At 53.3% G+C, this 115343-nt stretch carries 59 protein-coding genes and 4 pseudogenes (1 of these 63 running past the window's edge); 9 read left to right on the forward strand and 54 right to left on the reverse strand.

The features are described 5' to 3' along the window. Positions 1 to 266: 266 nt before the first annotated feature. Positions 267 to 1316, reverse strand: a complete 1050-nt coding sequence (locus tag PKO01S_RS04950) for a Gfo/Idh/MocA family protein (RefSeq protein ID WP_127530206.1) — start codon at positions 1314 to 1316, stop codon at positions 267 to 269. 34 nt (positions 1317 to 1350) lie between these two features. Beyond that, positions 1351 to 2238: a sugar phosphate isomerase/epimerase family protein gene (locus PKO01S_RS04955; RefSeq protein WP_127530207.1), complete on the reverse strand. Its 888-nt coding sequence runs from the start codon at positions 2236 to 2238 to the stop codon at positions 1351 to 1353. 124 nt (positions 2239 to 2362) lie between these two features. On the opposite strand from PKO01S_RS04955, the gene PKO01S_RS04960 reads away from it, so the two are divergent. Further along, positions 2363 to 3250: a helix-turn-helix transcriptional regulator gene (locus PKO01S_RS04960; RefSeq protein WP_127530208.1), complete on the forward strand. Its 888-nt coding sequence runs from the start codon at positions 2363 to 2365 to the stop codon at positions 3248 to 3250. Positions 3251 to 3326: 76 nt separating this feature from the next. Here PKO01S_RS04960 and PKO01S_RS04965 read toward each other — a convergent pair whose 3' ends face one another. The 4 genes from PKO01S_RS04965 to PKO01S_RS04980 all read right to left on the reverse strand — a co-directional run bounded on the left by PKO01S_RS04965 (position 3327) and on the right by PKO01S_RS04980 (position 8178). Beyond that, entirely contained in the window at positions 3327 to 4010 is a 684-nt protein-coding gene (locus tag PKO01S_RS04965; RefSeq protein WP_127530209.1) for a DUF2238 domain-containing protein, read from the reverse strand. A 142-nt stretch (positions 4011 to 4152) separates the two neighbouring features. Further along, positions 4153 to 5172, reverse strand: a complete 1020-nt coding sequence (locus tag PKO01S_RS04970) for a zinc-binding alcohol dehydrogenase family protein (RefSeq protein ID WP_127530210.1) — start codon at positions 5170 to 5172, stop codon at positions 4153 to 4155. Then, positions 5169 to 6686: a UxaA family hydrolase gene (locus PKO01S_RS04975; protein ID WP_127530211.1), complete on the reverse strand. Its 1518-nt coding sequence runs from the start codon at positions 6684 to 6686 to the stop codon at positions 5169 to 5171. The genes PKO01S_RS04970 and PKO01S_RS04975 overlap by 4 nt, the downstream gene beginning before the upstream one ends. After that, the gene (locus PKO01S_RS04980; RefSeq protein WP_127530212.1) at positions 6670 to 8178 is read right to left on the reverse strand and encodes a tagaturonate reductase; all 1509 of its coding nucleotides are present in this window, start codon (positions 8176 to 8178) and stop codon (positions 6670 to 6672) included. The genes PKO01S_RS04975 and PKO01S_RS04980 overlap by 17 nt, the downstream gene beginning before the upstream one ends. Before the next feature lie 129 nt (positions 8179 to 8307). On the opposite strand from PKO01S_RS04980, the gene PKO01S_RS04985 reads away from it, so the two are divergent. After that, complete coding sequence (locus PKO01S_RS04985) at positions 8308 to 9204, forward strand: AraC family transcriptional regulator (RefSeq protein WP_127530213.1); 897 nt, start codon at positions 8308 to 8310, stop codon at positions 9202 to 9204. Positions 9205 to 9241: 37 nt separating this feature from the next. On the opposite strand, the gene PKO01S_RS04990 is transcribed toward PKO01S_RS04985, so the two are convergent. The 12 genes from PKO01S_RS04990 to PKO01S_RS05045 form a co-directional block, all read right to left on the reverse strand. Next, positions 9242 to 10153, reverse strand: coding sequence for a phytanoyl-CoA dioxygenase family protein (locus tag PKO01S_RS04990; RefSeq protein ID WP_246070445.1), 912 nt, complete (start codon positions 10151 to 10153; stop codon positions 9242 to 9244). Beyond that, positions 10153 to 10401, reverse strand: a complete 249-nt coding sequence (locus PKO01S_RS04995) for a phosphopantetheine-binding protein (protein WP_246070440.1) — start codon at positions 10399 to 10401, stop codon at positions 10153 to 10155. The genes PKO01S_RS04990 and PKO01S_RS04995 overlap by 1 nt, the downstream gene beginning before the upstream one ends. 35 nt (positions 10402 to 10436) lie before the next feature. After that, the gene (locus PKO01S_RS05000) at positions 10437 to 11417 is read right to left on the reverse strand and encodes a glycosyltransferase family 2 protein (RefSeq protein WP_127530215.1); all 981 of its coding nucleotides are present in this window, start codon (positions 11415 to 11417) and stop codon (positions 10437 to 10439) included. Positions 11418 to 11436: 19 nt separating this feature from the next. Further along, positions 11437 to 12441, reverse strand: coding sequence for an NAD-dependent epimerase/dehydratase family protein (locus PKO01S_RS05005; protein ID WP_127530216.1), 1005 nt, complete (start codon positions 12439 to 12441; stop codon positions 11437 to 11439). A gap of 34 nt (positions 12442 to 12475) precedes the next feature. Continuing rightward, complete coding sequence (locus PKO01S_RS05010) at positions 12476 to 13198, reverse strand: SDR family NAD(P)-dependent oxidoreductase (protein ID WP_127530217.1); 723 nt, start codon at positions 13196 to 13198, stop codon at positions 12476 to 12478. Further along, positions 13195 to 14448: an ANL family adenylate-forming protein gene (locus PKO01S_RS05015; protein WP_127530218.1), complete on the reverse strand. Its 1254-nt coding sequence runs from the start codon at positions 14446 to 14448 to the stop codon at positions 13195 to 13197. The genes PKO01S_RS05010 and PKO01S_RS05015 overlap by 4 nt, the downstream gene beginning before the upstream one ends. Next, entirely contained in the window at positions 14441 to 15553 is a 1113-nt protein-coding gene (locus PKO01S_RS05020) for a hypothetical protein (RefSeq protein ID WP_127530219.1), read from the reverse strand. The genes PKO01S_RS05015 and PKO01S_RS05020 overlap by 8 nt, the downstream gene beginning before the upstream one ends. Before the next feature lie 38 nt (positions 15554 to 15591). Beyond that, entirely contained in the window at positions 15592 to 16662 is a 1071-nt protein-coding gene (locus PKO01S_RS05025; protein ID WP_127530220.1) for a hypothetical protein, read from the reverse strand. A gap of 175 nt (positions 16663 to 16837) precedes the next feature. Further along, entirely contained in the window at positions 16838 to 17107 is a 270-nt protein-coding gene (locus tag PKO01S_RS05030; protein ID WP_127530221.1) for an endo-1,4-beta-xylanase, read from the reverse strand. A gap of 239 nt (positions 17108 to 17346) precedes the next feature. Next, a complete protein-coding gene (locus tag PKO01S_RS05035; protein ID WP_127530222.1) occupies positions 17347 to 17868 on the reverse strand; it encodes a shikimate kinase in 522 nt (173 codons plus the stop codon). Between the two features lie 43 nt (positions 17869 to 17911). Beyond that, complete coding sequence (locus PKO01S_RS05040; protein ID WP_174818547.1) at positions 17912 to 19102, reverse strand: endo-1,4-beta-xylanase; 1191 nt, start codon at positions 19100 to 19102, stop codon at positions 17912 to 17914. 209 nt (positions 19103 to 19311) lie between these two features. Continuing rightward, the gene (locus PKO01S_RS05045; RefSeq protein WP_127530223.1) at positions 19312 to 19770 is read right to left on the reverse strand and encodes a CBS domain-containing protein; all 459 of its coding nucleotides are present in this window, start codon (positions 19768 to 19770) and stop codon (positions 19312 to 19314) included. A 320-nt stretch (positions 19771 to 20090) separates the two neighbouring features. Here PKO01S_RS05045 and PKO01S_RS05050 point away from each other — a divergent pair, with 320 nt between their 5' ends. The 3 genes from PKO01S_RS05050 to PKO01S_RS05060 are packed head-to-tail and all read left to right on the forward strand — an operon-like array spanning position 20091 to position 28230. Continuing rightward, on the forward strand, positions 20091 to 21350 hold the full coding sequence (locus PKO01S_RS05050) for a hypothetical protein (RefSeq protein ID WP_127530224.1): 1260 nt from the start codon (positions 20091 to 20093) through the stop codon (positions 21348 to 21350). Continuing rightward, a complete protein-coding gene (locus tag PKO01S_RS05055) occupies positions 21347 to 22375 on the forward strand; it encodes a M23 family metallopeptidase (RefSeq protein WP_127530225.1) in 1029 nt (342 codons plus the stop codon). The genes PKO01S_RS05050 and PKO01S_RS05055 overlap by 4 nt, the downstream gene beginning before the upstream one ends. An 11-nt stretch (positions 22376 to 22386) precedes the next feature. Further along, positions 22387 to 28230 (forward strand): fibronectin type III domain-containing protein, encoded by a 5844-nt coding sequence (locus tag PKO01S_RS05060; protein WP_127530226.1) that lies wholly within the window; start codon positions 22387 to 22389, stop codon positions 28228 to 28230. 55 nt (positions 28231 to 28285) lie between these two features. On the opposite strand, the gene PKO01S_RS05065 is transcribed toward PKO01S_RS05060, so the two are convergent. The 22 genes and pseudogenes from PKO01S_RS05065 to loaP all read right to left on the reverse strand — a co-directional run bounded on the left by PKO01S_RS05065 (position 28286) and on the right by loaP (position 97720). Next, entirely contained in the window at positions 28286 to 32167 is a 3882-nt protein-coding gene (locus tag PKO01S_RS05065; RefSeq protein WP_127530227.1) for a WG repeat-containing protein, read from the reverse strand. Between the two features lie 85 nt (positions 32168 to 32252). Then, positions 32253 to 33803, reverse strand: a complete 1551-nt coding sequence (locus tag PKO01S_RS05070) for a class I adenylate-forming enzyme family protein (RefSeq protein ID WP_127530228.1) — start codon at positions 33801 to 33803, stop codon at positions 32253 to 32255. Positions 33804 to 34008: 205 nt separating this feature from the next. Further along, positions 34009 to 34965, reverse strand: coding sequence for an acyltransferase domain-containing protein (locus tag PKO01S_RS05075; protein WP_127530229.1), 957 nt, complete (start codon positions 34963 to 34965; stop codon positions 34009 to 34011). A 41-nt stretch (positions 34966 to 35006) separates the two neighbouring features. Next, complete coding sequence (locus PKO01S_RS05080; protein WP_127530230.1) at positions 35007 to 36203, reverse strand: NADH:flavin oxidoreductase; 1197 nt, start codon at positions 36201 to 36203, stop codon at positions 35007 to 35009. Further along, on the reverse strand, positions 36200 to 38728 hold the full coding sequence (locus tag PKO01S_RS05085; RefSeq protein WP_127530231.1) for a thioesterase domain-containing protein: 2529 nt from the start codon (positions 38726 to 38728) through the stop codon (positions 36200 to 36202). The genes PKO01S_RS05080 and PKO01S_RS05085 overlap by 4 nt, the downstream gene beginning before the upstream one ends. Then, positions 38721 to 42725: a beta-ketoacyl synthase N-terminal-like domain-containing protein gene (locus tag PKO01S_RS29855; protein WP_456152487.1), complete on the reverse strand. Its 4005-nt coding sequence runs from the start codon at positions 42723 to 42725 to the stop codon at positions 38721 to 38723. The genes PKO01S_RS05085 and PKO01S_RS29855 overlap by 8 nt, the downstream gene beginning before the upstream one ends. Then, a pseudogene (locus tag PKO01S_RS29860) lies at positions 42717 to 43892 on the reverse strand (SDR family NAD(P)-dependent oxidoreductase); the annotation flags it as partial. The pseudogene PKO01S_RS29860 and the gene PKO01S_RS29855, both read right to left, overlap by 9 nt. 87 nt (positions 43893 to 43979) lie before the next feature. Further along, positions 43980 to 47198 (reverse strand): annotated as a pseudogene (locus PKO01S_RS29865) (beta-ketoacyl synthase N-terminal-like domain-containing protein); the annotation flags it as partial. Between the two features lie 93 nt (positions 47199 to 47291). Continuing rightward, a pseudogene (locus tag PKO01S_RS29870) lies at positions 47292 to 52019 on the reverse strand (SDR family NAD(P)-dependent oxidoreductase); the annotation flags it as partial. A gap of 15 nt (positions 52020 to 52034) precedes the next feature. Next, positions 52035 to 70415 (reverse strand): SDR family NAD(P)-dependent oxidoreductase, encoded by an 18381-nt coding sequence (locus PKO01S_RS05095; RefSeq protein WP_127530233.1) that lies wholly within the window; start codon positions 70413 to 70415, stop codon positions 52035 to 52037. 69 nt (positions 70416 to 70484) lie between these two features. Then, positions 70485 to 77240 carry a beta-ketoacyl synthase N-terminal-like domain-containing protein gene (locus tag PKO01S_RS05100; protein WP_164779485.1) on the reverse strand — a complete coding sequence of 2252 codons (6756 nt, stop codon included), beginning with the start codon at positions 77238 to 77240 and terminating at the stop codon, positions 70485 to 70487. A 13-nt stretch (positions 77241 to 77253) separates the two neighbouring features. Continuing rightward, positions 77254 to 82527: pseudogene (locus PKO01S_RS29875) on the reverse strand (type I polyketide synthase); the annotation flags it as partial. Positions 82528 to 82700: 173 nt separating this feature from the next. Further along, positions 82701 to 83450: a polyketide synthase gene (locus PKO01S_RS05110; protein ID WP_127530336.1), complete on the reverse strand. Its 750-nt coding sequence runs from the start codon at positions 83448 to 83450 to the stop codon at positions 82701 to 82703. Between the two features lie 5 nt (positions 83451 to 83455). Beyond that, entirely contained in the window at positions 83456 to 84718 is a 1263-nt protein-coding gene (locus tag PKO01S_RS05115) for a hydroxymethylglutaryl-CoA synthase family protein (protein ID WP_127530236.1), read from the reverse strand. Positions 84719 to 84749: 31 nt separating this feature from the next. Continuing rightward, entirely contained in the window at positions 84750 to 90218 is a 5469-nt protein-coding gene (locus PKO01S_RS05120) for an AprA-related methyltransferase (protein WP_127530237.1), read from the reverse strand. Positions 90219 to 90221: 3 nt separating this feature from the next. Further along, positions 90222 to 90989 carry an enoyl-CoA hydratase/isomerase gene (locus tag PKO01S_RS05125; RefSeq protein WP_127530238.1) on the reverse strand — a complete coding sequence of 256 codons (768 nt, stop codon included), beginning with the start codon at positions 90987 to 90989 and terminating at the stop codon, positions 90222 to 90224. Then, positions 90986 to 92245, reverse strand: coding sequence for a hydroxymethylglutaryl-CoA synthase family protein (locus PKO01S_RS05130; protein ID WP_127530239.1), 1260 nt, complete (start codon positions 92243 to 92245; stop codon positions 90986 to 90988). Before PKO01S_RS05130 ends, PKO01S_RS05125 begins: the two co-directional genes overlap by 4 nt. Positions 92246 to 92266: 21 nt before the next feature. Next, positions 92267 to 93502, reverse strand: a complete 1236-nt coding sequence (locus PKO01S_RS05135; RefSeq protein ID WP_246070447.1) for a beta-ketoacyl synthase N-terminal-like domain-containing protein — start codon at positions 93500 to 93502, stop codon at positions 92267 to 92269. Next, positions 93480 to 93728 (reverse strand): acyl carrier protein, encoded by a 249-nt coding sequence (locus PKO01S_RS05140; RefSeq protein ID WP_127530241.1) that lies wholly within the window; start codon positions 93726 to 93728, stop codon positions 93480 to 93482. The genes PKO01S_RS05135 and PKO01S_RS05140 overlap by 23 nt, the downstream gene beginning before the upstream one ends. Positions 93729 to 93768: 40 nt before the next feature. Beyond that, positions 93769 to 96108 carry an ACP S-malonyltransferase gene (fabD, locus tag PKO01S_RS05145; RefSeq protein ID WP_127530242.1) on the reverse strand — a complete coding sequence of 780 codons (2340 nt, stop codon included), beginning with the start codon at positions 96106 to 96108 and terminating at the stop codon, positions 93769 to 93771. Position 96109: 1 nt separating this feature from the next. Continuing rightward, positions 96110 to 96976 carry a 4'-phosphopantetheinyl transferase family protein gene (locus PKO01S_RS05150; protein ID WP_164779486.1) on the reverse strand — a complete coding sequence of 289 codons (867 nt, stop codon included), beginning with the start codon at positions 96974 to 96976 and terminating at the stop codon, positions 96110 to 96112. A 159-nt stretch (positions 96977 to 97135) separates the two neighbouring features. Beyond that, complete coding sequence (gene loaP / locus PKO01S_RS05155) at positions 97136 to 97720, reverse strand: antiterminator LoaP (protein WP_127530244.1); 585 nt, start codon at positions 97718 to 97720, stop codon at positions 97136 to 97138. A gap of 386 nt (positions 97721 to 98106) precedes the next feature. On the opposite strand from loaP, the gene PKO01S_RS05160 reads away from it, so the two are divergent. The 3 genes from PKO01S_RS05160 to PKO01S_RS05170 all read left to right on the forward strand — a co-directional run bounded on the left by PKO01S_RS05160 (position 98107) and on the right by PKO01S_RS05170 (position 101898). Next, entirely contained in the window at positions 98107 to 98727 is a 621-nt protein-coding gene (locus PKO01S_RS05160) for a TetR/AcrR family transcriptional regulator (protein WP_127530245.1), read from the forward strand. A 19-nt stretch (positions 98728 to 98746) separates the two neighbouring features. Beyond that, on the forward strand, positions 98747 to 100294 hold the full coding sequence (locus tag PKO01S_RS05165) for an MDR family MFS transporter (RefSeq protein WP_127530246.1): 1548 nt from the start codon (positions 98747 to 98749) through the stop codon (positions 100292 to 100294). A 107-nt stretch (positions 100295 to 100401) separates the two neighbouring features. After that, on the forward strand, positions 100402 to 101898 hold the full coding sequence (locus PKO01S_RS05170) for a glycoside hydrolase family 43 protein (RefSeq protein WP_127530247.1): 1497 nt from the start codon (positions 100402 to 100404) through the stop codon (positions 101896 to 101898). A 501-nt stretch (positions 101899 to 102399) separates the two neighbouring features. Here PKO01S_RS05170 and PKO01S_RS05175 read toward each other — a convergent pair. From PKO01S_RS05175 to PKO01S_RS05210, 8 genes are all read right to left on the reverse strand, one after another. Continuing rightward, complete coding sequence (locus PKO01S_RS05175) at positions 102400 to 104484, reverse strand: transglycosylase domain-containing protein (RefSeq protein WP_127530248.1); 2085 nt, start codon at positions 104482 to 104484, stop codon at positions 102400 to 102402. Positions 104485 to 104598: 114 nt separating this feature from the next. Beyond that, positions 104599 to 105309 carry a Crp/Fnr family transcriptional regulator gene (locus PKO01S_RS05180; RefSeq protein WP_127530249.1) on the reverse strand — a complete coding sequence of 237 codons (711 nt, stop codon included), beginning with the start codon at positions 105307 to 105309 and terminating at the stop codon, positions 104599 to 104601. Positions 105310 to 105586: 277 nt separating this feature from the next. Continuing rightward, positions 105587 to 106699, reverse strand: coding sequence for a PAS domain-containing sensor histidine kinase (locus PKO01S_RS05185; RefSeq protein ID WP_127530250.1), 1113 nt, complete (start codon positions 106697 to 106699; stop codon positions 105587 to 105589). Next, positions 106692 to 107342 (reverse strand): response regulator transcription factor, encoded by a 651-nt coding sequence (locus PKO01S_RS05190; RefSeq protein ID WP_127530251.1) that lies wholly within the window; start codon positions 107340 to 107342, stop codon positions 106692 to 106694. The genes PKO01S_RS05185 and PKO01S_RS05190 overlap by 8 nt, the downstream gene beginning before the upstream one ends. Positions 107343 to 107417: 75 nt before the next feature. Beyond that, complete coding sequence (locus PKO01S_RS05195; protein WP_127530252.1) at positions 107418 to 107876, reverse strand: GAF domain-containing protein; 459 nt, start codon at positions 107874 to 107876, stop codon at positions 107418 to 107420. Positions 107877 to 108006: 130 nt separating this feature from the next. Next, positions 108007 to 108303: a hypothetical protein gene (locus PKO01S_RS05200; RefSeq protein ID WP_246070441.1), complete on the reverse strand. Its 297-nt coding sequence runs from the start codon at positions 108301 to 108303 to the stop codon at positions 108007 to 108009. A gap of 91 nt (positions 108304 to 108394) precedes the next feature. Next, positions 108395 to 108763, reverse strand: a complete 369-nt coding sequence (locus PKO01S_RS05205) for a DUF3147 family protein (protein WP_127530253.1) — start codon at positions 108761 to 108763, stop codon at positions 108395 to 108397. 13 nt (positions 108764 to 108776) lie between these two features. Continuing rightward, positions 108777 to 109142: a DUF3147 family protein gene (locus PKO01S_RS05210; RefSeq protein ID WP_127530254.1), complete on the reverse strand. Its 366-nt coding sequence runs from the start codon at positions 109140 to 109142 to the stop codon at positions 108777 to 108779. Positions 109143 to 109418: 276 nt separating this feature from the next. On the opposite strand from PKO01S_RS05210, the gene glgP reads away from it, so the two are divergent. Next, positions 109419 to 111593, forward strand: coding sequence for an alpha-glucan family phosphorylase (glgP, locus tag PKO01S_RS05215; protein ID WP_127530255.1), 2175 nt, complete (start codon positions 109419 to 109421; stop codon positions 111591 to 111593). Positions 111594 to 111718: 125 nt separating this feature from the next. On the opposite strand, the gene PKO01S_RS05220 is transcribed toward glgP, so the two are convergent. From PKO01S_RS05220 to PKO01S_RS05245, 6 genes are all read right to left on the reverse strand, one after another. Further along, complete coding sequence (locus tag PKO01S_RS05220; protein ID WP_127530256.1) at positions 111719 to 112732, reverse strand: cysteine peptidase family C39 domain-containing protein; 1014 nt, start codon at positions 112730 to 112732, stop codon at positions 111719 to 111721. Positions 112733 to 113007: 275 nt separating this feature from the next. Further along, positions 113008 to 113322, reverse strand: a complete 315-nt coding sequence (locus PKO01S_RS05225) for a hypothetical protein (protein WP_127530257.1) — start codon at positions 113320 to 113322, stop codon at positions 113008 to 113010. A gap of 27 nt (positions 113323 to 113349) precedes the next feature. Next, complete coding sequence (locus PKO01S_RS05230; RefSeq protein ID WP_127530258.1) at positions 113350 to 113646, reverse strand: hypothetical protein; 297 nt, start codon at positions 113644 to 113646, stop codon at positions 113350 to 113352. Positions 113647 to 113691: 45 nt separating this feature from the next. Then, entirely contained in the window at positions 113692 to 114771 is a 1080-nt protein-coding gene (locus PKO01S_RS05235; protein ID WP_127530259.1) for a hypothetical protein, read from the reverse strand. 139 nt (positions 114772 to 114910) lie between these two features. Next, entirely contained in the window at positions 114911 to 115171 is a 261-nt protein-coding gene (locus tag PKO01S_RS05240; RefSeq protein ID WP_127530260.1) for a hypothetical protein, read from the reverse strand. Between the two features lie 25 nt (positions 115172 to 115196). Continuing rightward, positions 115197 to 115343, reverse strand: partial view of a hypothetical protein gene (locus PKO01S_RS05245; protein WP_127530261.1) — the final stretch only. Its footprint extends 924 nt past the window's final position; the window shows 147 of its 1071 coding nt (coding positions 925–1071); its start codon lies off the right edge, out of view — the gene reads right to left on this strand; its stop codon occupies positions 115197 to 115199.

Below are 115343 nucleotides of genomic sequence, written 5' to 3' on the forward strand. Positions count from 1 at the left end.
TACTTTGCGTTTCTTTTCTCTCGCCGGCGTTGTTTCTCTCGGCCGGAATTAGAATATACCATGAGAACTCATGATAGTGCAACACCTTTTTGAAATAAAAATCGAAAATGAGTGGTTTAAATATATCCCTTCATCTATATGCAAATGGAAAAACAATGACGCCCTAACGTTCGAACAGACGAACTAAGCATCTCGACCTTCAACGAAATGCTCATTTCGTCTGCTTCAGCAACAATTCAAAGCTGGCCCCACCTCGAAATGATGTGCTAGTCCCGCATCAATTCCGCAATCATCACTTTCTCTCCGCGTTTCGCGCTTTCGAGCGCAGCGAACACCATCGCCATGCTGTACCAGTTATCCCGGCAATCCGTCTCGGCAAGCCTTCCTTCACCCAAAGCCTGAAACATTTCCGCTAGGCAGCCGGGGTGACCGGACAACGCCGATTCGTCTGACACACGTTGTTCCGGATCCACGCGTACGTAATCCCGAATAAACTTTCCTTCCTGATCGCCAGGTGCTACGACTTCCGCATATGGCAGGCTATGTCCGTCCCATATTGCCGTACCCGTCTCGCCCGTAATCCGCCATTGCGCCTCCCAAGAGGTCGGTGCACCCTCCGAACACCAAGAGCCGCGATAGTTGAACACAGAGCCGTCGGACATTTCGAAAATACAAATCGCAAACGCATTGCCCTCATACCACGAGCCCGTTGGATTAAACTCGTGGCAATAGACCGATACCGGGTCCGCACCTGTAATGAGCCGTGCTTGATCGAACGTATGGATCGCCATATCAAGCAACAACGGGCTTGCCATCGCATCGCGGAACCCGCCAAAATGCGGTCCAAGAAAGAAATCGGCGCCGACGAATCCAACCTTCCCAATCGTCCCCGAGGCGATAAGCTCGCGAAGAGTGCGAATACGGGCATCATACCGTCGGTTCTGCATGACTGCGTGGCTCATGCCCGTACGCTCTGCGATTCGAACGATTTCATTACACTCATCCATCGTCTCGGCTAGCGGCTTCTCGCTGAATACGCTGCATCCATGCTTCATTGCCGTGCTGCTGATCTGGAAGTGACTTGCAGGTATCGTAACGTCGAATACGAGGTTAGCCCCGGTCTGCTCAATTGCCTCCGCAAGATCGGTGAACACCTGGCAAGACAGCCCTTTCTTCTCCCGCATTCGCTCCGCGAACTCCAGCTTGATATCGACGAGAGCTGCAATCTCTGTATCCGGCCGCTGCATGGCATAATCAATCCACGCGTTCGACATGCCGCCGCATCCTGCGACGACAACTTTATAATTAACGCTCATGAGCACGCTGCCCCCTCACTCGAACTAATATCTTTTACACCGGATTCGGAACGAAACTCCCGCCCCGGCACTGCTTCAAATAGTTTAAAGCATGGACTTGACCCGTCATCTCCAATTCACCGCAATATACCGGATCGTGCCAACCTTCGATGTCGATCGTTCCTTGATAGCCTGCTTGGCGGAGAATCGTAATAATATCGGCCCAGTTGCTGTCCCCGAATCCTGGCGTACGATGCCAGACGAATGGCTTCGGACCGTGAATGCCGTATTCTTTTACAATATCCCATGCAATCGTTGCGTCCTTGCCATGAACGTGGAACACTTTGTCCACCCACTTGCGCAGCTGCGGAATCGGATCGATGAGCGATACCATCTGGTGACAAGGCTCCCACTGCAAGCCGATATTGTCCGAAGGAATCGCATTGAACATTTTCTCCCAAGCAGTCGGGTTGTGCGCAATATTCCAGTCGCCGGACTCCCAAGTGCCGCCCATATCGCAGTTCTCGAATGCAATCCGTACGCCCCGGTCTGCCGCCCGCCGAGACAACTCGCCGAATACTTCCGCATACTTCGGGATAGATTCGTCGATGCACAGACCAGTCAGTCTGCCTGTGAAACCGGATACAATATCGGTGCCAAAAAGATGCGCATGATCGATCAGACGCTCCCAACTCGCCAGCGTATCCGCATTGTCGCCCGCCCCCGTCAGCGGATTGCCGAATATGCCAAGTGTCGAGATGACGAAATCATGCTCGTCCGCGAGCTCGCGAACCCGCTTCGCTGTTTCAACCAAGTCGGTGGTGCCAGTCGTCTGCCAGAACGTCAGACTGAACGATTCGAATCCGTGAGGAGCAATTTGCGGAATGACGCGCGCGGCATCGCCGCCGCCGACTAAAGTGCCGATTCGAAGCTGATGTGCCATCTTGAGGACCACTCCTATATTGTTGTAATATGATGAGAACACGTTCATTGTAACGTGCAAAACCATCTTTTTCTCCACCAATCTTGGGCATTTATCGCACTATCTTGTGGGAGTTGAACTGCGAATGACTTATCCGAAGGAATTGCATGAAGCGACTTATCTAGCGGAGAGAAATCATCCTTTCCAGTTCTTCTACAACGAATGCCGCGGCGCGAAACAAGACCAGAACATCCTGTATCTGCATTGGCATGAACACTTCGAAATCATCGTCATGCAGAAGGGCAGCGCCGTCTTCCACATCGATAGCCAGCCATACGAGGCGTCGCCGGGCGACGTACTAATCGTTCCGGCCGGCGGCCTGCATGTCGGATACAGCACATGCGTTGGCGACACCGCATTTTTGTCCATCGTGTTCAACAGCTCGTTATTTCAAGATTGGTCCCATGATGCCATTCATGCAAGCTTCGTGCTCCCGTATCTGGAAGGCACGATTCACTTCCCTGTGAAGCCGGCCATGCTCAATCCAGAATGCGTGAACCATTACTCGCTTCTGGAACAAGCAAGCTTGGAATTTCAAGAGAAGAAACCGGCCTATCAGCTTATCATTAAGTCTCAGCTCCATATGCTGCTCGTTCAGCTTGCAAGAACGTTCCTCCCGCAACAACTGCCAGACGGAGCAAGCCGCCGGTATATATACAATCGGGACCGGTTCAAAGCGTTGATCTCCCTCATCGAATCCAATTTTGCAGACAAGCTGACCGTAACGGATGCCGCTAAGCATATGAACCTGAACCCGTACCATTTTTGCAAAATGTTCAAGAAGCTTACCGGACGGACTTACATCGAATATGTGAATGTATGCAAAATTAATGAAGCGGAGCGTCTGCTGCTGGAAGACAAGCTGTCGATCACGGAGATCGCCAGCGCGATCGGCTGCGATAATCCGAACTACTTCACGAAGCTGTTCAAGCAGTACAAAGGGGTTACGCCTTCCCAATTCCGAAAAAACTGACGGCTATGATCCTGCATCCTGCCATATACAAATTGCAAACAAGACTGCTCCATGAGAGAGCAGTCTTGTTCATGTTTTACGCCGATGGCTTTTTGTTCTGGACATGACTTATCCAATAAAACAACCCAATCGCAATCAGCACGCCGATCAGCGACATCGTCATATCTTTCTGCGAATCGAAAATATCATCTTGCATCCCGATATATTTAGCCGCCAGCTTCTTATTGAACAGATAGGCAGCCCACATCTCCAGCAGCTCGAACAGCCCGCTCGCGGCGACGATAAAGCTGAACGTGACGATATATTGCCTCGTACGATTCAACTTCAGCCCGTACATAACCCATTCCCGAACCGGGAATGCAATTAGCAGCCCGAAGAAGAAATGAACGATTCGGTCGTAAAACCCTCTTTTGATATGGAACGTATGCTTGAGCCATTCGTCAACCGGCGTATCCTGGTACGAATAATGTCCGCCATACGCATGCATCGCAAGAAATAAAGCAATGAGCATGTAAGACAGATTGCTAAGCGGGAATACGCGGTAGAAACATACGAGCAGGACTACGAATGCGATAAGAAGAAAATTTTCGATCGCCCATACTTTCCACTCGTGCGGATGGATGGCCATAATTACCCACCAGATTGCAAATGCGACGATTGTCGCCTTCAGCAGTTTGTTGCGTTTAAACGGGATAAGGTGGCTGCGAAGACGCTGAGACCATCCGTTCATCTCTGCTGCCTTGCTAGAAGTTCGGTTCAATGCGGCAACCTCTTTTCACTATTTCCATGATTAGGGTTAGGGTTGCCGACATGACTGGGAACTATCCGGCATGAGAACTAAGAAACATTCTGTTGCAAGGTATAAGGGATGTTCAACGGGTGAACGGAGCGAACAGTTGCTCCTATAACTCTACTATTGCTTTAATCACTTTCGCCGCCGGATCCAGCCAACGGTCGAACTCACCGGTCATCGTGTCCAAGCTCGCACGATGCGTAATATAAGGACCGACATCGATGATACCTGCGAGCATCGCTTCTTTGACCCGGTCGAAATCTTCCCGCGTCGCGTTCCGGCTTCCCATCACCGTTAGCTCCCGGCGGTGAAACTCCGCATCGTCGAACGAAATACGGCTTTTGACCAATCCAACGAATACAAGCGTACCGCCGCTTGCAGGATAATCAAACGAGATCTCCATCGATTGGGCATTGCCCGTCGCATCGAATACGACCGTCGGATAATCGCCGCCCGTAATTTGTTTAATATGCCCATGAGGATCATGGAAAGCATGTACGGTATGATCCGCCCGCGCCCATGTCTGACAGAACGCTAGACGTTCCTCGTTCACGTCCATCGCAATCACATTCGCTCCCGCAGCCTTAGCGGATGCCATTACGCCAAGCCCGATTGGTCCAGCGCCGATGACAAGCACCGTTTCTCCGCGCATGACCCGGGAACGGCGGACGGCATGCGCTCCGATCGCAAGCGGCTCCAACATGGCGGCTTGGTCGAACGACAAACCATCCGTTTTGATTAAATGTGTGGCCGGTACCACAATCCTCTCGCATAGCCCGCCGTCGGCATGAACGCCGAGCACCCGCATCGAGACGCAACAGTTCGTCTTCCCGCTGCGGCAGGCCACGCACTCCCCGCAGTGGAGATAGGGGATGACGGCAACCGGATCACCGGTTTGAATGCCATGACGGACAGCCGATCCAGCCTGTTCCACAATACCCGACAGCTCATGTCCGATTATTCTCGGATAGGTGAAGAACGGCTGATTGCCGCGGTAAGCATGCATGTCCGTACCGCATATGCCGACTCTTCGAATCCGAACGACCGCTTCATCCGCTCCTGGAACAGGTTCCGGCAGATCATCGCGGAGCTGCCACTCGTTGATGCCGCTAAGCTGAATGCCTCTCATAAAATAACACCGTCCTTAAAAATCGCGATTTCGCGGAATCCGTTCCGTTCGTTATGCGTGCGGCGTTCGCCGGAAGCAAGCGAGATCAGATCGTTCCACAGCTCGTCTGTCATCTCTGTCATCGACTTGTCCTCCAGCAGTTGACCCGCGTTGTAATCGATCCAATTCTTTTTGCGCACCGCAAGCTCTGTGTTCGTCGATATTTTCACCGTCGGAACCGGTCCTCCGAACGGTGTTCCGCGCCCTGTAGTAAACAAGACGATATGCGCGCCTGCCGCCGCGAGCGCCGTCACCGACACAAGATCGTTGCCCGGCGCCTCCAGCAAATTTAATCCGTTCTTCGCAACCCGATCGCCGTACTTCACAACATCATTTACGGTCGCGTGCCCGCCCTTTTGCGTGCAGCCAAGCGATTTCTCTTCCAATGTCGTGATGCCGCCCTCTTTGTTGCCCGGAGACGGGTTGTCGTAGATGACTTGGCCGTGTCTGATGTAATAGTGTTTAAACTCGTTGATGAGCGACACAATGTTGCTGAATACCTGCTCATCAGCCGCCCGGTTCATCAGTATCGTCTCTGCGCCGAACATCTCGGGCACCTCAGTCAGAATGGCCGTCCCTCCAGCATCGATTAGCCGGTCCGACACCGCCCCGACGAGCGGATTCGCCGTAATGCCGGACAATCCGTCCGATCCGCCGCACTTCAGCCCCAGCTTCAGCTTCGAGACCGGCACCGGCTCTCTGCCGAAGGCCGACGCATAATCGACGAGTTGTTCCAACAGCTCCATGCCTGCTTCTAATTCATCCTCTTCTTCCTGCGATTTCAGAAATTTCACCCGCTCCGGGTCGTAATTACCAATCGCTTTCTTAAACGAATCGATTCCGTTATTCTCGCAGCCGAGTCCGACGACGAGTACCGCCCCTGCATTCGGATGATGAACGAGCGAAGCGAGCAGCTTCTGCGTATGGGCCAAATCATCGCCAAGCTGCGAGCAGCCGAACGGATGAGCGAAATGAAACACACCGTCCACCCGGCCCCGGAATTGTTCATCTGCGCGTCTCGCTAATATTTCGCATGTCTTATTGATGCAGCCAACCGTATTAATGATCCATACTTCGTTACGGATGCCGACCTCGCCATTTGCACGAACGTAACCATTGAATTGCCGGTTAGGATGATAGTTGACGGAACCCGCTTGCGCTTCTTGTCCAAATCCAACTTGCTCCTCCGGTTCGTAACGGTAATCCAATATATCGCCTAGACCGGTGCGCAAATTGTGCGTATGCACCCAATCGCCAGGCTGCAGCTCCTTCACCGCTTTGCCGATCGAATAGCCGAACTTGTATACGTCTTGCCCTGCGGCGACGGGCGACGTCACGATTTTGTGGCCTTTCGGCACTTGTTCTCGAACCGTCATTACAACGTTGTTGTCCAGCTGTATCGTTTCGCCCGCCGCATAAGGCCGCAGCGTTATGACGACCTGGTCCCGCTCCGACAATCTAACCCAGCCTTCCATTCGCCCCGCCCCTTTCGAGCCATTCCAACTGATCGGCTGTTAACTTGACGAATCCTTCATAAACCGTCAGATCTTCTCCCCACAGCTGCTCATCTTGAAGCATTAGCCTTACCGTTAGTTCGGCGGATAGCCGGTTATGCTGTGCGGTCTCCCAATGCCGGGAGAATCTATTCAGCATGGCCTCGTCGTCTCTGACCGAATAGGACTTGCCGTCTATCGTTTGTCCAACCCATATTCCGCTCTCTTCCTCGCGATGAATCCGGTAATAACGAAGCAACCCCGCCATGCCAAGGGATAAACGCAGTGGCACATCGCCTCCTGCAGCCAAGTAGTCTTTGATCGTAGGGAGCAGACGGACTTTGAATTTGCTTATGCTGTTCATCGCAATGTCTGCCAGTCGGTGCCGAATATGAGGATTGCCGAACCGGTCGAACACGTCGCCTGCGTACATCATGAGTTGTTGTGTATCATAGGGAAGAATCGGTACGATATCATCGATAATAAGCTTCTTCACCATCTCGCCTAGCGCCGGATGCCGAAGCAGATCTCCGACATGCTCTACACCATTCAGCAAACCGATAGGCGCCATCCACGTATGCGCACCGTTCAACAATCGGACCTTACGCTGCTGGAACGGCCGCAGATCGTCAGTCCAATGAACGTTCAATCCCGCTTGACGCAGCGGAAGGACTGCCTCCATCTCCGGCTCGGCCTCGATCGCCCACAGATGATAAGGCTCCGCCGTACATAGAAGCTCATCCCGATACCCCCACTCTGTGAAATAAGCTTCTGCTGCCGCAGCATCCGGGTAACCGGTTACAATTCGGTCCACGAGCGAATTAAGAAACCGGTTGCTTCTGCGCACCCATTCGCAGAACGATTCGGAATAACGCCAGTCGGCTGCATAGCGAAGCACAGCCTCTCGCAGCGCATCCCCGTTCCGCTCCAACAGCTCGCAAGGCAGTATGATCAGCCCTTTGCCGGGATCGCCTCCGAACGCTTGGTACCGCTCGTGCAGCAGAAATGCCATTTTGCCCGGGAAAGACAAGATCGGCCCTCCGGTCAGCGGCTCTGGCGTATAGACCAGTCCGGCCTCCGTCGTATTGGAGATGACGAATGTCAAAGACGGACTGACAGCAAGCTCTCCGAGCTTGGACCACTCCGTATACGGATCGAACACTTGCGAGATGCATTGTATCTTCTCGTGCCGTTTGTACGGCTCGCCATTGACCAAGCCTTGCATAATGAGGGTATACAGTCCGTCCTGCTCAGCCAGCTTCTCGATCTTCGCTTTGCCTGACGGACGCGGCTGCGTTACCGCGACACTGCCTCCGAACAAGCCTTGAACGCGGCATGCATGGATCATCCAATCGGCAAAGCCGCGCAAAAAATTGCCTTCGCCGATTTGAAGCACCGTAACTGGCGCATTCGCTGTCAGCTCGAACTGGGCCAATTCATCGCCTTGCAGCTTCGAACGTTTTAATTGCTCCATCCGTTAAACGCTCCTCTCTGCCCTTATTGTAATGAAGCAAAATCGACAAAGAAATGATCTATTATTGCAAAAAGATACTCGATTTTGATATCGTAGGGTAGAATATGACTTCGCGAGGAGGAGCACTACATGGTACCTTACCGCAAGCCGTTCTTCGGGGACCCGTTGTTCCCTTTCAATATGAAATACAGGGATGTCAAATACCCGCATAACGAGCTGCCCGAGCATTTGCATGATGTATATGAGCTTGTCTATGTGTACGAAGGTTCCGGCACCTTCTTCATCGACCATACGTTATATGAGAAAAGTCCGGGCGATCTGTTTATTATTCCGGGCAATACGATCCACCGCGCCAACCCTGACGAGCATAATCCGATCATCTCGACGGCTGTCTTCTTCGCCCCCGCCATTGCGGCTTCGGATCGTTACGATGACGAATATTCCGTCTTGCAATGCTTTGATATTGCGCGCAGCAGTGCGAACTATAAGCTCGTTCTGCCAGACTCGTACCGCCGGCTCACGGCTTCCGCGTTCGATCTGCTTCACGAGGAATTGGACCAGCGCACTCCCGGCTACCGTGCCGCCATTCGGCTGGAGCTGCGGCGGTTGCTGCTGCAGCTAAGCCGCTATCTGTCGCAGCAGCTTAATGTGCCGCATTCGAACCGGCTCGGGCCGCCATGGATGCGCAACGTTCTGCAGGAAATTGGCGTCCGCCCCGAACGGCGGTACGGCTTATCCGAGCTTGCCGGGCAAGCGTCCGTATCGGCGGCGCATTTCTCCCGTGTATTCAAGCAACTGACCGGCATGAACGTAACGAATTACGTCAACACGAAACGGATCATTCGTGCCAAGGAGCTGTTGCTCGAATCCGACTTGAGCATTCCTGACGTAGCCGAACGATGCGGGTTCGAGAGTATCCCCCATTTTCATCGCTTGTTCAAGGCGCTGACAGACTTTACGCCTGGAGCATACCGGAAGGCGGGGAAGGAGACAGCGCGTGCAGCAGGGGAGGACATTGGCAGATAACAACAAAAAAGCACCTTTGAAGGGTGCTTTTTTGTTGTTATCTGCCATCAGTGTTTAAGGCTATCCTAATGCTCCGTTCAAGCGGCGACTCCTCATGAAGATTTATCCTGTCCAGCTTCAAATTACTCTTAAGCGCAGAAGTGCGGTTGCACATAAAGCGGGGTATTCCACTATGGTTGGGAGAGGCTGCATGAATCAGGAAGGGGTGCAATAAGATAACGTCTCCCGCGTTCCCTGGCGATTCCACAACCCGTAATTGCGTGTCTTCAATCTTATGAATGGTATTCATGTAATAATCAATTCGTTCCTCCGCGTTTCTATTGTCATCCGCTAATCCGGTCAACTCCGCAAAGTACGCATGCTGCAGAAGAAAGTTTCGTATCCCCTCCGATATCTCTACTCCCCCCGGATGAAGAGCAAGATATTTCGCAACCAGTTGATGAGAACCTTCTACAAGAAGCGTACTGCCTCCTCGCAGTCCTATATCGGAAAATAAACAGAGACAAACCAAACCCTGCTCCGGGGTATCGATATAATAACGGAAGTTTAGTCCGTCCCAATGCCAGCCGTCTCGAGGAACAGTCCAAGATGAGTTGTTACCAACCGAGAAATTCACAGGCCACCATCCCCAACCTGGAAAATCATCGGTTTCTCCGTATACAGAACGCTGCCTCACCCGGTCTGCTCCAACAAGATCATCGATCGCATCGGCAAACCGTCTGGTGTTGCACCGATCGAACGATTCGTTCCGGTAAAACTCTTTTAGAATAACGATGTCTTCTTTCCAGGTAGAACGATCGGTTCGGGAGAGACCTATCTTTTTCTCTAATTTTCCCCATAAGTAAGACTGAGCATCAAGTGCGTCCTCTCGTGAGAATGCCTCCCTAATATGGACATATCCCTTCTCGATGAACAGATCAAGCTGTTCTTTTGATAATAAACGATTCATCAAGTTCGACTTCTCCCCGATGCCAATTTATCAATCACATCTTGAATGGTAACGACATATCCGTCTTCAAAAATATCAATGCCGAACTTATGTTCAATCCGCACTGTTAATTCCGCTAGGCGAAAAGAATCTAGCAGCAGATCGTCCTTCAATTTCTGAGATGCATGAATAGAAGAAAGCGCTTCTTCATTCTCCACCGTCAGCATCTCATTCATAATAAGTAGCAATTCCTGAATGATGCTGGACATCAGCCTCGTCCCTCCACAACTTTATTTGCTGGATATCATCTTTTTCTCGCCGCAAACTCTTTCATTTTTTCAACAATAGAAGGGTCCTTAACAAGCAAGTCCATTACAAAATTAACACATTGGAAATCAGCCTCCCCATGTATCTCCAGCTCATGCAGATGCATATCCAAATTATTGTATTTATTCAATAAATGCTTGATATTCCGGAATTGAAATTGCCTTTCCCTCTCATTTCTCGGATGTTCTTGATGATAGTTGCATGCCGTTTTGGTATACACGAATTTGTAATTTTGCAAATATAACTGGTACGAAATATCCACATCTTCTACTGCATATCCTGTAAAACCAGGGTCATAGGCTAATGGAGAGGTTAGTTTTGAGCGGTCGAATGCCATATTACCGCCGTAAGACTTTGACCACCCGAAGTGATAATGATCTAGTTGATCTCCATACTGCTGAACCAATCTCATTAACTGACCTGGATCGTATAAGCCAAGAGTGAATTTATCGACTACGCCGTCAAAATTATGTATGATATCCGCAGCCGTAACAAACTGAATCTCACCCGTTGTTTCCGTTAGCTCGGGATACTTGTCAAATAAACGCATCCAGTCCTCGAACGGAAGCGGTATCTGATTAGAGTAAGCCGTAAGAAGCCGATACTGCGCTCCAATGCTCACTATAGGTCTATCCTGGGAGAGCGCTTTTTTGTGCTCCGAGATAAACGAAGGCGACGGAATGCGGTCATCGTCTATAATGACAATGTATTGTCCATTAGCGGATTCCAGTGCCTTATTCCTTGCTCCTGGAACTCCTGTATTGGCTTGATAGATATACTGGATATTAAGTTGATCCGTATATTTGCTTACGATCTCTTCGGTATTATCCGTACTCCCGTCATCCACGATCACGATCTCAAAGTATGAATCGTCTTGCAAAGTAAAACCAGCAAGTAACAGATCCAAATAACGGCTCTTATTAAATGTACTCGTAATAACGCTCATCCATTTTTCCATGTGTTGGACCCCCCCTTTTTTAGATTAGTTCGTTAGACCATGTTTTTGGCGTCTTTTCGTTGTTGATCTCGATCTCTAGATTATATTCAAACGGTTTGGGTCCTCGCTGTGCGATAAAGTCCACCATTTGCTGAATGCCGTCTTCCAACGTAACTTTGGTTGTGTAGTTCAGCAGCTTCCGAGCTTTATCTGCAGAACAAGTTGCATAACGCACTTCTAACGGCCGGTGCGGTACATAAATGGGGTCAAGATTAAAGTTCATACAGTTAGCTATCGTACTGGCAAGTTCGTTGATTGTAACGAACTCTTCATCCGGTCCGATATTGATGATTTCTTTGTTGACGTCGTTTTGTGTCAGCACTTTCTCCAAGCAGTAAATGACGTCGTCAATAAAGGAAAAGCATCTTTTTTGATTTCCGTCTCCGTAAATGATAGGTTGCTTATTCTGTAAAATTCTATTGATCATAATCGCTGCCACATTGCGGTATGGATCGTTATATTTTTGCCTAGGTCCGATGATATTGTGAGGGACGATAATAACGTATTCAACTCCGTTTAACTCGCACAATTGCTGAACAATTTGTTCTGACGCTACTTTAGCGACTGCGTATGGAACTCTCGGATTACAAGTCATCTCTTCTGTGAATGGAAGCCTGTTCTGTTCACCGTACCTCGACATGCTCGAACAATAGACGAACCGCTTTACCTTATTCCGGATCGCCGCGCTTAATACACTCATTGTAATCTGAAAGGTGTTCTGGGTAATGACATAGGGGGAGAAGACAGAGAAACCGTCATGTGCCGTACATGCGGCGTGAAAAACAACTTCGCAGCCTTCCATGAGCTTGTTCATCATGTGCAGATTAGAACAATCCACATCATAAAATTGAACATCAGGATGAACATTGACTCTTTCACCGCCCAGCATGTTATCCACCCCGATAACTTCGTGACCCAAAGCCAGCATCCGGTCTGCAAGATGACTGCCCAGAAAGCCGGCAGCCCCTGTAATCAGTATTTTCATATAGCATGACACTCCTCACTTGAACATCAACGAATTAGATTGTGCCGCTGTCGACATGTATGCTTGTCCCTGTAATGGATTGCGACTTGTGGGAGAGCAAGAATAAAACCGTATCCGCCACACACTCCACATTCGTCTCGCTTCGCAGAGATGTTCTTCTATAAATGCGGTCTTTTTGCTCATCAGAGAGCGAGTCGCTCATGGAGGTTTCCATAAATCCGGGAACGACACAATTGGATCGAATCCCCATCTTTCCCCATTCCCTTGCCACGCCTCTTGAGAATGCTTCTAGCGCTCCTTTAGTCGATGCATACATGCATAATCCTTTGTAGGCTGTATGAGCGCTAACGGAAGAAACAAACACAATCGATCCTTTGGATTTATGAAAAATCATATCTCTAATCACATATTTTGTTAGATGCATAGGCGCTAGAACATTGATTTGAAAAAGTTGTTCCAACCGCTGAGCATTCATATTTGTAACCAAATCATCATATGCAATGGCCGAATTGTTAACTAAACCTGTAATCGGACCCAGTTGCTTAAGTGAATCCAGAAACAGAGGTTTGATTCCCTCAATATCAGTAAGGTCGTAAGATAAGTGAACAAACCTTGATCCGAATTCTATTTGATTATCTTTTACTGACTCCGGTTCGGATCGGGATATCCCAATGACGGAATGACTCGTTTCCGTTAATATTTTTTGGGTAATCTCCTTGCCAAGACCTCGTGAATGCCCAGTTACAATGATTGTCATGAATCTCTCCTTTTCTTTCCGGAGCGGGAATGGGGCAACTGCTCCACAAAATGAATGATCAGAGGAACTTTCCAGTGTTGAAGTTGTTCTTTGGCATACTCCTTTATGCACCTCCTCAAAACAACTTCATCAAGTCCCGGCTTCTTCATTACGTCAGCAACAATAATGTTGCCTGTTACCGAGGAGGCTTGTCCTTTAACCGCAACGTCTATCACGCCCGGCACATTCAATAGAACACCTTCTATTTCTTCAGGGTTCGCTTTGTAACCGCCAACGTTTATAAGCCCCGATATCCTCGATACGAATCGAAATTTATTATCAGCTCCCAAATCTACAATATCCCCTGTGGCATACCATTCCGATTGGGTGGTGTCAGGCACATTCTCCAAGGTTCCCAATATCGAGTAATGGATGAGGACTTCTCCTTTTGCGCTTATTTTGACTAACGATCTCATACTCGGATTCAATTCGAACCATTCTCCGCTCCCCGTAAACAGACTTCCTGTTTCGGTAGACGCATAAATATTTAAAATCCTGGCATTCGGAAAAATCCCTTTAAGGAGCTGTTCCAGTTGCTTATCGTATTTTTCGCCGCCAAATGCGGTGCTTACAACATGCGGGTAACTTCCATTTAATGATGTGATTGCATTGCGATAGTACGTAGGGGAGGCGGATATATGCGTTATCTCATATCGTTTGAGCGCATATTCCAATTGTTTGTGGGGCTCACCGAAAGTGTAAACGATCGAATTCTGATTCATGACAGCCTGGAGGAGGACAAGGATACCTGCAATATGGGTGGGATTATAGGCAAACACCCAAATATCGTTCGAGTGCTTGTCTGAAATCCTTACATTCCTAAGAAGCGCGCTCAAAGAATGACGTACTTTTTTGGGCCTGCCCGTTGTTCCTGAAGTGTATAAGGTAATGTGACTATTGCCATTGGCTATAATTGATTCGATTCCCTCATTGATATTGCGGATCTTTCTCCTATTTCTTAACTCTACCCGCTTCCACAGCAAGGCTGGATCAATACCCATATGCTGCAATTCCGTCTCGGATAGATCACTATCCAATATTTCTACGGAGTAACCATGAATGAAACAGTGTATCATATGAATCAATATGGAATAGACTGAATGGTCATTATAATAGACAAAGTACTTCCCATCCTCAATCCGATTAAGGTCCGAAATCAGCTCCCCATACGAATATTCGCGTCCATTTTCGCTTAAGAATAGCTTATCCATGTTCGAACCGGTCCTTGTTCTGTACAAATAATTCGCAAATGGACTGAAGACTGTTTACGGCATCTTCTTCTTGCTGGACGATAACGAAAAGGTGATCAGCCAACATTTGTAAATCCCTTCTATTTTCCAGCAAGCTGCTATTTCTTAATTTTCTCCTAGCAATAAATTCAAAGCTTTTTCTTTTGAAAAATCCCCATTTTTCACGAAGATCATGATATTGGCGGCACAAAGCATTGGCATTTGTTGTTTCAATATAATCATGCCGTGCTAAATATTGGACTAAGTTAATATTCCGTTGGTGCAGCTGTTCAAATTGCATTACTCTCATCTTAAATAAGCTTGGTTCTACCATACGAGCAAACAACTCAACGAACTCAGTTGCAAAGATGCTCAGACCTTTCAAACCTGTATAGTAAAGCAAATTAAACTCTGTGCCGTATTCGCCTTCGGCAAGGGACTCTTTGCACATTTTGATTGCTTCATACAGTGGCGTAACCTTGTTCAATCTGCCCTTTGAACGATCGTTGGGCTTACACAGAATGACTTCGATTTCCTTCCCGCTCTCGATGAAAGACCGACATGAAGTCTGTACGGCGGAGACAGGAAGCGGAAAATAGTCCATCGTACCGGGGATCATACAATCTTCAATTGTTTGGTAACATTTCTGCGTGTCATCATACCCATATATGAACACGGGATGTTCCATATGATATTTGCCTGCTTCTCTGCCTTTGGGATAAAAGAAACGATCTACCCGCAAAAATATGAAATACCCTTCATCTAATGACGCTTTCAGAAAACCATCTACATGGTTCGAATCATTGTTTCGGAATGTAAAACTTTTTTTCTCGACAAGCTGGTCTAATAAATCTAGCGAAAACATCACTTTTGGAGTAAAAAAACCTTCATCGTAAAACTTATCCTCTTCGCCAACGTAGTTAAATTGTTGAATTTGAAGTTTATAGTGATATTTAACGCCAGCATGCAAAATGATGTCTTTATAAGAATCATCGAATGCAATTAACATCGAAATTAAATTGTTTTTAATACAATCCAACCACAAATCGTTGTATGGGATGATCCGATTTCCTTTATTCCGTAACAATAGATTCCCTTCCTTTTATCTAGTAGTATGACTAGACGTTATATCAACAACGAATTCATAAACCCTTCAATGAACTCTGCTTCTTTCAATTTCATCTTTTCCAAGTTGGTCCTGAGGTTGTGAAGTATGGTTCGGTTACCCGTTGCGCTATATTTCAAAATCAGATTACGCAAAGCCTGACTCTCTTTCTCTATGTTTTCGATTTGTGTCTGTAAACCGCTGCTATCACTTACCTTCTCAAGGGCAAACAATTCAACAAACAGATTTTTCAACACCTTCTTATGTTCCCATAGAATGAGAAACGGAAGCATAGAAACGTTATTTCGAATGGATGATCTTTGGACATACTCATCGACAACATCATAAACTTCTAAACCAAATCTCGCATTCTTTTGCACACTCATCACAGCTGAAGAAGACATACGCGCAAAACGCTCGAACGTATTTTTAGAGTAAAGGTAGTCATTCAAACCTTGATGAACCTTCCCCACGTCTAGGACTTGATGATCAAGATTTGCGATCGGTTTTAGAATAGCTACTCGATACAGCCACTCCATTTTTATTTCAGTTAATCTGACGATCGATTCAATGAGTGCTTGCTTATCGGCCTTCATCATCTCCAGTTTTGTCGAATTCATATAGTTAATGTCATAAACGTCGTAACAATCTTCTTCATTATCCAGCCCATAGATCAACATATTGTTGGGGACATGTTGCTTCTTATAATTTGTTGTCGTTTCACGATAGTACCCATTGTAAAAAATATAGATGTAATAGTTATTCCGTAGCGAAGACTCAATAAAGTCAGAAATGCTTTCAATATTTCTTAAATCGAAAATTTCCGTATTAAAAAAAGGGTTCGGGTTCATTTCTGTAATGTAATTATGTATGCAAAAGTCCAGCCAATGGCGATCGCAGTTCGGGTTGGATAGGACATCGTAAATTGTGTAGAGTTGTATATAATCCGTATAAATTACCGGCTTCAAATGCGGATATGCAGATAGAATGGATAGGGGAAGAGAATGATGCTTATAACCATCAATAATCGGTTCTGCTATTGGCAGCCTCACTTTCGTGTTATTATTAATTACTCCAATATCGGTTCCCATATTATTCTTCCTCTCCGGTATTTTGGAACATTCAACTATTATGGATTCAACCAGCACCTGCAGTCTTCTCATTTTCAATATATATAGTAGCACTCAACCTTTCTAAAAGAGCGGTTAAAATTGTTATCTTTTAACGTCACAACAAAAGCCGAAAATACAAAAACGGCCTCAGTCCCTATGAATAGGAAAACCAAGGCCGCATAATGCAGTTATACAACAGATCGCGCTTCTTCGGATCATCGGTACTATAATCATTTATATACAGTTTAATATCGGGCCCGCCTGCTTCGCGTGCCGCGCGGAAAGCCGTCTTGATGTAATCAGTACCCGTAATCTGATACCATTCGCTTGCCCGCATACCGTCCGGGTCGGACGGTTCAATCACTTCGTTCACGACGTCCCACGATTTAATAACATCCTTGTAGTGTCCGACTATCGTGCACATGCGTATCCAGACGCTTCAGCAGCAAAGAGTCATAAAAAACAAAATGGTTGAGCAGAAATAGCACTCTGCTCAACCATTTTCAACTTTTTGGAACTCATCCTCATGCATTGAGCTAGTTCTCCAGAGAACTTGCATGTTTTTGGGACAGCCACGTTTCGCAACGTCGAGACCAGCTCGCAATTACTTATAAGGTACTAGCCTTCTTACAACCACCTATCATGACCACAGGAGGACTTGATTTATCGGCTGTTCAATAAATCGACGATCTCCGCTGCCAGCTCATCGATCGATTTATCGTCCGCCTCGATTGTATAATCCGCATACCGTTCGTATAGCGGCTTTCTTTCATTATAAACATCCAGCATCGATTTCCCTCCGGATGCCACGATGCCCCGGCTCTTGATATCGATCGCCGCTAACCGTTGCTGAATGCCGGAAAAAGAGAGATTCAGGTAGATCACATCTGCCGTCCGCTTCAAATGCGTCATGGCTTGCTCCGAGTAGACCGCGCTTCCGCCCGTCGAGATGCAAGCATTCGAATACGCCAGTGAGCAGAGCACATCCGACTCTTGCTCTAGAAACTTATCGGTTCCGCTCTCCTGAAGCAATTGCCCCAATGGTTTGCCGTACCGCTCCTCGATAAGGAGATCGGTATCGACAAAAGCCATAACCTGCTCCTTTGCAATCAACGCTCCAATGGTGCTCTTCCCGCACGTCGACATGCCGATAAATACGATGTTTCTGCTTTCCTTACGTTCCATTATGGCTTCACCTTTCGCAAGCTTCTCATCCGGTATTCCATCTTTATGGCTCCAGCTTAGTCGGGTCGACGACCGCCCAGAATGCAGGCTTAGCGCGGAACGACTTGTCGAACAGCAGCGGTGCTTCCGTACGCCGTACCGGGAAGCTGCTCAGCCATGTATGTTCATCCGATATCCCCCAGAATAGGACGCCGCTAATGATCTCCTTATTCGCCTTGAACGCTTCGAACAACTCCCGGTACCGGTCGGCTTGCAGCTTCAGGATGCTCTCTGGAATGGACTGTCCGTAATCGGAATGGTCATCCCAGTTGTACAAGCTCATATCCAGCTCTGTAACAAGATTGTCTAAGCCAAGCCCGCTGAACTTCTTCATGGAGTCGATAATCGAGCCAACAGATGGTCCATGCACGCTAATATGCGTCTGGTGGCCTACGCCGTCGATCGGCACTCCCTTATCCAACATCGACTTTACGAGGTTATACAACAGATCGCGCTTCTTCGGATCATCGGTACTGTAATCATTAATATACAGTTTAATATCGGGCCCGCCTGCTTCGCGTGCCGCGCGGAAAGCCGTCTCGATGTAATCGGTACCCGTAATCTGATACCATTCGCTTGCCCGCATGCCGTCCGGATCGGACGGTTCAATCACTTCGTTCACGACGTCCCACGATTTAATAACATCCTTGTAGTGTCCGACTATCGTGCGCACATGCGTATCCAGACGCTTCAGCAGCAGTTGCTTGTTCGCCTCGCGTTTTGCCGGATCCGTCTCGTTCTTCATCGGATTGCCGTCCAGGTCCCGGAAGAACCACGCACCAACCTGATTGTGCCAAACGAGTGTATGGAAGCGCACTTGCATGCCGTTCGCTTCCGCGAACGCGATGATCTTGTCGGCGTTCTCCCAGTTGAACACGCCTTCTTGCGGTTCGATCGCATCTGGCTTCATGACGTTCTCCGCGACGAGCATATTCACTTGCTTCTTCAATAATTCGGCCGCAGGTCCCGTCGTCTGATCCGGCTCAATAGCTGCGCCAATTGGGAAATAATCCAAATATGTCTTCGCAAGCGATGGAATATCGGTCGCTATCGCTTGTCCGTCCGCTTGTTCATCGTCTGCATCCGATTGGTTATACCAATAGACTGCGATTATTGCGATTATAATGATTGTACTTGCCATGAAATACAGCCATTTCTTATTCGTCGTCCGGATTGTGACAACCACCTTTTCCATGTCTTTGTCTTTGATGAATATTTTGACAAACTTCTCTATTATCTTAATTTAACTCTTCTAAAATGAAAAGAGGTTATTACACACGTTGTTATTCCCTCACAAAACGGGAAGCAAAACAAGAAAACTCGGGACTATGATATGAAGCTAGCCCGAGTTAATCGTTCACCTTTTGGAAAGCGCTTGCAAAAAACGCCCGTTTACTTATTCTTCTAGTCATTTGTCACGGACCGGAACACATGCCGGATGACGTCGCCGCGGCTTATGATGCCCACTAACACGCCATTGCGTACAATCGGCAGCTTCTTAATTTGTTTCTTGCCAAGCGTTGCAGCGACTAAATCGATGTCTTCGTCCCAATTCGCCGTAATCACTTTGCGTTTCGCGATGACGAGCACGTTCAGATCCAAAATTTGTTGCACCTTGTCTTCCATTAATTCTGGATCTCTCACTACTGCAATGTAATAAAAATTGCCGACGACTCTGTCGCTCTTCTTGCCGATGAATCTCATAATGTCGCCGTCGCTAATATAGCCTACTATTTCGTTGCGATCGTTCACAATCGGAAGCCCGCTAATGCTGTGGTCGATAAACTTCTCGATGACGGAACGGACGGTGTCGTTCTCCTTGACCTTATAGACTTGGCGATTCATAATATCCATGGCTTTCATGATATCGCGCTCCTCTCAAGCCGTGCTTCCTACAACATTATTATAATCGATATGAAGCGAAAGGTGCTGTGATATATTTAACAGGGCGCAATCATAGTAACCACAAAATGTCTCCATTCACGACATTCCACCACCAATACCTCCTCTTATCTCTAAATAATAGTTATTCAACATAATCATTTAAAATATGCTATATTTTTGTTTATTTTATTGATACAATCGATCGGTGTTACCATATTAATCCTACCATTGAAGGAGGATGCCTATAGGACGCTAGACATATTTCACTGCAGAAATGAATCTATAGGGAGGCGTAAAAATTGAAATTGAACGTTTTTGCAACCGTTTTCATTTGTGTCACTGTACTCACCGCTTGCGGTGCTCGTCCGAGCGACCGTATTGCAACGCAGTCAAACTCTGCTCAAGAAGTGAAAGAAAAGAAAGAAAAGAATGATAAGAATGAAACGAAGAAAGTGAATATGAAGGAAAAGGCGGAAGAGGTCAATGCCGAAGTTGTTCCCGTTAACGGCGTCCTTCTTCAACTGCCATCCAACCAGGAGTGGAAAGCCGTCACGGAGTCCGTCGATCCAGAGACTGGCAAGCAGACAAAGCACGTCAAGCTTAAAAAAGTAAAACGCGGGAATGCGTCTGCACAAGCCGAAGAACTGAAGGCAACCAAGTCCATTGTGCTTCCGAGCGGTTTCGAACTCGAACTGTATTTGATCACGGACAACGGGAAAGCAAAATGGCTGGTGGAGCCCTCGGCCGGAGTTCTTGAAAACTTGCCCGGAAATGACAACGTTATGATTTATCAAGACAAAGATATCTACCTGATAGATCCTGCGTCCTCGACCTATTCGGAATTGCTGCTTGACAATGTAGCCGGATACGATAAACACGCACTCGAACAAGTCGTGCTTGAAGACGTAGCTTTTACTTGGGGAAGCAACCTGACGGTTGACCCGTCGGGACACTACGCCGTCTATTACACCAACCGCAATATTTACCGGGACGGAGACTCGAACGGACAGTTATGGGTGAAGGACATGCAATCCGGAGACGAAAGCATGCTCTTCAAAGATAACGCAAACATTATGGGATGGTCGGGGAACAACGAGATCCTGATCAGGACAGACGATGCTATCGTGGCGCTCAATGTTGTTACGCGACAGACGCGAACGGTCGAGCCTTTAGATGAAACAAACAAATATGATTATAAATCCCCGTGGTTAATCGCCAAATCGCGTACGGAATTAACGATTACCGATTTGTCGACTTTTGCAACGAAGGTGTTCCCGTTTGATGCGAGCAGCCGAATCAGCACTGTATCCGCGAACGATTCAGGCCAATTTGCAGTAGCATATTATCCAGTAGCCTCTGCAAGTGCAATGTCCGTCGAAGTTATCGATTTTCAAACCGAGCAGCGTGCTGTTTTTGATTCTATCGATCCGAACGAAAGCTTCGATGGGCTTTACTGGGATCATGGCGATCTTTATGTAAGAACGTACATGGCCGCAATCGATGAACGCAAAACGTATGTCCTTTCTACAAACACGATATCCGAGGTGATCGCACCATGAAAAGATTAAGAACGATCCTCCTCCTCCTAAGTCTAGCTATCTTCTGTGTACCCTATCCAGCCTATGCGAATCATTCAGGCGGGTATAGCGATACCGTAAAATTCGAAGAGGAGTATAGTACGGAAGAATTTGCAAAGGCTGAATCGCCTCGAAGGGTGAATGGAGCATCGGATTGGACACTCGGGGTAACGAGTAAGGGCCAACAGGTCAGGACGACCGGTACGAGGCCTCACTGGGGTACGGACTTCGGAATGTCTTTGGGTCAGACGGTATATTCCATTATGGGCGGGGGGACCGTCTACGATATCGCATCCAAGAGCCAAGTCGATATTCAGTTAGGGTATGTCACCGTAAAGTACAACGTCAAAGGTAAAATATACTACATCTCCTATCTACATATCACACCCGATTCTTCCTTGAAGAAAGGCGACAGCATCACGGTTAGCGATCCTATTGGTACGATCCACAAAGATCCATGGCCGACCGATGATAAAAAAGGTTACCCTCCTCACCTGCATATGCATCGAGTGGATGAGAAGAGAGTAAAATCCATCAAGCTTTACAACTTCTATATTTGGCAAGCGAAGTGGAATTACGGAAACGATCTCGATTATTTCACTAATCCATCCACTACCGGCAACACGTTCAGCATCACTGGCTATTCCTGCAACAACTGTGTCTCGAGCCGGGACAAGCTGAATAACGTCGATATATGGTATCAAGTTCCAGGAAAATTAGGGTGGACGAAAGGTGCTATGACTTTTACATCCAATAACAGGTACACGTTCGACTTTGGATCGATTAAGTACAAAGAGAATGGAGTAAATGTCTCGATTGCCAAAGGGATGAACGTGCAATTCTATGTTGTGGGATACAGGTACAAGCCTGGATATAAAGAGAAAAACAAAGTCATTGTGTACCGGCATTCGCTCTGGCCGCAGAAGTACGAACACGCACCCGACACACCTGCAATATTCCAGAAAGAAAAAATAACAATTGAATACAGGACGCACACGATAAAATAAGGAGATCGCCTATGAAACGAAACAAAGGTATTGCAGCCATCATTCTTTCAATGTCCTTACTTCTTCACCCCTTCTCGCAAACCTATGCGAGCCCGGAATCTTCGAATTTAGAGCCGGTACAAGCAGAGAGCTTACAAGAGCCGCTGCAGGAGCTGCCTCAACAAGAGTCGCCTCAGCAGGAATTGCAACAGCAGGAGCTGCCTCAACAAGAGAATTCTCAGTCAGAACCGCTCCCAATCGAGACGACATCCGTTCAAGAACCATTGCAGCAAGAATCCAGCGTAAATAACTATATCGTAACCTACAAAAACTCTGGCAAACCGTCTAAATTAGACGGAAAGCTTAAAAAGAAATCCAAGGCAAGAAAACACAAAAAACTAGACAAATTAAATGTATCCGTTGTTGAGCTCGATACGAATGAAGCTAATCTTCTACGGCAAGATCCGGAGATCAGCTCAGTCGAATTAGACCGGCAAGTGAGATTGTTATCCCAGGTTCAAGCCACCGAGCTCCAAGGAAACAATGTTTATATAACTGGCGGACCTAACAACGTTGAACTTCCGTTAGACCAGCAGACCATGCCTTGGGGATTAATGTCGATCGGCGCTGACCAAACCCTTGGATATATGACCGGCCAAGGCATCAAAGTAGCGATACTCGATACGGGTATAGCACAGCATAGCGATTTAAACGTCGTCGAGGGAGCTTCGTTCGTCGAAGGAATAAGCAGCTTCAATGACGATAACGGACATGGAACCAACGTCGCGGGCGTCATACAAGCTCAAAACAACAGTTATGGCATTGTAGGGATTGCGCCGGAAACGGAAATCTATGCCGTTAAGGTACTGGATAGCAGCGGAAACGGTACGTACAGCCAAGTTATTCAGGGCATTGAATGGGCGATCAACAATAATGTCAATATCATCAATATGAGCTTTGGGGGCGAGGAGTACAGCGCAGCACTTCATGATGCGATTGTTTCCGCCGTGAACAACAACATCTTAGTCGTCGCTTCCGCGGGGAACAACGGGTATGGCAGCGAAACCGATCTTTACCCGGCGAAATTCGAAGAGGTTCTGTCAATTGGAGCAACGAACGAAATTCCGCATTTGGCAAGCTTCTCGAGCGTGGGAAGTCAGGTCGATCTGGTGGCTCCAGGCGCAAACATTCTTACGACGGGACTGAATAATACGTACATGTCCGTATCGGGAACCTCCGTGTCGGCCGCCCATGCCACGGGATCGATTGCAGCGCTCTGGTCTAGAACGCCTTCGATGAGCAGCAACGATATTAAAACGATGCTGTTTGCTTCCGCTACCCAAATCGGTGAAGAATTTTATGGCTGGGGGCTCATCAATCTGGCAAAAGCCGCTGGATTAACAAACGCTCCCCTTCCGCCGGTTCCATCGGCCAGTGTGCTCGGCAAAGGGAGTGTCTCGACAGCTGCGCCTGCTCAAGAAGGAGAAGTCGTCGCGCAAGCTGTTATGGCCGATCAGACCATTACCTTTAGTCATGTAATAAGCACCAGCAGCTACAGGAAAGTGCAAATCCGTATATTCGGCCCCGACTCTACCACTAACGTTGCGAAGAGCGACGACCGGATTAAGTCTACTACAGATTTGAATTTAACGTATCCTGCCGGAACGGTCATCAGCTACGATTGGGCTGTAACGCCGGATACCAAACCCGGCAAGTATCTCATTCAATTTCAGTTCTGTACCAAAACAGAATGTAATCCGGGTTCCAAAGTTTCGTGGGATCAAACGATCTCCCCTTATGTTACGGCACCCGCGTCCGGCAGTTACCAGAAATTATCCGACACGAGCATGCGATTGACATGGTCAGCCGCAACGAACGCCTCCAAGTACAGAGTTACAACGAATAGCGATAGCGGCGTCACTGTCAATTCAACCAGCTATGATGCGACGGTCATGCCTGGTTCGACCTACAACTTTAGAGTATACAGCATCAATAAGGATGGCTTTGAAAGTAAGAACGCAACTTTAATCTATGTCGTTGTGCCCGCCACTCAGTTGCCGGCTGCACCGCAGCAGCTAGCGACCGAAAACATTAAATCGTCGGAAGCAACCTTAAAATGGCAAGCGGTCAACGGCGCAACGGGCTACAAAGTAAAAACCGATGCACCGAACTCGTCGGTCGTTACTTTAACGAGCAGCACGACATCATACACATTCAAAAACTTGACGCCTAATACGAAATACAATCTGTATGTCGCAGCCGTCAATAACAATGGAGACAGTACCTACTCTTCCATTGCCGCAACTACTGCGCAAGGATTGGTAACACCGATCTTGTCTGTCGGTGAAGTTGGACCATTCTTCGCTCAATTCCAATGGCCTAGCGTAATCGGTGCAGAAGGATATACCATCAAACTAAATGGCGAGGTTATGGATACGGTAGATTCGTCTTACTCTGAATATGTACTGGCCGGTCTCGATCCGAGCAGCATTTATTCGGTCGGTGTTTCCGCTTTTAACGCCCAAACGAGTACGCCATACGGAGCTATTAACATTTCGACGCTCAGCAATCCATACGAATCCGGCACGGTTATGACGGCAGGCAATTGGGTAAACGGCTCACTAGTTAATGACGATGATGCCGATTATTATCGATTCACGCCTGCTGCAACGGGCTTGTATACTTTCGACAGCTTAGGTTCCATCTATCTATCCGCCTCGGTAGCTGTTAAGACAGGCGCTTCTTCATACAACGTAATCATGGGCGTAGATGAGAACGATTACGACAGTAACTTTCAAATGTCAATGGTCTTGAACGCCAACCAAACTTATTACATCTGCATCACGCAAATCAATGAATCTGCAGCGAATTATCAGTTCCGAGTGACTGGATTTGCGGAAGAAGGCGACACAATCAGCGAAGCTAAGCTTATTGGCACAACCGAGCAGCAGGCCTCCATCAATTACCCTGGCGACGTCGATTATTATAAATTTATTCCGTCCGCTACGGGTCAATACTCCATCGAATCGCTCGGAGCGTACGATGTGGTTGGTTCCTTGTATAATTCATCCGGATCGTTATTGGCAACGAATGACGATTACAACATTATGGCTAGCTTAAACTTCCGGATTGACAGTAATTTAACGGCTGGCCAAACCTACTATGTTCAAGTCAACCATTACTCTGCCAAAGCGACGGGGCCCTATAGTCTGAAGATCACGCAATTAGTCGATGCCCAGCCTCCTTCCGTACCGGGCAATGTCAGGGCCGAATCCAAAACAGACTCGACTGTAACGTTGAGATGGGATCCATCGACGGATAACGTAGCGGTTACCGGATACGATCTGTACCAGAATGGCGTTAAAGCAGGATCTACGACTAACAGCACAATGACGGTATATTCGTTATCGCCTTCTACGGCCTATTCGTTCCAGATCCGCGCTAAGGATGCTTCGGGCAACTTATCGGGCCTCAGCACATCTGTAGCGGTAACGACAAGCCCAGACAGCACGAAGCCTAGCGCGCCAAGCAACCTAAGCGTATCAAGCAAAACGGCGACAGGCGTCGTACTCGCATGGAGCGGTTCTAGCGATAATGTAGCCGTAACGGGTTACGACATCTATCAAGGAACAACGCTCATCCAATCCGTTGCAAGCGACAAGAGAAGCGCAACGGTTAGTAACTTGCAGCCAAGCACTTCATATGTCTTTACGGTAAAAGCCAGAGATGCTGCAGGCAACCTCTCGGATGCGAGTAATCAGGCAACGGTTACGACAACGGGCGAGGCCGTTCCGCCATCCGTTCCAAGTGGCGTAACCTTCAGCAAGACGGATTCGTCCGTTACGTTAACATGGACGGCATCGACCGACAACGTAGGCGTAATTGGCTACGATATCTATCAAGGATCGGCAATAGTCAAGAGCGTGACCGGCACTGCCGCGACGATCACGAACTTGAAGCCAAGCACCTCCTACACGTTTACAGTTAGAGCGAAGGACGCTGCTGGGAATGTATCGGCCGCAAGCAATGCAGTCACGGTAACGACCAATGCGGATACGACGGCGCCAAGCGTGCCGGTGATGAATACGATTCCAACGAAAACCGAGACGTCCATTACGTTAACATGGACAGCTTCAACAGATTCCGTAGGCGTAACCGGATACGATGTCTACAACGGTTCTACGTTATATCGATCAGTGTCGGCAACCAACGTAACCGTAACCGGCTTGGTCCCGAATACAACCTACCGGTTCACGGTCAAAGCAAAGGACGGCGCGGGCAATGTATCCGCAGCTAGTACTCCTCTGGACGTGAAGACGAATGCGGATACGGTGGCTCCAACAACACCAACAGGTCTGACTATCGTGGAGAAAGCCAATGACACGATTACGCTGGCTTGGAATCCGTCAACGGATAATATTCAGCTATCAGGATACGTGATCTATAAGAATTCAAACCTAGACTTAGCCGGAACAACAAGCGCACAAACATTTACAATGACGCTTACTCCGAACACACCTTACAATATCACCGTGAAGGCGCTCGATATTGCCAGCAATTTGTCAACAGCCAGTAACGCCGTACAGTCGACATATGTCCCTCCGGTCAAAAATGTGTTCGGCGGCACCGGCAATGATTACTTCAGATCGGTCGACGCAGCCAGCGACGGAGGCTTTGTTACCGTAGGATACTCCACTTCTAAGAATGGCGATATGTCCAGCATCTACCGCTCGGCGGGTACGGACGCTGACGCCGTCGTGGCTAAGTACAATGCCACCGGCGATCTCGAATGGAAACGCGGTTGGGGCGGAACGGGCTCCGATATCTTCCATTCGGTGACCTATACCGGCGGAAGATACGTCATCGCGGGAAGTTCAAGTTCAACGAATGGCGACATGCTATATTACGGCACTGGCACCTCGGATGCAGTCTTCTCTATTTGGAATCCGGATGGTAGTATCTATTCCAAAGCCGTGCTTGCAGGTTCAAAGGAAGACACATTTATGAAAGCGCGTATAAGTTATGACGGAGGGGCATATGCAGCTGTCGGATATTCGAATTCTCCGAGCATCCCAAATGCTACCGGTTCGAATAAAGGCAACTATGATGCCATCATTGTCCAATACTCGCCTTACGGCGGCGTCCAGTGGGCAAAGTCATTCGGAGGCTCTGACGATGAACGATTCGTTGACGTCGTTTCCAGCGGAACCGACGGCGGTTGGGTCGCTGTCGGCTATTCACGCTCCAATGACGGTGACATGGCTGGGCTCAATAAAGGGGCACAAGACGCGATTATAGTTAAATTCGATTCATCCGGGAATGTCGTATGGAAAAAATCTTACGGCGGAAGCTATGAGGAGCTGTTCAGAAGTATCCGAAATGAAGGCCCAGGATATTTTAATGTAACGGGAGCTTCCTTCTCCTCGGATGGCGATCTGGCCGTTCCTTCAGGCAATGCACAAGATGCCATTTATGCTTCTATTGATCCTTCAGGCAATTTGGTCTGGTACAAAAACTTTGGCGGACCGAGCTACGGAGAACCGTTCAACCAAGGACTAAAGCTAAATAACGGCTACTATGCTGGTGTAGGATCCTTCAACCAAGGCGGCGGAGATCTCCAATCGATTCGCAGAGGCGGAAGCGGGTGGAACTCCGACGGCATGATCGTAGTATTTAGACCGATAACGGGGTTCCCTATTCAGGTCAAATACGGTTTTGGCGGTACAGGTTCCGATTATTTTGAGTCCAGCGCATTGCTGACTAGCGGCAAAATCGTCGTAGCCGGAAGTTCAGAGTCTACGGATGGCGATATGACGGGAAGCAACAAGGGCGGCTCTGACGGCATTATTCTCATTTATGATGTGACAACTCCATAAAGAGACAATAACGAACAAGGACTAGCTCATAAGCTAGTCCTTGTTCGTGTACCCTTTATTGCGCCCGCTTCGTAACCTCGCTCCATGCCCACGAGACGAATACCTTGTTGTCGTCGATATACGACTTATATTCCTTCGTTTCGTCGAAGTCGCCGTCGAAGGCAACCATCCGTACATAAGGTCCCGTCGACTTAAGCGTCATGCTCTTACCGTCCGGCGTCGTCACGATTCCGCCGTTATCCCGGTACAAACTTTCCATTGCGAATTGTATCTTGCCTGCCGGCACGGTCGTTGGCTTATCGGTATGATTGGCAAGGACGAGCTTGCCGCCAAAGTTATAGTTGTAATAGTCGTCCTCGAATTTTATGTAATTGCTTCCTGCAGCCACGTAGATTGCGCTGTGCGGAGGAAGCGTTATGCTCGCCGAATTGCGCAGCCCGTAATCGTTCACCGTACTGCCGTCCGGCTGAGGATTGCTTTTTATAATGTACAGTTCGAACGCGCCGCCGTCATTTTTGTACGTGCTTCGCAGCGAATCGATCTGGCTTTGGCGTTGCTGACCATTCTCGTAATTTTGCGACGCTTGTGCAGACGCGCTTGAGTCGCCGTAGAAGTTCTGCGTATAATACATTCCGAAATCTGATTCCCATGGATTTCCTTGATACGCAGCATTGAATGCAACCCCAACCCCTAAATGTGTCCACCCATCGTACAACATGTTGTCGCGGTGCCCCTTCGAGTTTACCCAGCTCTGATATGCTTCGATTGCATCGCGCTGACCCGCCGCTATATTCTCGCCAGTGAGACCATACGGGATGCCTGCCGCATCCATTCGGTTGCCCGGGTCCTTGCCGTCCGGATTGACATGATCGAAGAAGCCGCGATCGCGCATATCTTCGCTATGCGCCCTTGCCGTTCCGGCTGCCGTCCCGTCCCAGCGCAGCGCACTCAGCCCATACCGGACACGGAATGCGTTGACCAGATCGAGCGACTGCCGTTCGAACGATTCACGGAGTTCGGACGTACCCTTGCCGAAGTAGGTCGCCATTTTCTCCTCGACAGCTTGGTCAATCAATTGAATGGCCGTCGCTTTGTTCCCGTCATGCTTGTCCAAGTATACTGTCACGTAGCTGCCGTCTTGCAAGAACTGGTACGAAGCGTTAACGGTGTACACGATCTTGCCTTTCGTAAAGCTGGCTCCACCGGTGCCATAACGTTTCTCGATCTCGGCAGTCGAGGCGCCCAGCTTCAGCCCGCGGTTGGATTTCCATGTGTCTGCATTCGAGAACAGCCCGACGACTTTTCCGTTCTGCACCCCTACTTGCATATACTTCGTATAGTCCGCGTTATAAATATACCAAGTGAACCCGAGCTCGCTAATATCTTTGCGCGCGGGCTGGCCAAGACGAGCGAGCACCGACGCTTCCGTGTCGCCGATCGAGATACCGCCGACTTGGAACTCCTTCGGCATCGTATCCGGCACAATAGTTGCTTTCGTTAACTGAAAACCGCGTTCTTTCAGATTATGAATAAGCGTAATAGCTTCCGAGCGTTTCAATTGATCGCTCGAACCGAACCCTTCGACCGTTCGCGACGTTTTGCCGCCAGCGATGTTCAGGTCCAATACGTATTGAATCGCGCCTTTCGTATCGCGGAAAGCAAACCCTTGGCTTGCCGACAGCAGCATAGCCACTTGACCGCGGTTAAAGCCCTTGCCGGATGTACTGTTCAATACAGGCCAGTTATACGTCTTCGCGACTGCATAATAAGGCGCTGACCAAGCTGCCCCCGCCGCTTTCTCCGGCACTTGAATGTCCGGGAACGCACGCAGCAGCATCGCTAGAAATTCCGGCTCCGTCACGACCGCATCCGGCCGGAACTTGCCGCCCTCATATCCGCTGGCAATGCCTTGGCTAACGGCCCACTTAATCGAATTGCTCGCCCAATGGGTATCGGCAACATCGACGAAGCCCGACTTATTCGCCGTTGTGTTCCCGCTAGGCTTGTTGCCGCTTGAAGCCGAAGTCCCCTCATCCGAATTCGCCGCTGGCTTCAACGGCTGGAACGTATGGGTATACTGGGCTGCCGCCAGAATGCTGTCCTGTTTGCCTCTAGCAATAGCAACCGCCTTGACCGTCGCCGATTCGTACAGCTTGAACGGCTTCGAATATTCGTTCGTTCCCCATGCCGCAATGTACGTATGCGGTTCGGAGCCGTCAATCGTATATAAAATAACAGCATCGGGATCGCTGCTCGACAGCGTCACCGTCGCGGGCCCGCCGTCGCTCCGTTGTGCGATATCGATGTTGACCGGAGCCAGAGCCGGCAGCGGATTGCGCAGGAATCCCATTCGGCCGTTGCCGTCTTCGACTGTTGCTATCCCTTCACGGAAGGGACGAATAGCCTTAAACCTTAAATCCGCTGCACCGCCGACAGCTGAGACAAACCCCGCTAGGCTGCCTTGCTGAACTTGAGCATATCCATTCATAAAGACGCTCGCATCATCGTATATCGTCGGGATGACGAGTTGGCCGGTCTTATCGACGAAGCCAATTTTGCCGTCCTTGCGGACCATCCCTAACCCGGCGCGGAAAGGATACGTCTTATCGTATATAAGCGGAACGATCTCTTGGCCTGCGCCGTTGACGTATCCCCATTTGCCGCCTGTATATTCGTCGAACTTGCCGCTGCCTCCGTTCGATACAGGCGACATGCCCTCCCGTATGCCGATATAGCCTTCTTCGATATCACCGCCGACAAAATCATAGACAGGCGCGACAACTTCCTTGCCTGTCGAGTCGACATAACCGAGCTTGCCGCCCTCATAATAACTGCCGGCACCGGAACCGCCTTTGCCTACCTTAGCGAATCCGTCCCGGAATTCCTCTGCGAAATCGTATTGAAGCGGAATAACCTCTTCGCCTTGCATATTGACATAACCGAATTTCTTGGTCGTCAGCAGTCGGCTGCCTTGACCGCTGTAATATTGGTCTTCGGACGGCTTAAGGAAATAATCTTCGCCGATCGAAACCCTCGCCAATCCGTTGGTGAACGTATTGCTGATTTCATCGTAACGGAATGGGACGACCGTCTTGCCCGTTTGGTCGATATAGCCGTACTTGCCATTCAGCTTAACAGGCGCCAAGCCATTATTAAAATACCAAGCTTCCTCGTATTTCGGCTTCACAATCATTTGGCCGAATGTATCGATGTATCCGTACTTTCCGTCAACCAGAACTGCCGCAAGACCCTCATGGAAGTCGCCGTAAGAACGGCTATCCAGCGGAATAACTGCTTTTCCCGTACGGTCGACGAAGCCGCTCTTCGCTTTCTGATAGACGCGTCCCAAGCCATTCGAGAACGGATTAGCATCCGTGTAGATGAACGGTGTCACTGCTTTTCCGCTAGTGTCGAAATAGCCGAACTTGCCGTCTTGTTTGACTACGATCATGCCGTCCGAGACATCGCTGACCGACTCGTAGACAGGCGGGATGATTTCCCCTTGCAAGCCAACTAGTCCATAGGCAGCATCGCTATCGTAAACCGAGCCTGATTTCTTGCCCTTCATAATGACGTGCGCGTATCCGTTGTTTCCATAGCCCGTGCTGTCATACACGATTGGCGTAACTTCTTTGCCTTGGCCATTGATATAACCGAATTTCATTTCCCCGTCTGTCAGAAGGCCAACGACAGCAAGCCCGCCGGACAACTGTTGGGCTGCATCATATTGGAACGGAACGACAACCGCTCCGGTCTTGTCGATATATCCCCACTTGCCGCCCTTTTGGACTGCCGCGAGCCCCTCAAAGAATACACCGGCGCTTTCATATTGCGGTTCAATGCCATAAGCTAGCGATTCCGAGGCATAAGCCGCCGGTACCGCACTGCAGACCAAGGCGATGGCCAGCAGCATGCTCCATATCCGTTTCCTCATCATTAGGTATCCACCTTATCGAGTAATAAAAATGCAAATTACAATATTCGACAATAAGATGGAAAATCCTTCATGGACCGCCACCAGCCTATGCCAACTCCTGGCGAAGCCGTTTCTTATCCACTTTGTCTACAGCCGTACGCGGTAAAGCATCCAGGATAAACAGCCTCGTCGGCCGCTTATGCAGAGCAAGACTGGATTCGCACCAAGCCTGCAATTGCTCTAAGGTCAAACTTTCCTCGCCATGAAGTACGACGCAAGCGGCAAGCGACTCGCCCTCTCCATGAAGCGGAAGTCCGATTACCGCCGCCTCGCTCACCGCTGGGTGAGTGACGATCATCTGCTCTACTTCCGCGCAGAACACGTTCGAGCCGCCCACGATAACCATATCCTTCACCCGATCCAACACATATAGATAACCGTCAGCATCCAGACAGCCTACATCGCCTGTCCGAATCCAACCGTCCTGAAGCGTATTGGACGTAGCTTCCGGTTGGCGCCAATACCCAAGCATCGTCTGGGCGCCGCGAACGACGATTTCCCCGGGTTCGTTCACCGCTGACTCTTGGCCGTCCAAGCCGATGATACGAACCTGAAAAGCCTGCTCGCCCTGGGCGGCCAGATCGAGCGGACGGCCTACAGAATGAAGACGACCCGGATTGTCCAAGTGCTGGGAAGGAAAAATCCGGCAGACCGACATGCCGCATTCTGCTTGCGAATAGTTGTTCACGACCCACGTCCCCGGAAATTGAGCGACTGCGTTCAGCATCGTTGCAGAAGAGATGACAGATCCGCCGCATCCAAGCACTTTAAGGCTCGACGTATCCTTACCGGTTACAGACGCCAATCGGGTAAAGTCGCGAAGAAGCTGTCCCACCGTGCTAAGAACAGTAATTCGGTCACGCTCTACAGCTTCTAATACCGAGTGCGCATTCGCCGGATACTCATCGAGAAAGACTAAGCATCCTCCAGCCGCCATCGTCGCCCACAGATGGAATTGCCCAACGAGATGAGACAAGTTAAGGACGAGTACACGCCGGTCCCTCTCATAACCGAATCCGGCTGCAGGAGTAAATTGATTCCAAGCGGCCATGCCGCGGTGGGAATGCATAACGCCTTTGGGCCTGCCGGTCGTTCCGCCTGTATAGATCAGGACGGCTACATCGTCTACGCTTTGTAAGGAAGCTGCCGCTCGGAACGGTTCTTTTTGCCTCGCCAATAGACTCTCCAAGTCTGGTGAAGCTGCGCCTTCTTCCGTTGCGAACAGCTTGCACGGGTTCGGAAGCTGCTGGACTGCGAAATGCACGGTGTCTGAATAACGCTTGTCATGGATCAGCACGCGGGGCTCCGCATCCTCCATAATCGCCTTCAGCTCCGGTACGGTCAGCAGCGGAGACGGAACAAGCGGAACTGCGCCGATCCCGACTCCGGCATTGAACGCAATCACAAGCTCCGGACTTGGATCTCCAATGATGGCAAGCCGGTCCCCTGACCTCAGCCCCTCCGCATATAAGGCATGACCGAGCCGTTCCGCTTGACGAAGCAGTTCGCCATAATGTATGGTTCGGCCCTGGCTCAACAGCGCCGGCGCATCTGGATATAAACTTGCAGCCAACGGCAATCGTTCGGATAAAAGCATTCTAACCGCCTCCAAAATCAATTATTATCTATCGGGTAAGAAAACTAGGAATAGTGTGATCATAGCATGAATATGGAATAATTAGGCATAAGGGTTTCCAATGCCATCCATTAGCCTTGCTGATAAAAGAGTTTTATGAAATAAAAAAACCGCCGGACTTTGGCTTCTATTAAGCCTCGTCCGGCGGTTCGCCGTTGTCGTACCGTTAACTTATTCTGTCGCATAGCGCATCGATGCGGTCCATCTCATTCCCGAAAGGCGTCATAATCGCAACGATATCGCCTTGCCGATGGGAGCTTACATTATACTTGACGAAGTTAGCCAATGTCCCGGATGGCCCTAGATCAATATACGTATAATGACGGCCCTCTTCTAATCTCGCTAAACCTTCGGGAAAGTCGACCGCTTCCCGGACGGCATCCCAATAGTCAGCCGCCCCCCGCATACCAGCGCGAGGGCTTCTCCTGCTGGACAAGTAAGGGATGCGCGGTTGTTCCACACGAATCGTCGACATAAAATCACGGAACGCTTCGGCGGCCGGATCGATCCACGATGAATGAAAGGCGAACGGAATAGGCAACCTCTGGAACGCCGCCCCCTTATCAAGCAAATGCTGCTCCAATACAGGAAGTGATTCGCGGCGGGCGGATAAGACGAAATGAGACCGGAAATTAACAGCCGCCAATTCAGCATGCTGCCGGAGAGGAGGCGAGCTTTCGAATATGCCGGGATCGCCGACAACGGCAATCATCCCTCCAGGGACACACCTTTCTTGCAAAAGCTCGGCCTGCTTCACAAGACACCGGATACCATCGTCGGCTGTCATCACGCCTGCTACCGCACCAGCTGCAAACTCACCCATGCTGTATCCCAATACGTAATCCGGAATCATCCCGCGCTCCGCTAAGGTTTGGGCTAACGAATACTCCACCATAAAAATCGCCGCATGCGTAAACAGCAGCTCTTCAAACGGTTTTCTCCCGCTTTCCCGATAAGGATATAACCGCTCCACCACCGAGTGCCCAGTCAACTCTCTGAATGTTTGATCCAGCCGGTCCATCCACTTGCGAAAATTCGCCTCATAGTCATACAGCTCCCTGCCCATTCCGACATACTGCGAGCCTTGTCCAGAAAACATAAACACGACCGGTCTCTCGGACATAACGTCTCCTTTCGTTCCGGCGGGCAGTTGCCCGTTGAGCGTTACTTAAACATCTCTCTCCAATTCTCCGCATTGGTCGCGACGAACAAATCCTTTAAGTTGCCGTACTTCTTGTATGGACAGCAGAACTCCTTATGCAGCACGAGCAAGCAAGCGTTGCACGATATGCAGTCGGCCTTGTCGCGCCCTTCCCCATGCAGCCAGCGGTTAGGCAGATCAGGCTCGGAAATAAGCGGACGGCACATCGACACAAAATCGACTTTGCCTTCTTGCACGATTTCTTCCATTCGCTCGATATTGCGGTGGCCGCCTACCAATATAAGCGGAATGGATAAGCGGATATTTTGGACGTATTCGTAAAAATACGATTGCTTGGCCGGCACATTGATTTTCGTTCGCGCTTCGGGGATCGGAACCGGCGTGAATCCTAATTCCTCTTCGGTGCGCACGAGGCAATCCCACATCCCGCCGCTCACCTCGATGGCGTCGACGCCCGCCGTTTCCATCTCGAACAACAGTTCCGGGAAATTGTCCTTGTTAATGCCGCCTTCAACGTGATCATCGCAATTAAGCTTGATCAGAATCGGAAAATCGCCGACTTCCTTTCTTGCAAGCGCGACGATGTCACGAATAATATTCACCCTTTTCTGCACCGTGCCGCCGTAACGGTCGGTACGCCTGTTCGTGTAAGGAGACAGGAAGGAGCTCAGCAAATAACCGTGCGCCGCGTGGAACTGGACGCCGTCGAAGCCCGCCTTCTGAACCCGGACGATCGCGTCGGCGAAATACTGAATGATTCTTTCGATTTCTTCCAAATGAAGCTCCCGCGCCTTTTTCATCAAAATCGGGGACTCTACGGCCGACGGTGCGATACAATCCGCCGTCACGAAGTGATGCACTTGTCTGCCGGGATGGTTCAATTGAGCGATAACGATGCATTCCGGATCGGTCTCATGGACGATATCCGCGATTTTGGCCACTTCGGGTATGAACTCATCGTCGTAAATGCAGTATTGGCCTTCTGTTCTCTTCGCCGTCGGCGTAGCGGCCATTGCGCCGGTGACAATCATCCCGATGCCGCCCAAGGTCAGATCTTTGTACACCTGCAGAACGGATTCCGAAATTTTCCCGTCCGTTGACATTTTGCTCTCGCCTGTGGCCGAACGCACCAGCCTGTTTTTCATCACGAGATTGCCGATTCTTCCCTCAGAGTACACCTTATAATGCTGCCTGCTCATTGGAACGCCCCCACATTCAATTGGATTGTGAACGATTCTTGATTGGCCCGGACCGCGTTATCGATCGTATCTGCCGCCGGACTGTTTAAGCTGTATAACGTACCGCACAACGATCGGACCGCATCCATGGCGCGCGGATCGGACAACAGCTTGTAATGGCTGTCCGCATCCGCAGTCATAACGCTCATTCGGGGCAGCCATTCCTCCCACGCTTTCCAATAAGGGAGTTCTGATTGCGGTTCACTGCCCGTTTCTTCCAGACTAAAATAAGGTTCCAGCTCGCCGTAGAACGACTCGCCCCGGCAGCGGAAATAAAAACAGGCTGTCTCCTCCGGCGCCGTCAGAGGCGCGATCTCATAGCGGTCAAGTCCATATGCCGCTTGAACCCGAATGCTTTGAGTCAAGCGATCACGCCACGACGCGTCGGAACCTTCCAATCCTCTCGACTCGGCTAACGTGAACAATCGCTCGATAAAGCGTTCCGAATCTTCCTGCAAATAAACACGTGCCTCATCCCGGTGAATTAGTCGGTTCGCCCACGATTCCGGCTCCGGCGGCAAGAAAGATAACAGAGCAGTGTTGACGGCTTGAAGCGCGATCGTCTTCCTATAGCCGTCCGCGTCTTGCAGCGCCTCCCGGTAGGGGGTATGGAGATAGGAGTCCAGCATCACTATCGTATGAACGGTTTCCCCTAGCTCCTGGAGCTGCCGGGCGACCTCATAGGCGATGCGGCCGCCGAGCGAGAACCCTCCGAGGTCGTATGGACCCTGCGGCTGAACGGACATGATGATGTGGACATAATAAGCCGCCATTGCTTGGATGCCGTGAAGCGGAGTCCGCCCGGTCATCCAGCCGCGCGGCTGAATGCCGTACATCGGGCGTTCGGCTTCTTGAGCAATCGTCCGGTACGCGCCAACTGCGCCGCTGCCTCCGTGAATCCAGAATACCGGACGGCCGGAAGAGCGGCGGTTGAGCGGAATCAGCTCAGGGAATTCCGGCTGAGTCCGGCTGGCAACAGCCGCAACCCCAGGCCGCGGCAGCGGCTGGAGCGGTGCCCTGCGGCCAGAACTAGTGACGAACGATTTCGCTGGAGCTGGAGCTGGAGCTGGGGCTGGAAGCGGCTCATAATCAGACAACGCGAAAGTAACAGGTGAATCTGACGGAGCAGCAGCCGGCTCTGCATGAAGCACTTGAGCCAGCCATGCCGCCAGCTCGCGGAGCGTTGCATTGGCATGGATATCCGCTAAGGTGACCGTCACGCCATAACGGCTATGAAGGTCCCGAACCCATTCGACGCCCGATATCGAATCCAGCCCGAATTGCGTATAAGGGACATCGACGTCGACATCCCCTCTCTTCATGTCGAGAATGCCGGCAAAGCTTTCGGCAAGTTCCTCTTGCAGTGCCGTCTGCGAGAAGTCCTGCGAGCCTGCAGTGGACGGTTTGCCGCCCTCCTCCAGCGGGTACGTATCGGTCAGCGGGCGCAGCGAAATCCCTTCCGGCTTCGGAGCCGGAACAGACGGAGCAGGCTGATCTTGCTCCAACTCTCGAGTAGTGTCCAACAACACTCCCTTCATGCGAATGACCGATCGACCGTCCTCCAGACACCAGTCGATATCGAAGCGGTTGCTTTCCCCCGAAGGGTTGCCGTTGCCGTTGCCGCTGGCGCGCCTTACCCAAACCCATACCGGCGAGTCGCCGAAATCGTTAATCTCCACAGAATCAAGCGAGTTGGGACGCAAGCTTGCCGCTCGGCCATCGAACGCTACAACCGCCTGCAGCGCCGATTCGAGCACGCCCGAAGAAAGGGTCGACCGCTCTGCTCCGCTGTCATCGGTTGGCGTTGGGGTAAGCTTGGCAAGCGCCTCGGAATCGCCAGCCCACAGCCGTTCCACCATCCGCAGCGAAGATGGATACTCCGTACCGAGACGGCGGTGAGCATCGTAGCACTCGTCCGAACTCCAGCTTTGACACTGGTTCGCCTTCTGCAGTGCCGCTACATCCTGAGCTTGAACCAGACTTCCTTGCTGCCCAAGTTCAATGGTTCCTTGGCTATACACGACGGGTTCTCCGTTCTTGTGCCTGCTGTAAACTTCAAACCCAATAGAACCGTCATTCTGCTTAATCAGCGCCGTGTGCACCTCAAGCGGCATCGCGGACGCAGCGAGCGGTTCTCCCCATGCTACGCTTCGCAGCTTTATGGCTGGAGTGGTTCCAGTGTCCGAAGAAAGCGCCAGTGCCGCTGCTGCCAGCTCCAATTGGACGAATTCCGGTATCCTTTTCCGTCCCGTAGTACCGTCTTCCAGCCAGTACGGTTCCCCGCCTGTATATACAGACGAGAACCGCTGTTCCGACAAGTCGGACGTATTATGGTGAAGAAGCGGGTGAAGACGGGGAGCGGACGGCTCCCCTTGCTTCTCGTCTAGTGCATGGCCCTGGAATTGCCGCAGCAAATCGAGCGCCTCCGCTTTAGACAGACGATGTTGTTTCACTTCGCTTAGCACATACTGCAAGAAATCAGCCATAGGCCCTCCTTTGACGGGAAACTTCCCTCATATTCGATTGGATCTCTGAAACCGCGCTGTCGATGCTAATGGAATCGTCCATGATGCCGTCCAGCAGCATTTCGAAGAAGCCGCTGTCGAAATGATCGTCTCCCGGTCTATCTTCCGCATCTTGTACCGATACGCTCTCCATATTGGGATCAGCTGCGGACAGCTCAGCAGAGGAACGCTCCTCGTACTGGACGGGTTCTGCAAGCGGCCAGACTGGCGATTGGTCCGCAATCGGTTGTTGTGCTTGTCCGTCTGCCCCTCCTCCATCCGCAAACCAGTAACGTTCCTTGGCGAACGGGTAAGTCGGCAAGCTGATCCGCTGCGGAGGCGCACCGTCGTACAACGGCGTCCAATCCAAATTCAGCCCTTTCGTCCATAAGCCAAGCAGCTTGCCGAACTTCCGGCGATGCATCCACTTCTGCAGCACTTCCTGCATCTCATCGTCGGCTCCAAGCATGGCGATCGTCTCTCTGTTCGGCTTCACTCGTCCACGGTATAGACCCTGAGCCTCTTCTGCTCCCTCTTCTATTACTTGCAGCATCTCTCCCAGTTCACGGAGAGATCTCACGACGCAAGCGGTCCTTTCTTCCATTGCCTCGCGCCCTGTTTGGAGCGTATATGCAATTCGGCTCAAATCCGCATCCGAATAATGCCCTTCCCGAATCAAGGCAGCCAATTGCTTGGCGCGCAGCCTCAGCTGCTCCCCGCTTCTAGCCGACAGTACAATGACAGCCGGCTCGGAATCCGCCGGCAATTCCGCTTGTGTGCAGTCCGATGCGGATACGTATTCCTCGATGACAAGATGCGCGTTGGCACCTCCTGCACCGAACGAGGAAATGCCTGCCCGGCGCGGATATTCCCGCTCCACGCCATCGATCGTTAGAACAGGACGAGTCCATTCCGCAAGCTGCTGTTGCACGACAAATGGAGTGCCATCGAACTTGATAGCAGGATTCGTCGTCTTGGCGTTCAGAGAAGGAACGAGCTGCCGGTGGCGAAGCATCAGCAGCACCTTGGTCAATCCTGCGATGCCGGCTGCGCTCTCGCAGTGCCCGATATTGGACTTCACAGACCCCAAGGAGCAAAATTGCTTGTCCCTCGTATCCTGCTCGAACGCCCGCGTCAAACCGGCGACTTCAATCGGATCGCCGAGCGCAGTGCCGGTTCCATGCGCCTCCAAATAACTGACACTACGGGCATGCACGCCTGCCTGTTTGAGCGCATCCGAAACAACCTCATACTGGGCATGAGGATTCGGCACCGTATAGCCGTTCGTTCGGCCGCCGGCGTTCAACATACTTCCTTTGATGACCCCATAAATGTGGTCTCCGTCCTGTACCGCTTTGGACAGCGGCTTGAGCACAATTGCGCCTGCGCCCTCACCGTCGACGAATCCGTCGGCTTCTGCTCCGAATGATCTGACTTGATCCCCGGCAGAAAGCATATTCATGGCCGATAGCCTCAAATAATGGGCAGGTGACTGAATCAAATTGACTCCCCCGGCAATCGCGCATTCGCTCGTACCGCTATTCAGGCTATCAATGGCCAGGTGTATAGCCGTCAGCGAGGATGAGCAAGCCGTATCGACAGCCAAGCTCGGCCCGCGGAAATTAAAGAGATACGAGACCCGGTTAGCGATGGACCAGTAGCTCGCTCCCGTCGGATAGTTGCCGTTCATCGCACCTGCGAAAACGCCGACTTTGCCGCTCGCACACAGCGTAGCAGGAGTGTAACCCGCATCTTCTATGCAGGCATAAGCGGTTTCGAGGAACACCCGCTCCTGCGGATCCATCTGCTTGGCCTCTTTCGGAGATATGCCGAAAAAGAGCGGATCGAACTGGTCGAACCCGTCAATAAATCCGCCCCATCTCGAATACATGGCCCCTCTTTTGCCTCGCTCTGCATCATAATACTTCTCCCAATCCCAGCGCTCCTTCGGAATTTCGCCAATACCATGTTTGCCTGACTTCAACTGCTCCCAGAACTCCCGCACGTTGCCGGCTCCCGGATAACGTCCCGCGAGACCGATGATCGCAATATCCCGCGCTGCTGGGACAGCGGATGACGCCTGCGCCGTATTCTGCCGGTTCACGGCGATGAATCTGCTCTTCACCGCGCCTGCCGCTTCCGTCATGCGAGGCGGAGCAGCATTCGGACGAGTGGTGCCGCTGCCGTTAGAAAGTTTCGTGCCGGTCTCGGATTCATCCGGGCCTACCAGCGCGATAAGCGCTTCCCTTTGCGTCGACAGGAAATGTTCCGCAAGCTCTTCAACCGTCTGATATTCGAAGAAGAGCGTGCTGTTCACGTTGCTCAGCACACCGCTCAATGCATTCGTCAGCTGTACGACCAGAATGGAGTCAATTCCATACGACTCGAACCGTTCTCTCGGGTCGAGCTGACCGCTCGGCATCTTAAGCGTCTCCGCAATGATCCGGACCAAGTAGGAAATGCTTCTCTCCCTGAGCGTGCCTACCGCAGGCTCTCCCGCCGTCTGCGCTGATCGTACGGAACGCGCAGGCGCACCGGCTGTTGTTGCCGCATCCCGCTTCGCATGAACGGCTTCTGCCTGCTGACGGACTACGCCATCGCTTTCAGCCATAATAATTTGCTGGCCCCACGAGTGGACATCCTGTGCAGGATAACGGACGGAGCGGAAACCTTCGTCTTCCAGCACGCTTCTCCACGTCTCCGGCGATAACCCTGGCGAGCCCGGAATGCGAATCTGGGCATCCTCGTATTTCCACCATCCGTCGAGCAGCCCGAAGGTCAGATGGGTGAACATCGATTGTCCTTGCAGCTCATTGAGCAGCAGCAGACCATTCTTCTTCAAGACAGCTTTGGCGTTGCGCAGCGTCTGACGAATATTTCGGGTCGCATGCAGCACGTTGGCTGCAATAGCAATATCGTATTCGCCCGAATGAATCTGCTGGCCGGACACCGGCGTTTCGACATTAAAAATTTGATACGACAAGAACGGATTATCCGGCCCGTAGGTTTCCTTCGCATACTGAAGGAAAGAGTGGGATATATCGGAGTAACCGTACTCCTGAATGCTTCCCTCATAGTCCTTCAGCTTGCGGAGAACCCCTGCGCTCGTACCTCCTGTCCCCGCCCCGATCTCCAATATGCGAATGCGGGCCGACGGATCAAGCTGCAGCCGCTGCTTCACATAAGCCGCGACAGAGTCGCTAAGCACTTCATTGAAAGCGTCGGCCACCGGATTATGTTTATACACGCCCTCCACCAGCTCCATCGAGGAGTTCGGGAACATGATGTCCGTCGCAAGCCGCTTGCCCGTCACAATGTCCGGAAGCGATTGCAGCATCGCCTCCGCGAGCGCAATCTGAGCAGCCATTCCGCCGAAAGCGAGCCATCCTTGTTTCTTCTCCGACCATTCCGACCACAGTCGGTCCATGCGGGCCGCGTTCGGTTCCCCAACGCCGTGAACACTGCTGGTATCGAAAAGAGCGTTCCGCTCCAGCTTTTGTTCTTGCTCTTGCAGCAGTGACAAGCTTGCATCCAGCCACCTTGCATAACGCTCATGCACTCCGCTGCCCGGCACCGGCTTAATGACTCCCGCTGCGTGCTCAATAATGCCAGCCGCAACCAGTTGACCCTCAAGCATGCGCCCAAGCAAACCTTCCATTTCCCAGAGTACCGCTTTGCCTTCTGCGGTAAGGCTTGACGTCGCAGCCCTCATGTCCGAAGGGACGGGGGTCAATCTCGACGTCGGCGGAACGGCGTTATCCGGATACACATGAACGCCTTCATCATGCGATATGCCTTCAATTCGTATGCTTCTCGTCGTCTTCAGCAGTGCCAGCTGATCCAATGGCCCGGACAACAGCTCGCCGAGCGCATCCATGGCCTCCGCTGGCTCGATGGAGCCGAATCCCATTTGGGCCATACGTTCCTGATAAGTGTCGGAAGCAACGACGCCGACGCCTCCCCAATAGCCCCAGTTCATCGTCTTAACCGCATAAGGCAGACGGTTTGCTAACTGCTGCGCATAAGCGTCCATGAAGGTGCATCCAGCCGCGTAGTTGCTTTGCCCCGGCGATTTCATGAAGGCATTCATAGACGAGAAGAACAGAACGAAATCCGGCGTTTCTCCTTCGAGAAGCTCGGCCATGTTGACGCTCGTATCGACCTTCGCTGCGAGCGCGGCCCGGAAACGCGCTTCATCCATATTCGCAACGCTTTGGTCCGCAAGCACGATTGCCGAGTGTACGACGCCGTCGATGCGCCCGAACCGTTCCTTCGCCGCGCGGTAAGCGGCCTGCAAGGAATTGCGGTCTGCGGCATCTCCTGAGAGGTAGACAATCTCGCCTCCGAGGGCAGCCAGCCGATCGAGCTTCAATTGGATCGCCGCGTCCTGAGCGCGCCTTCCGATCCAAACGATACGCGCCTGCCAGCTGCGGACCATGTATTCGCTCCACGCCTCGCCGATGCCGCCGGCTCCGCCGATGACCACGTATGTGCCGCCTTTACGATAGAGGCTTTGTTCCGTGGAACCGCCTTTCCGGTATACCGGAATCAGCTTCTGGCGGAACCATTCGCCGCCGCGGTAAGCCCAGGCATTGCCCTGCCGGTCCGGCAGAAGCGACAGCATGTCCTGCACCGGCCAAATGCCGCTGAAATCCAGATCGATCAGCCGGAGGCTCCAATTCGGATATTCCTTGGCCAGCGAGCCAACCAGACCATGCACACCGGCATGAGCCGAGCGCACATCATCCTTACGGCTGACGGATTGCGTCTGGCGGGTAATGACGGTCCAACCGATCGCCTTGCCTCCGCCGCCTGCAAGCAGCATCGCTTTAATCAGCTTGAACAGCTGGATGACTCCGCGTTCCTGCGAATCGATCAACGATAGTTCGGCCGAGGTCCCGGAAGCCGCGTCCGGTGCGATCCATAGCATATGCTCCGATATCCCGTTGGCCTCAATCTTCCGGGCAATAAGCTCGATCGTATCCTTTGGTTGAATATCAAGCGTACGCATCCCGGTAAGCATTCGTTTCAATAAGGCTTCATTCTCCGGCCCTGCTTCGCCTACGACTGCAACACTGCTGCCTTGCATCGGCCATTCCGAACCGCGTGCGATGACTGTTGCATCCCACTGCGGATGAAGCGTCATAAGGCCGAATGCTGAATCGTCTCGCACGGCGGCCGAAACGAGCTGCTCCGACGAAGACGCAATGGCGCGTGTCCCCCCATCGATCGCCCGCACGGAGTAGCCTTTCACGCGTGCAACAACGATACCTTGCTCGTCGCAAAGATCGATATCTATCTTGTGTACCTTGCCGCTCGTATCGCCGCCCTTGCTCCAACGCACATACGCCCACAGCTCGGAGGAGCAGCGTCCGAAGACGGTAAGCTCTTCAAGAGCGAATGGCAGCAGCGGCTTCAGACCGGAATCTTCCTCCAAGGCGCCGCCCATGAGTCCGATCGCGGCTTGAAATGCCGCATCCCCCAAGCTTGGATGCAGAACGAACCGATCCAGCGAATGATCAACTGCGGAAGGGAGTACGAGCTTCGCCAACACTTGCCCTTCTCCCGCATATACGCAATCGATCGCCCGATGGGCATCGCCGTAATGAACGCCCATGCTTTGGAATGCCGAATAGCAGTCGTCCGCCGTCATCACACGGGAGCCGCACTTCTCCCGAAGCGCTGCCAGCTCCAGTACGGGAGCCGATTCGACAGCACTCCATTCCGCACGCCCTTGGCTATAAATGCGTTCGCCGCGTTCACCGCGCTGGCCTTCGCCATCACCTTCGCCTTGTCCGTATACCTCGAACGCAATGTCCCCGCTCTCTTCCGGGCGAAGCGCGATATGAACGTCTGTTATCCCTTCTCCCGCTGTACATGGCCGTACCCAGGTCACATCTTTCAGCCGCAGTCCCGCCGGTACACCTTCGCCCTGTCCGCTGGCTTGAGCCGTGGCGAACAAGGCCATTTCGAGCTGCGCAGCGCCCGGCAGCAACCGCTGTCCCCGAACGACGTGATCAGCAAAGATTTGTTCATCCCCTGTAAACCGCGAACTGTACCGCTGCTCCATAAAGTCGGACGTGTTGGTCTGGAGCAATGGATGCAGCATAGCGCCTCCTTGAAGCGAATACGGGCCTCCCGCAGAAGCGGTATCCGCATGGATAGCCGAGCTGTTCTCGCTCAGCTTCGGCGCCCAATACCGGTCCTTGGCGAATGGGTAAGCAGGGAGCGCAATCCGGCGCAGCGTCCGCTCTCCGTACATTTTGCTCCAGTCGACAGGCAGTCCTTGGACCCACATATCCGCCAGCTTCGCGACCTTTCCTTTGGCGAGCCATGCATCCACCGTATGCTGCATATCCTCGTCCATCATCATGAAGGTCGACGAGCCTGCGTTGCGCCGCCCTCGTCCGACGTATAGATCGTCGACCGTGCGGTCTCCTGCCAAATAAGCCGCAAGCTTGCTCTCGACCTCGCCCATCGATTCCACGAGGAGCGCGATCCGCTCTTCCATTGCTTCGCGTCCGGTCTGGAGGGTGTAGGCCATATTAGCCAGGTCCGCGTCGGACAGCTTTTGCTCCCGGATTGCGTCCAGGAGCAAGACTGCTCTATCACGGAGCCGTTCCTCATTCTTAGCGGATAACACGATGACAGCAGGAGCCGATGAAGCTGATGTTGTATCCAGTGACGCTTGGTTAGAAGGAATATATTCCTCCACCAATAAGTGCGCATTAGATCCGCCTGCACCGAAGGACGAAATGCCTGCCCGAAGCGGATATTCCCGCTCCAAGCCGTCCTCGCGCACGACCGGACGCTTCCATTCCGACAGCTCCTGCTGCACGACGAATGGCGTCGAGGAGAAGTCGATGTTCGGATTCAGCACGGAAGCATGCAAGGATGGCGCCAACTGCCGGTGCTTCAACTGCAGCAGCACTTTCGTCAAGCCGGCAATGCCGGCGGCGCTTTCGCAATGGCCGATGTTGGACTTAGCCGAGCCGATGGCGCAAAAGGATGGCTCGCCCGTATCCGCTTGGAACGCACCGGTTAATCCTGCGATTTCAATCGGATCGCCGAGCGACGTCCCGGTCCCGTGAGCCTCGATATAACTGATCGTCCTAGGGTCGATCCCCGCATCCTTCATCGCTTGCTTGATGACTTCGCCTTGGGCATTCGGATTCGGAACCGAATAACCGTTCGTTTTGCCGCCATGATTAATGGCACTGCCTTTGATTACGCCGTATACCCGGTCCCCGTCCGCAATCGCTTGGGACAACGGCTTCAACAGCACCGCGCCGACGCCTTCGCCGGGCACATAGCCGTCGCCGCCTTCGCCGAAGCTTTCGCACCGGCCTTTGCTTGAGACGAATTTCCCTTGCGCAAGCATCAAATATTTATTCGGATGGAGCGAGACATTGACGCCCCCGGCAATCGCTGCTCCGCACTCTCCCCGCTGAATGCTCTGACAAGCCAGATGGATGGCAGTGAGCGACGAGGAGCACATCGTATCCACGGCCATGCTCGGACCTTGGAAGTTATACCAATAGGACACCCGGTTCGCGATCGATGAAGGACTGCCCGCATAGGCGATTCTTCTGCCTTGAATCTGCTCTTGCGCCCCATACAGCTGGTATTCCTCATACATGACGCCGACATAAATGCCGACCGGAATCCGGCGGTTCTGCTTCCGGTCGAAAGCCACCGATTCCCGCGTATAGCCAGCGTCCTCTAACGTATGGTAAACGCATTGCATGAACATACGCTCCTGCGGATCCATCACTTCCGCTTCCAACGGAGAGATTTGGAAGAACAACGGATCGAACTGATCGATCCCGTCCAGGAAACCGCCCCATTTGCTGTAGGTGGTGCCCAGCTTGTTCTTATCCTCGTCGAAATAGAGCGAGTGATCCCAGCGGTCGCGCGGGATCTCCGTTATGCAATCGCGGCCGTCCCTGAGATTGTTCCAGTACTCCGCCACATTCGCCGCCCCAGGATAGCGTCCCGCTACACCGACGACGGCAATGTCGATTGGTCCGGCTGCAAGCTCTTGTTTCTTCGTTGTCTGCGGACGGTCGCTGGATGACGATTGAACGCGCGAACGGGACTGCCTTCCAGACGATAGCCGCATCGTCGCCTGCACCTTCGGCTCCGCTTGCGCCGATGCACCTCCGGCCGGGACTTCCGGACGTTGTCCGGCTGACAGCAGCTCCGTCAGCTTCGCACGGTGAGCCTTGAGGAAATGGTCCGTTAAGGCTGCAATGGTCTGGTATTCGAAGAACAACGTCTTGGACAACGAGCCGAATACCTTCTCCAGTTCTCCTGTCATATCCATGACCATAATCGAATCGATTCCGTACTTCTCCAGCGGGACATGCTCGTCGATCCGGTGGGCTGGCAGCTTAATGGCGGACGAAAGCAGCTTTTTGAAAAAGTGGACCGCCTGCTCCCTGGAAACTTCCGGCAAGACATCCGATGCAGACCGAAGCGCGGCTGCCTGTTCTTGGACCTGCTGCGGGGCTGGCATGCGTTCCGCCACATTGTCAGCCAATCGGCGAATCGTAAAATGTTCAAGCAGTTCTGCCGGAGCAACCTCTACACCGCATGTCTGGCTTATTTTCTCTGCTGCGGATTTCATCTGATGCGCGTCGATGCCGAATTCCGCCCACTCCGCGTCGACATGAATCTCATGGCCGGGAACGGTAAGCAAGCCGGATACCGCTTGTACGATTGCCGAGAGGGCTTTGTCCCGGCGGCCGTCTTTCACGTTCTCGTGCGAAGAAGCCAATGGCTGCGCGTGAACTTTGCCAGCAGTCGTTCCGGTCGTCAACTGACTCAAGGCATTACGCAATTCGGCAGTTTTGCCCTCCACGACCATCACTTGGCTCCGCCCCGAAGCGAGTGCCCGGTACAAGGCGGAGATGCCGCTCTCTGTCTGCAGCGGCACAAAGCCGTAAGCATCCCGCAATCTCCTTGCTGTGCTGTCGCTTACGCTCATCCCGCCGTCCTGCCACAGCGGCCAATTGACCGACAGCGTGCGCCCTTGGCGCTGTCCCGCATCTCTCAGTTCGCTCCGGTAAGCAGCGAACGCATCCATATAAGCATTGGCAGCCGCATAATCGGCTTGGCCGACATTCCCCATACTTCCGGCCGTCGATGAGAACAACACGAAGAAATCGAGTGCGAGATGCCGGGTCGCCTCATCCAAATAAGTTAAGCCGGCCACTTTCGGCGCCAGAACTTCTGCAAGCTCCTCTTTGCTTTTCTTCACGATCAAATTGTCGCGCGTCACCCCTGCGCCGTGGAAAATACCGTGCAGCCCGCCAAATTGCCCTTCGATGTCGCGAATGAGTCCAGATATGGCCTCCCGGTCGCTCGCATCTGCCTGCCGGTACACAACCCTGACGTCTTCGGAACGAAGCTGCCGAAGGCTGGATTCCTTGCTCTCGTTAAGCGGGGAACGGCCGGTCAGAACAATGGTCGAGTTCTTGGCCTGCCGGGACGCTTCTTGCGCGAAGAGCAGTCCAAGACCGCCCATGCCGCCGGTGATCAGATAGACGCCGCCGTCCCGCCATGGCATTGCCTCAACGGTATTGCTGCTTAGCAGTGCAAGCTCATTCCAGCGGTTAACGTACCTGCGGCCTTCCTGATACCGGATCTTCGTCTCCTGCGGGCTCCCGCCTTCGATGTGCAGCATCTCAGCCATATTCCTAGCGCTGACGCCGGTTTCTGCCTCGATAATTTGTACGGCAAGCTTCGGATTTTCCACCTTTGCGGTCTGCAGCATTCCAGCTAACCCCGCATGCAAGCGCTGGTCACCACGGCTTGGGATGACGATCTGCACCAATGCGGAACCGATAGACGAATCCTTCAGAATGCCTTGCAATTCTTCCAGCACTTGAGCCGCATATTGCCCGAACCGCAGGCCGGTTACCGTTTCCTCGGCATGCAGATCGCGGCAACGCCGGACAGCAGCGAGCGGCTTACCGCTCCAGCAGTCTTCCAGCTCGCTTGCTGTCCGTTCACATCCGCCTAGCATCACAAGATGAAGATCGAATGCATCTTTTACCGCCAAAAGCGTTGGATGACCGGCTTTTTGTTCCGTCCATACCGACTCGAGAAGCAGCGTCTCCGTCTCCGTTTCCGTCGTCCCTCTGGCGAACCCGCCGTCCAACGAACGAACAGCAAAGCCTCGTATGCTCACGCAAACACGGCCTTGTTCATCGCACACGTCGGCATCCAGGGTCTGTATGCCGCCGCTTCGTTGACCATCGCTGAAACGAATATAAGTCCACATCGCAGAGCGGCACTTCCCGAGCACTTCCACGCTATCTACGGCGAACGGAAGAAGGGGCCGGTCTGGCATGCCGCCTTCCTCCCCCATCAGCAGACCGAGTGATGCTTGCAGCGCCGAATCCAGCATGCCCGGATGAAGAACGAACGTTTCATCGTCTCCCCATACGGAATCGGGCACCTTCAGCTTGGCAAGCACTTGCCCTTCTCCCAAGTAAAGGTCCTCAAGCCCCCGGTGCGCCGGACCATAGCAAATGCCCATCGACTCGAAAGCGCGATAACATTCGGAAGAGGCTAAATGCCCTGCGGAGCATTGTGCTCGAACCGCTTCCAGATCCAGCACACGAGCCTCGGCGGTCGGCTCCAGCAGGAGTCGGCCTTGGCTGTACACGGCCGTTTCTTCTCCGGTTTCGGAGAATACCTCGAAGGATACAGAGCCGTCTTCCTCCGAATGCAGGGTGATATGGACTTGAACCGGCTCTTGGACTTGAGCGAGAGGGCGAGACCATGAGACGTGCCGAAGCCGGACGCCCGCCAATCCGTCCCGAAGCGATTGCCTTGCGGCAGCGTCCGCCGATTTCTCCAGCGCTGCTCGAGCCATTTCTAGGAAAGCTGCTCCCGGCATAATCCTCTGCCCGTTCACGACATGATCCTTGAAGTAAAACTCATTGCCCGAAAAGACGGACGTAAATTTCTGCTCGGCCAGATCGGACGTATTGTGCTGCAACAGCGGATGCACGATCGAATCGTTTAATCCGGTGCCCGGGGTCGCCGACTGGCTCGTGTTGGTTGCAATAACCGGAAGAGCGAACTTCTCCGAAGCGAAAGGATGTGTCGGCAGACCTGCCATCCGCCTTACCTTCTCTTTCCGTTGCAGACCAGACCAATCGATGCTGCTTCCGTTCGCCCAGAACTCCGCTAATTTTTTATATTTCCCGCTCTCCAGCAGCTGCTGAAGAAATTGCCGGCCCTCCGCCGTATCCGCAATATCGACGCCTTCCTTTTTGCCGGCCGTACCGACATAGCGGCCGGAAGCCGGGGCAAGCCGTTCCGCTGCTGCCTGCGCCAATTGCTTCGCCAGGCCTTCTACGCTGTCTGACACAATAGCAAGCCGATAAGGCATCGAGGTTCTGGCAACTTGATACGTATACAGGAAGCTGGCGAAGTCTGTTTCAGGATGCGACTCTAAATATGCAAGCACGGAGCCCGCATACTCCCGCAAGCTTTCCTCGCTAGACGCCGACAGGACGAACAATCCTTGTCCTTGGATCCTCTGCCGCTCATCTCTCGGCATGACTGCGGCATCATGCGCTTCGATGATAAGATGGGCGTTCGTGCCGCTGAAGCCGAACGAGCTGACGGCGGCGAGCCGCGACGACTTCGCATTGAGCGGCCAGTCGCGCAGACTGGTATTGACGAAGAAAGGGCTGTTGCCGAAATCGATATGTTCATTCTCCTTGTTGAAATGGATCGAAGGCGGCATCTGCTTATGTTTGAAGCTGAGCAGCACTTTAATTAAGCTGAGCACGCCGGCTGCGGCAGTCGTATGTCCGATGTTTGCTTTCAGAGAGCCGATCGCACAGTACCGCTTGTTAGACGTAAATTGGCTGAAGGCATGGCTCAGTGCATGGACCTCGACCGGATCGCCAAGCTTTGTTGCGGTTCCATGGGCTTCCGTATACTGAATATCCTCGACATTAATTCCGTGCCGCGTATACACCGATTGCTCCAACCGGCTCTGGGAGAGGAAGCTAGGCGCCGTAATGCCCGACGTTTGCCCGTCTTGATTCGTGCCGCTCCCCCGAATGACACCGTATATCGTATCGTTGTCGCGCTTGGCATCCTCGAGCCGCTTCAAAATAACAATCCCGACGCCGTCACCCACCACGATCCCGTCCGCTTCATTGTCGAATGGACGGCACTGTCCCGTAGGAGACAGCATGCCGGCATTGTTCATGAACAGAAACGCCCCCGGATGGGTATAAATCGTAATTCCGCCGGCAATGGCCATATCGATATCGCCGTTTCTCAACTTCTCGCAGGCAAGGTCGATGGCAACCAGCGAAGAAGAGCACGCCGTGTTGACCGCAAGCGACGGCCCTTTGAGATCCAGACAATAGGCAATGCGGGCCGCCATGATGCTAGTGTCGGTGCCGAGCATGGCGTGATGCGAATAATCCTGCACGGCGGGATATCCCATGGACCCGATGAACGTGCCGACCTGGCCGCCTGGCCGCGCATAGCCGGCGTCTTCCAGCGCTCTATAACATTCCTGCAGAACGATGCGCTGCGCCGCGTCCATAGCCTCCGCTTCCTTAGGCGATATATTAAAGAACAGCGGATCGAAGTTCTCGATCCCGTCCATGGCCCCATAACGCAGCGGAACAGGCGCGGAGGAGTGCGATTGCAGAAAAGCAAGCCAGTCCGGATCGTCGATCGGACGCGTGCAGTCTTTTCCTTGCGAGACCACTTCCCAGAACTCGTCTTGATTCGCGGCACCGGCGGTGCGGCATGAGAGCCCGACGACGGCGATTCCTCCCGAGACGGATCCAGCAGGATCCGCCTCCTTAGGAATGAACGGGTGTTGCTCCGTTCGTTTCTCGCGGGAAGACTCAAGAGATGAAATAACAACCGGCTCCGGCTCCATAACCGCAACCGAGTCCAATCCAGCAGCCTCCGGTTCCGCTTCCGGTCGAACGGGCGGCACGGGAACGCCCGCCTGCAGTTGATCGGCCACAAAAGCAGCCAACGCATCAAAATCGTGGCATGCGACAAGAATGCTCGTCGGCAGTGCCAGGTCGAACCGGACGTTGATCGCTTCTAGCAATTCGACCAAATTAACGGACGAAATGCCGAGCTCCTTCAACGACTCCGACTCCATCAGCTCCTCCCGGTCCAATCCGAGAGCCTGCTCGAACACGAGCGCCAAACTTTCTTTGACCATGTCCAGCCGTTCCTGTAACAGATCCGGCCTATTGCTAGAAATCATCCTGATTGCTCCCTTCTACAGCGTTGGAAGTGTTTCCCCAATTGCGCTGCCGACGCTCGGCGGATATGGAATCTGTCCGAGCCGCTTCATTTCCTCCAGCGCTTCTGCGTAAGGGGTTTTGTTCGCGAGCTTGCGCTCATTATGAGCTTTCAACTCCGACTCGCTCAGGAGCTTATTCTTACGGATCCTGAACAAGCAATAGCTGGTCCAACCCCGCTCTAGCGATACGGCATTATTGGCATAGCTTCGCAGAGAATCCCGGGCCACCGGCACCAAATGTTCCGTATTCCGCTCGCATTCGGGGTCGTATAAATAATTGGCGATCCAAGAAGAAACATCGACAATTTCCTCGATAGCCAGCCCGCAGCGTGATAAAACGCCAGCCCATTCCGGCGAAGTCGCGATGGCAATGCCAATGTCCGAATCGACGATTGGCCCGCGCAGATTCGCAATAAAATCCATTAGTACAATTTGGCCGTCATCCTGCAAGGAACCGGCGATATTCGAGAACACCGCTGCTTTATCCGGAATGTGGCAGCATACCTCGATCCCTATAACGAGATCGTAGCGGGACGGGAACTTGTCGACCGAGCTGTCCCGATGGAATATCTCTGCCCGGGAGCTTAGGTACATGCCTTCGATGCGCTTGTTGCCCAGCTCCGCCTGCCCCTCGGATATGGTATAGCCGTGCGTCCGGATGCCGGGATAGAGCGACGCGATTTGAATAACATCGGTTCCATGACCGCAGCCGATGTCCAGCACGGAACGAAGACGGCGGAAATCCGTCTTATAGAACAGCACCTGCCGCAGTTCCACCTGCTTCGCTTTGACCAGCGCCGCTTCTTCCGGATATTGATCCGGATTCAGCATCACTCTGCTCATCGAGAACCCGGGAATCCGGGACTCGAACGGGCAGAAAGTCAAATACTCTTCCTCGAAATCGGTCGTCCGGTCGGCTGCGTTAAACGAGTACAGCTCCGCTGCTTTGTTGCCTTCGTCGGCCTTCGACGGGCGTAAGCGATCAGCGGTTTTAGCAGCTTTCGGCACAGAATCAGTAAGGTCCGCCTTCGGCCAGCATTTTCTTTTCTTGAAAGGATACCCCGGCAATGAAACGATGCTCGCGCTTCCGGCCACGAACAGCTTGGCCCATGGAACCCGTCCTCCCTCGGCCCACATCGATGCGAGCCGCATAAGGTCTCGTTTCTCGAGTGCCGTTGCGACAGACTCTGCAGCTTCCGATGCAGACAGCGTCAAGCCGGCGTTCCCTTCGCTGGCAGCAGCCGCATGTTCGGCATATACAGCCGACTCACGCAGAAGCCCATCCGGCGAATCCGCAAGATAAGCTTCCAATTGAGTAATAAGCTGCTCCCTCGATGCCGTCACGATAGCTAGACGGGCTTTCATCGCCTCTCGGCCCACGCTCAGCGTATAGGCCAAATCACGCAATGTGACGCCCGCAGTACGGTTGTCCTGCAAATAATCCGCCAATTGCCGGGCGGCTGCTTGCAGGCGCTCAGCATTGTGTGCGGATAAGACAATGGCATGCGAGACTTGGTCATGATCCTCAGTGTTCCTGCCAACAGACGGAGGAATAAATTCTTCAATCACCGCATGCGCGTTAGTCCCGCTAATGCCGGTAGTCGATATCGCGCCAAGCCTTGGTCCGCCGGCCGACGCTCTCCATTCCTGCCGTTCGTTCGCGATATGAAACGGACTATTTCTGAGGTTGATCAATTCGCTTAACGACCCGAAGCCAGGCAACGGCAATATCGTCTTATGTTTCATCGCCATCAGCATGGCGATGAGGCTAACGACGCCAGAAGCCGCGAAAGTATGCCCGATAAGCGGCTTGACGGAGCCGATGGCGCAGTGCGCCTTCGCATCCGTGAACGATTGGAACGCATGGGAAAGAGCCCCGATTTCGATCGAATCTCCTATTTTTGCTCCAACGCTGTGGGCCATCAGGAATCCGATACGTTCGGGACGTATGCCGTTACGTTCATAAATTTGCTTAATCAGCTGCTCCTGGCTCAGCGGGCTCGGAGCAGAAATGCCGTTCGTCTGCCCGTCGTAATTCACGCCGCTTGCCGTAATAGTGCCGTAAATACGGTCGTTATCCGCGATTGCCTTCGACAGCGGCTTAAGCACGACGATGGCCACCGCCTCTCCCGGCACCAGCCCGTTGGCGCGCCGGTCGAATACGCTGCATGTGCCGTCTGGAGAAAGCATATTTGCTTTGCTAAGCCCGGCATACATGCGAGGCGAGACGGTCAAGCTGACTCCGCCCGCCACCGCCATGTCGCAATCGCCGCTTCGCAATGCTTGGCAAGCTTGATGCACGGCGACGAGCCCGGAAGAGCATGAGGCTGTCAACGTAAAATTCGGCCCCTTCAAGTCCAGCTTATAGGCGATCCGCGCCGACAGGGTCGCGTTCTGATTCGAGCTGATCTGGCCGGCCCCTCCGGTAACGTCCGCATACTGGCTCTCTTCCGCTCCGACGTACACCCCGCACATCGTGCCTCGTATCCGCTCGCCCATGTAGCCTGCATCCTCTAGAGCATGCCAGGCTTCCTCGAGGAACAGCCGCTGCTGAGGATCCATCAGCTCCGCTTCCTTCGGTGAAATCTCGAAGAACAGCGGATCGAACCGGTCAATATCCGAGACGAATCCTCCCCAACGGGAACTGCTTGCTCGGGGATCCTTCTGCGGATCGCCGTCGTAATTGCGCCAATCCCATCGTTCAGGCGGAATTTCGCTTATCGCGCTTTCCCCTGACTCCAGATTGCGCCAGAATGCTTCGATGTCGTTCGCGCCTGGGAACTGTCCGCTCATTCCGATAATGGCGATCGGCTCCGGTGCGAAGGCGGCAACGGCAGCCCTTTCGGATGGATGCACCGACAGCTCAGGAACGCCGGCCGATACGGAATACCCGCCGGTAAGAGGTTGCTCCGGTTTCGATACTGGTACTGGGCTTACTTGGGCTTGGACTTGCACTTCTTGGACTTGGCTCGCTGCCTCTTCCGCACGTCCGTAATAAGCCTGAATCGTCTCCGCATGGCTGGACATGAAGTACCCGATCAATTTCTCAATCGTCGGATAGCCGTAAAATAACGAAGGTCCGATGTCGATCCCGTATTGCTTGGACAGCAATGAAGCGAACTGCGTCAACGAGATCGAATCGAAGCCGAAATCAACCAAATTCTCCTCGATATCGAGTTTGTTCGGCGGGATATTAAGTAAGCTCTCGATATGCTCTTTTATATCCCGCTCCAAACATTTCTCCGCGTCAATCTCGCCGCCGACGGCTTGCGGGCCGTTGACCGAACAAACGAGCTCCACAGGAGCAGGAACAGGATGAGCAGCTGCGGCTGCGGAATCGGTCAAGCCCAGAAACCGCTCGATCCTTCCGCGGTCGCCCGCCAGCACCAAGTGCCGTTCTCCGGGCTGAACCATCAACCGGTCGAATAAAGCGAGCCCTTCGCCGATTTCCAGAAACCGCTGACCGCTCGCTTTTAGATACATGCCGCTTTGCTCTTCCTCTGCGAATCCCATGCCGCCGTCCCTCCATAGCGGCCAGCCGAGAGCTGCCGTATGGCCGTGACGCAGCCCCTGTTCCCGCAAAGCGTTCCGATAATTCGCAAACGCCATCTGAAACCGGTTGCCCGCGGCATAGTCGCATGAGCCGAAATCGCCTAATACTGCCGAGGACGAAGAGAATAAACTAAAGAAATCAAGCGGTTCCTCCCGCAGCAGCTCGTCCAGGGCAACCGTTCCTTCCGTCTTCGGCCGCAGCACCCGCCGGAACTCCTCCGCGTCCTTCTCCAGCACGCTTCGATTCACCTGAATGCCTGCTGCATGGACCGCACCGTTAATCGGGCCGAACCTAGCTTTGGCTCGGGCGAGCCCTTCCCTCATCCGAGGAAGATCGCACAAATCCGCCTGCACGTATTCCACACGGCTTCCCATCGCTTCCAGCGAGTCGATCTTCTTCCTTATGCCGTCATCCATAACCGAACGGCCGGTTAAGACGAGTTGAACCCGGTGCGTTCTTGCTGCGTGTTCGGCTAACAAATAGCCAAGCCCCCCGCAACCGCCCGTGATCAGGTAGGTTCCCCCAGCCTTCCATACCGGCCGCACAGAGGTTGCATCCGATGTCGGCCTAACCATACAGATACGCCTTTGACCTTCCGTATACAACACGTTCCGCAGGTTGGATGCCCGCAGCTCTGCGCCAATTCGTTCCGCCCATTCGCGCATGTCCGGTTCCTTGTCATGCAAGCCAGCCGCAGAGAGCAGCACCGTCATGGCCGTATTCGGCAGAACGTTCCGGAGCGAGCGTTGAATCCCGATCCATGATTCCGCGTAGCAGCGGTCAAGCTCATTCTCGAAGGCGGCTGCCGCAACCAGCGTCCGCGTATCGGATTTCGAAGAAGCGATCGCTTGAATCGTATCGATCAAGGCGGCCGGGTCGTGGATATGACTCGGATTTTCGAGCGGCCATAGATAGAGCACCGCATCGGCGCTTCCATACTTGCCAGCGATGTCGCGGAATGCCTCCTCTAATGAGGAACGGCCGCCGCCCTGGACATCATACCTATCCATGCCGAGACGTTGTCCGCTGTCCGCTTGTTCACTAATAAATACGAGCCTCGCCGAAGGCCAGACAGATTTCATCGCATCGGATAAAGCCTTTTGATTCCTAGGGTTCGAGAGTAAGCATGCCACCGTTCTCGGCGGAACCCGTTCAGCGCTGGCAGGCGCTAACGTCTCTTCCTGCCAGACTTCCTCGAACGTCATCGGTTCATCGTGAGCATGCGGCATCGCCGAGCCAACCGGAATCGGGTCTAATAGTCCGTCTCTCGAAACTTTCTGCCCGTCGACATCAAGGCTAGTTGCGGACGGGAAAGGACTGCCCGCCATCCAATACCGTTCCCTTGCGAACGGATAAGTCGGCAAGGAGAGTCTCCGCGGCTTAACGGACAAGCCGTCATACAGCCCGTTCCAGTCCACCTTCAACCCTTTGACCCATAAGTCGAGGAGCTTCCCGTATTTACCGCGCCGAATCCAATTCGCCATCGTCTCTTGCATGTCATCATCCGCAGTCAACGCTGCCAGCACGTCCTTGTTCGCCTTTACTTGCCCAAGGTACAGATCCGGCTGGTAGCCTTCTTCCTTCAAATAACTGCCAAGTCTCTGCTTCAGTTCCTCGATGGAGCCCGCCGTAAACGCTAAGCGCTCCTCCATCTCCTCGCGGCCGACCTGCAGAGTGAAAGCAATATTCGCAAGATCTGCATCCGTATAACCGTTCTTCTCTAATGCAGCGAGCAGACGGGAAGCCCGCTCCTTCAGCCGGTCTCCGTTTCTCGCCGACAGCACGACTAGCGCCGGCTGATGTACCGCAGCTTCTGTCCGTTCATCGATCCGGCCTTCCGCAATAAACTCTTCCACGATAAGGTGTGCGTTCGCTCCACCGGCACCAAAGGAGGAAATCCCCGCTCGACGAGGATACTCCTTGCGTATCCCGCCGATCTCGACAAGCGGCCGCTTCCATTCCGCAGCCTCCTGCTGAACGACGAAAGGAGTCTCGGCAAAAACAATGTTCGGATTCAATTCCCGTGCATGCAGAGTAGGTGCAATCATACGGTGCTTCAATTGAAGCAGCACCTTGGCCAGACCTGCCATGCCCGAAGCGCTTTCCGCATGGCCGATATTCGACTTCACCGATCCGATCGCACAGAACTGCTTATCAGACGTTTCAAGTTCGTACGCTTTGGTCAACCCGGCGATTTCGATCGGATCTCCCAGTGCCGTCCCCGTACCATGCGCTTCCACATACGAAATGGTTCGGGCCGGAACGCCGGAACGGCGCAGCGCTTCAGCGACCGCCGCATGCTGTGCGTCGGGATTAGGAACCGTATAACCGTTTGTTTTGCCTCCCGCAGTCAAAGCACTGCCCTTCAGAACACCATAAATATGATCGCCATCCGCAATGGCGGCTTCCAACGGCTTCAGCACGACCGAGCATACCGTCTCTCCGTCAACAAAGCCGTCCGCTTGAGCTCCGAACGCCCTGCACGTTTCACCGGCAGACAGCATCGTCGCTGCCGACAGCTTCAAGTAATGAACAGGATCGACAATCAAGTTCACGCCGCCCACGACGGCGCACTCGCTCATTCCGCTGTACAGGCTTTCCAAAGCCAGATGCACGGCTGTTAGCGATGATGAGCAGGCCGTATCGATAGCCATGCTTGGTCCTTGGAAGTTCATCAAGTAAGACACTCGATTGGCGATGGACCAGTAGCTGGCCCCTGTCGGGTAATTACCGTTCATCACCCCTACGAATACGCCGACCTTCCGGCTGCCGCTCAGGCTGGCTGGTGTATACCCTGCGTCTTCGATTGAAGCGTAAGCCGTTTCCAAAAACAATCGCTCCTGAGGGTCCATTTGGACCGCTTCCTTCGGCGATATACGGAAGAACATTGGATCGAAGGCATCGATATCTGGAATGAAGCCTCCCCATCTTGTATACATCGAGCCGTTCTTGCCCTTTTCTTCGTCGTAGAACTTCCGCCAGTCCCACCGTTCCTCCGGAATTTCGGAGATGCAGCTTCTTCCCTCTTTCACCTTGTCCCATAATTCATCTGTCCCGCCGCCCATCGGGAACCGGCCGGACAAACCGATGACCGCAACATCTCTCCCATACGGCTTCGGTACATCCGTTATGGAAGAGGAATGCTGCAGCTCTGACATCGCCGACCTCGAAACAAACCTTCCTTTGTTTCTTCCCGCAGGCTTGCGCGGACGATGCGTCTGAGCAGGCAATGAAAAGCCGGACGTGCTGCCTTCGGAAGCCGCGGTCGCCCCTGCCTTCACGTTCTCCATGCCGACCAGCTTCCGCAATTTCTCCTCCTGTGTCCGAATAAAATGCTCGACCAGCGAATCGATCGTCCGATGCTCGAAGAACAACGTGGAGGTGACGGAATCAAGCGTGCCGCGAAGCGCATCCGTCAGTTGAACGACGAGAATCGAATCGATGCCGTAGCTTTCGAGCGGCTCCGATGTGTCGATCCGGTGGCTTGGCAGCTTGAGCACTTCTCCGATTAGTCCTTTAAAATAGTTGCGGCTCCTCTCGCGCAGCAGTTCCTTCTCTTGCGGTACTGCTGCGGCGCGCGGACTCTCTGCCGCTTCCGGACGATAACTTGCGGAAGCCGCAGCCGCTTGAGCCTTCGCCTCACGGCGGTCCTCTGCTCTTGCGGCTGGTGCTGTCTTCACAACCTGCCTTGCGATTCCGTCGCTGTGCGCCGCAACGATCTGCTGCCCCCATTCATGAGCAGAGCTGGCCGGGAAGATGATTCGTTCGAAACCTTCTTCGGCAAGCACCGCATGCCAAGTATCCGGAGCCAACGCCGGACAACCCGCCACGCGCAGCGCTTCATCCTCGTACGTCCACCAGCCGTCGAGCAGCCCGAACGTAATATGCGTAAACAGATCGCTGCGGGTAATTTCGTTCAGCAGCAGAATGCCCCCGCTGCGCAGCAGCGCTTTGGCATTGCGCAGTACGGTACGGATGTCCCGAGTCGCATGCAGAACATTCGCCGCAATGACTACGTCATAGCTGCCGGCGGCGATCCCTTGCTCTTGAATTCCTTGCTCCGCATTGAAGATGTCATAAGTCAAAAACGGATATTGCGGACCATATTCCTTCTCCGCATGCAGAAGAAAGGCCCGCGAGAGATCCGTATAGGCGTACTCTTGAATCGAATCCCGATAAGGCTGCAGCTTGCGCAGCACCTCACAGCTCGTACCGCCTGTGCCTGCGCCGATTTCCAGTATTCGGACCTTTGCAGCCGGGTTATGCCGTATTCGCTGCTCCAAGTAAGCGTATGCCGTATCCGCTAGCACCTCATTGAAGTAATCCGCATGCGAATTATGTTTGTAGATTCCTTCGACCAGACTCATCGAGGAGTTCGGGAACATCACATCCGTTGCTGGGCGCCTGCCGCTTACGATATCCGGCAGACCGTGCAGCATCGTCTCCGCAAGCACAACCCGTGCCTTTAATCCTTCGGCGTTCAGCCAATCCTTCTTGCGCTCGTCCCACTCTTGCCAGAGAGCATCCTCCGACTCCCAAGGCATATCGTTCAACGGGTCAGTTGCTCCCCAATGTTTCGCTAAGAGCGTAACGCTTGCTTCCATCCATTTGGCGAACATCGCTTTGTCCTGCACGCCATGCTCCGCCCCGCTTATGATTGTCCGAAGCCGCATGAGCAGCAGACGCGCAATGAGACGTTCGATCTCACTCGCAGCCGGATCGCCGAGCGCTTTGGCTTTCCGATTCCGCAATTCTCTCTTATCATCAAGCATAAGATTAAAAATGACGGCGTCGCGCGACGAGAACTCCGGTGCAGGATAGACCGAAACGGCTTGCTGAATATCGATGATTCCCGACAGCCCGGGGTTAGCGGTTCTGATGAGCGCCATCTGATTCGCCGGGCCTGCGAGCAACTCCTCGAGCGCCTCCATCGCTTCCGGCGGTTCGATCGAGCCGATCCCTCTCTGCGCCATGCGTTCCCGGTATTCCGGAGAAGCGACGGCCCCTGTGCTGCCCCAGTAGCCCCAGTTCATCACTTTGACCGCGCATGGCCATGCCCCTGCCAAATAACCGGCATACGCATCCTTAAACGCGCAGCCTGCGCTGTAATTGCTTTGTCCTGCGGATCGCGCAAACGCATTGACGGAAGAGAAGAACAGCACAAAGTCGAGCGGCTCGTTCCGGAACACCTGTCCGATCCGTACGGAAACGTCAACTTTGGCGGATAACGCCGCTTCGAACCGCTCTTCGTCCATGTTCGCGAGCGACTGGTCCAACAGAACGAGCGCCGCATGCACGACGCCATTAATGCGGGCGTGGCGCTGCTTGATGGCCAGATAAGCACGCTGAAGCGACTGCACGTCAGTCGCGTCGGCAGCTATATATTCGGGAGCCGTCCCTGCAGCCGCAAGCCGGTCGATGTGAGCTTGAATACCGGCATCTTTCTCCCGTCTGCCGATCCATATGATCTTGGCCTGGTAAGTCCGAATCATATATTCGCTCCAGACTTGACCGATGCCGCCGGCGCCTCCGATCACCACATACACGCCGCCTGGTCTGCAAAGAGTCGGTTCCGATGCAGCTTCCCGGATCGGGACGAGCTTCTGCGTATGCCACTCGCCTGTACGATAAACCCACGAGTTTCCTTGCGGATCAGACGGAAGCTCGAATAAGCTGGATAGCGGCGTCTCCTTGTCCGCTTCCAGATCCGCCACGCGAATCCGCCAGCTTGGATATTCTTTCGCTATCGCGCCCGCCAGTCCGTGGACGCTGGCATGGGCGGTTCTCAACCGGTCATGGGAATAGATCTGCAGCGCCTCCACCGTCACCAGTGTCCATTCCAGCGTCAGTCTGCCATACTCCAATAGCTGAAGCGCCTTAATGAGGCGGAATACTTGCAGTACCCCGCGCTCCTGCTCTTCGATCCACGCCTCGTCGGCAGCAGATTCAATCGGATCCTCCGGCGCGATCCATATGATGTGCCTTACCGGGCCTATCGCCTCTAACCGCAGAGCGATGACATCCTCTGTATCGCCATGCGCAAGTTCCAGCGAAGAAGCATCGGCCCAATGCCGCAGCATCTGTTCCCGCAGTTCCCCGGCGGATCCAATGACCAATATGCCGCCAGCGCTGTCTGCTGCTGCGCCTAACTTCCTCTCAGGCTTAACCGTGTTCCAGACCGGCAGCAACCGTAACGTTTCCATCTGCGGCTTGGCCGCTAGCGGCCGCGCTTCTCCCTGATGCTGCCCAATCCCCGCAGCCTCGGCTTTGCGAACGGTAAACCCTCTTAATCGAGCACAAACCTTCCCCTGCCGGTCGCACAAATCGAGATCGAATTTCTCGACGCTCCCGCCGATCGAACTCCCTTCGCTATAACGCACATAAGCCATCATCCGGGATGAGCAGGTTCCGGTCACTTCAAGCTCATCCAGTGCAAAAGGCAAATAAAGCCCGCTGGCATCTCTCCCTATGTCCGCTTCAGCCAGACGCAGTCCAATCGATGCTTGCAGCGCGGAATCAAGCAGGCTCGGATGCAGCACGTACCGGTCTTCTGTCTCAGCAAGAAAATCCGGTAAGGAAAGCTCCGCCAGCACTTGGCCACCGCCGACGCTGAGCCGCTCGATGCCCTGGTGGCCCGGGCCATACTCGATCCCCAATAAACGGAAGCTGTCATATACGCCAGCCGCATCGAACGATTGGAGTCGGCCATGATCATACAACGCGTCCAGATCGAGGACTGGGGCCTCTTCGGCAGCGTACAGTTCTGCACAGCCGCTGCTGTACAGGATTACCGGGCCTTCTTCCTCATTACCGTATATATCAAAATAAATCTCCTCTCCCTCGCCCGGCGTAAGTCCGATATGCACTTGAGCCGACTGCGTTCCCGCTGTGAGAGGACGAAGCCACGTCACGTCCGTCAGCCGGATTGCCGACGGCCCTTCCGTCAAGCATGCTGCCGCATCGCTAACCGCAGCCCTTGCCATCTCCAGAAAAGCGGCGGCTGGCAGCAGCGACTGACCGCCGACGGCATGATCGGCCAAGAAAAACTCGGCTCCCGTAAATGCCGAAGTGTACCGCTGTTCGGCCATATCCGACGTATTGGCGTGCAAGAGCGGATGCAGATAATCCGTCTTGGCATCATGATTCGCTGTGCCGCCATCATGCTGTTCGCTGGCGATCCAGTACCTTTCCCTAGCAAAAGGATAAGAAGGAAGCCGCATTCTCTTTGGAACGGTACCGGCGTCGGAGTAAAGCCGGGACCAATCAATGGCGTAGCCTTTTACCCACAGCTCGAGAAGCTTGTCGTACTTTCCTTTCGCTATCCAATTGCCTACCGCTGCAGCCATGTCCTCATCTTGGGCGATGAGAGTCAGCATTTCCTTATTGCGTTTCACTCCGTCCCGGTGGAAGGATTGGAGATCTGCATGTTCCTCTACGTAAGCATTCAGTATCCGTACGGCATCTGCCATCGTGTCCGCCTGCAGTGCCAGACGCTCCTCCATCGCTTCGCGTCCGACTTGAAGCGTATAGGCTATATTCGGCAAATCCGCATCCGTATATGATTCGTTGCGAATAGCCTCAAGCAGACGCTGCGCCTGCTCGCGAAGCCGCTCATCGGTTCTCGCGGACAGCAGAAGGAGTGCCGGACGCGCAGGGTAAACCGCTGGGCGATCCTGCATCCCTTTCGAAATAGCCGGCTCGGATGGAACGTACTCCTGAATGACAATATGGGCATTGGATCCGCCCGCGCCGAACGATGATAGGCCAGCAGTCCGAGGATAAGCCTTCGTCTCGCCGTCAAGATTAAGCACCGGCCGGTTCCATTCCGTCAACTCCCGTTGGACGGCAAACGGCGTCTGAGCGAAATCGATATTCGGATTCAGCTCTTCCGCATGCAGGGAAGGGACAAGCTGGCCGTACCGGAGCTGCAGAAGCACTTTGGTCAACCCGGCGATTCCCGCTGCGCTTTCGGAATGGCCAATGTTCGACTTAACGGATCCGATAGCGCAAAATTGTTTGTCCTGCGTATAGGTCTCGAAACCTTTGGCTAACCCGGCAATTTCAATCGGATCCCCTAGGGAAGTTCCTGTTCCGTGAGCTTCCACGTACGACACGGTTCTGGCATCGACTCCCGCCTCGCGCAACGCTTTGCCGATGACCTCCGCTTGAGCATTCGGGTTCGGAACGGTATACCCGTTTACTTTGCCGCCATGATTGACGGCCGTTCCTTTGATGACCCCGTAGATCGGGTCTCCATCGGCGACCGCCTTATGAAGCGGCTTCAACAGGACAGCGCCGACTCCCTCGCCCGGCACGTAGCCGTCGCCGCCAAGTCCGAAGCTTTCGCATCGGCCCTTGCTCGATACAAACTGCCCTTGCTCCAGCAAAATATATTTGTTCGGATGGACCGAAACATTGACGCCTCCGGCGACGGCCAGCTCGCATTCGCCCTGCCGCAAGCTTTGACAAGCCAAGTGAATCGCGGTCAAAGAGGACGAACACATCGTCGCAACCGCCATGCTCGGGCCATGAAAATTGCAATAATAAGAGACCCGGTTAGCGATGGAAGCCGAGTTGCCCGAAAGCGCCACGGATCTTCCCTGCAACTGCTCGCGAACGCCATAGAGCTGATACTCCTCGTACATGACTCCGACATATACGCCGACGCTGCTCGTATGATGAGAACCGCAAGCACCGCTTAGACCGCGCACGTAACCTGCATCCTCCATCGCCTCGTAGACGCGCTCCAGAAACAGCCGTTCTTGCGGGTCCATCGTTTCCGCTTCGCGCGGCGAGATGTTGAAGAACTGAGGATCGAATTCGTCGACGCCGTCGATAAAACCGCCCCAGCGTCTGGCGCCTCCTCCCTCATTCCCATTGCGACGGCGGCTGTCATCCCAGCGCGACTTCGGAATTTCTGTAATGCCGTCTTTCCCTTGCTTCAATACCTGCCAGAACTCGTCCATTCCGCGAGCTCCGGGATAACGGCCTGATAAGCCGATAACGGCGATATCCGTCTGGGGAGCGGATGGTCTCGTTTCTTCAACCTCATGAGACAGGTTCCCGCGGCGCGTGAACCTGCTGTTCGCCCGGGAGCGAGATACGAGCACGTTGGGCGGCGAAGGATCCCGCTTCTCCTTAGCAGCTTGTTGATTGTTCGGAGTACCGAAACGGGCTAATAGCTTATGCTCGTATGACCGAATCAAATATTCCGCCAATTCCTTCAGATTCCGGTATTCGAACAACAGCGTCTTCGGCATAGTGCCGAACGTTTTCTCCATTTCGCCCGTAAGCTGCATAGCTACAATCGAATCCATCCCATATTCCTCTAAGGAAGTTTCGGCATCGATCCGGTTCATTGGCAGTTTCGTCACTTCGGACAACAGCTTAATGAGATACCGAACCGTGTTGCTGCGCAATGCTTCCTGTTCTTCCGTAATAGCCGTCCCCGAATGAGGCTCGGAATTGGAATGGACGAAACGGTCCGACCCAATCGGAGAACCGTCTACATACTCCTCACGAAGACGGGGAGGGTTCCCCTCCAGCACCAGTACATGGTCCTTCTGCGATGACCATGCCCGGTACAAAGCCTGCATCCCGGATTCCGTCCGCAGCGGAATTAACCCTTTGCTTCCGAGAAGCATTTCCTCCGTCTTCGCATCCGGTCTCATCCCGCCTTCCTCCCACAACGGCCAGCCCACCGACAGCATGCGGCCATTGCGCAAACCGGAACGATAAAGCTCATTGCGGTATTGGGCATAGGCATCCATGAATGCGTTCGCGGCCGAGTAATCCGCCTGACCGGGATTTCCTAGACTGCCCGCCGCCGAAGAGAACGCGATGACGAAGTCGAGCGGCATGTCCTTGCTGGCTTCATCCAGATAAACGAGACCGTCCACCTTCGGAGCCAGCACCTCTTGCAGCTCCTCAGCCGTTTTGCGGATCAGCATACGGTCGCGAGTCAATCCCGCGCTGTGTATGATGCCGCTTAACTCGCCATGCTCGGTGCGGATACTTTCCATGAGTCGGTAAACCGCAGCACGGTCGGTTACATCAGTCTTCTCGTAGCGGATGCGCGCACCGTTTCCGCGCAGCTCTCGAAGCTCTGTTTCCTTCGCTTCGTTCAGATCGGAGCGGCCCGTTAGCACCACAACCGCTTGGTTGACGGAACGTATAATTTCCCCGGAAATAATGAGTCCGAGTCCGCCCGCTCCGCCGGTAATCAGATAGACGCCTCCGTCCTTCCACGGCATCGGAGACGGTTGTTCGCGGCTTTCTTCGATGGCCTCCCTGCGGATGGCAACGAAACGTTGGCCAGCTTCATAGCGGATATGGTCATGAAGCGAATCCGTGCTGTCCTGCTCCAGCTTGCGCACGATGGAATCGGATGGCTCCCCAGACTCGAACTCGATTAACTGCACCGCAATTGTAGGGTTTTCAAGCCGCATCGTTCTCAGCATGCCGAACAGTCCGGCGTACAACCGGTTTTCCCCGTGACTGGATACCGCCAACTGAATCAACGGACCATTCTCCGACGAACTCCGATGGATGCCCTGAAGGAATCCGAGCAACTCAACTGCGGCGTCGCGGAAGTGTGCTGCCGCACTAGCCGAATCATTATGTAAAGCGATGCAATCAACCCCGTGAAGCTTGGATTGAAGCTCAGCGGGTTCACATAGCTCTTGCCCGCCTAGCAGCACAATGCGATTAACGTCTCGGTCCGCTGCCGGAAGCTCGCCATCGGCTGCCGCTTGATCCCATTCCTTGTGCAGCAACAAGGTCACGGGTGATGGTGTCCTTGTTACTGCCAACGATTGCAGATCCAGTGCGCGAACGGTCAAGCCTTTCAATTGAACGAGTACGTTGCCCTGTTCATCGCTCATATCCAGATCAAACTTAAGCACCGGCGCATTCGCCTTGCTTCCTTGGCTGTAGCGAATCCATACCCACATCCGCGAAACGCAAGCAGCATGGAGCACCAGTTCCTCAAGCGCGAAGGGGACAAGCGGCGTACCCGATGCACCTGCTCCTGCCGGATCAAGTCCTATGCACGCTTGCAGTGCTGCGTCCATCAAACCCGGGTGCAGGACATAAGCATTCGTACCGGACGATGATGCCGGATCAATAGGCAGCGCCAGCTCGGCAAGCGCTTGGCCAGTGCCTTGGCACAGCCGTTCTACCCCTTGGTGGGAAGGGCCGTATTCGATCCCCATCGACCGGAACATCGCGTATAAGGCATCCGCGCTTATGCTAGAATCCGAGCATTCCGTGCGCAGCCGGTCCAGATCGAGACTCGGGACCTCTTCCGTGCCAGCTGTAAGAACGGCACTGCCTTGACTGTAGACGACTGGCTCCCCGCCAGGCGCCGAGCTGTATATTTCGTACGAAATTTCATGATCCGTTTCAGGGAAAAGCGAGATATAAACGCTTTCCGATCCCTCGCCAACAACAAGCGGATTGGACCAAACAAGATGCTTGAGTCGAATGCCCTGCTGCCCCCCTGGCAGCTCGCCAGCAGACAACGCTACGGCAGCCCGAGCCATCTCGATATATGCTGTACCAGGGAGCATCCGCTGTCCATTCACGAGATGATCCGCTAAGAAGGACTCCCGGCCGGTAAAGCTTGAACGGAAACGCTGCTCCCGGAAATCCGATACGTTCTGATGAAGCAGCGGATGAATGACGGCCGCGGCGGCTGGCATGGACGCTTGATCGCCGGTTGCCGGCACCCAGTACCGCTCTCTTGCGAAAGGGTAGGCAGGCAGACTCATCCTCTGCGGCATAGATCCGCGGTACAACCCTTTCCAATCGATCTCCTGGCCTTGCAACCATGCGCGGGCAGCAGATTCCAAGCTCTCTGCCTCCGCTGCCGTTTCTTGCCGGATGCTGTCCCCATTGGATGGCGCTCTGCCTGACCATCCGCAGCCCAGCTCCTCATCTCCCCCAGCTAACTTCTCCAAGCCTGCAAGCAGTTCTTGGACGTTCCGAACCAGGAAGACGGCTCGTTCCTCCATCGCTTCCCGTCCGATCTGAAGCGTGTAAGCGAGCGAATTCAGATCAACTTCACGTGCAGCCTGAGCGGACTGCAAGTAGTTAGCCAGCCGAACGGCATATGCCTGCAGCCGATCTTTATTTTTCGCGGACAGCGGCACCAACACCGAACAACCGTCGCTATCAACGGATGGATCAGGAGTACGATTCTCCCTAACGGATGCCGGAATATATTCTTCAAGAAGCAAATGGGCGTTAGAGCCGGTTGCCCCGAAGGAGCTGATGCCCGCTCGCCTTGGCAAGGTTGTCTCCTTGCCATCGACGGCAACGATAGGCCGCTGCCATGGCTCCAACCGCTTCTGCACATAAAAAGGCGACTGCTCGAACCCGATATGCGGATTAAGCTGCTCGGCGTGCAGCGACGGTACCAGCATGCCGTGATGGAGCTGCAAAATCACTTTCTGCAGTCCGCAAATGCCCGCAGCCGACTCCGCATGGCCGATATTCGATTTCACCGAGCCGATCGAGCAAAATTGGACATCGTTCGTATGCGCCCGGAAAGCTTTAACGAGTCCGTCCATCTCAATCGGATCGCCGAGCGGCGTGCCGGTCCCGTGCGCCTCGATATAGGAAACGGAACGCGCATCGATACCCGCCTTCTCGAAACATTCGCCGATCAAGTCAGCCTGCGCCACGGGGCTCGGCACCGTAATGCCGCTCGCCGTTCCGCCGTGATTGATCATGCTGCCTTTGAGTACGGCATAGATATGGTCCCCGTCCTCGATCGCTTTGTCCAGCGGCTTAAGCAGCACTGCGCCCACGCCTTCGCCCGATACGTAACCGTCGCCCCCGCTGCCGAACGTCCGGCAGCGGCCGTCGCTGGACTGCATGTCCATCAAGCCGTATGTTGCATATTTAGCCGGATGCAGCGACAGATTGACCCCGCCTGCCAATGCGGCCTCGCATTCTCCGCTTCGAATGCTCTCCATGGCCAGATGGACGGCTGTAAGCGATGAGGAACATACCGTGTCGACGGCAATGCTCGGGCCGTGGAAATTGCAAAAATACGACACGCGGTTCGCGATGGGAGCATTGTTCAGCGACACTGGGAACGGATGCCCTTGCGCCGCCGCTTCCGCTCCGAGCAGCGCGTAATCCTTATGCATCACGCCGGCGAACACACCAATGCGCCTGCGCTTGTGCGGTCCCGCCGGTGCCGCCAAAGTGCCGGGGGTGTACCCCGCATCTTCGATCGTTGCCCAGCAGGTTTCCAGAAACAACCGTTCCTGCGGATCCAGCGTCTCCGCTTCCCGCGGCGTAATTCTAAAAAATTGCGGATCGAAGCAATCCGGGCCGTCGATAAATCCGCCCCAGCGGGACATCTTCTTCCCCGACGGGGAACGAAGCGTCTCAAGCCGTTCCGATGACCAGCGCGAAGCGGGCACCTCACGGATACAATCCTTGCCGGCCTTCAAATTCGTCCAGAACGCTTCGAGATCGGCTGCCTCCGGATATCGCCCGGCCATGCCGATGACCGCAATGTCGCCGCTTCGAACGGGAACAGACGCTGAGGGCGCTGCGGACGCTGCCTTATCGGCTGCAGCGGAACGCATGCCGCTATCTTGCTCAACTGCATAACGTTCTTCCGATTCCTTCTGAGCAGAAGCAAAGCTCTCTGGATAAGCGGATGCCAAATATTCGGCCAGTTGAACGATCGTCGCATACTCGAATAACAGCGTCGGCGCGACCGGAGTCCCGATGCGGGTCTCCACGGCCTTGGCTACCGCCAACAGGTTGGCTGAATCGAGCCCCATTTCGTAATAACCCGCCCGTATATGGATGTCCTTCTCCTCTCGATTGACCCGCTCTGCGATCAGCTGCCGTAAGAACAATCGTGCTCCTGCTACAGCAGGGCGTAAGGCTTCCATCGCATCTGCCGACGCAGGTAAGGAAGAATCCCGTGGCAACGACGGAGCACTAGCTTTCTCCGTGTTCACCGCCTCCACATCACGGACAAGCTTCATCGCAAAGTTCTCCAGCTCGCCGATCTTACGTCCTTCGCTATTAAAATACTCCAGAGTAAGCGACACGACTTCGCCCTGTACTTGCACCGACGAACGTTTCATTCGAGCGATACAGCCCGATTGAATCGGCTCGGAAGCACGGAAGGCCTCGTAGCATACCGGAAGAAACAGCTGCTGATCCTCAGCCATTACCGTAAATAGTGCTCCGGCCCCGACGCAGCTGCCGTCGAGCAATGCCGGATGGAACAGGAAGAAATCCGCTTCCCCGAGATGATCCCCAGCCACGGTAAGGTCGAGCAGAATCGAATCGGCATCGTCGAACAGCCTTCCGGCAGTCTGCATAAAGCCAGAGTGGACGAGCCCGTGAGTCCGGCAATGTTCGTATACCGCCTCCATATCCGTCGAAGTGCGGGCGGAAGTGCGGATTCGGTCCGCATCGATCGAACTTTCGAACCCGATCGGCGGGCAGCTGTACATCTCGGCGGTCATGAATGGAGCCGAGATCCCTTCATCTGTCCTGCTTCCTCCTTCATCCACCCGGATCTGCCAATGTCCCGGCTGCATCTCGGCGCAATGAAGCTCCAGCAGCATCTCCTCGTTCTCCCGAATGGTTGCGGGACGATAGATGGTCACATGGCGCAGTTCGAGCTCCGAGCAAGCATATCCCCGTTCCCTGAACCATTGGTAACATAGATCGATATAAGCCAATCCCGGCAGCATACCGCGGCCCATCACCTGATGATGGGCCAGGATCGGATGATTGCTGTGAAAGCGAAATTCGGTCTTCACAGGGCGATTCCCCTCCCGTCTTGTTCTGTTGTCGTCCTATTCGGAACGAGCCCTTCCCGGCGGCTCGGGCTACTGCCTCAGCCACCAATTCGATGTTGCGGCAGCTCCGCCGCCAGCGGAACGCCCTTGCGATGAAGAGACGCTCAGCCCTTTGCCGGAAGGCTCATAGAGCGCGTCTTCAGTCAGAGGAAGCGGCCGGCGAACCGTTGTCGGCATGCGAAGCTCCTCCCACCTCTCGAGGATGACATGCGCGTTCGTGCCTCCGTCCGCAAAGCAGTTCACGGCTGCGGTATGAAGATCAGCCTGTTCTCCGTGCTCGCGGCTGAAATAGAATGGCGACGCGCCGATATCGAAATGCTTCATCGGCATGCGGCCGGATAAGAATGGCACTTGCTCTCGCCGATCCAACATCAGTACTACCTTAATCAGCCCTGCAATGCCTTCCGCACACAGCGGATGACCGATATTCGGCTTGGCAGACCCGATGGCAAGCGGCGTACCGCCATCCTTGCGGTAAACGGCTTGAATCGCCTTAAGCTCCAGCAGATCGGTTACTTCCGAGCCCGATCCGTTCGCCTCGATATAACCGATCTCCTCCGGCTGCTTGCCGCTTCTGGCCAGCGCCATGCGCATCACTTCTGCCTGCGTCTGCAGGTTCGGAGCGGCCGGCCCTGCCGTTCGTCCATCGTTATTCATCGCTGTTCCCTTAATAACCGCGTGAATCCGGTCTCCATCCTTCAGCGCCTGTTCCACAGTCTTGAGCAGCACCACGCCCGCTCCTTCCGACAAAACCACGCCCTGTGCGCGGCTGTCGAACACATGGAATTGCGGCTCCGAACTTAAGATCCCCCGCTGCCGGAACAGCCGGTGCACTTTATCGGTTCCGAGCAAGCTGACGCCGCCGACAAGCGCGCTCTCGATCTCGCCTCCCCGCAGTGCCTGCACCGCTACGTTCAAGCCGACCAGCGCCGAAGAGCAGGCGGTATCCAAGACGATGCTCGGACCGCGAAGATCAAAAAACTGCGAAATGTTAGCGGCCAAATAGTTCGCCCCAACAGCCAGAATCGGATTCCGGGCTTGAAGCAGCGTCTCTTCGTCCGGCTCATGCCGGCTTCGCGCGCCAATATATACACCTATGGCACGTTCTTTAATATCCTCTGGCTTGTAGCCAGCATGATGCCACGCCTTCAAGCTCTCCTCGAGAATGAGCAGCGCTTGAGGGTCCATCGCTTCCGCGTCTTCTTGCGATAAACGAAACACAGAGGCGTGCATATGCTGTGGACGGTTCAGCAACCCGGCATAATAAGGTTCTGAATCCGGCCAACGCTCGTGCGGCACCGTTCCGATTGCCGACCTTCCCTCGGACAGAAGCTGCCAGTATCCTTCGGGCGTTTCTGCTCCGGGGAAGCGGCATGACAGACCGATAACCGCTATATCCGCCGCATCGGCACTCTTCTTGGAGTCAGTATGCTCGGCGGGAATCGCCATCCTTGGCTGCGACTGCGGCTGCGGCTTCTCAGACACCACCGGTGCAAGTAAGCCAACATCCTCATTATTCGAAACCTGGCTGTCCGGGGCCCATTCTCTTGATTTCTCAGCAAACAAACCTCCATATTTGTCCGCAAGCCATGCCGACAACGAACGAATCGTCGAATATTCGTACATAATCGACGGATCCAGCTCCCCGCCAACCGTCTGCCGAATCGTTCGCACCACCTGTGCCAGCATGATCGAATCGACGCCGAATTCGGTGAACGGAATATCGGGCTCGAGCCGCGCCGGCGCAAGCTTCAACTCTTTCGCTAACACGCCGGTCACGAAGGACTGAACCGCCAGCTGAAGGCTGTCTTCGGAACGCCTTTCATCCGCCTTTTGCTTTCTCGCACTTAGCGGAGCAGCCACATCCTCTCGGAGGGTGCGCTGCAGCAATTGCTCCGGCTTCCACCGCAGCGGATCGACAATGGCAGGCAGCACGACCGGACCTAGACGGCCGGACAGAATGCAGTCCAACATCTTAATGCCTTCGGCATTCGTATGAGACAGCAGCCCCGTTTGCTCATATGCCCGGCTTTTGACTTCGCCTATGCCTGTCTCCTTCCAGCTCGGCCACTGCACGCTGACGATCGGACATTCCCCGCTCCAAGCCCGAGCGGCATAATCCATGTACGCATTGGCCATGGCGTAATCGCTCTGTCCCGATGCCAGCGTCGGCACGATGGCCGATACCGACGAGAACAGCACGAAGAACCGCAGCGGCTCATCCTTCATGCAGCGGTACAGAACGTTCAAGCCCTCTACTTTCGGAGCAAGCACCTCTTGGATTACACGGTCTGATTTGCGGATGAACGCCGGTGTATTCAGGTCTCCCAGCCCCGCACAATGAAGTACGCCGCCGACCGGGCCCCAATCCGACTTCGTCTCGTTCAAGCAGCGGCGGACCGCTTCCTCATCTGTCAAATCAAGAGAAAGCACCTTCACCTTCGCACCCAGCGATTCCAGTTCTAACACGTCATGTATTTTCCGCCCGACCGCACTTTCCGCATCCGCCGCATATCTATCCCATTCCTCTCGAGGCGGAATAGCCTCGCGGCCTGTCAACACCAGCCGGCGAACGCCGCAGCGGCTGACCAAATGATGAGCGCATAACGCTCCGATGCCGCGGGTGCCACCCGTAATCCACAACACTTGCCCGTCCGGGAACGCGATAGGCGCTTCTTCAACGCCGTCCAGAGGCAGTTCCCGCAAGCAAGCGCGGTACCGCCTCCCGCCACGATAGCGCACTTCCGCATCGTCGCTGTCCGCCATCAATTCGGCAGCAATCTGCTCAGCGAGAGTCTGCTCATCGACTCCAGTCTCTAAGTCGAGATGCCTTGAACGAAGATGGCTGTATTCGCTCTGGAGCATCCGGTACAATCCTGCCCTTTCCGCCCCGGCCAAGCCCGTCAAACCTTGCTCGTCTTCCAGCCCCCGGGTTACGCCGATCAGCAAAAGGCCGTCCCGCGTTCCGTGCTCCACCATCCGCTGAAGCCATGGAATCCATCCTAACGACCCTTCCGGCCCGTCCGCCCGCGCCGCTGCACAGCCGATCAAGTCGACGAAGCCCGAATAAGCTGCCCCGTCCGATTCCGGTTGGTCCCGTTCGGTCCGCAGATCTTCCGGCCCAAGAATACGGGCCAGGGACAGCTGGCTCGACAGCCGCTGTGCCAGCGGCATCGTCTCTTCCGTCGCAAGAATGGCCACGGTTCCCGTACGAATATGGAAGGAAACCGGAGGGCACGGCTCCCATTGCTTCTGCAGCATTCGCATACTGCGCGCAGCATCTCGGAGAGCCGCTACCGGTGCATCCCCGCCCGTCTCCTCTGCCGCATCATCCGTCTGAACCGGCATCGACGGCAGCCAATACCGTTCCTTCGCGAACGGGTAGGTTGGCAGGCTAAGACGACTCGGTGCTTTGCCCCGATACAGCCGTTTCCAGTCGATGTCGACGCCGCTGGCCCACAGCTGAGCGATTTTCGAAATCCGCCCTTTCCGAAGCCATTTCTCCAGCAGTTCTCCAGAATCCTCATCCTCCTGAAACAGCATGGACAGCGTACCGTCCAATTTGACCGTCCCCCGGTACGTCATCGGGAGATCTTCTTTCCCTTGCGCAAATTGTTCAAGCAAACGTATCAGCTCATCGATATTCCGAACAGCAAAAATAACGCGATCGCTCATCGATTCGCGTCCCACCTGCAGCGTATAGGCAATGTCCTCCAGCTTCAAACCGCCGGCACTTCCCGCGGCTTCCGCATCCGGAATCGAATAACCGAATTCTCCAATGCCGCCCGCCGCTTCGGATAGCCGCTCGGCAACACCGGCAGCCGAACCGAGCTCAATGATCATATCGCTGCTGAGGGCAATGCCGAATTGCTGATTTAATTTATTTTCCAGCTGAATGAACTGGATCGGCTCCAACCCGATTTCGAACCAGTGCTGCTCCGTATCGATGAACCCGTCCTTGACCTGGAGGATATCCGCAACGGCTCTGCACACCTGAGCTGCGATTGTATCGCGGTCCGCAGCACCTTGTTGCCTTGCTGCGCCCATGTCTTTCATGCCGGGAATGGATGGTTTAAGGAATCCCGCCATTTTCATCGCATAAGCTTGCAGCCGCTCCTTATTCTTCGCAGATAGCGGCACGATGCACAGCGGTTCTCCTTCTTCAGCATCCTTGCCGTTCACGGACGATGGTTGCAAGCGGACCGGGGCCGGCACGTATTCTTCGAGAATGACATGGGCGTTCGAACCGGTTGCCCCGAACGAGCTGATTCCCGCGCGCCTTGGGATGACCGTCTCCACACCGTCTTGCGTTATTGTCGGTTGTTCCCAATGCTGCAATGTCCGTTGAATATAAAAAGGAGAGCTAGCCAAATCGATGTGCGGATTCGGCTCTTCCGCATGGAGAGAGGACACCAGCATCCTATGGTTCAACTGCAAGATGACCTTATGCAGCCCGCTGATGCCGGCGGCCGATTCCGCATGACCGATGTTCGATTTGACCGATCCAATCGAACAGAACCCGGCATCCGGCGTATACTCTCGAAATGCTTTGACAAGCCCTTGCATTTCGATCGGATCGCCGAGCGACGTTCCGGTCCCGTGCGCCTCGATATAGGATATCGTCCGCGCGTCGATCCCCGTTTTTTCCAAGCAATCGACGATCAACTCCGCCTGGCCGACAGGGCTTGGCACCGTAATTCCGCTTACCGACCCGCCATGATTGATGACGCTGCCCTTAATAACAGCATAGATATGATCCCCATCCCGGACTGCCTTGCTCAACGGTTTAAGCAGCACGGCGCCTGCGCCCTCGCCGGACACATAACCGTCTCCGCCCTTGCCGAACGTACGGCACCGGCCATCGCTGGCGTGCATATCCATAAGGCCGTAGGAAACATATTTGCCCGGATGCAGGGACAGATTGACGCCGCCTGCCAACGCAACCTCGCACTCTCCGTGCCGAATGCTCTCGACAGCCAGATGAACCGCCGTCAGCGAAGAGGAGCAGACCGTATCGATGGTCATGCTCGGTCCGTGAAAGTTGCAGCTATACGATACGCGATTCGCGATCGGAGCATAATTGAGCGACAAAGGAAACCGATTGCCTTTCGCCGCCTCTTCTGCGCCTAGCAGCGCATAATCTTTATGCATGACGCCGACAAATACACCGACCGGCCGTCTTTGATGGCGGCCTCTAGGCTGTACGAGCGTACCCGGCGTATACCCCGCATCTTCGATCGTTTCCCAACACGTTTCGAGAAATAACCGTTCCTGGGGATCCATCGTCTCCGCTTCTCTCGGAGAAATTCTAAAAAATTGCGGATCGAAGCAATCCGGGTCGTCGATGAACCCGCCCCAGCGCGAGACCGGTTTGCCCGAAGGCGATTGGATATCCTTGTAGCGTTCCCATTGCCATCTTGAGGACGGGACTTCACCGACGCAGTCTTTGCCCGATTGCAAATTGGCCCAAAAGGCAGCGAGACTATCCGCATCAGGGTACCGGCCAGCAATTCCAATGACAGCAACGTCATGATCGGCTGTAGCAGCCGGGGGCACGAGTTCATTGGAAGGCTCGTCTTCCAACGTAGAAGAGTCTTCGTCGGACGAGAAAGGCTCGCCAGGTTCATAGGTCTCATTGACGGCAAATCTGCTCGGATATGCCTCTGCCAAATGTTCGGATAGCTGCGCGATCGTCGTATGCTCGAACAGCAGCGTCGGCGGCACGGCCTCTCCGATGCTGCTTGCGATGGCGCTCGCGACGGCAAGGAAGCCGGCCGAATCGAGGCCCATTTCGTAATAACCGGCATGAATGTCCAGTTTCTCTTCCGTCTGCTGCAGCTGTTCTGCGAGAAGCTTTCGGGCGAACCTCAGCGCCTCTGCCTGTGCCGTACCGCCGCGCCTTTGCTTAAGTTCAGAACGGCTAGCCTCCACCGAGGAAGTCCCCTCTTCCGACAGATTCTTTCTCACCAGCTTCATCGTGAAGTTCGTCAGCTCCGCAGCTTTCCTTCCATTACTGTCAAAGAATCCGATCGTCATCGACAGCAGTTCTTCCCTCCGCCGGACCGACGAGGCCAGCACTTTGGCAATGCAAGTGGATTGCAGCAAACGGGAGGCACGAAAAGATTCGTAGAACAAGGGCAGAAACAGCCCTTCGTCTGCCTCGCCGCCTTCGCCGAACATGCCTCCGACGATCCCGGCGCCGCTCCCGTCCAGGAGAACAGGATGGAACATAAATTGGTGCGCAGCAACAGCCCGGAGCGCCTCTTCCCCGACAGCGCATTCCACCAAGCTCGCATCTTCCGTTACCCGCAGCTTGCCTTCCGCCTTCATGAAGCCGGTATGCACGACACCGCGTCGGTTCCATTCCATGTACAGTTCGCTCAGCTCACGGGAATGCTGAGCCTGTGCGGAATTGAATTCAGCCCTATCGAGTGTTTCCTCGAATGTAACGGACTCGCATCTGTGCATTTCTGCCGCTGCATACAATACCACTTGATCGGATACGGCTCCGCTGCGCCGGCTGCGGCCCTCGAACCGAACAGCCCAGCGGTCTCCTCCCATATCCCTCATCAGGATCGAGAGCAGAATATCCTCCCCGGGCTCTACGGTTAACGGGCGGTGAATCGATAGGTTGCGCAGCTCCAACTCGTTGAACGGATAGCGATGCTTCCGGAAGATTTGATACAGCATATCGATGTAAGCCAATCCGGGCAAGAGCGCTTGTCCGTTGGCCATATGATGCCGAACCATCGGATTGTTAAGGTTTAAGACCAGTTGATGTTTCATCATGCTCCCCCCTTTACCCAAACGTATCCCAAAGCATCGGCTCGCTCTCCGGTTCATCGGGCTCAAAATTAAAAGTTGGTACGGGAGCAGACGTGCCGCCAAATCGTTCGACCGCCGTTTCCGGTTCCACCGCCGGACTTGGCAGCGGCTGGCGAACGGTATTCGGCGCGCGGTGCTCCTCCCATCCCTCGAGAATGACATGCGCGTTCGTACCGCCGTCCGCGAAGCAGTTCACCGCTGCGGTACGGATGCCCGTCCACTCCTCGGTCTCCCGGCTGAAATAGAATGGCGATGATTCGACATCAAAATGTTTCATCCTCACGCGGCCTGACAAGAACGGAACCTTCTCCCTGCGGTCCAGCATCAGCACCACCTTGATGAATGCGGCGATGCCTTCCGCGCACAGCGGGTGCCCGATGTTCGGCTTAGCCGACCCGATGCTAAGCGGCCTGTCGTTCTCCTTGCGGTACACCCTTCGGATCGCCTTCAGTTCCAGCAGATCATTCACCTCGGAGCCCGAACCGTTTGCCTCGATATAGCCGATCTCCTCCGGCTTCTTGCCGCTGCGTGCAAGCGCCAGACGCATCACTTCCGTCTGCGCCTTCGGATTCGGCGCCGCCGGACCCGCTGTCCGTCCGTCGTTGTTGACCGCGGCTCCCTTGATAACGGCATAGATACGGTCCCCGTCCTTCACCGCCTGCTCCACGGGCTTGAGCAGCACCACGCCTGCGCCTTCCGACAGAACAACGCCGTTCGCGCGGCCGTCGAAAACATGGAATTGAGGCTCCGGGCTTAAAATGCCGCGCTGCCGAAACAGTCGATGCGCCTTATCGGAATCGAGCAAGCTGACTCCGCCGACAAGCGCGCATTCGATTTCTCCGCCCCGCAACGCCTGAACCGCCACATTCAGACCAACCAAAGCCGAGGAGCAGGCCGTATCCAGGACAAGGCTCGGCCCCCGCAAATCGAAAAATTGCGAAAGGTTCGCGGCCAAATAATTCGACCCTACAGCCAGAATCGGATTCCGGGCTTGAAGCAAGCTCTCTTCCTCCGGCTCATGCTTGCTGCGTGCGCCAATGTATACGCCAACGGAACGTCCTCTGATCTCTTCCAGCTTGTAGCCGGCGTCATGCCACGCCTTCAGACTTTCCTCGAGAAGCAGCAGCGCTTGAGGATCCATCAACGCCGCATCTTGCTCCGTGATACGAAAGACGGAAGCGGACATTGTACGAGGCCGGTCGAGCACCCCCGCATCATAAGCCGCCCGGCCCGTCCAGCGCGCCTCGGAAACCGACCGCAACGCAGACCGCCCCTCGGACAGCAGCCGCCAGTAACCGTCCGGCGTTTCCGACCCGGGAAAGCGGCACGACAAGCCAATAACCGCAATGTCTGCCGCTGCCGCTGCCATTCCCATTCCCATTCCCGTTCCCGTTCCTCCTGCTGTTGCCACGGTTGCCGCCTGCCTCGGTTGTTCTGGAGGCGATGAAGGCAGCACGATGTCTGCCTCTACCTTCGCCATAGTCCCGCTGTCCGTCCTCGGTTCCGTTCGTTCCACGGAGAATGAATCGCCGTACTTTTCCGCAAGCCAAGCGGATAACGAGCGGATATCCGGGTATTCGTACAAAATCGACGGATCCAGATCGACGCCGGACGTCTGCCGGATCGTTCGCACCACCTGCGCAAGCAGAATAGAATCGACCCCATAATCAGCGAACGGCGTATCTGGATCCAGCCGTTCAGAGGCAAGCTTCAACTCCTTCGCGAACACGCCGGTAACGAATGCGTGAACCGAAGACAGAACATGCTCTTCCCCTGCCTGTAACTGGGCCTCGCTGGCCTGTACATCGGCAATCTTCACTTGCTCGTGAAGCCTTGTATGTTCAGCCGTCCCATGCGGTGATGGCACTTGTCGTGCGGGCTTTGACTCTTTGGCCTCGTCCCGCAGGCTGCGCATCAGGAGCCGCTCCGGCCTCCAACGTTCCGGGTCGACGATGGCTGGCAGCACAACCGGACCGAGACCTTGCGATAGGATACGGTCCAGCATCTCCAAGCCTTCGGCGTCCGTATGCGCCAGCAGTCCGGTCTCTCCGTATACCCGGCTCCTGACTTCGCCCATGCCTGTCTCCTTCCAGTTCGGCCACTGGACGCTGACGACCGGACAATTCCCGCTCCAAGCCTGTGCGGCATAATCCATATAGGCATTAGCCATCGCGTAATCGCCCTGTCCCGATGCCAGTGCCGGCACGACCGCCGACACCGACGAGAACAGCACGAAGAACCGCAGCGGCTCTTCTCTCATACTGCGGTATAACACGTCCAGCCCTGCCACCTTCGGAGCGAGCACCTGACGGATGATGCCGGCCTGTTTGCGAATGAACGCCGGTGTCTCCAGATCGACGATCCCGGCGCAATGAAGCACCCCGCCGACCGCGCCCCACTCCGCTTTCACTTCGCTTACGCTGCGGCGGACTGCCTCCTCGTCGGTCAGTTCGAGAGCGAGTACCTTCACCTGCGCCCCAAGCGCCTCCAATTCGCGGATCGCCCGTATTTTCCGTCCGGTCGCGCTATCCGGGTCTGCCGCGAAGCCGTCCCACAGCTCCCGGGGCGGCAACGTCTCGCGTCCCGTCAACACTAGTTTCCTTACACCGCATCGGCGGACAAAATGTTTCGCGCACAGTGCGCCGATGCCGCGGGTGCCTCCCGTAATCCACAGCGCCTGCCCGTCCGGCCACTCGATACGCTTCCTTTCGCCGCCATCCATAGGCAGCTCGCGGAGACAAGAGCGGTAACGCACACCATTGCGGTAGCGCACTTCCGCGTCCTCGCTATCCGCTTGCAGCTCGGCAGCCATTTGTTCCGCCATCAGCTGTTCGCCGCACTCTGACTCTAAATCGACATGCCGTGAGCGAAGGTGACTGTATTCGCTCTGCAGCATCCGGTACAGTCCGGTCCGAACCGCTCCCGACAAGTTGACCTGGCCCAGATCTGCCTCTAAGCCGATAGTCACGCCAAGCATCGTAAGACCGTCCCTACCTCCGTGTTCCGTCTGCCATTGAAGCCAAGCCATCCAGTCCTCTTCCGCATCGTGCCGCACAGTTCCGCAGCCGATTAAGTCAATGAGGCCCGAATAGGTCTCCGCCGCCCCCGACTCGTTGCGATGCAGCTCATTCCTCAGCTCTTCCATGCCCATAACCCGTGCCGATACGAGCAGGCGCGAAAGCTCAAGAGCCAGAGACCTTGTTTCCTCCGTCGCCAAGATGACGACCTTCCCAGAACGGCTTCGTGAACGTTCCGGCAGCGGGCAAAGCTCCCAATGCTTCCGCAGCATCCGCATGCTCCGAACAGATGACAAGTGTGCGTCAGCATCGCGGCGGGCAGCCTTCCGTACAACATCTCCGCCTTCACTCTCAATCGATCCCAGCTCAGCTTTCCGAGTCTCGGAGCCTTTGCCCTCTGCAGAACGCCTCTCCGCATCAAACACAGCTCCGTTTACGGTAGAAATCTCCGAATGAGGAGGAACCGGCAGCCAGTACCGCTCCTTCGCGAAGGAATACGCGGGCAGACTGATTCGCCGCGGTCTCGCATCCCCATACCACTCTTCCCAATCAGCCGTCGCTCCTTGAACCCAGAGCTCCGCCGCCGGTTTGCCTTTCTTTTGCCGGATATACCCGCGAAGAAGCGGCGTCAGCTCCTGTTCTACCAGGCGCCGGTTTTTCTGCGCACGGCCCGTAATCAATCCGTCACCGGAACCAGTCGCGAGATAGCCGTTCAACGCGGCGATAACCGCTTCCCTGGAATCGGCTTGGAAAGCAAGCCTCACATCCATAGCTTCACGACCGGTCTGGAGCGTATAAGCGACATCCGCCCAATCAATCTTCTCCTGTGACTCGATCCAGCTCTTCAAGCTGCGGACATAGCTGGCTAGCCGCTCCTCGCTTCTTGCTGACAGGACGAACAACGGCGGAACGGCCGCTCGTGCGGAAGGCCTTTTGTCGCTGTATTCTTCAATAACAAGATGGGCATTTGTACCGCTGAAGCCGAAGGAACTGACCCCTGCACGGCGAGGGGCCCCTTCTGTGCTGTCCCAATCCTTGGTCTCCGTATTGACATAGAACGGCGAATCCTCAAAGTCATAATGTTCATTCGGCACGCGATAATGCAGCGTCGGGACGAGCTTCTTATTCCGCATTAGCAATAAAGCTTTGTGAATGCCCCCCACGCCGGCTGCCGCCGACGTATGGCCGATGTTGCTCTTGACGGAGCCGATGGCGCAATAGCGTTTACGGTTCGTCTTCTCCTTGAACACAGCCGTGATGGCCTCAAGCTCGATCGGATCGCCAAGCTTCGTGCCGGTCCCGTGCATTTCCACATAACCAATACTTGCGGGATCGATGCCATGCTTCTCGTAGATTTCCCGCGTAAGCTCCGTCTGGCTGCTCAAGCTTGGTGCGGTAATCCCATTCGTTCTCCCGTCCTGATTGATGCCCGAACCAATGATGACGCCATAGATAGGATCACCGTCCGCCTCCGCATCCTGCAGCCGCTTCAACACAACAGCGCCAGCCCCTTCGCCTGGGACGAATCCGTTGGCTCCGTTATCGAACGTCTTGCATTGACCGTCTGGGGACAGCATGCCCGCATCGCACATGGACAGGTATGTCTCCGGAGTCAAATACAAACTGACGCCGCCAGCCAGCGCCATATTAATTTCCCGGTTCAGCAGCGCTTGGCAAGCTAAATGCACGGCGACCAACGAGGAAGAGCAAGCCGTATCGATCGGAATCGCCGGCCCCTTCAAATTCAAATAGTAGGCCAATCGGGCTGCCGCTATGGCATAGCTGCTCCCTGTCGTATGTGCGAATCCGAAATCGGAGAATGAACCCTCCTCCCCCAGCGCCCGGCACATCGAACCATATTCGCTGCTCATTATGCCGAGGTATAACCCGCACTTCATGCCGTCAAGCCGCCGGGGGCTGTAGCCTGCATCCTCGAATGCCTTGTACCCTTCTTGCAGGAACAAACGCTGCTGAGGGTCCATCCATTCCGCTTCCGTCGGTGAAATATGAAAAAAGAGCGGATCGAATTCGGCCATGTCTTCGATCAGCCCCAGCCATTTCGCGTACATTTTCCCTTTCTGGGGAAGCGGATCATAATACCTCCCGGTATCCCAACGGGAAGGGGGGATTTCCTTGACCGAGTTTCTCCCCTTCGCCAAATTGCTCCAGTACTGCGATAGGTCGGCTGCTTCCGGATATTTGCCGGACATTCCAATAATGGCTACCGCTTCACGCGAGCCGGATTGCCGGATATCCGCACGTTCCGCCTGAGGTCCAGGATCAGCTGCCTCAGCCTTGACGGATGCAAGCAGCACCTTGGCTTCTTCCGGCCGAATCTCCCTTCGCTTCAGCGCCTGCAATATATGTTCCGCTTTCATCGGCATTCCCTCTTTTTGAAAAGATTTCAATTTTCGAACAAGGTCATAATCCGATCCCGCACCTCATCCTGCAAGAAGGTCTTCTCATGCATGGCCAGCTCCTGCTCGACATATTCCGGAAGATCCTTGCGCAGCGAAGCGGTCAGATGGGCTTTGAGCGTCATTAAGGAAATCCTTGGCTTCTCCGCTAGCTGCTGGGCCAGACCATAGGCGTGTTCCAGCACTTCATTCCTCGGCAGTACGGGAAACGGAACGCCTCTTCGCTGCAGATCGGCACCGCGGTAGTTGCCGGCTCCAAGGAGCATTTCTTGTGCCAAGCTATGCCCCAGCTTATGAGGCACGATCAGAGTAGATCCAAAGCCGGGCGTAAATCCGTATTTCATAAAATTCGTATTATAAACGCTCTCCATACTGAGAACGATCATGTCCGAGAACAACCCCAGCACGAAGCCTCCGCCGATTCCATGCCCCTGCATGGCGGAGATGACGGGAATCTTGCAGTTCAATGCCAAGCTGTATACGTTCCAATCCGTAAAGCGGGAGCGGCCCTCTTGCAGGCTGAGCAATGTTTCGCGCGTGCCGCCGGAGGCGAAATAACTGTCGTATCCCGTTAGTATGACCGCCTTACCGCCCGGATTAGCATCGATCTCCGCGTAAGCCGACCGCAATCCAGCGATCAGCTCCTCGGAGAACATGTTCCGGTGCAACCGGTCTTCCATTGTAATCTGAAAAATGCCCGCTTCCGCTTCATGCAGCCGAACGACCGATGAAACCATCCCCATCAGAACCCCCAGCTGTATTCGCGGTGATAGTCCCGAACCTGCGCAAGCGCTAAGCGGCCTTTGCCTTGCACGGATTGCCAAGCCCCCGGTATCAGCTCTGAATTCGGCTTCGCGTTCTTTGTTCCGAATTTGATCGCCTGCGGATCCCGCAGCAGCTCCTCATACTCCGCCATCGATAGCGAATAGCGCTCGCCCAGCGCTCGCTCGATGCCGAATCGGCGCTGCCGCTTCTGCCCTTCCGCCGTCACTACGCCGCTGTAAAATTCGGAGCAGCAACCCGATCCGTATGAAAAGCACCCGATCCGTCCCGGCGTCTCGAAGCTGCCTTGGTCGATGGTGCCGGCAAGCGACAAGAACAAGGTTGCGCCCATAATATTGCCCACACGCTGGCAGTAGCTGATTCCCGGCATGACGCGCGTGCGGAAATCCGCCTCAATGTCGGCGGTGCTCGCTTTCGCTTCCTTCCGCATCATTGTGCGGTGGGCGCCTTTGACCATCCCGCCGAACGGAGTATGATAAGCCAAATACTGAAACGTGTTCCGGTAATCCGCGCCGATCACCCGCTTTTTATACTCCTGGAACGTGTGCTCGCAGCAATCCAGGTAGGACAGCAGCGAAAGATCCACGTCTCCCGCTTCCGTATCCGGAACAGGACGGCATGTATCCATGACTTCAAAGCCGTAGTAGCCATTGGCTCCGATATCGACCTCGAACACTGCCGGATTCTCGCCGACCAGCACCGCTACCGCACCAGAGCCTCCGCTAGGCTCGGCGAACGACCAGTCCGCGCCTTCGGCCTCGGCTGCGTCTGCAGCCGAAAACCTCGAGATGTCCGTCGCGATGATGAGCGCCTTGGCCCCGGGCGAGGTTTGCGACAGCACAAAATTGACGGCCATTTGAAATCCCGCCGTTCCGGAATAACAAGCCTGCTTAATTTCGAACAGACGGCAGTTCCGGTTTAATCCCAAATAATGATGGATATACGTGCTCATGGATTTACCGAAATCGATGCCCGATTCTGTACATGTGATCAGCAGTTCTATCCGTTCGATTTCCTCTGGCTGCATATCATCAATTAACGGTTTGGCGGCATTCACACCGAACGTGACCGCGTCCTCGTACGGCATCGCCACCGTTTTTTCCTTAACGAGCAAATTCTCGAACCGGGAAGTGTCCAGGTTGCGATATTTGGCCAATTGGAGAACGTCCAAGCTGGCCGACCCGCCGTATACATTCATCGCTTCGATTCCAACCGAAACCATCGATTAACTCTCCCCATTCGTTATTTGGTTCTTATTTCGGAGTTTCGGCATAATGAAGTTGCTGTAACGCTTGCCCGCTGTCCATGGCCCCCGTATACACCTTCTCCAAAATGTCGTCGACCGACAGATCGGATCGAGCCGCTTCCGCCGGTTCATCCCGTTGCTCCAATGTCTCCCGTACATATTCCGCAAAATCGCGCAGCGTCGGATAAGCATAGATTTGGGTTGCCGCAATGGCTGTACCGAATTGACGGTTAACGGCTTGAATCCATTCCACGCCGATGACCGAGTCCAACCCCAGCTCGACGAACTTCCGGGACGGGTCGATCTCCTCGGATTTCATATACAACGCTTCAGCCAATTGATTCGCCAACTGCTCCAGCAGCCCAACCGATTCAACGGAAAGTTGAGAAGGCTGCAACTGAACGAGACTGGTCTCTTCTTCCGCCTGCTGCTGCGGCGGCTGCGGCAATGCCAAACCTTCCTCGAGGACGGACGACTCTAGCTCCTGCATAAAATAGTCCGAGAACTCTCTTAAGGTCGGGTAATTGTACACCCTCGTGGCCGGAATCTTCACGCCGTACCGCTTGTTCACGTTCTGAATCCATTCGACCCCGATAATGGAATCGAGCCCTAGATCGACGAACTTCTCGTCAAGGTCGATATCGCCGCGTTTCATATAGAGGGCATCAGCCAAGCTTTGCGCGAGCTCCTCTTGAATCATTTCCGTACCGGTACCTGCACCAACGACCTTCTGCTCCAACAGCGTGGGCTGACCAGTGTCCGATTGTTCCACTCGCGGGCTAGCGGGCTGCGATGAAGAAGATGGCTTCAACGCCACATACGGTATCGAGCGGTCGGCATCCTCTTGCACACGGTTCTTGATTCCGAATTCGGACATCGGCCGTAATTGCACCGTTCCCTGCCTTGCAGATTCTGCGGGTTCGGGTTGACGAACGACCGTTGGCGGCGCTAACTGCGGCTCTTGCATAGGCTTGCCGGAATCAGCTGGCACCGCTGCCGGTTCAGCGCCTTGCGCAATGCTCGGCCGCAGATCATCGGCATCTTGGCGAACCCCTTCCAGCTTACGAGTCTGACTGCCTCGGCTTTCGTTCACCCAGTACCGTTCCCGGATGAAAGGGTAGGTCGGAATCGGAACGCGAGGGATGCCCGCTCCGGCGTACATGGCATTCCAATCGAGGTCGTAGCCCATAGCGTACAGTTCTGCCAAAGCCGTTAACCGGTTCTCAGCATCCGCTCCCCGGTACGATCCGATCTCGCGTAAAATGTTTTGCCCCATCTCTTCGAAGAGCGGTTGACGCCGAAACGTTCTATCCGTTCCATTCGACCTGAACACCAAGCACCGCTCGGAGGACTCACGTTTCTCAAGCAGTTCCTTGAGCTTCTCCGCCATATCTTCATGGCTCTGGACGACGAACGCGGCCCTCGCCCCTGCGAAATGCTCTCTGCCGGTCAACAGTGCGGCGCACACTTCGGCCATCCGGTACGGTCGTCCGCTCTTATCCAACCAGTGCAATAAATCCCGCATCCGTTTCTCTAACGCGTTCTCCGATTTGGCGGACAAGCATAGCAGATAATGCGAGCTGTCCGGAGGAGACTGCATCGTGCGTTCGGGCGCTTCCTCCACTAACACGTGAGCGTTCGTGCCTCCGGACCCGAAGCTGCTGACTCCTCCTCTGCGCAGCTGTCTGCCTTCCGGCAGCGGCCAAGACTGCTGCTCCGAAGCGACGAAGAACGGGGACGCCATCAGCGAGCAGTGGGGATTCAATTCGTTAAAATGAAGCGAAGCCGGAATGGTCCGGTTACGCATACTGACGACGAGCTTAAGAAGCCCCGCTATGCCAGCCGCCGCCTCCAAATGTCCGATATTGGTTTTAATAGAGCCTAATCCGCAGTAAGGCTCGGAAGGCGCATCCGCTTCCGGCCGCGACAGCTTCGCGAACGCTTCCTTCAACCCGCCGATTTCGACAGGATCGCCTAATGAGGTTCCCGTGCCATGGGTTTCGATATACCCGACCGACTCCGGAGCAAACCCGGCCTTGCGGAAAGCCGCCGCAACCAAATCAGCCTGCTTCGCCGGATTCGGAACGGTCAGTCCGCCAGCCTGGCCGCCATGATTGACGGACGATCCTTTGATGACGGCAAGTATGGCATCCTTATCCCGCAGCGCTTGATTCAGCGGCTTCAGCAGCACCATCGCCGCTCCTTCTCCGCGCACGTAACCGTTCGCTTCGGCATCGAACGTTCTGCAAGCCCCGTCTTTCGAAAGCATCCCGGCCTGGTAATAAGTGATGCTGTTGGCAGGGTGGCACATCAGATGGATGCCGCCGACGAGCGCCTGCTCGCATTCTCCATCATTCAAAGACCTTACCGCCTCGTGAATCGCTACAAGCGAGCTGGAACACGCTGTATCAATCTGAAGACTCGGTCCGTGCAAGTTGAAATAGTACGAGATACGATTCGGAAGCGCCGCCATGGATGCACCGGGTCCGTAATACGCACCGTGTTTATCCAGAAGCTTCTGGTAGTCGGAGCCGCTGGCGCCAATGAAAACCCCCGTACCGCTTCCCGCCATTTTTCTGGCCGGATAACCCGCGTTCTCGAAGCACTCCCAAGTCAACTCAAGCAGCAGCCGCTGCTGCGGGTCGATAAGCTCCGCTTCCTTGGGCGATATCCGGAAGAACGACGGGTCGAAGCCCGAGATATCTTCTAAATAGCCGCCTCTGTCGATTCCTTGATGGGTATGCTCCGGATCGATGTGATCCGGCCACTCCCATCTTCCGGCCGGCATCCGCCCGACAGCGTTCGTCCCCTCATTCAACAAATCCCACAACTGATCCAGGCTGGCGACGCCGCCGGGAAGCCTACAAGCAGCAGCGACGATCGCGATCCCATTGCCCTGCGATACTTCGCCGTCCTCCGAGACATCTTGGCGACTATTCAATTCATCCGCCTGATCCGCGAAGTCGGCATTCGTGACGGCGACTTCCTCTTCGACCTGCCGTTCTTGCCCGGCAGCCCGTTCTTCCAAGAAATTGATAATCAGCTGCGGCGTATTATATTGAAAGAAAAAAGCAGGCTCCAGAACGATGGAATACTCGTGGCTGATCCGTTCGTTCAACTCCAGCAGATCCGCCGAATCGAGCCCCATCTCCATTAATGGACGATCGATGGAGTACGCATCTCCGTTCCCCAAGACGAGACGAATGACCTTCGATACGTAATCGCGAATTTCCCCTTGGCCGAAAGCGCCGTTCCTTCCCGTGGAAGACTTCTGCACACTTGGTACAGGAAGAGCCTTCTCATCATGCAGCGTCTGCGCCGTCTGCGGCATCTGCTTCTGCTTCTGGCGCCGCTGCTGCAGATCATATTCGATCCAGACCCCGTGTCCCTCGTTCATCGTGTCCAGCGGGCGGTAACCCGGGATCAGCTCCTTAATGTCGGCCCCGTGCCATTCGTGAAATCTCAAATTCATATCGACCGGGCTGCCATGCTCATTGCGAAGCCGGATATAATCCTTCAGCGAAACGCCGTATTGCGGGGAGTAATTTTTGCATCGGGTTATTCCTGCCACGGTATGCACGCCGCTGATGAGGCTGCTGCGCAATAGCATAAACTCGAGCAGTTGATCTCCCATATTCCGGTGCTGCATTTCGGGCAAAATGTTCAGGCCGAGCAGTTGGATCACCGGTCCGTCCTTCTTATACAGCTCTTCCAAACGATCGAAAGACGCCCGTCTAAGATGCTCGGCTGCACCGATGCGCTGGGAATAGACGGCGCCGACAATTCTGCCTTCGGATTCAAGCACCAGTTGACCGGCCGGGTCCTGTTCCCATCGGTGAAGGATGGCAGAGGGAGACGTTCGAAGACCCGGGTCCCAGCACGCCTCTTCCAGCTCGATCAAGGCAGGCATATCGTCCCGGCGGGCGTAGCGGATCGAATAGTCTCTCCGTTCGAACAAATTGAGCGTGATGCGTCCGAACGGCATCGTCTTCGGATATTTGCGGAAGAAGCCGGAGTTCGGAAACAAGCCCGTCTCGGACGCCGCCATCAGGAACCGCTCCGCTCCGACCAGCAGCTGCTGGGAGAAGCCATGATACGCATCGAAATGCAAGCTTTCGCATTTGCTCATATAAGCGCGGACCGTCTGCGGCTCTAAGCAATGCACCTCCAGAATGATCATGCCATGCTTGCCCATAACAGAAGACCAGCGGTCCAAATGTTCGACCAAGCTTTGAATCACATTCACAGCCGGTATTTCATTGCCTTCCGAATCGACATAAGGCTCATCATAACGAACCGATGAACGCTCTTCGGCAGACACTGTATCTGCTGGAGGCAAGTAAGGACGGTCATGATCCAGAAACGAACGGACGTGGAGAATTTGTTCCGGATCGTCGATGCCAAGCTCTTTGAGATCTTGGATAACCTGTTGCGGGTCTCCGATATTTCCCTTGAGCACGAGATAATCCGTATCCTGCAACGTTCGGCTCGTCGCCTCCAGCGCCTTCTCGTTGAAGTCGATGCCGATCAGCTTGAGGGGATGTTCCTGCAAATAACGGCCGCGAACCGATTTATCCCGGATGATGTCAACCATCTTCTTAAGCAGCGACCCGTCTCCGCAGCCCATGTCGGCGATATATCTCGGCTGCTCTGCCAATGGCTCGCGGTTGAAGATCGACAGAACGATCTCCTCCATATCGGAGAAGTACTTCTCATGCTGAAACCCGCTTCCCACGACGTTGAGCAACCGGTCGACGTGCAGCTCATGCCCCGCTTCGTCGCGTCCGAATATAGGCTTGCAGTCTCCGAACAAAATCTCGTCCATACTCATCAGCATCGGACGATAAGAGGCTACCGTTGCGGTAATAAAAATGCGGTCCGCCATGAATCGGCCTGTATCCGTCAGCCGGTCTCCGTCTGCGGCTTGCATCAACCAGCCCTGCTGCGCAAAAAATTGCCGGATCTCCTCGCGAGCGCGAGCACCGATGTTGCTTAGCTGCAATTTACTCGCGTCTGCCTCGGAGTTAAGCTGTCCGTTTTCTTTCAGCGCCAAGAGCAGCGGCATGGCAAGCATGCCATCCATGAACCGGGCCATGACAGGATCTTGCAAGTCCCACTGCCGCTGCGACAAGGTGATCCATTGCCCTAACGTGAGCTTGGATTGGTTTCTTCTGAGATACTGCTTCATGGGGAAGGATAACAACGATTCGGCTTCCGCCGCTATGCGCTCATGAGCATCGGACTGAGGCTTGCGGATATAGGCATCCCCTTCGCAGCGCTCTATCCAGTTCATCGATTCGAGCATATGAAGCGCAATGCGCAAGAAACCTTGGTTAGCACCCAGCTTCTCTGCAAGCTCATGAAAAGAAACCGGTTCCGCCTTGGACAACGCCGAGAAAAGTCCTTGTTTGCTGCAGGCCGCGATAACGGGAACGGCCACATATCCATTGCTATAATCGTTCAATATCGTCAACATAGACTATTCGTCCTCCCAAGGAAATTGTCCCTTCTCCACATAGCGGTAAATCTTCTCCAGATTCCGGGAATCCGAGAACACCTTCTCATTAGCCGCCAAAGCCAATGGTTTGGCTTGCGACAACGTGCCGTGCAGCTCGTTCATATACTGCTTATAATGCGCAACCGCTGGCTTAGACAGCTTCTTGAGCCGAAGCAGATGCCTGCGGACAAGCGTTTCGCTGTCACGGCCATAGCCGTCGACGAGCCCCCACGTATGTGCTTCCTGCACGCTAATCGGCTTGGTCATTAAGGTCATATAATGCGCCTTCTGCATACCAGTCCGCCGAACGAGAAAAGGCATCACGCATGCCGGAAACAGCCCGAACAGAAGCTCGGACAAGCTGAATTCCGCTTGCTCATCCGCCAGCACGATATCGCAGGCAGCGGCGAAACCTACGCCACCGGCATTCGCTTTGCCTTTGACATGTGCGATCGTAACGTAAGGACCGGAAGAGAGCAGCTGCCACAGGCTGTACAGCGGTTCCGGCCGGTTGTCCAGCGGCTCCCCGGAAGAGAGCTTCGCATGAATACCGTTGAAATCGGCGCCCATGCAGAAAACACCGTCCAAGCCTTCCAATACGATAATTGCCGCCTGCTCCTCGCAGAGCGAGAGCGCATGAGCGCATTCTTGGACCAGTTGGTCGCTTATCGTATTACCGGCTTCCGGACGGTGCAGTTGGAGATAGCATACTTGCCCCTCGAATCGAACCTTTATCGTGTCGTACTTCATGAGCTCCACCGGTATTCCCGATGATATTCGCGGATTTCATTCAAGATGAGCCGCTGCTTCCCGCGGCAAGACTCGTACGCGCCCGGCAGTACACCGGGGTCAATCTTCTTGTTGCGCGTACCGAACCGAAGCGCGAGACTGTGATCGAACAACGATTCATATTCATCGATCGACAACGCGTAACGTTCGTCGAGCTGGCGTCCGATCATGAAGCCGCGCTGAAGCTGCTGCCCGTTCGATGCGGCGACTCCGCTGAAAAACTCGGAGCAGCAGCCGGAGCCATAAGAGAAGCATCCGATTCGCTGCGGCGTATCGAACCTTCCGTTATCGAGCGTGCTCGCTAATGAAAGCAGTGCCGTCGCGCCCATAATATTGCCGACTCGCTGGCAATAAATCATGCCCGGCAAGACGCGCTGCTCGAAATCGGTTTCAATCTCGGGCGGCTTCGCCTTGGCGAGTTTGCGCATCATCGACCGATGCGCGCCTTTCACCATGCCTCCGAAAGGCGTATGGAAGGCCAGATATTGAAACGTCTCCTTGTAATCCGCTTCCGGTACCCTCTTCTTATATTCCCGGAACGTCTGCTCGCAGCAGTCAAGATAAGACATTAAGGACAAGTCGGCGTCGCCGGCTTCGCTGTCGGGAACCGGGCGGCAGCTGTCCATCACTTCATAGCCGTAGTAGCCGCTGGCTCCTACGTCGATCTGAAAGACATGCGGACGGGCACTGACCAAGGCGGCTACTGCTCCCGCACCAGCGCTTGGCTCTGCGAACGACCAGTCGGCCGTCAGCTCTTCTCCCGCCTCTACCGTCATGAACCGGGAAATATCCGTCGCGACGACCAGCGCCTTCGCACCTGGCGAAGCTTGGGAGAGAACGAAGCTGATAGCCGTCTGCAATCCCGCAATGCCCGAATAACAAGCCTGCTTGATCTCGAATAGCCGGCAGTTCCGGTTGAGTCCCAAATAATGATGCATATATGTACTAATCGATTTTCCGAAATCGATGCCCGACTCCGTACAGGCGACTAGCAGCTCAATTCGATCCTTCTCCTCGGGCGTCAAGGCATCGACAATAGGTTTGGCCGCATTCACTCCGAAAGTAACCGGATCTTCGAACGGAAGGGCGACCGCCTTTTGCTTCATCATCAGATTCTCGAACCGGGCCGTATCCAATCCGCGATGCTTCGCCAGCATCATCACGTCCAGAAACGCAGTCCCTCCATAGACGTTCATTGCTTCAATCCCGACAAGCATCCTCAATTCGCCCTTTCTACTTTAAGTTTCCTCGTATCGGCTAATGCATATGGCCGTATTGATCCCGCCGAAGCCCATACTTAAATTCAGTGCATGCCCGATTTCGTGATGAACCGGACGGTCGCGAACCCACTTGAATGAATCGTCCATCGGATCCAGCAGGTTTCTTGACGGATGCAGCCGCGACTGCTGCATCTGCAGCAGCGTCGCAACAATTTCTACCGCTCCGGCAGCTGTCAATCCGTGGCCGGTTATTGATTTGGTCGCATTCAAATAAGCATGGGACAAGCCCGAGTCCCGCAGCGCCCGCAGCTCTGTCTCGTCGCCGATCGGCGATCCAGTGCCGTGCGGGTTCACGTAATCGATCGCCTCCGCTTGCAGTCCCGAATGCTCCAATGCTCTAGAGATGGCTCGGCATTCCCCTTCGTACGAAGGGTTCGGATTCCGGTTGCCGTCCATCCCCAACGCCCATCCCGCGACAGCCGCATACGGCTTGGCATTCCGCCGCTCGGCGGAGGACGCTTTCTCGATCACGACCACGCCGCAGGCTTCTCCGTAAATAAATCCGTCCCGCTCCCGGTCGAACGGTCTGCACGCTTCATCCGGCTTATCCGCGAACCGGTCGGACCCCATCGCCCCCAGAGCGCGCAGCGCCTGGCACTCCCAATACGAAATGTCCATCAATGCTCCGGCGGCAATACACACGTCCACCTGTCCCGACAGGACCGCTTCGGCAGCGCGAATAACGGCAAGTTGACCGCTAGCCGAAGCCCCCCCGACCGTATAGGCGAACCCTTGTATGCCGAACTGTTCTGTACACAAGCCGCATAGATCGGTATCCATGAAGGAAAGTCCGTAAGTTGGCGTGAGATACGGCAGCCGGCCGTCGTAGCGGCGATAAACCTCGATTTGCTCCCTCTGCTGAACATTCGAGCCCCCGATCACCAGTCCCACCCGTTCAGACGGGACGCCGTCCAAGGACGCATCGCTCCAAGCCTCGTGCAGCGAAGCCAGCATCGCCTGCCCGGACAAGGAGGCTGATCGAAGCAGACGCTTCGACAGCCCTTCAGGGAAAGTCAGGGATTCGATTTGCGCTCCGATGTAAGAAGTTCCATTCTGCCGCCCGGGACGCGTCATGATGTTGAATGCATGCCGGCCCTCCATCAGCGAGGAGACGAATGCTTCCTTCCCTTGACCAACGGCCGATACGACTCCGACTCCCGTAATGACGAGATTATGCCGACCGGAGCTTCTCATACAGCACATCGACCAGCTCTCCTATATTTTTAGCACCGAACAGCTCCACCCGGGGAACTTGCAAGGAAAGGGCTTCCATCGTCAACGCGACGATTTCGGCCCGGTCGACGGAGTTGGCGCCCAGGTCGGCAAGACGTTCGCTCGGCTTGAAAGCATAACCCTCCAGCTCGGGGATGACTTCGCATACATGCCGGGCTACAAGCGCAAAAATATCCTCTTTGTTCATCGTAATCACGTATCCTTTCATTCTCATATAATTTGCTATGTTATCCGATCAGCATCTGAATCCGGTCGTTCAACAGCCGGGCGGTCTCATTCATCAGAAGCAAGCCGATCTCATCGGCATGGCGGCTTCGCCAATCTTCCAGCTCCGTTCCCTTCACCCATTGGTTAAAGGCGCCTAATGCCGGCCCCGAACGAATCTGGTAATTGACGACTTGCTCCTGATTCCCCTGTAAAGCGTGGCTTGCGCCTTGCTTCAGATACCATCTGAAGATCTCTGCCATTTTTTGCTTCGGATTCCGCTCCAGCTTCTCGATATCTACGCGCGGCAATCCTTCTTTCAACTGCCCGTATATCTGATCGAAGGACCGGTAGAAGTAGCTCTCTTGCAGCATCCTTCTGTTCTTGTCGTCGATCTCCTCAAGCGAATTGTAAATCCGGTACAAGTCGTACAGTTTGTTCGCCCGCGCAGGGTATAGTACGCCCCGCTTCAGCATATGGGCTTTGACTCCGATCTCGAACAAGTCCCCGGAAGGCGCGTATTGGAAGTCTTGCACGTTCGCCTGCTGCAGCAGATCTTTCGCCGATTCGCTTAAGTTGGCTTCTGCCGTCAATTGATTGATCGAACCCGTCACGATAAAATCCGCGCCCAGCATGAAGGACGCTGCCGCTGCTTCCGGCGTCCCGATTCCGCCTGCCGCGCCGATGCGAACCTTACAGGCGTAGTTGAATCGTTCCGCCATCCGATCGCGCATCCTGACGATGGCCGGCAGCAGCGCATATGGCGAGCCCCCGTCCGTGACGCCTGCCGAATCGCATTCGACGCACAGATCATCTGCAAGAGGGACCTGACGGAGCAATCCCGCTTGCACCGGCGTGAGCACGCCTTCGGCTACCCATTCCGTAAGCATCGGCTCCGGTACGGGGCTTAAGAACAATTCCGCAACCTCAGGACGGGAAACTTTCGCTATTATTTTGTTGCCGGCAACAACATGCCCCTCTGCGCTGCGCCTCAGCCCATTCGCACGGTACTTTGCCAGTGCGCGGGTTACGCCGAGGAACGAAGAAGCCTCCATGATGCGGACTCCCTTGGCAAGCAGGAGATCGACGAGTCGCTCTTCCTCCTGGGCCGGCCTATTGAGACGATGCACGATATTAACCCCGAAAGACTCACGGCCCGTTAGCCGGGATCGAATCTCTTCGACGGCCTGCGCGACCCGTTCTAACTCAAGCCCATCGGAGCCGTAAAACCCGAGCATGCCTGCTTTCCCCATTCGAACGACCATGTCGGCCGATGCGATTCCCATATGCATCCCGCTCTGCACATAGGCATACTTCAACCCGTAATCCCGCCGGAACGCCTCGCTGCCTAAAGTTGAAGGCACAATGCCTGGACGCTCTCCCGTTATCTCCTCGGCAGCCTCCGTTATCGCGGAGTGCTCCACCGGCACCGGTATCGGCGCTTGCACCGGAACCTGCTCCACCTGGACGGCCCCCGTTGGCGCAGCTTCCTCTTCCGTTATGATCAGCGGTCCTGCCTCCGCCTTAATGCGCCGGATCAGTCCGGTCAGTACATTGCCCGCCCCGATTTCCGCGAATGTCTCTTCCCCGAGTCCGAGCATATAGCGAACGCTTTCGGTCCATCTGACCGGACGAGTTATCTGTTCCACCAAATTTCTCTTCATGTCCTCATGTCTGTAGGGACGCGCATACACATTGGATATGACCGGAATTTGCAATTCCTTGAACCGGAAGGCCGTTATAAAGTCCTCGAACTGCCTGGCAGCCCCTTCCATGTAACGGGAATGAAAAGCCCCGCTCGTCTTGAGAATCGAGTACATCGCTACTCCGGGCTCTGATTCGAATAGTGCTTGCGCCGCTTCGATATCCGTTCTCGGTCCGGATATGACGATCTGCTTCGGCGAATTGAGGTTGGCCATATCAATGCTGGACAAGCCGTGCTTCCGCAGCACGCTCGACACCTCTTCTTCGGTCAGGCCGATTACCGCCGCCATGCCGCCTCCGGCAGCACGGCCCATCAGTTCCCCTCTCTTCTTCACCAGCTCAAGCCCGGTCTCGAAATCGAATGCTCCCGCAGCAAAGAGGGCATTGTATTCCCCCAAGCTATGGCCTGCCGCATAACGCAGCGTTATCCCATCATCCTTTACTCTCTTCAAATAGCCCATTGCATTGACAACGAATAAAGCGGGCTGGGTGAAGGCGGTCTGGTTCAACCTCGAGCCGGATTCCTCCAAGCACAGTTCGCGGATTGAGTATCCGAGAATCGCATCGGCTTGGGCCGTCAATTCGGGATACTCGTCGAATAATGCTCCTCCCATGCCTTGCTTTTGAGAACCTTGACCAGGAAATACATAAGACACCATATTACCGATCTTCCTTTCCGATGAGTAATCGATTCTGGTTCTGGATGGAAGCGAACCGTCTCCTGAGCCGGTTAATATCGATTGACAGCTCGACATTACCGGGATACGTGATCGAGCACCTGTAATCTTCCAGCCAAAAAGATAGTGCCTTATAAATGGGAAAATGCACGAAGGAACTGATATAACAGGACTCCCCAGCCTCGATGCACTGAACCTCGAACAGCTCTGCCGGAACGGTGAAACCTGTTTTTAACGCTTTGGACAACGATTCCTTCACCGTCCAGAGCAGCAGTGCACCGTCTTCCGGGTCCGGCAGCCGGGCGGACAGCTGCTGCTCCCCTTGCGATAGCTGGTTCTCGAATACCGTCTTGTGCTTGCTCTCTCGTCTCTCGATATCGATTCCCGCCATGATGCCCTCAGAGAAAGCCAACGCAGCACCCCATTCGTGGCTATGGGAAATGCTGGCCTGCACGTTGGGAGAAGGGCATCGTACGACCGGTTGTTGAAAAACACCATTGCCGATGCCGATCTCACGTGGATCGGGAACGTTCGCCAATACAGCGACCGCTGTCTTGGCGGCATATCGCCCCAATAAGTAGCTAGCCTTCCTTCTCTCGAATTCCAGCTTGCTATAATAACCTTGCTCAAGATCATGCAGAAAGGACGTATCGTGAGAGCCGTCCTTAGCCCGAAAGCTTCGCTGATGGCAGAAGCTGATGACCGCTTTCTCTTCCATTTCCGCTGATCTCAAAGCAATGGAATCGGTATAGAAATACGCGTTCTCGACAGGTTCGCTAACGTTAACGATGAGCGACAATCCTTTCCCGGTAAAATAAAAAGACAAGACATCTGCATGTCTAGTCTTCATGGCCATCCTATTCATCGGAATCGCAACAGAGCATAGCTTCGCCCTTTCATGCTTCCTATAATGAAGCACTACAATTTCTTCATATTTCCAACCGGAACCCGTACAACGTGCCGAAACATCGGTTATACAGCTTGCAGTTATTATAGGCATAGGCAAACCTTATTCAAGGCTGTGATTCCTATCCGGCTCCAACACGATAATCCCTAAGTCAATCGTCCGCTCCCCGCCAAATAAATTCAGGCTGACCTTCGCCCGCCGTTTACGTTTGTCGACCTTCTTAACGATCCCTTCCTTTCCAGTTAACGGGCCCGAAACCACATTGATGCGCGAGTTCTCGAAGTAGACCTTGGAATTCTCCACGACATCGTCATGATCAAGCAGTCCCAATATAGGGCTGATCTCTTCTTCCGGCACTTGTTTAAAATATTGCTCTTCAACTTCCTCTGGGTGATCCGAATCTTGATGATGATGTATTAAATCCTTACGGCCGCAATAATTCAACAGCCGATAAATATATGGGTTGGTCTGAAGGATATAGTACGTGGCGTAATTCATTTGAGTCTGAATAAACACATAGCCAGGGAACAACACTCTTTCGACGAGATCGATATGGCCGGCTTTTCGTTCCGAAATTTGCTTCTTAGGTACGACGCACCTTAATAGATCTCCGGAGAATAGCCGTTGAAGAGAAGACTTCACTCGGTCTTCGCTGCCGTTTCGAACAAATAAAACGTACCAGCCCATATATATCCTCCAAAAATGTATTAAACAGGATCAATAATGTATTAAACAGGGTGTCAATTTACTCATCATATACCAAACGTCACAAGCCTCCAACAGACCGTTGAACTATCCTGTTTCCCTGCTTCTTTATGATCATGTCCTTCCTAAAAAGCAAAGGATGCGCCTATGATAATGGACTCATATTTTACAGACCCTTCCAACTTTCGACGACAAACGATAGAACGAAGACGATGCCGTGAGAAGCATTCTCTTCATCTGCCTCGTCTGTCAGACCGGAATAGGAGGACAGCACCAATTGTATTTTTTACATTGACACCCATGTCAGCCAAAAGATATACTTTGTTCACTGACACTCGTGTCAATTCAAGAAAGGAGTGCAAGGCCGAATGTCGCCACGCTCGAAGGAACAGCATGAGAAAATACGCGAGGAACGTATCGAACAGATTCGCAAAGCGTTCTCCGAGGTCTATTTGGAGAAGGGGCTGCAAGGTACGGATATGGGTGACGTCGCCAAGAAAGCCGGCATCTCCCGCGCTCTCGTGTATTACTACTACAAAGATAAAATGGATTTGTTCCAGGGGATGTTTCTGGAATATTTCGAAGCGGCTAGAGACTACGTCAGCGATTCGTTGCTGACGGACGAAGAACCGCTGATCCGGCTTGAACGTTATGCAAGATTTTATCTCGAAACAGCCGTGACGATGCCCCGCCGCATCTTCCTGTACCGCAACATGCTCAACGATATGCCGCTAGTCTTCGGCGAGCAGGCGCAAACCTTGTATCAACAGTTCAGCGACATCATCCATAGCCCGCTCCAGCGTACGGTCGAGGAAGGCATTCGCTGCGGCCGCCTGATTGAGGCCGATCCGTCCTTGCTCGCGCAGACCTTCTGGGGCGGCGTTGCCGGAGCGATGCTGGAGCTTGCGAAGCGCCATCAGCCAGAGGAAGAGATGCCCGCGCTTGTCGAGCAGGCACTGTTGATTATTTTTACGGGAATCAAAAAATAACCGGTTACAGAGGTGGAAGATGGAAACTTTGAGTCCTAAACGGTTGTATTGGACGTTAGGGGCGCTTCTTGTCGGATTGTTCTTGGCCTCACTCGATCAGACCATTGTGTCGACCGCTCTGCCGACGATCGTGCAGAAGCTCGGTGGACTGGAGCATATTTCGTGGGTCTTTACGGCGTATATGCTGACATCGACGGCTATTATGCCGATCGTAGGCAAGTTGTCCGACATGTACGGCCGCAAAGCCTTTTATATGACGGGTCTTCTCGTATTTCTGATTGGCTCCACCCTATGCGGCGCTTCGCAATCGATGGCGCAGTTGATCGCATTCCGCGGACTGCAAGGAATCGGCGGCGGCATGATGGCAGCCAACACCTTTACGCTTCTCTTTACGCTCATGCCGATCGAGAAGATTGCCCGCGTTCAGGCGTTGTTCATGAGCGTGCTGGCCATGTCGTCCGTGCTCGGGCCGAGCATCGGAGCCTTCATCACCAGCAACTGGGACTGGAGAATGAATTTCTTTATTAACGCGCCGCTCGGGCTTGTCGCTCTAATCGTGCTTGGCTTGGCGATGACGGAGAAGAAACCGGATAAGACGATACGGCTGAAGATCGATTATACCGGCGCAGTTCTGCTCGTAACGTCCACCGTATCCTTCCTGCTTGCACTCAAAATGGGAGGCACGAACTATGCATGGAGTTCTTGGGAAATTATCGGACTATTCGCGCTAGGGGCTGTCGCACTGACGGCATTCCTGCTCGTCGAACGCCGGGCTGCTGAACCGATTTTGCCGCTTGGCATGTTCAAGAACCGTACCGTTGCCGGAACGGCCAGCGTTACATTCGTACAAGGCATTGTGTTGTACGGCGCAATGCTGTACATCCCGATCTTCGTGCAAGGCGGAATGGGCGGCGATGCAACGGATGCGGGTAACGCGATGACTCCGATGATGCTGGCGGTAATGGCAGGAGCTTCATTATCGTCCATTCTGATGCGCATGCTGACATGGCGCGCTTCTGCCCTGCTGTCGATGGTGATTGCCGGTGCAGGACTTTATATTATTACGCTGCTGCCGCTTGAAGCCGACAAATGGGCGATCCGCAGCGACATGGCGTTGATTGGACTTGGAATCGGCATTCTTATGCCGATCGCCCAGACCGCTGTCTCGACATCGGTCGATCCGCGTTTCCAGGGCGTCGCGAACTCGACGGTGACGTTCGCCCGCAACGTAGGCGGCGTGCTGGGTTCCGCTATAATGGCCGCGGTGGTCAACCGGCATATGACTTCTTCGATCAACAGCCATATCCAACAGCTCGGATTGCCGCCGGATCAGCTCAAGCTGTTATCGAATCCGGAGGTGCTGCTGCAATCGGAAGGAAAGGCTCCTGCCGCGGTCGTCGCGATGATGAAGAACGTGCTTGCCGACGCCATCCATGTTGGCTTCTGGTTTCTCGTCATTGCCGCTCTCGTTGGCATTGCCGCCGCCTCGTTCATGGGCCGCGCCCGGTATATGAAGAAGGTGTCAGGTCATGCAGAGCAAAGCAGCAGCACCTCTTCGCTTCACTAATTAATAACCCGGCAGCATTCTTACAGCCGATAGGATTGATTATTCGATTTGCCCCCACTATAATGAACGAATAATGACTACTAAAACGTTTTCGTTCGAGGTGGAACATGCAAATTACTAACCCTGTCATTAAAGGCTTTTATCCGGATCCTAGCATTTGCAAAGCAGGCGATACGTACTATTTGGCTTGCAGCTCCATGCAATACTTTCCTGGCGTCCCGTTGTTCGAGAGCAAAGATCTGATCAATTGGCGGCCGATTGGGCATGCCCTAACCCGGAGAAGCCAGATTATGCTCGATAAAGTAAACAGCTCGGGCGGCGTGTTCGCTCCAACCCTTCGGTACAACGATGGACGATTTTATATGACGACGACGAATGATACGACTCGCCAAAATTTCTTTGTATGGACGGACGATATTTATGGAGAATGGTCCGAACCGATCTATATCGATCAGGGAGGCATCGATCCGGATCTGTATTTTGAAGACGGTAAAGTCTACTTCATGAGCAATGGCTCGGACGACAATGGACGCGGCGTGATCCTCCAATGCCAGATCGACATAGTTACCGGACAAAAGCTGACGCCAAGCCGTCCGCTGTGGCAAGGGACTGGCGGCCGTTTCCTTGAGAGCCCGCATATGTACCTCATGAATGGCTGGTACTATTTGATGGCAGCTGAGGGCGGTACGGAATTTGGCCATATGGTGACATATGCTCGAAGCAAGTCGCTCCATGGACCTTTTGAACCTTACCCTCACAACCCGGTGCTGACCAACCGGAATTTAGGCGGGTACGAAATTCAAGCCGTCGGACACGGCGACCTGATCCAAGACCAAGGCGGAAACTGGTGGATCTTCCATCTCGGTTTTCGTCAGATCGGCAAGTGGATTCCTTACCATCATCTCGGACGGGAAGTGTTCCTCGCCCCGGTTACGTTCCGTGAAGATGGATGGTTTACGGCTGGCCACAACGGAACGACGGTGACTTCCTTCGAGACCAACCGGATTCCGGAGCATGTTGTTCAGCAAGAACAAAAGGTTTATACATTTGAGAATACAACCTGGGCTATCGATTGGTGTTACCTTCGTCATCCGCATGATCAGAACTACAAGCTTCACAACGATCGTCTCACGCTTACGGGAACCGAAGTAACGCTCGATCAAGCAGACTCCCCAACGTTTATTGGCATTCGCCAGAAAGATTTTAACGCCAGCGTGGCTTGCAACGTTGCGCTGACGCAGAGCGGCGAAGCCGGCATCACTTTGTATATGGACGAGAATCATCATTACGACTTCGCGATCCGCCACGCGGACGACCAGTACGAGGTCATTCTGCGTCTGAACATCGGTGACATTAAACATGTGCAACAAACGGTGCCGATCGGTACGAATTCACAAGTACAGCTGCTCGTCGAGGCAAGTCATGAGCGCTACACCTTCTCGTTCCAACTCGATGATGGTCAGAGCTTGGAGCTTGGCACGGCACAGACGAAGTATCTGTCATCCGAAGTGGCTGGCGGATTCACGGGCGTCATCATCGGCTTGTATGCCGTTCACGAGGATGCCGAAGCTCAATTCTCTAGCTTTGTATGTGAATATCAATAGTTTCCTAATGAGGCTGTCTCAACAGTGTTCGCAAGATATGAGCACGTCCCCATTTACACACGAAAGGACCTCAGATTCCACTGCAGAGTGGGAGGCTGAGGTCCTTTTTCTCGAAAAATTTCAGTTCTAAGCGGGGGTTTCAAAAAGCATAATTAGGGTTTGAGACAGCCCCATGCATACTCATACTGCGGCTATCTTCGACGGCGACTTCGCTAATACTCGAGGGAAACTACTGTTGGCCTCATTGTACTCCATACAATGAAATAGCCTCGTATTGTATGTAACGAGTGAGTTCGTTGCATAACGTACAATAGATAAGTGCGGATGGATGCAGTATGAAAGCGATTTGGCGGTTAAGCCACTCTGTCCGTTGTATAGAATACAATGAAACACTTTTCGCGCTTATCTCTTCATTATTTCATTGCACATTATGCAATGAACAATCCGGACGCTCGCAGCCTCTTACCTCTCCCGATGTCATGAGAGATGCCGCCATCCCCGTTAATCTCTGTCATGCTGTTTATCTTCGTCGTGCTTGCCCTTCTTGCCTTCCTCTCGGTCCTTCCCTTTTTTCTTCTCCTTCTCGCCCTCTTTTTCTTTTCCTTTGCCCTTTTCTTTCTCATTATGTTTGTCTTTCTTCTTCGCTTGGCCGCGGTTGTCTTCCTTAATGCCAGCGCCTTTGTCCAACTTCAATCCTTTGGCCACAGGGAAACGCTCTGCAGGCAGTCCGTTCAGCGCTTCGCTCATTAATGCTTGAAATACAGCTGCGGCTGCCTTTGAAGTAGTCGTTAAATAACCATCTGTCTTCGGATTGTCGTAGCCTAGCCATACGGCTCCCGTCAGTTGCGGCGTATAGCCGACGAACCAATTGTCCATGGCACCTGCCCCTCCGGTGCCTGGCATCTCGGTCGTGCCGGTCTTGCCGGCAATTTCTCGTCCTTCGATTGCAGCCGCCTGGCCAGTCCCGTCCTCTACGACTCCCCTTAACATTGCTGTCATCGTTCGAGCTGTGTCTTCAGCAATAACGCGAGTCCCCTGCTCGGCATCGCCGGATCTTGACGCAATAACGGTCCCGTCAGCCGACTCGATGCGCAAGATCGCATGGCCATCCATTCGAATCCCGTCGTTTGCGAACGTACCGAACGCTTCGGCCATCTGAAGTGGAGAAACCCCGCTCTTCAAGCCGCCTAAAGCGAGCCCGAGATTGCGGTCCTCCGATGTAAGAGGAATGCCGAACCGAGTCGCGGCCTCTACGCCCTGGTCAATTCCGAGTTCATTCAACATCTTCACTGCCGGAATATTGTAGGAGTGAATGAGCGCCTCATACATCGATACCTCGCCATGAAACTGCCCGTCGGCATTTTTCGGCGCGTAATCGCCAAATTGGACCGGTTCATCCGTTATTCGGCTATCGGGACGATATCCATTCTCCAGTGCCGGCGTGTATACCGCTATCGGTTTCATCGTGGAACCTGGCTGCCTTTTTAATTGCACAGCGCGGTTAAAGCCGCGAAAAGGTTGTGCGCCCCTTCCGCCCACGAGCGCTTTAATTCCGCCGGTTCGAGGATCAACCAGTACCGCACCGGCCTGTACCGGCGCGTCGTGCATGCTTGCAGGGAACAATTGATCCTCTCCCGCAACACGTTCCGCTGCTTCTTGCATATCCGGATTGAGCGCCGTATAGATCCGCAATCCGCCATGCAGCACATCATTCTCCGTCAATCCGTACTCCTCCACGGCTTCGCGGATTACCTGGTCCGTATAGTACGGATAACGGATCGCTTCCGAGCGGTTCGGTTTGGAATCCCGAAGTGTTAACGGTTCCTTCACCGCTGACTCATACGCCGATTTCTCGAGCAACCCCTGATCCTTCATAAGCGCTAATACCGTATCCCGACGCTCGGTCGCCTTCTCGGGACGTTTATAAGGAGACAAGACGGAAGGAGCTTTGACGAGTCCCGCCAGCAGAGCCGATTCGGCCACCGTCAATTGTTCGACCGGTTTGCCGAAGTAGACGTCCGCGGCACGCTTAATTCCCCAGGCTCCTTCGCCGAAATAAATTTGGTTCAAGTACATCGTAATAATTTCATCTTTGCTGTATTGCTTCTCGATCTTGCCGGCCAGCAGCACTTCGTTCCACTTCCGCCGCCATGTTCGTTCATGAGATAAGAATACATTTTTCGCAAGCTGCTGAGTGATGGTGCTTCCGCCTTGCACCGTATGTCCTGCTGCTGCATTACGGATTAAGGCCCGGCCAATTCCCCACACATCCATCCCCTGATGCTCGAAAAATCGGCGGTCCTCGACCGCCACCACCGCGTTGATCAGAGACTTCGGTATCTCTTCAAAGGCAACGGGCTCGATCTCGTTCAGGGAAATGGTCACGGCTTCCTGCCCTTTCTCGTCATACAAGATTGTAGCGGAAGGCAGCGGCTTCTCAAGCAGCGCAACGTCTTGCTGTGCCACCAGCACGCGAAGGCCTATCCAACAAGAAAGGATGAGCAGAAGCAAGCATACTCCCGCTCCGACCGTTATTTTTCTCCAAGGTGCCCCGCGGCGTTTGCGGGTTCTGGTTGTCGCTATCATCTGTAAAGCCCTCCAAGTTACATCAAGTTACACAGATAAGTATTCGGAGGCGCTTAGTGATTTGAGTCAGTCATCACGAAAAAGCAGGTGGCTGCTTAAAGGGCGGTTCCATGGTTACATTCGGCAAATTTCTTTCGGGCAGTTCTCGCAATGGCATTCCGTTCGAAGATATTCGAGGTTCTTGATCACGACATGACCATCGTGGTATTCGATCACGTCTTCCTTCTTCAAGTCGCTGAGCATACGGTTCACACTTTCACGAGTGGAGCCGATCATGTCCGCCATTTCGCTGTTGTTAATTCTAAGGTCAATGTGAATGCCATTGTTATTCATGATCCCATATGAATTGCTTAGCCGAATGAGCAAGGAACACAACGCCCCCGATTTGCCGAACAGCATGAGATCCCGAAATTTGGTTTGCGTTAATCGATGCATAAGGCCCATCCATTTCATGAATTCTACGGCAAGATCCCCGTTCTGCCACAGAAGGGCTTCAAGGTCGCTGCGTTGAATAATGCCTACCGTACAATCATGGGTGGCTTCCGCGCTAAAAGTGTGAACGGAGTCCTTGAACGGGTCCACCTGACCAATCAGATCACCTTTTTGATGAAGATATAAGGTTAGCGTCCGCCCGCTATCCGTTTCCTTCGTCGTCTTCACGCGGCCCTCGATAATAAAGTAAAGTTTAGCAGCCGGATCCCCTTCCCAGAAGAGACGGGATCCCTTTCCCATCGATTTGATATACATAATCCGTTCCAATTTCTCAAAACTTTCAGCTGAAAGAATCGGAACCAATCCCTCTGCCCTTTGCTTCGTTACTTCCATCTGTTGTTCCCCCTACCGATCATGTTTTGCGATGTATTCATCATATCTCGTTTCGCATGCATGAACCATCGGGGAGTACGCTGATCTTTATGTCTGCCGAATTGCTTAGAAAGTGAGATACATCACACGATAGACCCCCTCATAAGTTCGTCAGGGATATCCCTTATATTAGCAGGAGGATTGCTCGCGCCACTTCCCAGCCGGGCAAATTAAAAACAGCCCCAGTCCGGTTGAACACCGTACGAAGGCTGCTTTCTAATGCAGAACGATTAAGAATTCATGCCGGATAGCTCGGTAAAACAAACGTAATCTCCGTTCCCTTTCCAATCCCCGATGCAACGGCAAGCTTTCCTCCGCATATCCGTGCACGCTCTTCCATGCTGAATAGGCCGACACCCTTCGATCGAACAACCGGATCAAATCCTGTGCCATAATCCCTGATACTGACCTCCACCTGATCGGGCGTTGCATGAATCGTAACAAACGCTTCGTCAACGTTCGCATACTTACCGATATTGGTTAAGCTCTCCTGGATGATCCTATAGATCGCGGTCTCTTTCTCCGGCTGCAATCGAGTACGCAAGGTGGAATCAAACTGGACTCGAATACCATAATGCTCCGAATAGTTATCAATATAAGTGCGAATAGCCGGAACAACCCCCAAATCGTCCAAAACAGAAGGACGCAGTTCCCAGGCCAAGCCACGGATATCTTCTATAATTTGCGATACATGGCTGCGAACTGCCTTAAGCTCATGATCATCCTGCTTATCGTATAGCATACGGTCCACTTGAATAAGAAGAGAGAATAAACTTTGGCCAATGCCATCATGCAGCTCCCTTGAGAATCGTTTGCGCTCTTCTTCTTGAATTTGCATCATTTGCTTCATTAGCATTTTCAATTCTTCTTCCGCACGTTTCAGCTCGGTTACTTCATTACGTATGGCAAGAAATTGATAAGGCACTCCATCTTGATCAACAAACGGAACAATTGTTGTATTCACCCAGTATAAACCGCCGTCTTTGGCCCGATTCCTTATATCTCCTCGCCACACCTGACCGGCTGATATTGTCGTCCACAGCTGCTGAAAGAAGGCGGCATCATGATAGCCGGAATTGATAATACGATGATCCTGACCAATCAACTCAACCTGCGTATATTTCGAAATTTCACAGAACTTATCGTTAACAAACTGGATTTTACCTTTACGATCCGTCACCGCAACAATCGAGGATTCGTCGAGCGCAAACTTCAGATCCGCCAATTGCTTAAGCGATTGCTTAAGCTCCTCCCTTATTGCGGCGTTCTCAACAGCACTACCTAATTGCTGCAATAACGTCTCCACATTGCCGGCGATGATGTCACTTGGTTTGAGCTTAGCATCACTCATAATTGAGCCATCCCTTCTTCATGGCATACTTTACGAGCTCAGGCCGAGTCTTCAATCCAAGCTTCTCCATAATATTCGCTTTATGCGTTTCGACTGTTTTCACACTAATAATAAGCTGCTCCGCAATCTCCTTGTTACTGTACCCGAGAGCCACATGCGATACGATCTCCTTCTCCCGCTCGGACAAAGTCTCGATTGGCGTCGCATCCCCGTTTCGCATTCGTTCCATATATTCGTTCATAAGCCGTTTCGTCGCCGTTGGATAAAGATAGGCATCGCCGGAGGCAACCGAACGGATGGCGGTAATCAGTTCATCATGCGGTGCGCTCTTCAGCACATAACCCGATGCTCCCGAATGGATAGCTCGGAATAAATACTCGTCATCGTCATGCATCGTTAAGATTAATACTGCGATATGAGGCGCAGTTTCTTTCAACTCTTTGGTCGCGGTTAAACCGTCCTTCCCCTGCGGCATACTCAAGTCCATTAATACGACATCGGGGCTCAGCTCCAAAGCTAGACGAATCCCTTCATTCCCGTCGGCGCCTTCGCCGATAACTTCAATATCCTGTTTGCCGTCCAAGAGCATTCTTAGACCGCTTCGTACTACTGCATGATCGTCCACAACTAATAGCTTTATCATTGCAGCCCTGTCCTTCCATACTAGATTCGGCCTGCTACATCCTACAATTTATCATACAAATAAAAAAGAATCCCATCAATGAGATCCTTCAGTTTCTGCATATAAAGAATAAGGAACTAGGACTTCCCCCAGCTCCTGAGCGCTTTCTTCAAGGGCACTTATCATTTCATTCGAGTAGCTGCGCTCGTCTCTATTCCCTAACATTAAGACCCCCTGAACACCATGGTCTCGAATGATAGGAAAAGCTGCTGCAGATGCAAGACCCTCAGCTAACATGACGGGACAATGTCCGGCCGAATCCTCGGCATTCCTATGACCTATAGCAGGACGCCCCGTGAGAATCGCAGTCCCCGCGATGCCTTGGCCGGCCTTGAGCCTCATCAGCTTATATTTGGAGCTTCTATTCCCGAGTACGATTAACCAATCGTTCCGCCGCTTGCGGCTTCGATCATATAAGCCCAAACCGATAAAATCGCTGGAGGTGCGGATCTTTATCATTTGCAATCTGTTTTCAACCTCATGTATGTCAGCCATAATAACTTCAGGCCTCCCGCTAAACCTTGTATTCCTATTGTAACCTCAGATCAAAGGTTTGTATGTCAGGGATATCCCTGAATAAACAATCAGGGTTCTCGCTAGTATGGATTTCGTAATGAGTTGAGAGCTACTTCCACACTAAGGTATAGACCAGCTGGCTCTTATGATCCTCCGAGATAAACCGGGTTCCATTTAGCCCGTTAATCTCTAATCGAGTACAATCCATTGTGAAGACCGGAATCGAAATATGCTGCGTCAAATTCATGTAACATTTCAAGTGAGTGCCTTCCGGGACCATTTTGACGCGAAGCAGCTCAAATGTGCGAGGAGGCGCAATCGGATCCTGGCCGGCCAAATCCTCGATATGAACTTCAACTGCTTTCCCGCAGAACGGCTTTATTGCGGCTTCAAAATCCATTCCCATTCCCCGCTTCTTCGTATTCTAGATGTATTTGACCATAAAAGAAGAAAGCCTGACTATGAGGAAAATCACACGAACAGTCCGATTCGAATATTTACTTCTTCGAAAATCTTACTTGCATTATTCCCCGCAGCTTATAGATTAAATATGCGCTGCCAAACCAACTAATTAAACCTGCCAATAAGCTAAACCACCAAGACCCGGTAAGATGCAGCGATGACAGAACAACGCCGACGCACACCGCGCAGCCAGCCATGCCAAACACGGAACCATTTGCGATTTCCGAGGCTCTCTTGGAGCCTTGGCTTATCCCAACCATCAATACGGCGACCACCATTACAGCGGGGAACGTTGCAAATATGCCGCCTAATGATCTCCACGGAAGAAGAATAGAGGCGATATAACTAAGCACCACCGCAAGTCCGCCAAGCAAAAAACGAAGCAGCAACTCTCTTGTCTTCATAATCAAGCCCCTTTCAATCAGCTGCGAATATGACATAAGAAATGGTGACCGAGACAATTAACCACCCGCACACGGATAAGGACAACCCCTTCTTCCATCCTCTACTGGCACATAAGGCACCTACCGCCAATGCACATATCACGTTGATCCCCATACCGATCAACGCGCCTTGGGACAAGTCGATCGACCGCAAGATCAAATCGCTCCCGGAATGATCGAGACGAATCGTTAGCATGGCAGCTAGGAAAACGGCAGGAAATGCAGCAAAAATGCCGCCAATTGATCCGCCTGCTCTTTTAGAAATGACGGACGCGGCCACAACTGCCCCGCCGCCGAGTATAAACCTCAGCAAAATGCCGATTAGCGATATATGAACCATTGTGAACTCTCCTCTGTAGTTTGTGATTTTTTTCACTTGAATTAAAAGATAAAAAACTCAAGCTCTATCTGCATCTTACGTCCGATTCGAGAACAAGACAGTGATTGGGATCACAATGTTGCTCATTTTTTTAAGGTTATCACGTGATTAATAATGTTACAGATTTGGCTCCTGCTTGCCATAGGCACGTGTACCGAAGCCCGGCATATAGTGTTAGGGCATCAAGTCAGGCGCTTACATGGCTTTGCGCAATTTTCGCGAAATTGAGGTGGGAGAATGCCAAATGGCAGTGTGGCTTATTTCTCGGCGGAGTTCGGACTTGACGAATCTTTACCCATTTACTCCGGCGGCCTTGGCATATTAGCAGGCGATCATATCAAGGCAGCCGCTGACCTGAATATTCCGCTTACGGGCGTAGGCTTATTTTATAAGAAAGGTTATTTCCAACAGCACATTAACGAGCATGGCACGCAGCAACAGCTTTATCCCGATGTCGATCTGGAGGCCAGCATCTACCCCGTTCGGCTTGTGATGGATGCTGAAGAACGGCCTGTCGTCATTGAAGTGTCGATAGGCGGAAGACAAGTGTATGCGAAGGCATGGTCCGTTCAGGTCGGCTCCGTTACGGTTTACCTGCTTAGTACGGACGTTGAAGGAAATAGCGATGATGACCGGCGGTTGACCGATACCCTCTATCCAGGCAATCAGGATGTTCGTATCAGCCAAGAGATGATTCTCGGCATCGGCGGGGCAAGGCTGCTCGAAGCGCTCGGCATTCAGCCGGACGTCTGGCATATGAATGAAGGGCATTCCGCTTTCTTGGCATTCGAGCGCATCCGCAAGCTGTCTGCCGAAGGCGTACCGTTCGAGACGGCACTCGAAGCCGTCAAAGCAAGCACGGTCTTTACGACGCACACCCCCGTTCCTGCCGGGCACGACGTCTTCTCGATCGAGATGATGGACCGGTATTTCGGCGGCTACTATTGGCAGCTCGGAACGGACAGGGATCGGATACTGTCGCTTGGCCGCCTGGACGGCGCTTTTAACATGACGCGGCTTGCAGTCAGTACCTCGTCGAAAGTGAACGGTGTGAGCAAGCTGCATGGCGAGGTGACCCGTGAGCTGTTCCACCAGTGGATGCCGCATATCCCGATTCAAGACATTCCCGTCGATTCGGTTACGAATGGGGTCCACATCGGGACGTGGCTTGCAGACGGGATGAAAAATCTGTTCGACCGCCACCTCCCGTCCGACTGGGCTGTACGCACGGAAGAGGCGGACGTATGGGATGCGGTTCAGGATATCCCCGCCATTGAACTATGGAAAGTGCATCAGCACGCGAAGTCGGAGATGATAGAAGAGTTAGGCCTGCCGCTTGCCTTGTCCGGCGAAGGGCCGTTGATCATCGGCTTTGCCAGGCGGTTCGCGACTTATAAGCGGGCACTGCTCATCTTCAGTGACCTCGAGCGGCTTGCACGTATTCTGGGCGATCCGCAGCAGCCGGTCTGCCTCATTTTCGCTGGCAAGGCGCATCCCGCGGATGAACCGGGCAAGGAACTGATCCGGAGAATCGTGGAGTTATCCCGTGAGGATCGATTCAAGGGGCGCGTATATATCGTAGAGAACTATGCGATGGATAAGGCGAAGAAGTTGGTCCAAGGCGTCGATGTGTGGCTCAATACGCCCGTGAAACCGATGGAAGCGAGCGGTACGAGCGGACAAAAGGCTGCCATGAACGGCGTGTTGAACTGCAGCGTACTCGACGGCTGGTGGGTAGAAGGCTACAATGAGCGGAACGGCTGGGCTATAGAGGGCGTCACGAACAGCGAACCGGGTTACCAAGCCCAGCAAGACAGCCATACGCTTTACCAACTGCTCGAGGAAGAGATTGTTCCGTTGTACTATAAGCAAGGAGAACGCGGAGTCCCGACGGAATGGGTGAGTAGAATGAAGGAGTCCATCTGCTCGATCGCTCCCGTGTTCAACACCCACAGGATGGTAAGCGATTACTGGCACCAAATCTATGTCCCTGCGGCTGCAAGGGGAACGCGGTTCATCGCAGACAACCTGGAGGTCGCGTCCAAAGTGGCTGCTTACAAGCAATTCATCCGCAACAACTGGTCAGATGTCCATGTGCGGAAAGTCGACATCTTAGAGAACTCTAGCAGCCGGATTGGGTTGAACAAGACCACCTTCATCGCAGAGATTGATCTCGGCGCGATCTGGCACAAGGACGTTCGCGTGGAAGCCGTCGGCTCCGACGGCCGCCGCGGCATCTGGAAGGCGAAGCTGGAGCCGGTTCAGCAGGCAGCTAAAGGATTGTACATCTATGAGGGCATTTCATGCGACATTCCCATCAATATCCGTGATGCGAACGTGAACGTACGGGTCACGCCGATCAGCCCTGATTTCGCCAATGATTTCGAGATGGAGCTGGCTGCTTGGGGGTAGGGATAGTCCCTCCCGCTAATATGAACAGTTGAACATATCCCCTTGCGGACAACAGTGAGAACGAGTTCATGTCCGAATGAATTCGACGCCGTTGACCGAAGGGGATATTAGGATGCCGCCACGATTTAAGACCGAATCAATGGGAGCACCGCAATCAGCGAGTCTAACGCTTTCGTTTCTTCCCTTTTTATTTCCTCAAGCAAATGTACGATTTTGGGTATAACCCTTTTATCATTAGTAAGTTGACCCTTAATATGGAGCATTAATAATTGGTCGCTCATTCTTTCGATAGACGTGTATTGTTCTTGAATGACAGTCAAATCAAGTCCTTCTTGCTTCGCTAGCAGCTTTAACCGGAGAGACATCATTCTCTTATGTTCGGCTAATAGGTATGAGTTTTTAAGGAGGAGCATGATGTCCTTTTCCATCGCAAGGGTGAAGTGGCTGATTAACAAATCGTAAATATCCAGACCAAACACAGTTTCGCATTCGGTATCATAATCGCGGGGATAATGATGCACTGTATTGATGGACTGCCTATAATCCGAAATGGCATTTGTTAATAATAAGACGTCGGCAGCATGCTTCTTATGATTATTTTTTATTAAAAACACTTTGGAAAGGTATTCGACCTGCCTGTTCTGTTCAAGAACCTTCCCCATATGATTATAGGATTGTGCGAGATCTACAAAAGGAACGTCATGACTGGACAACTTATTGTTCTGATTGTATCCCGCCACATAAAAAACAGAATCCTCTTTGCTATATCCATGTACCATGATCCCGTGCCCAAAGTTTCTTGTCTTATAAGCAATACTAAATGAAAGGTAGATCTCATCGACATGCAAAAAAACGCAATAACCCTCTTCCAGCTTCGATATGACAAAGTCCGTTATTTCATCCGTAACATCAGCCCTATAGCACTGAAGACTTGATTCCTCGAACATGGAAAAAGTTAAGAAACTGTTCTCACAATAATCGAGCACCGCGACCTCATTGTTATAGTTATCTGCTTTCAAGTTAATAAAATGGTCTATGATGAATGTCTCATATTGGGCCGGATCAGATAAAATCGAGAGCGGATACGAGTATTGCGGAAGCGAATCAATAATCGGGGGAGTTAACAAATGCGTAACCACATGATACCTCCTGCTATTGTGGATTTAATAGAGCATTCCTTTGTGCAAACGCCATCAGATTGTTTCCTTGTTAGATTGAGGTAGGTAATACTTCGATGGGGAATGATGGAAATCCTTGTTAGTTTTATGGGAGAGTGAGAAGTATTAATGAGGTCGCTTGGGGGGAAGGAGAATCGTGTTCGTGTAGAAACGACTGCGGCTGCAAGATCGGGGAGCCTGATGGAAATGTCCGTCATCCGCACCGATTGCAGCCGCATTGTACATAGATGTGAGGGCTAGTTGAGCAATTCTGTCTGTTTCCCGTCTTCATAGTAGATTTCCGCTTGTTCTACGATAACCGATATTTTCTTGCTGCCTTCATCATCCAGCCAATATTGCTTCATCGTTACTCCGCTGCCGCCCTCGAAATCCGGCGCTCCGAACGTCTTGTCCAATTCGGCAACCGCTTGAACGAAGTCATACTCCGCAACGATTTGTTTCACTTCATTCAGCGTCATTCTTCTGGCATCGGCAGGCAATTGCTTCGTGAGCTCTTTCAGCCCTCTTTTATATGCGCCAAAATTCGCTTCGCCTTTCTTCTGCAAATTCATATAGGCATTCTTCTTGTCAGCCGGCAGCTAATCGATCTCCTTCTTCGTCTTATCTGAGTCAACGAATGAACCATCCGTAACATCTACCGTCGGACCCGTCTTCGCTTCTGCCGATGGGGAATACGTTTTCCCGTGTTTCGGATATTCGTCTTTTAATAGCTTGTCCAATTGGACCTTCTCTTCCTTGATCAGCTCTGCATTCTTAGAAGCACTCAACACATTAATATCCAGATTCGAGCCAAAAGCTGCATAAGCGGAAGTTGCGGCTACTATAATGGCTGCGATGGGAACGATGACCATCAATTTAGACTTCGAAATGTTCAAACTATCCACTCCCTTTCCATTCATGGAGTCCATGGCTGCAGGCTCTTATTGCGGTTGACTTGTTAATGTGTAATCCGCCAATGTCTTATTATAATTGAATATCTTCGTATACAAGGTTTCACCAGCGTTAACCCACACGGTTATACTAATATTTCCCGCATTCGCATCCGTTGCAAGGGCTGTACTGCTGTCACCGATATAGAACGCGGCATCCATATCTACATTGCTCGTACTTGTAATTTTATAATAACGGGAAGTTGGAGACGTAAAGTAGAATACATCGTAATCACTTCTAAAATCGAATCGTCCTGCAATGGATCTATCGGATGGCATTGCGGAAGACGTTACACGCTGTTCCCCTGCTGCATCGGCGAAATAGAATGGAATCTGGCTGGTTGATAACAATTTGCCGTTCGCATCTCTTGCGTCGTCCCCGTGAGGATAATCGGTAACCGCATGCTTGGTGATGAGCAGAAACTTCTTGCTTCCGCCCGCGTAGATGCCTTGATTCGCCTTCGCATTCATATTGCTGTTCGTCAATGGAACTTGATCATCGATGGACAGATTCGTCACGGGAGAATATCCCGGTTTATGCGACCAAGTACCGTTGCTGTGCTGCATATAATAATGATAATCCGTATTGCCGGTAACTAGAGCGATAAGCCGCTTCGACCCTGTGAACTGTTCCACGATTCCGTTCGCGGGCACCGTATATTCCGTGATCGAATACCCGTATCGACTAGCATCGTAGCCCATATTCGCAACAATATTGTTGATCGAGGTTGCAGGTGAGTTTAATACCACATTCGATTTGATCGAACCGGCGTTGGCCGTAACTCTGAATTCGCCTGGTTGTTGTTTGTAAGGGCTGGATAAGCTCCCGATTCGGTAGAACTGCGTCGCATATCCATAACAATTCATTCTGTATTGCAAGAAATCCGTCCAGTTGCTTGAAGTCGTCGTACCGCTAGATACACTGAAATTAGGATCGTTAACGTTGTCGGGCAGGTACTCGGAGTAATAGCGGTCTCTCGTAACATCCGCTGCTAGAGCAGCGTTAACAGGAATGGCCAATGATAGAATTCCGAGCAATAGCAATGCTTTCTTCATGACTGACTTGTACATTCCGGCCAGACTCCTTCAGCAAGTAATCTCATGTTGCAGGGATTGCGTCTTCTTCACAACCAAACCATCTCAGAATAATGAATTTCCCCTTGCAATTAACACCTCTGTCACAAAATTCATATGTAACGTAGATTCAAGATTAATCGATCAAAAAGTTAAATGCTTTTGCAAAAGCATCAAGGTCATCAATTATAAACAGATCACTACTCCAATTACCTGGCCACACAGCATACAACGTCGTGGTTTTATTATTCACCCTATGATAGGCTTCCAGAAGCTTCGTCCTATCCGACTTATTTTTATGATAAACTTGCGACACATTACCGTTTTTATCTACCTCAAAATAACAAACTGTACTTACAGTATACGGAAAGTTGCCTGTTTCTTTAGCACTTCTCATGAATAAAACTCCTCTATACTATAATTTATAGAACAGAAGCAGTCTTACGCTTACGTAAATCTAATATGGATATATTTATATATAGTTGTATCGTATCGGTATAGACATGATTTCTAATAAATTGCTTTGTTTTTTCAATCTCACTATCAGTAAAGCATGCAATTAAATAAAA

Origin of the sequence: Paenibacillus kobensis NBRC 15729 (assembly GCF_004000825.1) — a bacterium.
Lineage (GTDB): Bacteria > Bacillota > Bacilli > Paenibacillales > Paenibacillaceae > Paenibacillus_T > Paenibacillus_T kobensis.

Bases quoted from the DNA above. Each gene is read 5' to 3' on its own strand.
- PKO01S_RS04950 (WP_127530206.1), bottom strand. From the start codon at position 1,316: ATGAGCGTTAATTATAAAGTTGTCGTCGCAGGATGCGGCGGCATGTCG.
- PKO01S_RS04955 (WP_127530207.1), bottom strand. From the start codon at position 2,238: ATGGCACATCAGCTTCGAATCGGCACTTTAGTCGGCGGCGGCGATGCC.
- PKO01S_RS04960 (WP_127530208.1), top strand. From the start codon at position 2,363: ATGACTTATCCGAAGGAATTGCATGAAGCGACTTATCTAGCGGAGAGA.
- PKO01S_RS04970 (WP_127530210.1), bottom strand. From the start codon at position 5,172: ATGAGAGGCATTCAGCTTAGCGGCATCAACGAGTGGCAGCTCCGCGAT.
- PKO01S_RS04975 (WP_127530211.1), bottom strand. From the start codon at position 6,686: ATGGAAGGCTGGGTTAGATTGTCGGAGCGGGACCAGGTCGTCATAACG.
- PKO01S_RS04980 (WP_127530212.1), bottom strand. From the start codon at position 8,178: ATGGAGCAATTAAAACGTTCGAAGCTGCAAGGCGATGAATTGGCCCAG.
- PKO01S_RS04985 (WP_127530213.1), top strand. From the start codon at position 8,308: ATGGTACCTTACCGCAAGCCGTTCTTCGGGGACCCGTTGTTCCCTTTC.
- PKO01S_RS04990 (WP_246070445.1), bottom strand. From the start codon at position 10,153: ATGAATCGTTTATTATCAAAAGAACAGCTTGATCTGTTCATCGAGAAG.
- PKO01S_RS04995 (WP_246070440.1), bottom strand. From the start codon at position 10,401: ATGTCCAGCATCATTCAGGAATTGCTACTTATTATGAATGAGATGCTG.
- PKO01S_RS05000 (WP_127530215.1), bottom strand. From the start codon at position 11,417: ATGGAAAAATGGATGAGCGTTATTACGAGTACATTTAATAAGAGCCGT.
- PKO01S_RS05005 (WP_127530216.1), bottom strand. From the start codon at position 12,441: ATGAAAATACTGATTACAGGGGCTGCCGGCTTTCTGGGCAGTCATCTT.
- PKO01S_RS05010 (WP_127530217.1), bottom strand. From the start codon at position 13,198: ATGACAATCATTGTAACTGGGCATTCACGAGGTCTTGGCAAGGAGATT.
- PKO01S_RS05015 (WP_127530218.1), bottom strand. From the start codon at position 14,448: ATGGATAAGCTATTCTTAAGCGAAAATGGACGCGAATATTCGTATGGG.
- PKO01S_RS05025 (WP_127530220.1), bottom strand. From the start codon at position 16,662: ATGGGAACCGATATTGGAGTAATTAATAATAACACGAAAGTGAGGCTG.
- PKO01S_RS05030 (WP_127530221.1), bottom strand. From the start codon at position 17,107: ATGTGCACGATAGTCGGACACTACAAGGATGTTATTAAATCGTGGGAC.
- PKO01S_RS05035 (WP_127530222.1), bottom strand. From the start codon at position 17,868: ATGGAACGTAAGGAAAGCAGAAACATCGTATTTATCGGCATGTCGACG.
- PKO01S_RS05040 (WP_174818547.1), bottom strand. From the start codon at position 19,102: ATGGAAAAGGTGGTTGTCACAATCCGGACGACGAATAAGAAATGGCTG.
- PKO01S_RS05045 (WP_127530223.1), bottom strand. From the start codon at position 19,770: ATGAAAGCCATGGATATTATGAATCGCCAAGTCTATAAGGTCAAGGAG.
- PKO01S_RS05055 (WP_127530225.1), top strand. From the start codon at position 21,347: ATGAAAAGATTAAGAACGATCCTCCTCCTCCTAAGTCTAGCTATCTTC.
- PKO01S_RS05060 (WP_127530226.1), top strand. From the start codon at position 22,387: ATGAAACGAAACAAAGGTATTGCAGCCATCATTCTTTCAATGTCCTTA.
- PKO01S_RS05065 (WP_127530227.1), bottom strand. From the start codon at position 32,167: ATGATGAGGAAACGGATATGGAGCATGCTGCTGGCCATCGCCTTGGTC.
- PKO01S_RS05070 (WP_127530228.1), bottom strand. From the start codon at position 33,803: ATGCTTTTATCCGAACGATTGCCGTTGGCTGCAAGTTTATATCCAGAT.
- PKO01S_RS05075 (WP_127530229.1), bottom strand. From the start codon at position 34,965: ATGTCCGAGAGACCGGTCGTGTTTATGTTTTCTGGACAAGGCTCGCAG.
- PKO01S_RS05080 (WP_127530230.1), bottom strand. From the start codon at position 36,203: ATGAGCAGGCAGCATTATAAGGTGTACTCTGAGGGAAGAATCGGCAAT.
- PKO01S_RS05085 (WP_127530231.1), bottom strand. From the start codon at position 38,728: ATGGCTGATTTCTTGCAGTATGTGCTAAGCGAAGTGAAACAACATCGT.
- PKO01S_RS29855 (WP_456152487.1), bottom strand. From the start codon at position 42,725: ATGAACTGGGGCTATTGGGGAGGCGTCGGCGTCGTTGCTTCCGACACT.
- PKO01S_RS05100 (WP_164779485.1), bottom strand. From the start codon at position 77,240: ATGAAACATCAACTGGTCTTAAACCTTAACAATCCGATGGTTCGGCAT.
- PKO01S_RS05110 (WP_127530336.1), bottom strand. From the start codon at position 83,450: ATGGTTTCATCGGTCGTTCGGCTGCATGAAGCGGAAGCGGGCATTTTT.
- PKO01S_RS05115 (WP_127530236.1), bottom strand. From the start codon at position 84,718: ATGGTTTCGGTTGGAATCGAAGCGATGAATGTATACGGCGGGTCGGCC.
- PKO01S_RS05120 (WP_127530237.1), bottom strand. From the start codon at position 90,218: ATGTTGACGATATTGAACGATTATAGCAATGGATATGTGGCCGTTCCC.
- PKO01S_RS05125 (WP_127530238.1), bottom strand. From the start codon at position 90,989: ATGAAGTACGACACGATAAAGGTTCGATTCGAGGGGCAAGTATGCTAT.
- PKO01S_RS05130 (WP_127530239.1), bottom strand. From the start codon at position 92,245: ATGCTTGTCGGGATTGAAGCAATGAACGTCTATGGAGGGACTGCGTTT.
- PKO01S_RS05135 (WP_246070447.1), bottom strand. From the start codon at position 93,502: ATGAGAAGCTCCGGTCGGCATAATCTCGTCATTACGGGAGTCGGAGTC.
- PKO01S_RS05140 (WP_127530241.1), bottom strand. From the start codon at position 93,728: ATGAACAAAGAGGATATTTTTGCGCTTGTAGCCCGGCATGTATGCGAA.
- fabD (WP_127530242.1), bottom strand. From the start codon at position 96,108: ATGGTGTCTTATGTATTTCCTGGTCAAGGTTCTCAAAAGCAAGGCATG.
- PKO01S_RS05150 (WP_164779486.1), bottom strand. From the start codon at position 96,976: ATGAAGACTAGACATGCAGATGTCTTGTCTTTTTATTTTACCGGGAAA.
- loaP (WP_127530244.1), bottom strand. From the start codon at position 97,720: ATGGGCTGGTACGTTTTATTTGTTCGAAACGGCAGCGAAGACCGAGTG.
- PKO01S_RS05160 (WP_127530245.1), top strand. From the start codon at position 98,107: ATGTCGCCACGCTCGAAGGAACAGCATGAGAAAATACGCGAGGAACGT.
- PKO01S_RS05165 (WP_127530246.1), top strand. From the start codon at position 98,747: ATGGAAACTTTGAGTCCTAAACGGTTGTATTGGACGTTAGGGGCGCTT.
- PKO01S_RS05170 (WP_127530247.1), top strand. From the start codon at position 100,402: ATGCAAATTACTAACCCTGTCATTAAAGGCTTTTATCCGGATCCTAGC.
- PKO01S_RS05175 (WP_127530248.1), bottom strand. From the start codon at position 104,484: ATGATAGCGACAACCAGAACCCGCAAACGCCGCGGGGCACCTTGGAGA.
- PKO01S_RS05180 (WP_127530249.1), bottom strand. From the start codon at position 105,309: ATGGAAGTAACGAAGCAAAGGGCAGAGGGATTGGTTCCGATTCTTTCA.
- PKO01S_RS05185 (WP_127530250.1), bottom strand. From the start codon at position 106,699: ATGAGTGATGCTAAGCTCAAACCAAGTGACATCATCGCCGGCAATGTG.
- PKO01S_RS05190 (WP_127530251.1), bottom strand. From the start codon at position 107,342: ATGATAAAGCTATTAGTTGTGGACGATCATGCAGTAGTACGAAGCGGT.
- PKO01S_RS05195 (WP_127530252.1), bottom strand. From the start codon at position 107,876: ATGGCTGACATACATGAGGTTGAAAACAGATTGCAAATGATAAAGATC.
- PKO01S_RS05200 (WP_246070441.1), bottom strand. From the start codon at position 108,303: ATGGGAATGGATTTTGAAGCCGCAATAAAGCCGTTCTGCGGGAAAGCA.
- PKO01S_RS05205 (WP_127530253.1), bottom strand. From the start codon at position 108,763: ATGAAGACAAGAGAGTTGCTGCTTCGTTTTTTGCTTGGCGGACTTGCG.
- PKO01S_RS05210 (WP_127530254.1), bottom strand. From the start codon at position 109,142: ATGGTTCATATATCGCTAATCGGCATTTTGCTGAGGTTTATACTCGGC.
- glgP (WP_127530255.1), top strand. From the start codon at position 109,419: ATGCCAAATGGCAGTGTGGCTTATTTCTCGGCGGAGTTCGGACTTGAC.
- PKO01S_RS05225 (WP_127530257.1), bottom strand. From the start codon at position 113,322: ATGAATTTGCAGAAGAAAGGCGAAGCGAATTTTGGCGCATATAAAAGA.
- PKO01S_RS05235 (WP_127530259.1), bottom strand. From the start codon at position 114,771: ATGTACAAGTCAGTCATGAAGAAAGCATTGCTATTGCTCGGAATTCTA.
- PKO01S_RS05240 (WP_127530260.1), bottom strand. From the start codon at position 115,171: ATGAGAAGTGCTAAAGAAACAGGCAACTTTCCGTATACTGTAAGTACA.